This is a genomic window from Chitiniphilus shinanonensis DSM 23277 (assembly GCF_000374805.1).
In the GTDB taxonomy this organism is placed as follows: Bacteria; Pseudomonadota; Gammaproteobacteria; order Burkholderiales; family Chitinibacteraceae; genus Chitiniphilus; species Chitiniphilus shinanonensis.
This window is the reverse complement of sequence record NZ_KB895334.1, coordinates 251,688-365,434: the sequence shown is the minus strand read 5'-3', so window position 1 is coordinate 365,434 and position 113,747 is coordinate 251,688. Positions and strand designations below refer to the sequence as shown.

The following is a 113,747-nucleotide window of genomic DNA, read 5'->3' as shown; positions in this document are numbered from 1 at the left end:
TTACCTATGGGTATATTTCACACCGATACGACATTGTATTACCTGGCGGTAGCAGGATCAGTACCCCGGCGGCGGCCCCGGCAAAGGCGGCAACCCGTTGGCATGGGCCAGGAAAAAGGCAGCCGGAAAGGTTCGCGAGGAAACAGGCAGGGGTGGACAGCAGAAATGTTAGGTAACTGTCATATCGAGGACAGTATCCCGCGCCAATCGCCGACTGATGCCGCGACGGCAAGTCGGTCGGCGGAGTCGTGAAGCAATGGGAAAACGCGGAAAGGCGCGGCGCTCGGGCCCGCATGCCACGGCGCGGCCTGGGCATGGCGACGCCGCGTGGAACAGGGGAGCGCGAGGCGATCAGCCGTGCGGCATCGCCGGCAGAAAGATATCCGCGATGCCTAGCGCGGGTGGCGGGCGGTCCAGCTGCCGATCACGGTGCCACGCAGCACCGCATGCTCCGGCATGCGCAACACCCGGTCGGGAAAGGCCGGATTCAGAGTCAGCAGGAAATTGCCCTCGGGAGTGATATGCAAACGCTTGAACATCGTGACCTCGCCGAGGGTCACCACCACATCGTCGCCATGCTGGGCCGTGACGGCGGGATCGACGAACAGCAACTCGGCGTCGCGGTAGTCCGGCATCATCGCGTCGCCGACATTGCGCAGCGCGAAGGCGCGGGCGCTGCATTCGGTCGGACAGGCCAGCCGTTCCGTGGTGTCCGGCGGTGCTTCACCCTCCGACATCGCCGCGGCCTGTTCCCAATCCACCAGCGGCACCCAGCGCTGGGCCAGCTCGCCGGTGTTGCCGACGCGGTACTCGGCCAGCGTCTCGTGGGTATAACCGGGGCCACCCTGGTCGAACCAGCCATAGGGCAGGTTGAGCTTGGCTTCGAATTCCCTCGCCAGCCCTTCCCCGAGATTTTTGCGCTCCTTGCCCTTGGCTTTCAGCAACCGGTACAGATAACTCGATTGACGCCCCAATGCCGCGGCCAGCCGGGCGGATTTCCCGCCGAAACGCGGGTCGGTATCGAGCAATTCCTGTAGCCGTTGCCGGCGGGTGTCGTAAAGGTTCATCCGCGAATTACACACCAATCCATTACCGCAGGGTAAGTCTGCCTACGGGTAGCGGCTTGTCGTGCGGAGGAGGGTTCCGACCATGACTCTCAGCGAGTACATGAAGCAAACGCGCGGCGCGGCCAAGGCGCTGGCCGACGCAGTGGGCACCTCGCCCGAATACCTGTGGCATCTGGCCAGCGGCCGCAAGAAGTGTCCGGATGTCACGTTGTGCATCGCCATCGAGCGCGCCACCGACGGGCTGGTGCGCTGCGAGGACGTGCGGCCCGGGGTCGACTGGCTCTACCTGCGCACCAGCAGCTCGTCGCCGGCGATGCGCACCACGCCGGTGCAACGCGGCCCGGCGCCGGGCCAGGTCCCCCCGCGCTGAGCCGCAGCATCTCAGTGCGTCTTGAGGATGGCCGGCCTGCCGGCAGGGGCGTGCGGGAAGCCACGCCCTATCACACCGGCAGTAACCGATTCGTCCTAGCGGTGCGCGAAGCGCGACCCGGCCGCGAGCAGCCCGGGCCGCAGTCCTTTCGCGCACCGCCTTTTTTTTGCCGGCGCTCAGCGCTTGACCGTGCTGGCGTCCTGGCCGAACAACACCTTCTTCTCCGCCTCGCCCATCGGCTTGGGCGGGTTGATCTCCTGGGCGCGGGCGTAGGCGCGCTGGGTGGCCGGGCGCGCGGCGATGGCGTCGAACCAGCGCTTCAGGTTGGGGTAGTCCTCCAGCCGCTGGCCCTGGTTCTGGTACGGCACCACCCACGGGTAGCTGGCGATGTCGGCGATGGAATAGTCGCCGGCCAGGAACTCGCGATCGGCCAGGCGCTTGTCCATCACCGCGTACAGGCGCGACGTCTCCTTCACATAGCGCTCGATGGCGTACGGCAGCTTTTCCGGCGCGTATTGGCTGAAGTGATGGTTCTGCCCGGCCATCGGCCCCAGCCCGCCCACCTGCCAGAACAGCCATTGCAACACCTCGTTGCGGCCACGCGGGTCCGACGGGATCAGCTGGCCGCTCTTCTCGGCCAGGTACAGCAGGATGGCGCCCGATTCGAAGATCGGGATCGGCGCGCCGCCGTCGGCCGGCGCCTGGTCGACGATGGCGGGAATGCGGTTGTTGGGGGAGATCTTCAGGAACTCGGGCTGGAACTGCTCGCCCTTGCCGATGTTCACCGGGTGGATGCGATAGTCGAGGCCGGTCTCTTCGAGAAACAAGGTGATCTTGTGGCCGTTCGGGGTGGTCCAGTAGTAAAGGTCGATCATGGCTGCTCCAGGGTGGGCGTGGGCTTTGTCGTACACTGCGAACACTTTGCAACCGGGATCAGATGATGCCGTTCTCGCTCGATAACAAGCTGGTGGTGGCGATCTCTTCGCGCGCGCTGTTCGACTTCGAAGAGGAGAACCGCATCTTCGAGACCGGCGACGCGCAGCGCTACATGACGGTGCAGCTGGAACGGCTGGAGCAGATCGCCCAGCCGGGCGTGGCGTTGCCGCTGATCCGCAAGCTGCTGGCATTCAACACCGAAGACGCGCACCGGGTGGAAGTGGTGATCGTGTCGCGCAACGATCCGGTCAGCGGCTTGCGGGTGTTCAACTCGGCGCGGGCCAACGGCCTGAAGCTGGAGCGCGGGGTGTTCACCCAGGGCCGCGAGCCGTATCGCTACCTGCGGCCGCTGCACGCCAACCTGTTCCTGTCCGCCAACGACGCCGACGTGCGCACCGCGCTGGACAACGGCTTTCCCGCCGCGCACGTCTATCCCGACTCGATGCACGCCGCCACCGAGCATCCGGACGAGGTGCGCATCGCCTTCGACGGCGACGCGGTGCTGTTCTCCGACGAGGCGGAGCGGGTGTTCCAGCGCGACGGGCTGGAAACCTTCCACGCCCACGAGGCCAGCCACTCGCGCGAGCCGCTCAGCGCCGGGCCGTTCAAGTCGTTCCTCGAAGCGCTGCACCGGCTGCAACAGGCCGACGCGCCGATGCGCATCCGCACCGCGCTGGTCACCGCCCGCAGCGCCCCGGCCCACGAACGCGCCATCCGCACCCTGATGAGCTGGAACATCCAGGTGGACGAGGCGCTGTTCCTCGGCGGCCTGGAAAAAGGCCCGTTCCTGGCCGAATTCGAGCCCGATTTCTTCTTCGACGACCAGACCGGCCACTGCCTCTCCGGCGCCCGCGTCGGCCCCACGGGGCAGGTGCTGGCGGGGGTGATCAATGCGTTGGGGGAAGAGAGAAGGGAGAAGGGGGAAGGGTAAAAGCCACCCCGAAAACCAGCGCGCCGGCCAGCCTTGGTGCTTGCCTTTGCTTCTGCCGTTACCCTTCCCCCTTCCCTCTTCTCCCTTCCCACGAGGCGCAGCCTCGTCACCCTTCCCTCTTCCCAGCCATCAAGGCGTCTGCGCCAGCGCCCGATCGTCGCCGGTGTCGGCCGGCAAGGTGCCGGCTCGCACGGCCTTGACGAAGGTGTCGTAGTCGCGCTCGGTCTGGTCGGCGTACAGCACGGCGTAGTCGGCCAGTGCCAGGTCCAGGTTGGGGCGGTCGCCGACGTAGCCGGCGATCTCGGGGCCGGTGCCGCCGCCCTTGGCGTGGGCGCGCGCCAGGTTCCAGGCGCACAGCTCGGCGTAGTGCGCCAGCATCTCGGCGTCCATCAGTTCCACTTCCACCGCCACCTTCATGTCGCGCAATTGCCGGATGTAGTAGTGGCGCCCTTCCGGGCCGGTGGTCCAGCCCAGGAACTGGTCGCTGGCCGCCTGCATCAGCCGCTGCCCGGCCACCACCCGCTCGCCCTGGTGACGGAACTGGCTGCGCCCCATGTACGGCGCCAGCACCGACGGCTTGGCCTCCTTGGCCTGGAGGAACAGCGGATCGTCGTCGTCCGCCAGCATCAGCAGCACGAAGCAGCGGGTGCCGACGCTGCCGACGCCCACCACCTTGAACACCACGTCCACCAGTTCGAAACGCTCGATCAGGTGGCGGCGGTATTGGTGCAGGGTGCGGGTATAGGCGCCGAACATCTCGAACGCCACGTCGCGGTAGTTCACCTGGTAGCGCGCGAAATCGGGCGAGGCGTCGGGGTGGAAGATGTACGGCGGGTTGTCCAGGATGCGCCGCACCCCGTCGCGGGTGGCGGTCATCTTGTCGAAGGCGTGGCGCGAGGTGCGCTTGCGCGCGCGTTCGGCCAGGGTGCCGACGTAGTCGCGCATCGCGCCGGCCGGCAGCGCGCGGCGCACGTCGTCGAAACTGATGCTGGCGTGCCACAGGTCCAGCGTCTTCATCGCCGCGTACTGGTCGATGTGGTGGCGATAGCTGGCCACCAGCCGCTGCACGATCTCGCGCGCCTTGGCGTCGGACAGGCTGCGGTAGCGCGCCGCCAGCACGAAGCTGGTGGTCAGGCGCTTCAGATCCCATTCCCAGAAGCCGGGCAGGGTTTCGTCGAAGTCGTTGATGCCGAACAGCAGGTTGCGCTCGGGCGTGGCGAAGCCGCCGAAGTTCATCAGGTGGCAGTCGCCGCACAACTGGGTACGGATGCCGCTGTGCGGCGTATCGGCCAGGTCGAAGGCGTGCAGCAGCGCGGTGGCGCGGTAGAAGGCGAACGGCGATTGCAGCATGCGGCCGTAGCGGATCGGCACCAGGTGCTGTACCCGGTCCTCGCTCGATCGCTGGAGCATGGCGATGGGATCGCGCTGTGGCGACGGCCGCCACAGCGCATGGGTGCGGCGCGGGCAATCCCGGCGCAGCGCGCGGCCGGCGGCGACGCGCAGGTTGAGCGAATGGGCGGCATCGGCCATGGCGTTCCCGGGGGTGGTGAGCGGCTGCCATCCACTATAGGAGAGCCATGACGAATGGTTGTCACGCCGCCCGGCATGCCGCGCCGCGCGCGATAGTGGGACAATGGCGCCCTTCCCCGTTCCACCGCCCGCCCGCATGACCGCACCGCAAGCCCTGATCCGCCACCTGGTGGTCCACAAACTGCTCAAGGAGCCGCACGGCCCCGCCAGCATCGCCCTGCGCCACGCCGAGATGACGCCCACCGCCGCCGCGCAGCGCCTGATCGACCATATCGCCCAGCGCTACGCCGAACGGCGCGGCAAAGGCTACGGCCGCTTCGAAGAGGACGAGGACAACTATCCGATGCCGCGCTTCGTGCGCCAGTACCTGGCGGGCGAGCAGGATTTCCTGGCGCTGTCGCAGGCGATGATGCGCCACCTGGAGGCGCGCGCCACCGAAGAGCCGCTGGCCAGCGGCGGCTACGTGCTGATCGCGCGGGTGGACGACGCCGGCGCCGACTGCCTGCTGGTGGCGCTGGTCACCGAAGTGGTCGGCATGGCGATCACCGGCGATTTCGAGATCGTCGACAGCCCGCAGCTCGACCTGTCCAACCTGCGCGTGGCCGGGCGCATCGACCTTTCCGCCTGGCAGGCGGGCGCCGAGCGCTATATCGGCTTTCTCAAGGGCCGCGCCGACGTGGCGCACTACTTCAAGCTGTTCCTCAGCTGCAACGACGTGGTGCTGCCGCTCAAGGAGACGCAGAAGCTGGTGCAGGGCCTGAACCAGTTCGCCGAGCGCCAGCAACTGCCGCCGGCCAGCCGCGACGCGCTGTTCGAGCGCGCCCACGGCTACCTGGACGAAGCCGGCGACGAGGGCGAGCCGCTGGCGCTGGACGTGCTGGTGCGCCGCGCCTGGCCCGAGGCGCCGGAACGCCTGCAAACCGCGCTGGCCGAGGACGAGCTGGCGCTATCCGGCGGCTTCGTCCCCGACCGCCGCGCCCTCAAGCCGCTGAAGCGCTTCAAGGCCGCCGGCGAGCATTGGAAGATCGAATTCGACCGCAGCAGCCTGCGCGCCGGCCAGGTCATCTACGACCGCGAACGCGGCGCACTGGTGCTGACCGAGATCCCGGAGGAGTTGCGGCAGGCGCTGCTGGGGGGGTGACGGGACTTGTGTCCCGTTGGGAAGGGGAGCGGGACGGATGTCCCGCGGGGAAGGGAGAAGAGGGAAGGGGGAAGGGTAAAGGCCACCCCAAAAACTGAACCCCAAATCTTGAAACACAGAGAACACGGAGGACACAGAGTTCCACGGAGAAAACCGAGAAAGAGAGAGGCTGAGGGAAAGGGGTGAGTGGTGTTCCGCGCGTCTTTCGCTGGCCAGCCCGTTGCGGGCCACGCCCACTCGCCTTTCTATCTTTTTGTCTTTCTCTGTGAAGCTCTGTGCTCTTCGTGTTCTCTGTGTTTCAAGATTTGGGGTTTGAATTTCGAAGCGGTCTTACCCGCCTCTCATCACTTCAGCGCGGCCAGTTGCTGTTGCAGTTCGCCGGTGGCGTACAGCTCTTTCATGATGTCCGAGCCGCCGATGAATTCGCCCTTGATGTAGAGCTGCGGGATGGTCGGCCAGTTGGCGTAATCCTTGATGCCCTGGCGGATGTCCTGGTCTTCCAGCACGTTCACGGTCACGAACTGGGCGTCGCAGTTCTTCAGCAGTTGCACCGCGGCCGCGGAAAAACCGCACATCGGGAAGGAGGCGGAACCCTTCATGAACAGCACCACCGGGTTCTGGGTGACGGTGTCGTGGATTTCCTGCTGGACGTTGCGTTCGCTCATGGCGGCTCTCGAAAAAAGTAGTCGATCAAATTAGTCGGGAATTGTAGCGGCTAACGCCAGGAGCGACAACCGGCGCCGATCGCGTGCCACGGGCGCCACGCTCAGCCGGGCAGCCGCCCGCCGGTGACGCGTTCGTTGTCGCCCAGATCGCTCCAGGTCTGGATTTCCTGCCAGTCGCCCGCCGCCAGCAGCGCGCGGGCGGCGGCGCCCTGGTCGTAGCCGTGTTCGAACAGCAACCAGCCGCCTGGCGCCAGATGGGCCGGCGCGTCGGCGACGATACGGCGCAGGTGCGCCAGGCCGTCGCCGCCATCGGTCAGCGCGCCGCGCGGCTCGAAGCGCAGGTCGCCCTGCGCCAGGTGGGCGTCGTCGGCATGAATGTACGGCGGGTTGGACACGATCAGGTCGAAGCACTCGCCGGCCAGCGCGCCAAACCAGTCCGACTCCACCAGCCGCACCCGCGCATCCAGCCGCAGCGCGTTGTTGCGCGCCACCGCCAGCGCTTCGACGCTGAGGTCCACCGCGCTGACCGTCAGGTCGGGCCGCTCCAGCTTGAGGGTGACGGGAATACAGCCGGAGCCGGTGCCCAGGTCCAGCACGCGGCCGGCGCGCGGCGCGCGGGCCAGCGCCAGCTCCACCAGCAGTTCGGTATCGGGGCGCGGGATCAGCACCGCCGGCGAGACCGCGAAATCGCGGCCGTAGAATTCGCGCGCTCCCACCAGGTAGGCCACCGGCTCGCCGGCGCGGCGCCGCGCCGCCAGCGTCTCGAACAGCCTGGCGGCGGCATCCGGCAGCGGGTCGCCACCGTGCGCGATCAGCCAGGCGCGCGATACCCCCGCCGCGTGTTGCAGCAACACGCGGGCATCGACCAGATCCAGACCGCAGTGAGCCAGCAGTTGGTGAGCGGTGGGCATGGGGACGGCAACCTCGTTGGAATACGCCGGGCGGCGAGCCGCGATTGTGTAAGGAAGCATGCCATCCGCGCAAGTGCATGCACCACCCGTCCGGCCCCACCCAACCGTTCGCCGCCAACGGCCGACACGAGCGGACAGGCGCAATCGGTCCGTCGCCCGACCCGCCATCCAGGGCCGATCCATTGACGCGACACACGCCGGCAAGCCGGCTCCCGATGCAGCAGGGCGCACACATAGGTCTGGCGCCAGACCAGCATCGGCGCGGGCTGGCGCGAATCGGCGGCCGTATTGCCCCATCCGGTTGGGTGGCCCGCCGTTTGTAGGAGAAAACAGGCCGCTCGGGTACACTGCACTTGTTGCCGGCCGGACCGATGGAAACAATTGCGGCAACGATCGGCTGTTCCCGGTGTGGCAGGTTGTCGAAGTGCTTGATGACTGAATTCTGAATGATTCAGTCAGTAATTTTCGGCACTTTGTCCCATGGAATGGACCGTTCCTGCAAAGCCGTCGAAACAGGCTGTTCCTCGATCCGCTGACCGGATGGACGGAATGCCACATCGGCGGCTTTCAACGGCGACTTTATGAAAGCGCCGTCAAAAAATACAAAACGCGCGGCCGACGAGCCGCGGAGCGCGCCACCGTCCAGCCGGCGGCGCGAAGTCGGAGAGTGTGGACATTCGATCCGGTACGGGCGCGCCCCGTGCCCGCCCCATGCCGTGCGCTGCGCGCGCCGGCAGTCGTGGTCCGCCCTTTCCCACCTGGTTTCGATCCGTGCCTGTCGGCGCGGATCAACGTTTGTCAGTGTCGTCCCTCGGCGACATGGGCATACCGCGCTTTGTTTGCGCGACTCCAGGACCACCGGAACGGTCGGCGAGGGCTGGCCCGGCAGGTCCAAATCCTTGTCCCCCTCCGTTCGCGGAGGGGTTTTTTTTGCCCATCGCCCGCGCACTCGCCACTCCCCACGCCTTACCGCAACGCACGGCGAGGGAAAGCCTCGGGAAGGCGCCCGCTTAAATTTTCCTTAATCAGCCGTTGAGCAGGCGCCAAGGAGGCCAGGGGCAGAATCCGTCTCACCGATCGGCGAGTGACCGAGCCGGACAACCCCACAAAGGAACGAAACACATGAACACCCTGAACAAGATCGCCGTTGCCGCCATGATCGCCACCCTGGGCGTTTCCGCCTTCGCCGCCGATGCCAAGGCCCCGGCCGCCAAGGACGCTTCCGCCGCCGCCACCAAGCACAAGGCCAAGCACAGCAGCAAGCCGGCCGCCAAGCCCGCCAAGGAAGAAGCCAAGAAGGCTTCGTAAGCAGTTCGCAGTTCGTGGCCGGTATCCTCCCGGGCCGGCCACCGCTCACCGGGCGTTCCCCTGCACCCGGTGAGCGTTTTCATTTGGCGCCCCGGCGCCATGCGTTTCGCCGGAGACCCCATGCCCATCCTCGCCGCCCTGCTGGTCGCCCTCGGCGTGACCCTGACCCCACTGGCCCAAGGGGCGAGTGCCGCGCCAGCCGCCGCACCGACCGCATCGAGCCCCACCGCGTCCAATCCCGCCGCGCGGCGCCACTTGCGCGTGCCCACCACCATGCGCTGGCGCGCCATCGACCAGGGCGACGTGCTGCTATGGACCGGCCGCGAGGAAGTCTGGCGCCTGAGCCTGGGGAGCGGCTGCCGCGCATTGCCGCGCACCGGCCGCCTGGGCTTCACCGCGCACCACGGCCACCTGGTCGCCGGCCGCGACGAGATCCGCAGCGACGGCGGCAGCTGTCCGATCGACGCCATCGTCGCCGCCCCCCCCGCGCCGCGCACCGGCACGCCGCAAGCGCCCACCTGGCCCGCCACCCGCATCGAAGTGGTCCGACGCTCGAACGGCGGCAGCGGGCGCTGACGCCCGCCACACAAAAGTTGCACCCTTTCGCAACGTCGCCGATCCTGATCATTCCCCGCAATCGATGAAGCGACGGCGGCCCACCGGGGCCGGGCGGCCGGCCGGACCGGCGGCCATCCCCTTGCCGTCAGAGGAACAAGCCCGTGCGCATTCTTATCGTGGAAGACCAGACCGCCCAGGCGGAATACACCCAGAAGGCGTTGCGCGAAGGCGGCCACGCCGTGGACCTGGCCAGCGATGGCAAGGAAGGTCTGTACCTGGCGACCACCGAACACTACGACGCCATCGTGCTCGACCGCATGCTGCCCAAAGTGGACGGCCTCACGCTGCTGCGCACCCTGCGCGCCTCCGGCATCGCCACCCCGGTGCTGCTGCTGTCGGCACTGGCCGAATCGGATGACCGGGTCGAGGGCCTGCGCGCCGGCAGCGACGATTACCTGACCAAGCCGTTCCATACCGCCGAACTGCTGGCGCGGCTGGAGGCGATCACCCGCCGGGTGACGCCGCAGCAGGCGGCCCAGGTGCAGGTGCTGCGCGTGGCCGACCTGGAGCTGGATCGCCTGTCGCGTCGGGTGCGCCGCGGCGGCAGCGTGCTCGACCTGCAACCGCGCGAATACCAGCTGCTGGAATACCTGATGCGCCACGCCGGCCAGGTGGTCACCCGCACCATGCTGCTGGAAGGCGTGTGGGACTACCACTTCGACCCCGGCACCAACGTCATCGACGTCCATATCAGCAAGCTGCGCGCCAAGGTGGATGCCGGCGGCGCGCCGCCATTGCTGCATACCGTGCGCGGCGCCGGCTACCGCCTGGGCGACCCGGCGTGAAACCGCTGCGCGCCACGCGCGCGTGGTCGGCCGGCCGCGCCTACATGCTGGCCAGCCCGTTCCATCGCTTCATCCTGATCCTGCCGCTGTTCATGCTGCTGGCGATGGGCGTGTTCGTGTTCCTCACCTACCGCGAGGCGCAGGGCGCGCTGCTCGACGAGTTCCGCGTGGCGCTGCGCGAAGAGATCACCAACCTGGAGATGGTCTACCGGGAAGAGGGCCTGGAAGCGCTGCGCGAATCGATCGACCGCCGCACCTCGCTGGGCGAGGCCGATCACACCATCTACCTGCTGACCGAGCCCGGCGGCCAACGGCTGGCCGGCAACCTGTGGCACTGGCCGGCCGGCGTGCCGGTGCAGGACGAGCACTCGGTCACCTTCGCCGACCCCATCAGCGGCAACACCGTGGCCGCCGAAGTATTCCTGCTTTATGGCAACTACCGGCTGCTGGTGGGGCGACGCGCCATCTACGAGCAGGTGGGCGAGCACCTGTTGCGCAACTACCTGTGGCTGTCCAGCGCGGTGATCCTGGCGGCGCTGGCCTGCGGCTGGGCCTTCACCCGGCTGATCCGCCGCCGCCTGGGCGCCATCGCCGGCACCGCGCGCGCCATCCGCAACGAGGCCACCCACGCCCGCATCCCGGTCGGCAACAGCGGCGACGAGATCGACGCGCTGATCGTCGAGCTGAACGCCATGCTCGACAAGCAGGACAAGCTGCTGCTGTACGCACGCCAATCGTCGTTCGCCATCGCCCATGATCTGCGCCATCCGTTGTCCCACCTGCGCAACGAGTTGTCCGAGGTGGCCGACGAACTGCGCGCCACGCCGCAGGGCGAGCGGGTGGACCGGCTGATCGAGGACGTGAACCGCATCCTGTCGGTGTTCGGCGCGCTGCTGCGGCTGGGGCGCCTGGAATCGGGCACCCAGGTGCTGACGCGCCGGCCGCTGGCGCTCGACACCTTCGCCGCCGACGTGGTGTCGCTGTACGCGCCGCTGGCCGAAGAGGCTGGCCGCAGCGTGGTGGTGCGCGCCGCGCCGTGCACCGCCCAGGTGGACCGCGAACTACTGGGGCAGGCGCTGGCCAACCTGATGGAGAACGCGCTGCGCTACGGCCAGGGCGACATCATGGTGCGGGTGGTGCAGTACGACGACCACGTGTTGCTCGGCGTGCGCGATCACGGCCCCGGCATTCCCAGCGCCGCGGTGCCGCGCGTGATCGAACCGTTCGTCAGGTTGGAGACCAGCCGTCACTCGCCCGGCTCGGGATTGGGGCTGGCCCTGGTGAAGGCCATCGTCGAGGCCCATGGCGGCGAATTGCAGCTGCTGCCTGCCCAGCCGGGGCTGGACGCGGTGATGCTGCTGCCCAGCAGTCCATTCTAATTTACTAATATTTCTTTCTGATTGGGTCAGAATACTGGCGCCGTTCAGCGGACGGTCGTATGATGCCTTCATCGTCCCTCGCCCCCGACGTCGGTCATGAAATCCAATCAAAACAGCCGCTTGGCCTGGTATTGCCCTACCATGACGGCCACGATACCCGCTGACCTTTCATCGATTCGCAATGTAAGCAAAATTGTTGGAATCCATCTCCTTCCCCCTGGGGACAGGGTGTTTCCTACGCCAGCAAATCGTCATCGCGCCGAGGGCTGAACCATGCGTTTCGCCCGTTCGCTGTTGCTGGTGATCTCGCTCGCCCCCTGCCCGCTCACCGGCGTGGCCGCACCGCAATCCGAGGCCTATTACGGCACGCCGGTGGTGCTGGAAGGCCTGATCCAGGAGGCCGAGGGCTACACCGTCGAGGACGGCCGGGTGCCCTATCCCGCGCTGCGCCTGACCGAGACCTTGAGCGTCGCCGCCGAGCCCGGCCACCCTTACAACGTCGCCGAGCGGCGGGTGCGCATGGTGCAGCTCGACCTGCGCAACACCTTGCCCGCCCGCTTCCTCGCCTTGCAGGGCCGCCACACCAAGGTGAGCTGCGAGCTGTTCCACGCCTACGACCTGCGCCACCAGTCCGATGTGGTGTGCAAGGTGCTGGCGCTGGACGTCTGACCCGGCCCGCGGACCGGGCACGCCACGGCGCCCGGTGACAGGCTGCCGGCGAGCGCGCCAGCCCCCCGCGCCGTTGCTGCCCGCGCATCGCGCCCCGCCGGCCGTCGCCTTGTCAGGGCGATGCGCGCCGGCCCGGCCTCCAGCCGACATCCGGCACGTTATTTCCCCCTGCTGACACTTGCTTATCCAATCTGGAAAGGTATAAATCCAGAACGCCGCCCGCTTCCGGGCTGGAGCCCCCACGCCGCCTCGCGCCCACCCCGGGAACAACGCAACGCCGTGGCCGCTGGATATGCCAACAACATCAGTGTCGGAGCCCTCGCATGGATTACCCGAAACGCGTCATCAAGGCCGGCGAACAGGACGCCGCCATCGTCCGCGCCGTCAAGCTGCAACTGAACCAGAAGCTGGTGCTGGACAACGACCCGCAGGAAAGGCTGGACCCGGACAACCCGGAATTCGGCCCGCGCATGAAGCAACTGGTGAAGCTGTTCCAGGCGCGCAACGTCGACGACCAGGGACGGCCGCTGAAGCAGGATGGCGAGATCGGTTCGCTCACCTGGGCGGCGCTGTTCGGCGACGCCACGGTGGACAGCAGTGCCAAAGCCGACGACAAGCTGCTGGCGCGCGCGCTGAAGATCGCCGCGGGCGAGGAAAAGAAGAAGGTGCGCGAAGTACCGCGCAACAGCAATCGCGGCCCCGAAGTGGACGAATACCTGAAGCGCGCCGGCGTGTCGCCGGGCCTGTCGTGGTGCTGTGCCTTCGTCTACTGGTGCTTCGACGAAGCCGCCAAGGCGCTGAATCGCGGCAACCCGATGGTCCGGACCGCCGGCTGCCTGGATCACTGGCAACGCGCCACCGGCAAGGGCGCCAGGCGCATCCGCGCCAAGGACGCCATCGCCGATCCCAGCCTGGTGAAGGCGGGCATGGTGTTCATCATGGATCACGGCGGCGGCAAGGGGCACACCGGCTTCGTCGAGAGCGTGAACGGCGGCCTGCTGACCACCATCGAGGGCAACACCGACGCCAGCCGCACCCGCGAGGGCGGCGGGGTCTACCGCCTGACGCGCAAGGTGAGCGAGATCAACGCCGGCTATATCGACTACAGCGGCCTGTAAGTAAATTCCTCTTCCTGTCAGGGCCGGTTCCACGCGGAGCCGGCCCGGCGCGGTCGCACAGACCCCGCATAAGCGGGATCGCGGCGGCACCACGCTCCCCGGCCCCGGCCAACGCCCGTCACAAGCGTGACTGTCCCAGAGGTCATGATTTCTGACCATCGATCAGTAAATACGTAAGTTAACCGATCGATCACCCTTGGAATGGCCCCACCAAAGGCTGACATATCCATTTTGCATTTGTTGCGCCTGGACAAGTCGCAGCGCTTCGCGCCGATGGCATCGTCCCCATTCGACCATGGTGGACCGCCTGTCGCGGGGGCCGCGCTCGCCCCCACTGTTCAGGTATCGACGGCCCGCCGCTTCCAGGAGGGCTACCGATGCATATCCATCACTTCAAGATCCGTCACAAACTCTGGCTGTTGATCGGCGCCGCGCTGGCGATGCTGGTGCTCCAGGCGTTCTACACGTTGTGGGCGGAAGACACCGCGCTGAAAGGCGCCCGCCGCCAGCAGATCTACAGCAGCATCGAGCTGGCCTATACGCTGGTCGATCACTACGGCCAGCTCGCCGCCTCGGGCAAGCTGAGCACCGAGGACGCCCAGGCCGCCGCCAAGGACGCGCTGGGCGCGCTGCGCTTCGAAGGCGACAACTACTTCTCCACCTACGACCTCCAGTACCGGATGGTGAAGCACCCGGTGAACCCGGCCCTCAATGGCCAGGACCTGACCGAACTGAAGGATTCCCAAGGCGTGCGCATCGTGGTGGAGCTGGTCGAGGCGGCGCGGCGCGGCAACGGCGAGTTCGTCGATTACTACTGGCCCAAGGGCGGCAAGGACGGGCCGCAGGTGCTCAAGCTGTCGACCAGCAAGCTCTACGCGCCGTGGGGCTGGGTGCTGGCCGCCGGCCTGTACGCGGACGACCTGGATGCCCAGTTCCGGCAGCGCGCGCTGGCGCTGGCGATCACGCTGGGGCTGGGCCTGCTGTTGCTGGGCGGCGCATCGGTGCTGATCGCGCGCAGCGTGGCGCAACCCATCGAAGCCCTGCGCGACCAGATGACGCGCATCGCCGACAGCGGCGATCTGACCCAGCCGGTGGCCATCGCAGATCGGGGCGAGATCGGCGAGATGGCCGGCGCCTTCGCCTCGCTGCTGGCGCGCCTGCGGCAGATCCTGCGCACGGTGTCGGCCGACGCCGCCGAAGTGGCCGGCGCCAGCGCCCACATGGCGGATCACGTGGGGCACATCGGCCAGCACGCCGCCACCCAGCAGGCATCGGCGCAGGGCAGCGCCCAGGCGGTGGAGCAGATCAGCGGCAGCCTGGATCAGGTGGGACACGGCGTGGCGCAGGCGGTGGAGCGCGCCGAGGAAGTGCGGCAACTGGCCGGCGCCGGCCACGACGTGGTGCAACGCGCGCTGGCGGAGATGACGGCCATCCAGCAATCGGTGGAAGTCTCGACCGCCTCGGTGATCGCGTTGGGCGAAGCGTCGGGCCGCATCTCGACCATCGTCGCCACCATCCGCGAGATCGCCGACCAGACCAACCTGCTGGCACTGAACGCCGCCATCGAAGCGGCGCGCGCCGGCGAGGAAGGACGTGGCTTCGCCGTGGTGGCGGACGAAGTGCGCAAGCTGGCCGAGCGCACCAGCCAATCCACCGGCGAGATCGCCGCCATGATCGAGGACATCCAGCGCGGCACCACCGCGGCGGTGGCGCATATCCACGGCGCCGCCGAACAGGCCCGCCTGGGCGCGACACTGGCCGGCGAAGCCGACGCCTCGGTGGCGCGCATCGACGCCTGTAGCAACGTGGTGGCGCAGCACATCGGCCAGATCGCCGACGCGCTCGCCGAACAACGCAGCGCCGGCCACGCCGCCAGCGCGCACCTGGTGCAGATCTCCACCCTGGCCGAACAGACCGCCGCCGGCGTCGCCGAACTGGACGACGCCTCGCGCCGGCTGGCCGGGATGGCGGCGGTACTGCGCGAGGCGGTGGCGGCGTTCCGGGTGTAGACGCCAAGACCACGGCGCAAACACATCGAGCAACGCGAGGCCCCCTCGCAGCGGCGAGGGCGGGGTAGGAACGAATCAGGAAGCGCCGCTCCCCGCACACCACTCGCGAACCGCCCCCGGCTCCGCCGGGGGCCTGTGGTTCCCCGCTCACCACCTCAGGACATTGAGCCACTAGCCGCGCCACCCACCGCCGCCACCCACCACCCGTTGCGACCGCGCCACCGTCCGCCGTCCCGCCTGCGGCAGCGCGCGGGCGCTTGTGTACAATTGCGGCCGTTCCCGGCCGTTTCGCCGCGAAAACGCGCTTGAAACGCCGTTTTCCCGCCCTGTTCGACCGGGCCTGCCTCCAGCCCGGATTCGCCATGCAGTACGCTTTCCTCTGTCCGACCTCCGCGCCCCGCCCGCGCACGCGCTGACCGAACCGCGTGCCGCCGCCATGTCCACCGCATCGCCCTCGTTCACCCTGACCGGCTGGTCCGCCTGGCATCCCGCCTTGCCCGACGCCGACGCCTGGCTGGATTGGGCCGCGCGCGGCGGGCCGCTGCCAGCGGGCGATGGCGCACCGCCGCTGGCCCAGATGCCGCCGCTGCTGCGCCGCCGCGCCCACCGCTCCGGGCGGATGGCCTTGCAGGCGATGTACGACGCCGCACCCGGCGACGATTGCGCCATCGTCCACGCCTCGCGCCATGGCGAGGTCGAGCGCTGCCTGGGGCTGCTCCAGGCGCTGGCGGCCGAGGGCACGGTGTCGCCGCAACAGTTCGGCATGGCGGTGCACAACGCCATCCCCGGCCTGTTCACCATCGCCCGCCGCCAGCCGCTGCCGGTCAGCGCCATCGCCGCCGGCCGCGCCACCGCGTGGGCCGGACTGGTGGAAGCGCTGGCGCAACTGGCCGACGGCGCATCGCGCGTGCTGCTGGTAGTGGCCGACGAGCCGCTGCCGCCGCTGTACCAGCCCTTCGCCGACGAGCCGCAGGCGCCGTTCGCCTGCGCGCTGACGCTGGCGCCCGGCACGCAATGGCGGCTGGACTGGCAGGCCGACGCCGCAGCCGCCAGCGCCGAAACCGCCGCCGCCACCGTGCTGCGCGCACTGCTCACCGGCCAGGGCTGTCGCTGGCGCGACCAGGGCCGCCGCTGGCGGCTGGAGCCCACCGCATGACGCCGGAACGCGCCTGGCGCGTGCTCGCCACCGCCTGCTGCTTCATCGTGTTCGGCGTCGGCGGGCTGGGCTTTCTGCTGCTGGGGCCGCTGCTGGCGCTGATCCCGCACCGGCCGCGCCGCCACGCGCTGACCCGCCGGCTGATCCGCCTCGGCATGGCCGGCTTCGTGCGCCTGATGCGGGCCTGCGGCGTGATCTCGCTGGAGGTGCACGGCGCCGAAAAGCTGCGGCGGCGCGGCCAGTTCATCCTGGCCAACCACCCCTCGCTGCTGGACGTGGTCTTGCTGATGGCGCTCATCCCGCACGCCGACTGCGTGGTCAAGGCCGCGCTGTGGCGCAACCCGTTCCTGCGCTGGCCGGTGATCGCCGCCGGCTACCTGCGCAACGACGACGGCCCGGCCGTGGTCGCCGCCGCCATCCGCTCAGTGCGCGGCGGCAACAACCTGATCGTGTTTCCCGAGGGCACGCGCAGCGTGCCCGGCGCCGGGCTGCGCTTTTTGCGCGGCGCCGGCAATATCGCGGTACGCGGCGACCTGACGGTGACGCCGGTGCTGATCGTCAGCAGCGAGCCGATGCTGCCCAAGGGCCGGCCGTGGTATCGCGTGCCACGGCGGCGGCCGCACTTCACCGTGCGCGTGCTGGACGACCTGCCGCCGCCGGCCCTGCTGCCCGAACCGCTGCCCACCGCGCTGGGCGTGCGCCGCTACACCGAACGCCTGCAACAACGCTTTACCGAGGAGATCGCCCGTCATGAATCCGCTGCACGATGAAATCAAGCAACTCATCATCCACAGCCTGAACCTGGAGGACATCGCCCCGGCCGACATCGACAGCCATGCCGCGCTGTTCGGCGACGGCCTGGGCCTGGATTCCATCGACGCACTGGAACTGGGCGTCGCCCTGCAAAAACGCTACGGCCTGACCCTGTCGGCCGAATCCGAGGAAACCCGCAAACACTTCGCCTCCGTCGCGGCATTGGCGGATTTCGTCGAGGCGAATCGGACGAAGTGACGTGGAGCGCTGGCGGAACCCTACACCTTGAACCACTGAGGGCAGTGAGAACACAGAGGGGTCACAGAGAAAACCAGGCTTCGGAAAACCCGGAATGTCCTGGGGTTGGGGTTCTCTGTGCAACTCTGTGTTCTCACTGTCCTCTGTGGTTCAAGATTTGAATTTGACTTTGAGAAAGCCAACCACACGATGGACAAGCAACAACTCCTGGGCCGCATCCAGCAGGTGCTGGCCGACCAATTCGAGATCGACCCGGCGCGGGTGACGCCCGAGGCGCGGTTGTACGACGACCTGGACATCGACAGCATCGACGCGGTCGACCTGGTGGTGCAGTTGCAGGCGCTGGTCGGCCGGCGGCTGTCGCCCGATGCCTTCAAGGCGGTGCGCACCGTCGGCGACGTGGTGACGGCGCTCGACGACCTGATGCGCGCCTGATGCGGCCGACCATGCTGCTGCTGGGCGTGCTGGCGCCGCTGGCCTTCCTGGCCTGTGCCGCCTTCGGCCTGCCGCTGTGGTGGGCCGGGATCGTACTGCTGCCGCTGGCGCTGCTGCGCCGCGACACCCGCGCGCTGGCGCGCTGGATCGGCCTGCCGGCCGCGCTGCTCGGCGCGCTCACCCTGCTGACCCGCGCCGAGTGGCCGTTGCGCGTGTACCCGGTGCTCAACAACGTGGCGTGGCTGGCACTGTTCGCCTGGAGCCTGCGCCACCCGCCCACCGTGATCGAACGCTTTGCGCGCCTGAGCGAGCCCGACCTGCCGCCGGCCGGCGTCGCCTACACCCGGCGCGTCACCCAGGCGTGGTGCGCATTTTTCGTCGGCAACGGCCTCGCCGCGCTCGCCACCGGGCTGTGGGCCGACAGCCACACCTGGGCGCTGTACAACGGCGGCATCGCCTATGTGCTGATGGGCCTGATGTTCGGCGGCGAATGGCTGATCCGCCGCCGCGTGCGGAGCGCCCACCATGGCTGAGCCGTTGCCGCTGGGCGCGCTGGCCTGCCAGTCCGGCGACTGGCCGCTGGCCTGGGTGGACGGCCGCCCGGTCGGCGCGGCGCAGTGGCGCGACGACGTGGCGCGCGCCGCCGCCGCGCTGGCGCACCAGCCGGCGCCGGCCGTGGTGCTGCGCCAGGCGTGCGGCTACCGCTTCGCGGTCTGGCTGTTCGCCGCATGGCACGCCGGCAAGACCGTGCTGCTGCCCGGCGATGACGGCAACGCGCTGCGCGCCGCGCTCGGCGATGCGCCCGACATCGGCGACACCGACTGGCGCGCGCACGCCCCTGCCCCACTGGCCCCGCTGCACGACGCGCGCGCGGTGGTCTACACCTCCGGCTCCACCGGCGCGCCGGTCGGCGTCGCCAAGACGCTGCGCCAGCTCGACGCCGAAGTGGCGCTGCTGGCGCGCGCCTTCGCCCTGCCCGACGACGCCGGCGTGGTCGCCACCGTGCCGCCGCAGCATTTCTACGGCCTGCTGTTCCGCGTGCTGTGGCCGCTGGCGGCGCGCCGCCCCGTGGTCGCCGCCACCCAGCCGTATCCCGAGGCGCTGTGGGCGCTGCCCGACGCCGGCCGCTTCGTCCTCATCGCCAGCCCCGCCTTCCTCAAGCGCCTGCCGCTGCACCTGGACTGGCCGGCGCTGGCCGGGCGCATCGCCGCGGTGTTCTCGTCCGGCGGGCCGCTGCCGGCCGACGCGGCGCGCGACGCCGCCGCGCGCCTGGGCGTGCCGGTGCGCGAAGTGTTCGGCAGCACCGAGACCGGCGGCATCGCCTGGCGCGCCGACCCCGACGCGCCGTGGACGCCCTTGCCCGGCATCGAGATCGCCCAGGACGGCGAACTGCTACGACTGCGCTCGCCGCTGCTGGCCGACGACGGCTGGTGGACCGGCAGCGACCGCATCGCGCGCGACGGTGCCGGCTTCCGCCTGCTGGGGCGCGCCGACCGCATCGTCAAGCTGGAGGAAAAGCGCGTGTCGCTGACCCAGGTCGAGCAACACCTGCTGGCGCAGCCCGAGATCGCCGCCGCCCGCGTGGTGGCGCTGCACGGCCGCCGTGCCGAGCTGGGCGCGGCGCTGGTACTGTCGCCCGCCGGGCTGGCGGCGCTGGCCGCCGACGGCAAGGCGGCGCTGGCGCGCGCGCTGCGCGCCCGGCTGGCGCCACAGCTGGAGCCGCTGGCCGTGCCGCGTCGCTGGCGGCTGGTCGAGGCGCTGCCCGACAACGCCATGGGCAAGACCACCGAGGACGCGCTCCGCGCGCTGTTCGCCGCCGCGCCGGCCTATCCCGACCTGCTCGGCAGCGTGCGCGACGACGCCGGCGTCACGCTCACCTGTTACATCGACGCCGCGCTGCGCCATTTCGACGGGCACTTTCCCGGCGCGCCGGTCCTGCCCGGCGTGGCGTTGCTCGATTGGGTGGTGCATTACGCGCGCCGCCACTTCGCGCTGCCGCCCGATTGCCTGGGCATGCAGCAGATCAAGTTCCAGCACGCCGTGCAGCCCGGCACCACCCTCACGCTGCGACTCGAATGGCAGGCCGGCGACGGTCGCCTGCGGTTCGACTATCGCGGCCCCGGCGACATCCGCCACGCCAGCGGCCGGCTGCGCTTCGGCGAGGCCGCTGTGACCGCCGCCGCAGGCCATGCCGCGCCGCCCGCCAGACCATGATCGTCCGATGACCACGCCTCCGACCCCCTCCCCGCCCGACGCCCTGCCCACCGCGCCCACGTTGCGCCTAGGGCGAATCGACCTTCAAACGTGGGATGCGTTGGTCCATGGGCCGGATGGCTGCGCGAAGCGCGGCGCAGCAGATAGCCTTCCTATCTGCAAGCCGTGCGACAAAGCAGACGCCGGCCCACGGACCAACCCGCAGGGAAGGACGAAGGCCGGGCGCATGGCTGCGTTGTGCCTCGCTTGCGGGGATGACCCCGCGGCACTCGGCACGCCTTGCCCTGCATCCCGGTCTTCGTCCTTCGCACCCACGTTTGAAGGTCGATTCGCCCTAGTGGCGGTGGTGCCGGTGTACAACCATCCGCGCGCCATCGGCGGCGTGGTGGCCGCGCTGCGCGCCGCCGGCCTGCCGTGCATCCTGGTGGACGACGGCAGCGACGCCGACTGCGCGGCGGTGCTGGACCGGCTGGCCGGCGACGGCGTCGAGGTGCTGAGCCACGACCGCAACCGGGGCAAGGGCGCGGCGGTGGCCAGCGGCTTCCGCCGCGCCGCGCAACGCGGCTACACCCACGTACTGCAACTGGACGCCGACGGCCAGCACGACACCGCGGCGCTGCCGACGCTGCTCGCCGCCGCCCACGCCAACCCCGGCGCGGTGATCGCCGGCTACCCCGTCTACGACGACAGCGTGCCGGCGATCCGCCTCTACGGCCGCTACCTGACGCACATCTGGGTGTGGATCCACACGCTCAGCCTGCGCATCCGCGACTCGATGTGCGGCTTCCGCATCTACCCGCTGCGGCCGACGCTGGCGCTGCTGGCGCATGCCCACGTCGGCCGGCGCATGGATTTCGACACCGAGATCCTGGTGCGGCTGGACTGGGCCGGCGTGCCGGTGGTCAACCTGCCGGTGCGGGTGCGCTATCCGCAGGACGGCGTGTCGCATTACCGCATGGGGCGCGACAACCTGCTGCTGACGCTGATGCACCTGCGGCTGTTCCTCGGCATGCTGCCGCGCGCGCCGCAGCTGCTGCGGCGCCTGTTCCGGGGCAGGCCCTGATGCACTGGGCACGCATCGGCGAAGCCGGCTTTCTCGGCGGCATGCACCTGCTGCTGTGGATCGACCGCCGCCTGGGACGCTGGCCGCTGCGGCTGGTGCTGTACCCGCTGCTGGCGTGGTACGTGCTAGTCCGCGCCACCGCGCGCCGCGCCTCGCGCGATTACCTGGCGCGGCTGCATGCCCACAGCGGCGGCACCACCCCGCGCCCGACGCTGCGCAACGTGTTCCGCCACTTCGCCAGCTTCGGCGAAACCCTGCTCGACAAGGTGGCGGCGTGGAGCGGCCGCGCCGTGCCGGCGCCGCGCGTGCTGGACGGCGCCGGGCACTTCGTCGCCCAGCAGGCCAGCGGACGCGGCGCGGTGATCGTCACCGCCCACCTGGGCAACGTCGAACTGTCGCGCGCGCTGGCGCGGCAGCAGCGCGGCGCCCGCCTCAACGTGCTGGTCCATACGCGCCACGCCCCGCGCTTCAACCGCCTGCTGCGCGACGCCAACCCTGACTGCGAGCTGGACCTGATCCAGGTCTCCGAGCTGACGCCCGCCACCGCCATGCTGCTGGCCGAGCGGGTGGAGCGCGGCGAGTTCGTGGTGATCGCCGGCGACCGGGTGCCGCTGGCGGGCGGCCAGCGCGTCGCCGTCGACTTCCTCGGCGCCCCCGCCGACTTCCCCGCCGGCCCGGCACTGCTGGCCGGATTGCTGCAATGCCCATTGCTGGCGCTGCTGCTGACCGAGCGTGCCGACGGCTGGCACCTGACCATCCGCCCGTTGGCCGAGCGGGTGCCGCTGCCGCGCCACGACCGGCTGGCGGCGGTGCGCCCCATCGTCGCCGCCTTCGCCGCGCTGCTGGAAGCCGAATGCCGCGCCGCGCCGTTGCAATGGTTCAACTTCTATCCGTTCTGGGAGCGCAGCGCATGACCCGCGACATCGTGTTCGGCGCCGCCGACCTGCGCATCGAGGACGTGCTGGCGCTGGCGCGCCGCGACGCCCGCGCCGAACTGCCCGCCGACCCGGCCTTCGCCGCGCGCATCGACGCCGGCGCCGCGCTGATCGACCGCCTGCTCGCCAGCGACGGCGTGGTCTACGGCGTGACCACCGGCTACGGCGATTCGTGCACCACCGCGGTCCCGGCCGACCTGGCGTGGGAGCTGCCGCGCCAGCTTTACACCTACCACGGCTGCGGCCTGGGCCGCGTGTTCGACCCCACCGAAACCCGCGCCATCCTCGCCGCGCGGCTGGCCTCGCTGGCGCGCGGCCAATCCGGCGTCAGCTTCGCCCTGCTGCGGCAACTGCAACAACTGCTGGCGCGCGACCTGCTGCCGCGCATTCCCGCCGAAGGCTCGGTCGGCGCCAGCGGCGACCTGACCCCGCTGTCCTACGTCGCCGCCGTGCTGTGCGGCGAGCGCGAGGTGCTGGCCGGCGACACCACCCGCCCCGCCGCCGCCGCGCTGGCCGAACACGGCCTGACACCGCACGCGCTGCGCCCCAAGGAAGCGCTGGCCATCATGAACGGCACCGCGGTGATGACCGCGCTGGCCTGCCTGGCCTGGGGCCGCGCCGCCGCCCTCGTCGAGCTGGCCACCGGCATCAGCGCGCTGGCCGTCGCCGCCAGCGGCGGCAACCCGCAGCACTTCGACGCCACCCTGTTCGCCGCCAAGCCGCACCCCGGCCAGCAACGGGTCGCCGCGCACCTGCGCGCGCTGCTGCGCGACACCGAATCCGGCCGCAACGAGCACCGTCTGCAGGACCGCTACTCGCTGCGCTGCGCCCCGCACGTGATCGGCGTGCTGGCCGACGCGCTACCGTTCCTGCGCGACACCATCGAGCGCGAGCTGAACAGCGCCAACGACAACCCGCTGGTGGACGTGGACAGCGGCCGCGTGCTGCACGGCGGCCACTTCTACGGCGGCCACATCGCCTTCGCCATGGACAGCCTGAAGACCCTGGTCGCCAGCATCGCCGACCTGCTCGACCGCCAGCTGGCGCTGCTGGTCGACCCGCGCTACAACCACGGCCTGCCGGCGAACCTCTCCGGCGCATCCGGCGAGCGCGCCGCGATCAACCACGGCCTGAAGGCGTTGCAGATCGGCGCCTCCGCCTGGACCGCCGAAGCGCTGAAGCTGACCATGCCGGCGTCGGCGTTCTCGCGTTCCACCGAGTGCCACAACCAGGACAAGGTGAGCATGGGCACCATCGCCGCCCGCGATGCGTTGCGGGTGCTGACGCTGACCGAGCAGGTCGCCGCCGCGTCGTTGATCGCCGTCCGCCAGGGCTGCGCCCTGCGCGAGGCGTTGTCGCCGTTGCCGCTGACGGCCGCGGGCGCGGCGTTCCGGGCGAAGCTGGACGAGGCCATCGCGCCGATCGGGGAGGATGTGGGGTTGGAGCCGGTGTTGAGGGGGTTGGTGGAACGGATTCGGGAGGGAGGGTTTTGATTGGGGTGGTTGTGGTCACGAGCGTTGCAACTGCAACTGCAAAGGCTTTTAACCGCCTAGCGCCTGCGGCGCGGGTTGTTTGATGCCCTTCGCGACCGGGCGGGCCGGTTCATTTCTTTTGCTTCTCCAAAAGAAACGAACCAAAGAAAAGGAGCCCCGCGTCTGCGCCCCTCCGGGGTTCCCTGCGTCGGTCGCGAGCCTAAGGTCTCGCTCCACTCCTCGGCGCCACGTAACGGGAGGAACCCCCGTTGGGTGCGACGGGAAGTGGGAAAAAACAAACGCCGGCTTGTACTTTTGGGGCAGCAAAAGGCGCGCGCTCGCCTGCTGGCCGTCGCACACGTCACCCCTCGCCTTCAAGGGGAGGGGCCGGGGGTGAGGATGGTCTGCCCGGGGCCCCTCAGCAGCGCCGAGCAGAGGACAAGCGGGGCGGGAATTCGGCGAGGACTGTCTGAGGGCGCGCAGCGACCGAGTTTCGCAGCCGCCGACCCGATTGTCCGGCGCGAGGGAACCCCGCAGGGGCGCGTATGCGGGGCGGCCTTTTCTTTGGTTCGTTTCTTTTGGCCGTGCAAAAGAAATGAACCGGCCCGCCCGGCGGTAGAGGGCGTCAAACAACCGCGCCGCAGGCGCTAACAGGGGTTCAAAGCAGTTGCAGTTGCAGTTGCAGTCGAAGTCACCATCGAAGTCGCAGTCGAAACAGCAGTCGCCAACCAGGCCCCAGGAACACCGATGATCCCAACCACCACCATCGACCTCACCATCCCCTTCCACGACCTCGACCCGATGGACATCGTCTGGCACGGCCACTACGCCCGCTACTTCGAACTCGCCCGCACCGCCCTGCTCCAGAGCATCGACTTCGACATCCCCCAGATGCGCCAGTCCGGCTACGTCTGGCCGGTGATCGAACTCAACGTGCGCTACAGCCGGCCGCTGCGCTACCAGCAACGCATCCGCGTCAGCGCCACCCTGGTCGAATGGCGCAACCGGCTCAAGGTGCGCTACGAAATCCGCGACGCCGACAGCGGCGCGCGGCTGACGCGCGGGCATACCGTGCAGGTCGCGGTGGAGCGCGCCAGCGGCGAGATGTGTTATGTCTCGCCCGCCATCCTCTTCCACAAACTGGGTTTGCCATGCGCCGACTGATCGCCGTCCTGATGCTGCTCGCCAGCGCCTCCACCCTGGCCGGGGTGCCGCTGTCGCAGGTCGAACAACGACTGGACCGCGCGCGCGTGGTGCGCGGCGAGTTCACCCAGTTGCGCCAGTTGGTCGGGGTGAAGAAACCGCTGCGCGCCAGCGGCCGCTTCCTGGTCGATCGCGAGCGCGGCGTGCTGTGGCGCACCGAGCAGCCGTTCGCCCAGAGCCTGCGCATCACCCGCGACCAGATCGTGCAGCGCAGCGGCGGCCAGGAAACGCTGCGGCTCGACGCGCGCCGCGAGCCGGTGGTCGGCACCATCGGCGGCGTGCTGTTCGCGCTGTTCGCCGGCGATTTCGACGCGCTGGCGCGCCATTTCGAGGTCGACGCCAGCGTCAACGGCCCGCGCTGGCAGGTGAAGCTCAAGCCACGCGACGCGGCGCTGGGCAAGCTGGTGGCCGGGCTGACGCTGGACGGCGCCGCCACCGTGCAGCACATCGCCCTCGACAGCGCTGGCGGCGACAGCACCCGCATCGAATTCAGCGGCGTCACCGTCGGCGACAAGGTGGACGAAGCGGAGTGGCGGGATGAGTAAGCTGGGAAGAGGGAAGGGAGAAGGGGGAAGGGTAAAGTCAAAAGCGCGCGCTGCCTTGGGTTGGCTTTTACCCTTCCCCCTTCCCTCTTCCCCCTTCCCAATAGCCACAGCAGCGCGAGCGCTGTTGTGGCTATTGCTCACGCTGGCCATCGCCGGCTGGGCGTGGGTGGAGCGGCACGACTGGCGTTCGCGCATCGACGTGGACCTGTTCGCGCTGTTGCCGCACAGCGAGCGCGACGCGCGGGCCGAGGCGGCGCTGGCGGCGTTGGCCAAGCACGGCGAGCGACGGCTGGTGGTGCTGGTGGGCCACCGCGATCCGGCGCGCGCCGATCAGGCCGCGACGCGGCTGGCGCAGGCACTGGCGGCGCTGCCGCTGCACACCGAGCCGCCGGGCGCGGGGCTGGCGGCGTTGCGCGACGGTTACCTGCCATACCGCGCCGGGCTGTTGTCGACGGCCGACCGCGCGTGGCTGGCCCAGGCCGACAGCGCCGCCGTGCTGGCGCGCGCGCAGGCCGAAGCCTATGCCCCGCTGTCGCATTCCGGGCTGGCATGGCGCGACGATCCGCTCGGGTTGTTCGGGCGCTGGCTGTCGAGCCTGGCCGCGACCACGCCGGTGCGGCCGCATGGCGCGCAACTGGGCGTGGACGACGGCGCGCTGCACTACGCGCTGCTGAACTACACGCTGGACGACTCGGCGTTCTCGCTGTCGGCGCAGCGCCGCGTCGCCGACGGGCTGGCGGCGGCGGTAACGCGCCTGCGGGCCGCCGATCCGGCGCTGCACATCCTGCGCGCCGGGGTGGTGCTGCACGCGGCGGCGGCGGCGCAGCAGGCGCAGCGCGAGATTTCCACCATCGGCCTGGGCTCGACGCTGGGCGCGCTAGCCATGGTGTTGCTGGTGTTCGGCGGAGTACGGCCGCTGGGGTTGATGCTGCTGACGCTGGGCGTGGCCACGCTGTACGCCACCGCGCTCACCTGGGCGATCTACCCCCGGGTGCACGCGCTGACGCTGGTGTTCGGCGCCAGCCTGGTCGGGGTGGCGGTGGACTACGGCCTGCACGCGCTGGCCGCCAGCATCGACGACACCACGCCGGTGGCGGAGCGCTACCGGCGGCTGGCGATGGGCATGTTCCTGGCCATGATCACCACGGTGGCGGCGTATTTCGGCCTGATGCTGACGCCGTTCCCCGGGCTGGCGCAGATGGCGGTGTTCGCCGGCGGCGGCATTGTCGCCGCCTGGCTGACGGTGATCTTCTGGTTTCCGCTGCTGGCACCGCGCACCCTGCGCGCCACTCCCGGCGCGCGCTGGATCGCCCGCCTGCGCTGGCCGCACTGGCGCAACGACCGTCGCCACTGGCTGCTCGCCGCGCTGCTGGCGCTGGCGACGCTGGCCGGGCTGGCGCAACTGCGGGTGAACGACGACGTGCGCGCACTGGTCACGCCCGACCCGCAACTGGGCCGTGAGCACCAGACGGCGGCGCGCCTGCTCGGCCTGCCCAGCCCGGCGCAGATGTTCGTGGTCAGCGGCGACACCCCCGGCGAAACGCTGGAACGCACCGCCGCGCTGGCGGCGCGCCTGGACCAGCGGGTGCGCGCCGGTGACCTCGCCGGCTACGACGCGCTGACGCAATGGCTGCCGTCGCCGGCGCAGCAGCGCGCCGATCAGGCATTGCAGGCGCGGCGGCTGGCCGAGGCGGCACCGGCGCTGCGCGAGGCATTCGGCATCGATCCGCGCCCGCCGCTCGCGCCGCCGCTGAGCATCGGCCAGTGGCTGAAGCAGCCGGCCGGGCAGGCGCTGGCGCACCTGTGGCTGGGGCGCGGCGCCGACGGCCGCTACGCCACCACCGTGCTGCTCAAGGGCCTGGGCGGCGGCGCGCCGTTGCAACGCGTCGCGGCGCTGGCCGGCCCCGGCGTGGACTGGGTGGACAAGCCGGCGCAGGTGTCGGACCTGATGGCGCGCTACCGCGTGCTGCTGACCTGGGTGCTGGCGGCGTCCTACGCCGCGTGCGCGCTGGCGCTGGTATGGCGCTACCGCCGCGACACCTGGCGCATGCTGCTGCCGCCGGCGCTGGCGACGCTGCTGACGCTGGGGCTGCTGGGCTGGCTGGGCACGCCGTTGCAGTTGCTCGGCCTGCTGGCGCTGCTGCTGGTGCTGGGCGTCGGCGTGGACTACGGCATCTTCCACGCCGAGCATCCGGGCGACCGCCGCATGCAGGTGGCGACCACGCTGTCGGCGATCAGCACCATCCTGTCGTTCGGCCTGCTGGCCTTCAGCGCCACCCCGGCCCTGCACGCCTTCGGCCTGGCGACCCTGTCCGGCGTGCTGCTGGCATGGCTGATCGCACCGCTGTTCCGGCCGGAGTCCTCCGCACCTTGAGTTGGAACCCCCACACCTTGAACCACAGAGGACAGTGAGCGCACGAAGTTACACAGAGGAAGCCTTCCGCTTCATAAGATGCCGGTCATGCCTTTCTCCGTGACCGCTCTGTGTTCTCCGTGTTCTCTGTGGTTCAAGGTGTGGGGTTCAATCCCGCCCGCTCGGAATCCACCAACATTCAAAGGCTCACCGTGACCCGTCATCCTGCCACCGGCCTCTTTTCTATTCGTGCCGGCACCCTCGGCGGGGTAGTCGTGCTGCTGGCCGCCCTCCTCCTGACAGCCTGCGCCGCCTTCGCGCCCGCGTTGTGGCGGATGCCGCCCGCCGCGCTGGGCGAGCATCTGGCGCAGCAGCGGCTGGTGATCGAGCGGGCCGGGCAGGTGCAGGCGCTGGAGGTGGTGCTGCAAAGCGACGCCACGGCGGTGCGGCTGATCGGCGATGCGCTGGCGGTGCGGCTGTTCACGCTGGACTACGACGGCGCGCGGGTGGTCGAGGGGCCGGGCCTGGGTCTGCCGGCCGGGCTGCCGCCGGCGCTGATCGTCAACGACCTGCTGGCGGTGCATGCGCCGTTGCCGGCGTTGCGCGCGGCGCTGCCCGCCGGCTGGCAGACCGACGAGGCCGGCGGGGTGCGCACGGTGCGCGATGCGCATGGCCGCACGATGCAGACCATCACCTACGGCGACGGCGCGCCGTGGCAGGGCCGCAGCGAACTGGTGTCGGCGCACGGCTACCGGCTGACCATCGATTCGACGGAGGCGCCATGAGCACCTTGCACGCGCTGGGCATGGTCTGCGCGCTGGGCGCGGACCTGGACACCATCCGCGCCAACCTGTTCGCCGGCCGCGCGCCGGGCATGGGCGCCACCGAGCGCTACAGCCCGGGGCGCTCGCTGCATCTGGGGCAGGTGACGGCGCCGCTGCCCGACCTGTCCGAACACGCGCCGCGCTGGCGCAGCCGCAACAACGCGCTGCTGTGGGCCGCGTTCGCGCAGATCCGCGCCGAGTTCGACGCGTTGCGCGCGGCGGTCGATCCGACGCGCATCGCGGTGGTAATCGGCACCAGCACCGCCGGCATCGCCGAGGGCGAGGCGGCGGTGGCGCACCACGCCGCCCACGGCGCGCTGCCGGACAGCTTCCATTACGCGCAGCAGGAACTGGGTTCGCCCGCCGAATTCCTCGCCGCCGCGCTGGGCATCGCCGGGCCGGCGTATGCGATCTCCACCGCCTGCACCTCGGGCGCCAAGGCGCTGGCGGCCGGGGCGCGGCTGCTGGACGCCGGGCTGGCCGACCTGGTGCTGGCCGGCGGCGCCGACAGCCTGTGCCGCTTCACGGTGGCGGGTTTCGGCGCGCTGGAGGCGCTGTCGCCCGATCCCTGCCGCCCGTTCGACGCCGACCGCGCCGGCATCAACATCGGCGAGGGCGCCGCGCTGTTCCTGATGCGGCGCGGCCCTGGCGCGGTGCGGCTGGCCGGCTGGGGCGAAAGCTCGGACGCGCACCATATCTCGGCCCCCGATCCGGCCGGCGACGGCGCGCGCCGCGCGTTGCGCCAGGCGTTGCAACGCGCCGGGCTGGCCGCCGCCGACGTCGGCTACCTCAACCTGCACGGCACCGCCACGCCGCTCAACGACGCGATGGAAGCCGCCGTCACCGCCGAGTTGCTGCCCGGCGTGCCGTGCAGCTCGACCAAGCCGCTGACCGGCCACGCGCTGGGGGCCGCCGGTGCCATCGAGGCCGGCATCGCCTGGCTGACGCTGACCGGCGACGGCCGCCTGCCGCCGCAGTACGGCACCGAACGGATCGACCCAACGCTGCCGCCGCTGGCGCTGGTCGCCCCCGGCCAACGCCTGGCGACGCCATCGCGCGTGGCGTTGAGCCAGTCGTTCGCCTTCGGCGGCAACAATATCGTGCTGGCGTTGCAGCGCTGAGCCGCGCGCCGGACTGCCCACAACGCCCGGGCGAATCGACCTTCGAACGCGGATGCGAAGAGCGAAGGCCAGGATGCCGAGCAAGGCGTGCCGAGTGCCGCGGGGGACAAGGCAGCCATGCGCCGGGCCTTCGTCCTACCTCGTCCGCATGGCAATGACCCGTCCAGGCACGCGATATCGCGGCATGCGGCGAATTCATGCTGTGGCGCAAAAATTTCTCCTAAATTGCCCTTGAATGCAATTGAATCGCAATTATTCTTTGGAATCTCCATCACGCCAATCCAGCATGACGGGGCGGCAATCCAGGCAAAACCTGCCCATTGCCGATCATGGCGCCGCCTACAAGGCGGCGCCATCCAAATCCATTCCGATGAGGATTTCCCATGAGCACTTTCAGCGCCACCTTTGTCCAGGTTTCTCCTTACGGCATCGCTCTGACCAATAACGTTGGCTTTCCCTACGAAATCAGCATCACGAACGAGGGGCCCGATGCCGTCGCGGTCGATACCCTGGTCGTCAATATCAATTTCGGCACATTCGGCCATCCGGTCAGAAACAGCGTATTCGTCAGAACGCTGGACGAGGCAATCCCGGATACGGCCTTCGCCGTGGCGGAGGCCATGGTCAACCAGCCCAACTTCACCATGCAATTGACCGTCGGCTTTACCGTCAATACGCCGGACCAGTTGAAATCGCTGCCCGTGGATGCACATCTGGTCATCCGCCTGGCGTCGCCGGACGACTACACCGGCTACCTGCCGGCCATCGAGAACAGCATCATCGTCGGCACCAAGGTGTAAGCACGGTACGGCGCGGCTCCCGGGCCGCGCCAGGCGGGTGTTTGCATCGAGCGCCGGCCCCCGATCGCGGCATGATCGGCGACGGATGGCCGGATGGGGTTCGGGCAATCGGATCGAAACACGTTCCCCCATCGAATTCCGCGAGTGCGGGAAAGCGGATGCGGCAATGCCGGAAAGAGTGGAAAGATTGCATGCGGTTTGCGCCACATATTAAAGCGCCCGGCAATCCGCTCAAATCGAGGTGCCCGATAGCCGGGTGCGGCATTTGCATGCGCGGCCATGCCCATTGATCGAATGCGGGAGGGGAGAACGGAATAATGCGCCGTGGTCACCGGCGGCATGCCGATTTCCATTTTTTCGACGAATGGCGATATCGCCTTATTTGCCGATGCCGAGCGAACGAGTTATTTCACAATGCTGTCATCAAAAGATGCATGCGCCCCACTCGATTAATCCGCCGATAGGGACGACATTCCCGCCGACACGACAAAGCAGCCGTTTCGGATTCGCGATGCGATAGCCGTGCGGCGCGATTCATCTTTATTCCGATCGATTACTTATTCGGACCGGCAAGCGATGTCATCGATTTGACGTGGGCAGGAAAACGCCACAGCCGTAATTCGGCGCCAACCGGAATTGGCGCATGCAATGGCGCACACCTTGGTCCAGCGATTGCGGCAGCGCCACCCGCCACGCCGCACCACCGCGGTGCGGCGCATTCGTGGGAAAATCCCTCGCCTGCACCTCGCCCTGGCCCTCCCCGCCGCTCATGTCCTGTAAGCCCGAATTCCTGCCGCCGATTGCCGACCTGCTGCCCCACGCCGCGCCGATGATCCTGCTCGACCGGGTGGTGGCGCTAAGGCCCGACGCCATCGAGACCGAGCTGGTCATCCGCGACGCCTCGCCGTTCTGCGAACACGGCCGGGTGGGCGCCTGGGTAGGCATCGAATACATGGCGCAGAGCGCCGCCGCGCTGGTGGGCGCCGACGCGTTGCGCGCCGGGCAGCCGGTGCGGGTGGGGTTCCTGGTCGGCACCCGCGACTATCGCGCCGACACGCCGTGGTTCCACCGCGGCGAGGTGCTGCGGGTGTTCGCCGAGCGCGAGTTCCAGGCCGACAACGGCATGGCGGCGATGCGCTGCCGCATCGCCCGGCCCGACGGCACGCCGCTGGCCGCCTGCCTGCTGTCAGTGTTTCAGCCCGACGACGTGACGCGCTTTCTGCATCCCGAGGCGTAAGAGCGGCCAACAACGCCCTTCTGGCCGCGTCCCGCGGCGGCGCCGAGCCTCACTTGCCGTGCACCTTGTACTGCCCACTTGTCGCGCTCCAAGCCGGCGCGGCACGAGCACGGTCGAGCGTCGCGACCCTCTTTCGGCCGGCGCGGCGCCCATCCGGGTGGAGCGCGCCCAGCAAGCCGTGCACCACCAGGCACCAGCCGCCATTCGTGTCCGGATCACGCCGGAAACGGCGCCTTGGCGCTACACTGCGCACCGTGCCGCCGCCATCGGTCGCGGCCCGTAAACCAACGAATTCAGTAAGAAACAGCGACCACCCGAGCGTGGCCGCCCCGGATCGTCCATGAGCCAAACCATCCTCGTCACCGGCGCCAATCGCGGCATCGGCCATGCCATCGCCCTGCGGCTGGCCCGCGACGGCTTCGACCTGGCGCTGCATTGCCGTCAGCGGCGCGACGATATCGAGCAGCTGGCGCAGCAGATCGCCCGGCTGGGCCGACAGGTGCGCGTGCTGCAATTCGACGTGGCGGACCGCGCCGCCTGTCGCGCCGCGCTGGAAGCGGACGTGGCCGCGCACGGGGCCTGCTACGGCGTGGTCTGCAACGCCGGCATCGCCGCCGACGCCGCGTTCCCGGCGATGACCGACGCGGAATGGGACGGCGTGCTGCGCACCAACCTGGACGGTTTCTACAACGTGCTGCACCCGCTGGTGATGCCGATGGTGCAGCGGCGCCAGCCGGGCCGCATCGTCACCGTGGCGTCGGTGTCCGGCCTGATCGGCAATCGCGGCCAGGTGAACTACAGCGCCGCCAAAGCCGGCATCATCGGCGCCACTAAGGCGCTGGCGCTGGAGCTGGCCAAGCGCCGGATCACGGTGAATTGCGTGGCGCCGGGGCTGATCGATACCGAAATGCTGCCGCAGGAAGTGCGCGACGAAGCGCTGAAGCAGGTGCCCGCGCGCCGCCTGGGCACGCCCGACGAGGTGGCCGCCGCCGTGGCCTTCCTGATGCGCGAGGACGCCGGCTACATCACCCGGCAGGTGATCTCGGTGAACGGGGGGCTGGCATGAAGCCGCGCCGTGTCGTCGTCACCGGCATGGCCGGCATCAGCCCGCTGGGCTGCGACTGGCCGACCATCGACGCCCGCCTGCGCGCCGGCCACAGCGGCGTGGTACGCATGAGCGACTGGGCCGAATACGACGGCCTGAACACCCAGCTGGGCGCGCCCGCCGCGCCGTTCGAGCTGCCGGCGCACTACAACCGCAAGCGCACCCGCAGCATGGGCCGCGTGGCGTTGATGGCGTGCCGCGCCAGCGAGCTGGCGCTGCTGGACGCCGGCCTGCTGGACGACCCGATCCTGACCCGCGGTGCGGTCGGCGTAGCCTATGGCTCGTCGTCCGGCACGCCGTCGGCCATCGGCGATTTCGGCCGCATGCTGCTGGACAAATCCACCGCGTCGATCAACGCCACCAGCTACCTGAAGATGATGGCGCACACCACCGCGGTGAACATCGGCGTGTTCTTCGGCCTGACCGGCCGGGTGTACACCACCTCCAGCGCCTGTACCTCCGGCAGCCAGGGCATCGGCTACGCCTACGAGGCGATCCGCCACGGCCACGCGGTGGCGATGATCGCCGGCGGCGCCGAGGAACTGTGCGCGGTGGACGCGGTGGTGTTCGACACCCTGTTCGCCACCAGCACCCGCAACGACGCGCCGCACACCACCCCCCGCCCCTACGACATCGACCGCGACGGGCTGGTGGTGGGCGAAGGCGCTGGCACGCTGATCCTGGAAGACTACGAGCACGCCCGCGCGCGCGGCGCGCAGATCCATGCCGAAGTGCTGGGCTACGGCACCAACAGCGACGGCGCCCACGTGACCCAGCCGCAGGCCGCCACCATGGCCGAAGCGATGCGCCTGGCGCTGCGCGACGCCAACCTGCCCCCCGGCGCCATCGGCTATGTGAACGGCCACGGCACCGCCACCGAGCAGGGCGACATCGCCGAAACCCAGGCCACCCACGCCGTGTTCGGCGGCGGCATGCCGATCAGCTCGCTGAAAAGCTACCTCGGCCACACCCTGGGCGCCTGCGGCGCGCTGGAGGCATGGCTCACCATCGAAATGCAACGCGCGCGCCACTTCGCCCCCACCCTCAACCTGCACCGCCCCGACCCCCGCTGCGCCCCGCTGGACTACCTGACCGGCGACGGCCGCGACATCGATTGCGAGTTCGTGATGAGCAACAACTTCGCGTTCGGGGGGATCAATACTTCGTTGGTGTTCGGGCGGGTGTAGGCTTCGGTTGGTCCAGCGCCGGGCGCAACGTTGCGGCCTGGAACCACTGGGTTGAAGCCAGCCCGATCACGGCCCGGCCCGCGTTTTGGTGGAGGCGTATGAATATCCGTCCCGGTTTACTGAAGACCTTTCTCGCGGTCGCCCGCTGCCGCAACATCACTCGCGCGGCCGCGGAGATCCACCTTGCGCAGTCCAGCGTGAGCGACCAGCTCCAACTGCTGGAAAACGACCTTGGCACCCGGCTGTTCACCCGCTCCAGAACGAGCCTGGAATTGACTGCGGCGGGTGCTGTGATGCAGCGATATGCCGAAGAGATCCTGGCGCTGCTGGATGAAGCGCGGGCCGCCGTTCAGACCGCGGCGGACCAGCCGGCCAGGCGGCTGACCATCGGCACCCTGGAAACGATCGCCTCCACCACGATGCCCGGATGGCTGGCGGCCTTCCAGGGGGCGCATCCGGACGTCTCCGTGCAGATGAAGATCGCCGGGTCGGGCACGCTGATGCAGCTGCTGGCGAGCGGCGGGATCGACATTGCCTGCTGCTTTGAAAGGGGGGCACTGGATGAACTTCTTCTTCAAACGATCACTGTCATTGGAACCGCTGGTGCTGATCGCGGCGCCCGACAGGCCGCTGTCCGGGCACGATCTGGCTGCACTGGCGGCACAGCGTTTCGTGGCGACTGAAGTGGGCTGCATCTACCGGCACCTGTTCGACCAGGCCTTTGCCGAAGCCGGCTTGGTCGCCCCGCAGCTTGCGGCCGAAGTGGACAGCATGGCCACGATCGTCCGGCTGGTTGCCGCAGGCGCGGGGCTGGCACTGGTGCCGCGTCTTGCCATTGCCGACATGCTCGACAGCGGAAAGCTCGTCGAAATACCCTGGCCCGCTCCCAACCGGACCGCATCGCTGGTTGCGATCTGGCGTCGACGCCGCACCCAGCCCCCCGCGCTGCGGCAGTTCGTTGCCGTGGCGGAGGCCGCGGCGATGCCGCTCAGATCAGGCGATGCCCGCCTTCCACGTGCAATATCGTCCCTGTCGTGAACGTGTTGTCCATGAGAAAACCGATCGCGTGAGCGATGTCGTCGGGCTGTCCGGTACGCCCAACGGGCAACCGCTCGGCCATCGCGCTCAAGGTGTCGTCTTTCCTGTCGCCCGCAACGAAACGCCAGATGGGCGTATCGACCCAGCCGGGCGAGACCGCGTTGACACGGATGGGCGCGAGTTCGACCGCCAGCGCGCGCACCAGCCCCTCCAGCGCCGCATTGACGGCGGCGACCACCGAGCCGCGGGCGGCCGGTCGGTAGGCGGCGATGCCGGAGATAAAGGTGATCGAGCCGGTTGCCGACAATTTCGGCGCGCCGTACTTGGCCAGCAGCAGGGGGCCATAGAGCTTGCTTTCCACCACGCGTTGCGCCGCTTGCAGATCCAGCGACGGCAGCAGTTGATAAGCACCGGCAATATCGGCCGCCGTGCTGACGACGTGGTCCACCGGACCTACCTGTTCAAACAATCGGGCCACCTGGTCTTCCCATGAAATATCGACCGCGATGGCCTGAAGCTGCGTGGGCCTTTGCAGTCGATCCTGCGCGGCGGCGAGCTTGTCGGCGTTGCGCCCCGCAATGACGACCCGTGCACCCGCATCCAGACATCGCCGCGCCAGCGCCAGCCCCATCCCGGAACTGCCGCCCACGATCAGCACCGTTGATTTTCCCGCTTGCGTCTTCGCCATGTTTTCCGTTCCGTTGGTTGGATTGCCGTGATCCAGCATCGCTGGCTTGGCGGAAGAAGCGAAACGGAAAAACGCGATAGCACCATCGGGAATTCCGATGGGGAATTGACAGGGAGGTGAAGGCAATCAGGCCGACTGCGAGCGTGACCTCGCTCGACTGGCCGGGCGGTTCAGATGAGAGAGCTAGTTCCTTTGCCGTTTGTGTGGCGGTTCATCCCCACGCACGTGGGGAACACGGTCTGCCGGAAGGTGTGCCCTTGCGCCGCGACGGTCCATCCCCACGCACGTGGGGAACACGCCAAGCTCAACGCCGAAGAGACCAGCAAGGACGGTTCATCCCCACGCACGTGGGGAACAAACCAATCACAACTCATTGAAAAAGTTTACAAATATTCCACCCCTTCAATCCACCAGACACTATTCCTCCACAGGCAACGGCTGGAACGCCACTAGGTTCAACCCATCGAACTCCACCGCCAGCCGGCGGCTGGCGCCCAGGGTCTGGAATTCGTAGCCGGATTCGTGGCGGCTGGCCCAGGCCATCACCACGTTGCCCTCTTCGTAGCCGGCGGCCAGGTGTTCCCAGATCATTTCGCGGGTGCGGCGGGAGACGTCGCCGATGTACACCCCGGCGCGCACCTCCAGCAGCCAGATCGCCATGCGCCCGCGCAGGCGCGGCGGGACGTTCTCGGTGACTACGACGACGAAGCTCAACCCGGGCTCCGGTGGCCGGCATCGCCGATGCCCTCGGCGTTGGGAATGGCGGGCGGCACGGCCTCTGGCGGCGCTTCGGGCGGGGCGATGCCGCCAGCGGCAAGCACGTCCTCGATGGTGGGAATGATGCGGCCCAACAGCTTGCTGCTGCGGAACAGGTCGCGGCAGCCCAGGCGCACTTCGCGCTCCGGCTGGGCCGGGCCGCGCGCGGCGATGCGGAAGGCCAACGGCACCACGGTCTCGAACTTGAACAGGTCGGCGATATCGTAGACGAACGACAGCGGCTTGCCGGTGTGGATGAAACCCACCGCCGGGGCATAGCCGGCCGCGAGCACCGCCGCTTCGGTGATGCCGTAAAGACAGGCAGTGGCCGCGGACAGGCAGCGGTTGGGGATGTCGGCGGCATCCCATTGCTGGCGGTCGTAATTACGCGCACGCCAGGACACGCCGTACTGCTGCGCCAGCAGCTTGTAGGTCTCGCGCACCCGTGCGCCCTCGATGCCGCGCAGTTGCTCCACGCTGCGCCGTTCCGGCGGCGGCTCCTGGAAGCGCAACGCGTACATCCTGCGCACCACTTTCAGCCGCAGCGCGTCATCCAGCGCCAGTTGCGCCTGGTACAGCAGCCGATCCGCCCGCGCCCCGCCCGGCTGGCCGCTGGCATACAGCCGCACCCCGGCCTCGCCGACCCACACCAGCAAGGTGCCGACGGTGGACGCCAGATGCACCGCCGCATGCGACACCCGCGTACCCGGCTCCAGCATGATGCAAGCCACCGACCCGACAGGGATATGCGTGCGCACCCCGCTCTGGTCGATCACCACGAAGGCGCCATCCAGCACGTCGATCTGCCCGTACTGGATGAACACCATCGATACCCGGTCCTTCATGGGGAGGGGTTTGAGGGGTGGGAGCATCAACAACGCGCGAGGCTGAGCAAGCCGCAGCCGAACGCCTTGGCGCGGCCGACGCCCGCCAGCAGCGCCTGGGCCAGCGCGTCCGGTTGCAATGCCTGCAACACGCCTTCGTAGGCCACCCGCTGCACGCTGATCACGCTCGATTCCTTACGCCCACGCAGCATGTCGCTGGCTGTCACCAAGGCGGCCTCCAATGTGAAGCCATGGCGCTCGCCCTGCCGTTGCAGCCACTCCAACTGCGCCGTTTCGCCGGTCAGACCGTAGCGCTTGCCCTGGCGCATCACGGTGGGGTTGGCCAACAGGCGAAAGCGGTAGCGGCTGCCCGGCACCAGCAGTTTATCCAGCGCCACCCGCTTGGACGCCACGGGCTGTTGCAGGTAGCCGGGGGTGGCCTGCAGGAATGACCAGTCCGCTTCTCGGTTGGCCGACTGCACCAACAGCGTCGGGCTTGCCCAGGGATTGCCGGTGGGTTCCAGGCACCAGAGGAAACGCGGCGGCGGGGTGTCCGCATCCGGGACAAAGGCGCGCGCCAGGGTGCGGTGCATCTCATAAGGGTCGCCCAGATCGCGTCGCGCCTGGGCATTACGCGGGTCGAGCGTCAGTCTGCTCAGGAACATCCATTACTCCCGATTTCACGTAGCGTGGGCCGAATTGCCGCTCGGCAAACGGCGCCACGGGTTGGTCCAGCCGGATCGATCCCTCCCGGACGTCTTCCAGCAGGGTACGGACCACGGTGCCCGTGCCGCCGCGCTGCGGCGCCCGCAAACGCGGATAGGCGGCGAGCGCGGCCTCCAGCCCCAGCGGGGACAAGCCATCCGGCAGCCACACCGGTTCCCCTGGGGCGAAGCTCTTGCGGCCCAGCGCCAATGGCCAGTGGGGGGCACGCAATGCGTCGTGGACACGAGCCAGCAGCATTTGATCAGTACCTTCCAGGCCGACCAGGAATGCGGCGTCCGCCAGATAGAAACGCGGACTGATGACGGTGCGGCGCAGATCGGGCTTGCCCGAGGCGATCATCACGCCGGTGGCGGTCTGGTAGTCGCGCATCGGCACGCCTTCGCGATCGACCCGCACACCCATGCGCAATGCGGCGAGGTCGTCCAACGGCTCGCTCCGGTCGCGGCCCAGGGCGGCGCAGATCAATCCCAGGACGCCCGACTTGGAAGGTTCGAGCTGGGTATCGCGTTCGTCGAAACGGCTGGTCACCCCCCAGGACTGGAAAGGCCCTTGCAGGCGCAGCAACAGGGTGGGCATCTCAGTGCTCCAGCCGCGCTGCCACCTGTTGCCGGACCCAGGCGGCAAGGTCTTCCAACCGGGCCGCGCGCGAGCCACGGTCGGCAGGCCAGGCGCCAGTCAGATCGAGGTAGGACCATTGATCCCTGCTGTCGGCGTAAACCGTGGCATAGGCGCATTCGTGCCGGGCCAGCGCCTGTACCGATTGTTCGGTCAGCGACTGGTCTGCCTTGGCATGCAGCGGTTTTTCGAAGGCATTCGCCAGGTTGAGCGGACCGGCGTGGCGCAGGCAGACGCCGACGAAACTGGGCAGGTTGTGCGCGGCAAAGGTGTTCTGCTTGCCGCTGGGAATGGCGCGCACCATGCCCTGGGTGAATGCCTCCAGCGCGGCCAGCGCCAGGTCCTTGTCCTGCTGGAGATTGCCCAGCAGCTTGTGCGCATCGACCACGGCGTAGCGATACAAGGTGGCGGAGTTGAACTCGATCTGGCCGATCATGCCGGCACCGGTTTCTTCCGGGCCGCCCTGGTCGTCCACGGCGGTGAAGTAGTCGAATTCGCGCTCGACGCGATGGGTGCTGATGGCATGGGCCACCTGGCAGGCGGCTTCCTGGTTGACCTCCGGCAGATCGGCCAGCATACGGCCGAACAAGGCAACGTCCACCGCCTTGCCGCCGTCAAGCAGGGCCTTGGCTTGTTTGACGACTTCCGGCGGCGCGCTGGCCTTGGCTTCCTTCTTGCCCTTTTTCTCCCCCTCGACAGGAGCACCGGCCAGGACATCCCAGTGTTGTTCGATCAACGCGGCAAAGCCGTCGATTTCAGCATTGCCCAGAAACAGCAGGTATTCGGTCTTGCCGTCGTCCTTGAGCTTGAGGCCCGCGGCGGCCAGGGCCGTTTCGATCTTGCCTTCGGCCTGCTGTGCGTCGCGTCCGGCCAGACGCTCCAGCAACAGCGATTTGAGCTTCTTGGTGCGGACGCCACGAAACGCCTCGGCCACCAGATCGTGGTCGCGTGCCGCCAGCCGGATGGCGCGTTTGAAGCACTGGCTGCTCACCCGCGCCCGGCGATAACCGCCGAACATGGCGTCCTTGGGGGCGCCAGTGTCGTCGCGGTTGAGGTTGGAAGGCGCGAAATTCTGGATCAGGTGGAATTCGACGAACAGACTCATGGTGTTCCTCTCAAGCGTTTTCGGTATTGGATACGGGGGCCGGGACGTCGGTCTCGACGGTCAGCGCACGATAGAAATCCCTCGCCCAGCGGCGGCGCACGGTGTCGAGCCGATCGGCATCGGCACGGGGGTTCAGCCAGGTGCACAGGTCTTGGAGCAGGACGGCGTAATCCAGCGATACGTCATCGGCTGCCAGCAGGCTGATCGCCTGCCGCAGGTAGATCGCCACGTTCTCCGCGTCCGCACTCAGCAGTGCGATGAAACGCCGCTCGATGCTGCTGCTGTCGCGCTGCCGCATCAGGCCACCCAGTGCGGTGGCCAACGTCTGCGCGCCCTGGTGGGGGTGCAGGGCATACAACCCGGCCGTCAGATACAGCGCTAGGCGTTGCGCGTCCTGGGCGTGAGCGTCGGCTGCGATGAAGTACTCGACATAGGGATAGGCGGCGGGATAGCTGCCCGGGGGAAACCCCAGGCTGCGGCGCAGGATCGCCAAGGCACGGGCATCGCGTTGCTCCGGCCGGTTCAGCCGCTCCAGTTGCGCCACGAACTTCTGCGCGTAGTCACTCATTGCTGGGCCTCCTCAAGGGCGAAAAGTCTTTCCTGGTCGCCGCGCAGCGGTTTGAGCCGGCGCAGCAGGCGGGGATGAGCGCGCACTTCCGCCAGCAGGGCGCGGGACGACCGACCCAGCCCGGCGCACGCAGCCCGCCATGCCGCCTGCGCGGCATTCAGCAGGGCCTGGCTCCAGCAAGCATCCGCCTGCTCGATCTCGCCCTGGCTCAGCAGCGTCATCAGTCGCTCCAGCGTTCGTTCGGCGCTGGCAAAGTAGACGGCAGTTGCCGGACCGGCGTCGAACATGGCGCGCGCCCTGGCCCAGGTGTCCTTGTTGCCGGAGTCCGGCTGCAAATCGGCGTACATGCCGGTCGCGATCTTGCGCAGGTCGGTGAACAGATCTTCGGCCAGCCGGACTTGCATGCGCAGCAACTGGGCGCAGTCGGGCGAGGTCAACAGCGTGCTCGGCAGGAACAAGCGCTCGGCACGCCAACGCAACAACTTGGCTTGATCACTGGCAAGGCCCGCCACCAGCAACGGTTGCCCGGCCCGACCCAGCAGTTCGTTCAGATTGGTGGCAGTCCCCAGCACCGCGGCCGGCTTCGCCGCCTGGCCCGCCGCGTCCGGCAGCAGGGCCGGCAAATCGCGCCAGAAAACGCGCCCTTCGGTGAAGCTGAGCCGTACCGGACCGTTGGTCCCCATGCGATAACTGGCCATCGGGTCCGGGACCTGGGCGTCATCGGCCAGCGCCTCACCCGCGGCAAAACGTATCCATCGCACCTTGCCGTCGTCGTCGGGCTGTAGCAGCACGGCACGCGTGAGCCGGGTATAGCGATCGTTCGGGCCGGTGGCATGAGTGGGGTCGCCGCGCAATCGCGCGACGGTAAGTGGAGGGCGTTCCCAGGTGGGCGCGTCGTCGACGTCTGCGCCGGCGGGCGGGTGCAGGCCAAGGCACAAGGTCTGCATCAACGTTTCGCCCAGCGGCAGCACGGCGGCGGTGTTGGCCAGCGGACCAGCCTTGTCGGAATCGCGAAAGATCTTGACCAGGCCGCCTGGGGTAAATTGCAGAAAACCCAGCAGCGCGCGGATGGCCTGTGCCGCGTCGAGCGCCGACGGCTCGGCGTCGCAATGGTGGTCGAACACGACAGGGGTATTGCCATTGGCGCTGGCCAGCGAAATCTGGGTCCAGGGCTTGAGCTTGTCGCGGGTTTCGTCGGCCTGCGCCAGCGCGGCGACCTGCATGAACGGCTGTTGCGGGTGAAACAGCCAGAAGCGGTCACGCCAGCGTTCCAGGTAATCGGTGATCGTGGCAACCGGCAGCCCTTCGAGGAACCAGCGCTTGCGGTCGCTATCCTTCCAGCGGCCCTGCGAGGCGGTCAGCGCGCGGTGGACGATCGCCAGCAACAGTCGATGCTGCGCGATCAGGCTGGGCGGCGCGGTTTCCGCCAGCGCGGTGATGTCACCGGCACGCTGGAAGACCTCCAGTAGGCCGAGGTCACGAACCTGCCCGTCGCTCAACCGGACCGGCAGCCAGGGCTCATCGAGCAAGTTGAAAGCTATGTTCATTTCTCATCCTCGGATGCGGGTGCGTTCCGTTGGTAGATCAGGCCGAGTTCATCGTCCAGACAGACTGTCAGCTTGCCGATCTGCACGTTTCCATCCACCAGTCGCAGTGGTTTGAGATGGCGCAGCAACGGGTGTCCGGCAAAGGCCTCCGGGTTGTCGGCGGCCTGGAAGTGCCGGACCAGGTCGGGCCGGGAGGTCTTGATCTGGCGCGCGTAGAGCGCTTTGGCCAGGGCATCGGTGACGGGTTGTCGAGGATCGAAGACCTCGCCATCCATGATGACGCGCCAGCCTTCGGGCGTGTCGTGAACCGGCACCAGGGTGACCGAGTCGCCACCCAGGCGGGTGCGATTGGGCAGGCCGATGCCTTCTTCGCCCTCTTCGAAGCCGAAATGCTTGTTCAGATAGGCACTCTGGGGTTCGTCGGCAGGGTCGATGGCCACATGCGTCGCCAGTTGTCGCATTGCCTGCTGTTTGCCTTGATGGTCTTCGCTGGCCTTGCCGTCGATATACCGACGCGCGGCTTCCGGCACCTCATCCGGTAGCGGTACATCACCATAGACGGTCTGCACCAGACGATCGATGTCCCGTGGGAAATGCAGCTCGGCTTCGCCGCGAAGAAATGCCCACGTCCGGCCAAGGATGTAGGGGCTGTAGACGAACTCCCAGGCCGTGGTCCGCAAGTCGGGTAACTGCGCCGCCCCCAGGCCGGCGACATACAACCGAGCAACGCAATGGTCCTTAGGCCGTGCCCGTTGATGGCGATGCAGGCGGCCTGCCCGTTGCAGGAGCAGGTCGACCGGGGCCAGGTCGGTCAACATGACATCGGCATCAAAATCGAGTGATTGCTCCGCGACCTGGGTCGCGATCAGCAAGGCACGCTGGGGCCTTGTTCCTTGTGGGCCGAAGGCTTTCAGCACGGCCGTTTCGATCTCGCCGCGCTGGTCGGCGGGAAAGCGGGCGTGGAACAGCATGAGGACGGTTGAATCGTCCACGGACGATTGCAACATCCGATAAAGCGCCTGGGCGCGGTCCACGGTGTTGACGATGATGGCGCCACAGCCCTCCGATTCCAGATTGGTCAGCGCACAGGCCGCCAGACTGGCGAGGTCCTCGCCCACGGCACGCAACTCGATCGGGGCCAAAGGGCGCGATTCGCAGCTTGCACCGGAAATACCGCGGTCGTCGGCCAGCATCAGCCGGGGATACGGCTGCGCCGGAATGGCGGATTCGCCTATACCCCAAGCCCGCAGCAGCGCATTGCGCCGCGCCGCCGGCAGCGTGGCACTCATCAACACCACCGAACTACCCATCGCCTTGAGCCAGCGCAGCAGTTGCTCGATCAAGGTGCCGGTGTAGAGATCGTAAGCATGCACTTCGTCGAGGATGACGACCCGGTTGCCCAACCCCCAGAGCCGGACGAAGTGATGCTTGACGTTCAGCGCGGCAAACAATGCCTGATCGACCGTGCCAACACCATACGGCGACAGCAACGGGCGTCGGCGCTGGGAAAACCAGCTCGACGATGTGACATCTTCGCCGGGTGTGCCGGCGATGCCGCGCAGATGCGCTATCTGCTCGTTCAGTGCCGCCCCGCCGTGGACCAGCTGCACATCCAGCGGCGCGTCGGCGGCAAAGCTGCGCAAAAACGTAACCGCCCGCTGAAACAAGGCATTGCCGGTAGCCTGGGTCGGCATTGCGACGTACAGACCCCGATGCTGATTGGCCGCCTGCAGATACAGATGCGCCAGGAACGCCAGCTCGGTCTTGCCCTCGCCCATGGGGGCTTCGACCAGCAGCAGCGAAGGCCCCCGTCCCCCGGCCAGCAACTGTTCAGCCCGTTGCTGCAACGGACGCGCGGCAACGCCCTGCCGGCCGATGATGCGACCGATCAGCGTATCGAGCGGCAATGGTTCGGGCAGCAAGGTGCGGTAACGCGGCCACTCGACGGCATCCAACGCCGTGGCAGCGCGGCGTAGCGCGTCGGCATAGTAGTCGCCCAGATCGTCGCAACGCTCGCCGAGGGGAAACCAATCGGGATTGGAACCGATCCAGTCAGACACGCTGGTCAGCCCGGCCAGCCACTGTACTGCCGGTAACGATAGTTCCTCGACGTTAGGCACGCCTTGCGGGGCCAAGAATGCGAAATACGCGTCGAATAGCCCTTGCCGCGCTTCACTCCACCCGCGACCTTCGTTGACCGGCCGGGCTTCGTTGATCTGGGATTGGGTGAAGTTGTACCCGTGATGGGCGCTGATGGCCTGGAGAACGTGCCGGAGCCAAGCGGCATCGGCTACTTCACGTCGGCCCAACAATGGATTGAGCAACGCCGCACTGGCGGGAGCATGCTGAGTCATCGCAGCCGAAAACTTGTCGGCAACCAACCCCAGCAGTTGCAGGCATTGCCAGCCTTCAAGCCACTTGAGCTGAAACCCGGGAATGCTCTTGCCGAAATCGTGCAAGCCGATCAGGAACGCAATCCAGCGCACGACTTGCGCTGGCGGCAGGCCCAATTCACGGGCGATCCAGCAACGGGAGCTTTCCGGCTCGCGCGCCAGAATGGTCTCGACCACAGCAGCCACGTCGAGCATGTGCGCCAGCAGTCCGTGGCCAAAACCCTCGCCACTCTTGGCCCAGATCCTGCGGATCGCACCTGCGAGAACAGAAAATGAAAGCGCCACCCCCTCCCCCTGACCCACTTTTTGTCTTCAGCCCAGGCATACCGGACTGGATGTATATGGAATACATACAAGATAAGTAGGAATTCAAAAAGGACAAAGCAAAATTCAATGACCGAAGTCAAGCTTCATGCTTTGTAATAAATTCAGGAACGGAAGGGGTATCACGACCGCTGCCAACAGGTCGATACGGTGAGGCTGCCTAGCGGCAGGAAGCGGGCCAGGATGGCGGCCCAAAGCAAAACCCCCGATCGACGGAAACCGGATCGGGGGTTTGGTATTTGGTTGCGGGAGCAGGACTCGAACCTGCGACCTTCGGGTTATGAGCCCGACGAGCTGCCAACTGCTCCATCCCGCGACAGAGAAGAAGGATAGTAACGGCCTTCTCTGGCGCGGTCAAGACTTATCTCTATTTACCTGACAACAGCGGCGCCCATCCGGCGCGGACGAGTGCTCGTCCGGCCGGCTGGCTTACACGTTTTCGCCCACCTTCAGGCCACCAGTTCCTTGTAGGCGATCCAGGTGGCGTGGCCCAGCACCGGGAAGATCACGATCAGGCCCAGCAGGCCGGTGGCGAAGCCGACGGCGGTCAGGGCGACGATCAAGGCGGCCCACAACAGCATCGGCGCAATGTTCTCGGCCACGGCGCGCAGGCTGGTCATCATCGCGGTGACGGCATCCACTTCGCGGTCGGCCAGCATCGGGATCGATACGGCGGTGACGGCGAACACCACCAGCGCCAGCACGGCGCCGGTCAGCACCCAGGCGATGGAGAAACCGAGGTACTCGCCCGCCAGCGAGCGCAGGAAGTCGTGCAGCGTGCCCACTTCGCCGCCATAGAACAGGGCGAACATGATGGCGGAGACGCGCTCCCAGCCGATGGCGATCATGCCCAGGATCACGCCGAAGAAGGCGATCTGGCTGAGGTTGCGCATGTAGTCGCGTACCGATTGCAGGAACGACACGGGCTTGCCCTGCTCGCGCGCGCTGGTCAGTTCATAGATGCCTGCCGCCACGATGGGCGACAGCAGCAGGAAGCCGGTGACACAGGTGGTGAAGAACAACGGGTAGTTGTAGGCCAGCAGCAACGAGATCCAGCCGGCAACGGCCACCACCAGCCCCCACGCCAGACTGGGTGCGGGATGTGCTGTGAATTCCTGCCAACCGAGGCGAATCCACGCAAAAGGTCTGCCAAATGCCACCTTGCGGGTCTGCGGCAAGGTGAAATGGTGATCCAGGCTATCGATGTGCAAGTCCATGTTTGTCCTCCTCTTATGCGCAGGCATAACTGCCCGCTTGTAGCGTTCGGTTTAGTCAAACATGCTCCAAATATGTGCAAAAAACCGACAGACGGACGTACATTTATCCCGTTGTCCTTGCCTGATGCGGGTTTTTTCCTAAATATGGTTGGACAAAAAAAGCAGAAGAACAGCCGTGCGCTGCAATGGCGCATCGGTATACCTAGACCAGTGGAGGTTCAGAATGCGGTTTTCGCGCGCGTGCGCACTCGCAGCGTTTTTGCCTGCCTGTAGTTTCGCCACCATCGATGGAAGATATAACTTCCAGACTCCCCAAACCCTGATCGCTCACGACATCAACAACCTGCACGCCTGGATCATGGGCGTGATCGCGGTGATCTTCGTCGCCGTGTTCGGCGTGATGTTCTATTCGATCTTCAAGCACCGAAAATCCTCCGGGCACTCGGCGCGCCACTTCCACGAGAACACCACGGTGGAAATCCTGTGGACGCTGATCCCGGCGCTGATCCTGGTGGTGATGGCCTGGCCCGCCGCCAAGGTGGTGCTGGCGCAGAAGGACACGCGCGATGCCGAGGTGACGATCAAGGCCACCGGCTACCAGTGGTTCTGGGGTTACGACTATCTGGATTACGGCTTCGGCTACAAGAGCAAGCTGGCCACGCCGCGCGACCAGATCGAGAACTACAAGGACAAGGGCCAGGCCAAGGGCGAGCACTATCTATTGGAAGTGACCGAGCCGCTGGTGGTGCCGGTGGGCACCAAGGTGCGCGTGCTGACCACTTCCAACGACGTGATCCACTCCTGGGGCATGCCGGCGTTCGGCGTGAAGCAGGATGCGATTCCCGGCTTCATCCGCGATACCTGGTTCAAGGCCGACCGCGTCGGCACCTTCCGCGGGCAGTGCGTGGAGTTGTGCGGGCGCGATCACGGCTTCATGCCGATCGTGATCAGCGTGGTGTCCAAGGACGACTTCAAGACCTGGGTCGACAAGAAGCAGAAGGACGCCAAGGCCGCTGCGGACGATCCGAACAAGGTCTGGAAGCTGGACGAGATGATCGCGCGCGGCAAGACGGTGTACGACGCCAACTGCGCGGCCTGCCACAAGGCGGATGGTGCTGGCGGCGGTCCGTTCCCGGCACTGGCGGGCTCGAAGATCGCCAACGGGCCCATCGCCGGCCACCTCGACATCGTGCTGCACGGCAAGGGCGCGATGCCGTCCTGGCAGGGCTTGTCCGATACCGAGATCGCCGCGGTGATCACCTATGAACGTCACTCCTTCGGCAACAAGATGACCGACATGTTGCAACCGAAGGATGTGAAGGCCGCACGGAAGTAAGGACCGATCATGAGCACAACTGCCAATCCGACCATCGACCTCGGCGCCGGCCACCACGACCACGCGCATGACCACGATCACGACCATCACACGCTGACCGGCTGGCGGCGCTGGGTCTACGCCACCAACCACAAGGACATCGGCACGCTGTACCTGTGGTTCTCGTTCGCCATGTTCATCACCGGCGGCCTGATGGCGCTGGGCATCCGCGCCGAGCTGTTCACGCCGGGGCTGCAATTCTGGCAACCGGAGTTCTTCAACCAGCTGACCACGCTGCACGGCGTGATCATGGTGTTCGGCGCCATCATGCCGGCATTCACCGGACTGGCGAACTGGATGCTGCCGCTGATGCTGGGCGCGCCCGACATGGCGTTCGCGCGGATGAACAACTGGAGCTTCTGGCTGCTGCCGCCGGCGGCGCTGCTGCTGATCATCTCGCTGTTCGTGCCGGGCGGCGCGGCGGCCGGCGGCTGGACGCTCTATCCGCCGCTGTCGCTGCAGTTCGGCATGGGCATGGATCTGGCGATCTTCGCCATCCACCTGCTCGGCATCTCGTCGATCATGGGCTCGATCAACATCATCACCACCATCCTCAACATGCGCGCGCCGGGCATGACGCTGATGAAGATGCCGATGTTCGCCTGGACCGCGCTGATCACCAACTACCTGCTGGTGGCGGTGGCCCCGGTGCTGGCCGGCGCGGTGACCATGCTGCTGACCGACCGCCACTTCGGCACCCACTTCTTCAAGGCGGTGGGCGGCGGCGACCCGGTGCTGTTCCAGCACATCTTCTGGTTCTTCGGCCACCCCGAGGTGTACATCATGGCGCTGCCGGCGTTCGGCGTGGTCAGCCAGATCATCCCCACCTTTGCCCGCAAGCCGCTGTTCGGCTACCACTCGATGGTCTACGCCACCGCGTCGATCGCCATCCTGTCGTTCATGGTGTGGGCGCACCATATGTTCTCGGTGGGCATGCCCGCCACCGCGCAGCTGTTCTTCATGTTCATGACCATGCTGATCGCGGTGCCGACCGGGGTGAAGGTATTCAACTGGATCGCCACCATGTGGCAGGGCTCGATGAGCTTCGAGACGCCGATGCTGTTCGCGGTGGGCTTCGTCTGCCTGTTCACCGTCGGCGGCTTCTCGGGTCTGGTGCTGTCGATCGCCCCGGTGGATACCCAGATGCACGACACCTACTACGTGGTGGCGCACTTCCACTACGTGCTGGTGGCGGGCGCGCTGTTCAGCCTGTTTGGCGCGGTGTACTACTGGCTGCCCAAGTGGACCGGCAACATGTACAGCGAGCGTGCCGGCAAGTTCCACTTCTGGTGGTCGATGGTGTGGTTCAACGTCACCTTCTTCCCGATGCACTTCCTGGGCCTGGCCGGCATGCCGCGCCGCATTCCGGATTACCCCTTGCAGTTCACCGACTTCAACGCCATCGCGTCGGTCGGCGCATTCTGCTTCGGCCTGGGTCAGTTGTTCTTCCTCTACAACGTGATCCACACCATCCGCGGCGGCGTCGGCAAGGCGCCCGCCAACCCGTGGGATTCGCCGACGCTGGAATGGGAAGTGCCGTCGCCGGCGCCGCACCATACCTGGGAAACCCCGCCGGACGAGGCGCTGGTGAAGAAGGGCCTGGCCGCCCAGGCACTGGAGTGACGCAGCCATGACCGGACAACCGCCCCGTCGCAGCAACCTGCGCACCGCGCTGGTGATCGGCAGCATCGCGCTGGCGTTCTTCCTCGGCATCATCGTCAAGCAGTACCTGCTCAGCCAATGACCGCCGCGACGCTCGCCCTCACCCAACAGCGCGCCAACCGCCGGCTTGCGATCAAGCTGGCGGTGGTGGCAGCCCTGATGGTGGGTTTCGCCTATGGGATGGTGCCGTTCTACAACGTGTTCTGCGAAGCGCTGGGTGTGGATCGGGCCCGGCCGGAGCTGGCCGACACCCATGCCGCGGCAATGCGGGTGGAGTTCGACAGCAACGTCGCCGCCGGCCTGCCGGCGCGGCTGACCGCGCTGGAGCCGGTGACGGCGGGGCGCGCCGGGGGGCTGATCAAGGCGAAGTTCCGCCTGGAAAACCTCAGCGACGCGCCGCTGGGCATCCGCGCGGTGCCCAGCTACGCGCCGGAACGCGCCGGGCGCTTCCTGCAGAAGCTGGAGTGCTTCTGCTTCAACGCGCTGACGCTGGCGCCGCGCGAAACCCGCGAGGTGACGGTGGTGCTGCTGGTGGAGGCGGACATGCCGCCCGAGCTGGGCGCGGTGACGCTGTCGTACATGCTGTATCCGCTCGAGGAAAACCCACACGGGGAGGGCAAGGCATGAGTCTGCTGTCCACGGTCAAGGCGGTGCTGTCCGGTTTCGTCGGCATCCGCAGCAGCAAGGAAACCGAACGCGCCAACCTCAAGCCGGCCCAGGTGATCGTCACCGGCCTGGTGCTGGCGCTGTTGATCGCACTGGGGATCTTCACGCTGGTGCGGCTGCTGGTAAGCAGCCAGGGCTGAGCCGAATACATAACAAAACAAATCTTGAAACACAGAAGGCGCAGAGAACACCGAGCCACACAGAGAACCCCGAAAGCGTTCCAGGGGTTATCTCGAATTTCTCCGTGATCCTCTGTGTTCTTCGTGTCCTCTGTGGTTCAAGACTTTGAATTTGAATACCTGGAGAAGAGCATGAATGTCGAGAACGGCGTCCACGACGCGCATTATTTTGTCCCCGCGCCCAGCAAATGGCCGCTGGTGGGTTCGATCTCCCTGTTCTGTCTGGCGCTGGGTGCCGCGTTCTGGATGAACAGCGTCGCCGCCGGCCCCTACATCCTGGCGCTGGGCTTCGCCATCCTGTTGTGGATGCTGTTCGGCTGGTTCGGCGACGTGATCCGCGAATCGGTACACGGCGACTACGGCAAGCAGGTGGACTACTCGTTCCGCTGGGGCATGAGCTGGTTCATCTTCTCCGAGGTGATGTTCTTCAGCGCGTTCTTCGGCGCGTTGTTCTACATGCGGGTGCTGTCGGTGCCCGAGCTGGGCTTCGGCGTCGGCTACCACGCCGAGACCCACGGCCTGCTGTGGCCGATGTTCAACGAAGCGTGGCCGATGGCCTCCGGCCCCAAGGTCGACGCCTACGAGGCGATGTCCGCCTGGGGCATCCCGGCGATCAACACCGCGCTGCTGCTGACCTCCGGCGCCACGCTCACCTGGGCGCACTGGGGCCTGATCGAGAACAAGCGCGGCAAGCTCAAGCTGGGCCTGGCGGCGACCGTGCTGCTGGGCGCGATCTTCCTGTGCCTGCAAGCCTACGAGTATCACCACGCCTGGGGCGAACTGGGCCTGAAGCTGTCGTCGGGCGCGTATGGCGCCACCTTCTACATGCTGACCGGCTTTCACGGCATGCACGTGCTGGTGGGCGCGATCATGCTGACCACCATGCTGGTGCGCGTGCTGCGCGGCCACTTCGACCAGCACCACCACTTCGGCTTCGAGGCCGCGGCGTGGTACTGGCACTTCGTGGACGTGGTGTGGCTGATCCTGTTCGTGTTCGTGTATTGCGTGTGAAGACGTGAAGGGTGAGGCGGGAGGAGTGAGGGGTGAGGTGTCACCCCCGCTCCATATCAACGGGTTGGTCCACTGAACCGAAAGCTGTGCCTCAAATCCCGTGCGGTGCCAACCACCCCATTTTCACCGCCACCAGCAGCAACAGGAACAACACGATCGACAACGCCACGCGCCAGGTCAGCGAGCGCACCAGTTGCGGGGAGCCGGATGGGCCCTTCACCAGTTGCAGCATGGCGCGGCCCAGCATGGCGATGATCACGACCAGCAGGATGATGGCAACAACTTTCATGTCGGCTCCTTTTTCATCGAACCGTAGCATAACCCAGGGTAATCACCGGCGACGCCTGGCCCTGCTCGGGCTGGCCGCGCTGGTGCTGCTGACGGTGGCGCTGGGGGCCTGGCAGTTCTCGCGCGCGCTGGGCAAGCGCGCGCTGGCCGCCGCCTACGCCCAGGCGCTGGCGCAACCGCCGCTGGTGTGGCGCGGCGGGCAGGCCCCCGACGAATTCCATCGCGTGCGCCTCGCCGGCCAGTGGCTGCCGGCCGACGAACTGCGGCTGGACCAGCGCATCGCCAACGGCCGGGTCGGCGTCGAGATCGTCACCCCGTTCCGCCTGAATGACGGCGCGGTGGTGCTGGTCAACCGCGGCTGGCTGCCGGCCGACGCCGCCGTGCCCGCCCCGGCCGGCAGCGACGTCGAACTGGCGCGCTGGCCGCGCTTCTTCGAACTGGCCGCCACGCCGCCGGTGGGCAACCTGTTCCAGAACATCGACCCGGCGCGCTATGCCGCCTGGCGCGGCGGCGCCGAGCCGGTGGCCTACGCCCGCGCCCTCGGCGCGCAGCCGCCGTTCGTGCGCGAATCCGGCCCGCCGGGCCTGCCGCCCGAGCGCCACCTCGCCTATGCCGCCACCTGGTGGGGCATGAGCCTGATCGGCGTACTGCTGTGGGTCCGCTTCTACCGTTCCTCCGGAGTCCGCGCATGACCACGCCCGACCCCCGCCGCAAGGGCCGCAATACCCTGCTGCTGATGTTCGGCCTCGCCCTGGTGCCCATCCTCGCCGCGCAGGCGGTCTACCACTGGTGGCGTCCGGCCGGCGGCGCCAGCTACGGCCAGATGCTGCTGACGCCCGACACCCTCGCCAGCGCGCCGCAATGGCGGCTGCTGGCGCACGACCCCGCCGGCTGCACCGCGCTGCAAGGCGACCTGACCTTCGCCGCGCGCCAGTTCACCGTCGGGCAGGGGCGCGAAGCCGACCGCATGCGTTACGGCGCCAGCCGCGCCTGCCCCAACCCGCGCGTCGCCGACGCCGGCCTGGAAACGCCGCGCCAGCCGCTGCCCGGCGCCGGGCTGTACCTGATCGACCCGCACGGCAACGCCGTGGTGCGCTACGCGCCGCAGCAACTGGACGACATCGACGGCCGCCGCCGCGTGATGAGCGAGATCGGCAAGTTCCTCAAGAACAACAAGGGGCTGGGATGAGCCAACGTACACTGCAACGCCTGCTGTGGTTCACCGTGGGCTGGACTCTGGTGCTGGTGATGCTCGGCGCCTACGTGCGGCTGGAGGACGCCGGCCTGGGCTGTCCGGACTGGCCCGGCTGCTACGGCCGCCTCACCGCGCCGGACAGCCACCACGAGATCGCCCATGCCGAGCAGCACTACGGCGGCGAAGTCGATCCGGCCAAGGGCTGGAAGGAAATGATCCACCGCTATGTCGCCGGCGGGCTGGGCCTGCTGCTGCTCGGCCAGACCGCGCTGCTGTGGCGCCGCCGCGCCGCGTTGCGCATGCCGGCGCTGCTGGTGGTCGCGCCGATCTGCGTGGTGATCTTCCAGGCCCTGCTGGGCATGTGGACAGTCACGTTGAAACTGATGCCCGGCGTGGTCACCTCGCACCTGCTGGGCGGGATGACCATGCTGGCGCTGGTCGCCGCCCAGGCCGCGCGCGCCAGCCCCGGACGGCTGCCGCTGGATGGCGCACTGCGCATCAGCGCCTGGATCGTACTGGCGGTAGTGGCGTTGCAGATCGCGCTGGGTGGCTGGGTATCCACCAACTACGCCGCGCTGGCCTGCGACGGCTTCCCCGCCTGCCGCGGCAACTACCACCTGCCCGACGACTGGCAGGTGGGCTTTCACCCGCTGCGCGAACTGGGGCTGACCATCGACGGCGTGGCGCTCGACATCGACCACCTCGCCGCCATCCACTGGATCCACCGGCTGTGGGCGGTGGCGGTGGTGATCGCCGTCGGCCTGCTGGCGCTGACGCTGCTGCGCCGTGGCCGCCGCGCCGGCGCCTGGCTGCTGGGCGCGCTGGCGTTGCAGATCGGCCTGGGCATCGCCAACGTGCTGCTGGGCCTGCCGCTGCCGCTGGCGGTGGCGCACAACGGCGGCGCCGCGCTGCTTTTGCTGTTACTGGTCGGGTTGCTCGCCCGTGCCCGACAAGGAGAAACCGTTCATGTTCAAGCCTCTGTACGCCCAGTATTCTCCACGGCTCGCTGACCTGTGGGCCCTGGGCAAGCCCAGGGTGGTGTCGCTGATCGTATTCTGCGCCGCAGTGGGCGCGGCCATGGCCGGCCCGTCGCTGGAGACCTTGCCCGACGTGCTGGCCTCGCTGCTCGGCGTGGCGCTGGTGGCAATGGGCGCCGCCGCGGTCAACTGCCTGGTCGAGCGTAACCGCGACGCCGCGATGCGCCGCACCCAGGGCCGCCCGCTGGTGCGCGGCAGCGTCACCGTCGCCGACGCCGCGCTCTACGCCGCGCTGCTGACGTTGAGCGGGCTGTGGCTGCTGGCCAGCTTCGGCAACCTGCTGGCCTGTGCGCTGACCCTGGCGACGTTCTTCGGCTACGCCGTGGTCTACACCCGCTGGCTCAAGCCGGCCACGCCGCAGAACATCGTGATCGGCGGCGCCGCCGGCGCCATGCCGCCGGTGCTGGGCTGGGCCGCCGTCAGCGGCACGGTATCGCCCGAGGCGGCGGTGATGTTCCTGCTGATCTACACCTGGACCCCGCCGCATTTCTGGGCGCTGGCGCTGTATCGCCACCTGGACTACGAAAAGGCCGGCCTGCCGATGCTGCCGGTCACCCACGGCGCGGCGTTCACCCGGCAGACCATCCTGCTGTATGCGGTGATGCTGGCGGCGGTGTGTGTGCTGCCGTTCGTGATCGGCATGAGCGGCTGGCTCTATCTGGCGGTGGCGGCGTGGTTCAACGCCGGCTTCGTCTGGCGGAGCTGGAAGCTGTACCGCAGCGGCGACGAGGCCATCGCCCGCGATCTGTTCCGGTATTCGATCAAGTATCTGGCTTGGGTGTTCGGGGCGTTGATTCTGGATCGGGTGGTGTTTGCGATCTGGTAAGCGGGTTTGGCTGCGGGGCGGCAGGCGGCGGTTGCAACTGCAACAGCAACCACAACGGCTTTAACCGCCGAGCGCCTGCGGCGCGATTGATTGATGCCCTTCGCGACCGGGCGGGCCGGTTCATTTCTTTTGCTTCTCCAAAAGAAACGAACCAAAGAAAAGGAGCCCCGCGTCTGCGCCCCTCCGGGGTTCCCTGCGTCGGTCGCGAGCCTAGGGTCTCGCTCCCTCCTCGGCGCCACGTAACGGGAGGAACCCCCGTTGGGTGCGGCGGGAAGCGGGAAAAAGCAAACACCCGCTTGTACTTTTGGGTCAGCAAGAGGCGCGCGCGCGTCTGCTGGCCGTCGCACACGTCACCCCTCGCCTTCAAGGCGAGGGGCCGGGGGAGTGGATGGTCTGCCCGGGGCCCCTCAGCAGCGCCGAGTAGAGGACAAGCGGGGCGGGAATTCGGCGAGGACTGTCTGAGGGCGCGCAGCGCCCGAGTTCCGCAGCCGCCGCCTCGATTGTCCGGCGCGAGGGTACCCCGAAGGGGCGCGTATGCGGGGCGGCCTTTTCTTTGGTTCGTTTCTTTTGGCCGTGCAAAAGAAATGAACCCGCCCGCACGGCGGTAGAGGGCGTCAATCCACCGCGCCGCAGGCGCTAGGCGGTTAAAAGCCTTTGAAGTTGAAGTTGAAGTTGAAGTTGAAGTTGAAGTTGAAGTTGAAGTTGCAGCAGCAATTGCCGCCCCCAACAAAAAAAGGAGCCTGAACCGGCTCCTTTTCCCCCAAATCACCCCGCGTAAACCCTAGCCTCCCGCGGACTCAACCACACCGCCTCGCCCACGCTCCAGCGCCCTTCCGTATACCGCTCGCGGGTCAGTTCGACTTCCACCGGATCGCCAGCGGCGACATTCACCTCCAGCCGCACCGTGGCGCCCAGCAGACGCACGTGGGTGATCACCCCGGCCAGGGCCTTGTCGGTGGCGATGCGCTGGATGTCGATCTCGTGCGGGCGCACGTAGATCACCGCCTTGTCGCCGGCCTCGGGCGCGGCGAAGCGGGTGCCGCCCACTTCGGCCCAGCCTTCGTGCACCCGGCTGTGGAACAGGTTCACGTCGCCCAGGAACTGGTACACGAACGGCGTGGCCGGCTGGTCGTACACCTGCTCCGGAGTGCCGGTCTGCTCGATGCGGCCCTTGTTCATCACCACCACGCGGTCGGCCACTTCCAGCGCTTCCTCCTGGTCGTGGGTGACGAACACGCTGGTGATGTGCATTTCGTCGTGCAGCCGGCGCAGCCAGCGGCGCAGTTCCTTGCGCACCTTGGTGTCGAGCGCGCCGAACGGTTCGTCCAGCAGCAGCACGCGCGGCTCGACCGCCAGCGCGCGGGCCAGGGCGATGCGCTGGCGCTGGCCGCCGGACAATTGCGCCGGATAGCGGTCGGCCAGCCAGTCCAGCTGCACCAGCTCCAGCAGGGTGTGCACCTTCTGCTTGATCGCCGCGTCGGTGGGCCGGGTGTGCTTGGGGCGCACCCGCAGGCCGAACGCCACGTTCTCGAACACGGTCATGTGGCGGAACAGTGCGTAGTGCTGGAACACGAAGCCCACCTGGCGCTCGCGCACGTGGGTATCGGTGGCGTCCTCGCCGTGGAACAGGATGCTGCCGCGGTCGGGCGTCTCCAGCCCGGCGATGATGCGCAGCAGCGTGGTCTTGCCGCAGCCGGACGGGCCGAGCAGCGCCAGCAGTTCGCCGGTCTGGATGTCCAGGTTAATGTCGTCCAGCGCCACGAAATCGCCGAACCGCTTGTTGATCTGTCTGACTTCGATACTCATCGCTTTCTCCGGCGGGGCGCGTGCCCCGGCGTCACTGTCTTCAATGGGAGGGGGACCGCGTCACTCGACGGCCTGGCGGCGGTCTTCGGCGGCCTGCCGCGCGGCGGCCCACTCGACGTAGCTCTTGGCCGCCAGCGTCACCAGGGCCAGCAGCGCCAGCATCGAGGCGCAGGCAAAGGCGGCGACGAAGTTGTACTCGTTGTAGAGAATCTCCACGTGCAGCGGGATGGTGTTGGTCATGCCGCGGATATGCCCGGACACCACCGACACCGCGCCGAATTCGCCCATGGCGCGGGCATTGGCCAGGATCACGCCGTACAAGAGGCCCCACTTGATGTTGGGCAGCGTGACGCGCCAGAAGGTCTGCCAGCCCGACGCGCCCAGCACCAGCGCGGCCTGTTCCTCCTCGCTGCCCTGGGCTTCCATCAGCGGGATCAGCTCGCGGGCGACGAAGGGAAAGGTGACGAACACGGTGGCGAGCACGATGCCCGGCACGGCGAAGATGATCTTGATGTCGTGCTCGGCCAGCCACGGTCCCCACCAGCCCTGCGCGCCGAACAGCAGCACGTAGATCAGGCCGGCGACCACCGGCGACACCGAGAACGGCAGGTCGATCAGGGTGATCAGGAAGCTCTTGCCCTTGAAGTCGAACTTGGCGATGGCCCAGGCGGCGGCCACGCCGAACACCAGGTTGAGCGGCACGGCGACCAGCGCGGTGAGCAGGGTGAGCTTGATCGCGGCCAGCGCGTCCGGCTCGATCAGCGCCGCCAGGTAGAGCTGCCAGCCTTGCTTGAAGGCTTCGGCGAACACCGATACCAGCGGGATCACCAGGAACAGCGCGACGAACAGCAGCGCGATCGCGGTCAGCAGCCAGCGCACCAGCGGGGATTCGGTGGTGACGATGGAGCGGGGGGCATTCTGAGTGCCGGCCATGTTATTTCCTCCGTCCCAGGCGCTTGGCCGACCACCATTGCAGGCCGTTGATGACCAACAGCATCACGAAGGACACCGCCAGCATCACCAGCGCGATGGCCGTGGCGCCCAGGTAATCGTATTGCTCCAGCTTGGAGATGATCATCAGCGGGGTGATCTCGGACACGAACGGCATGTTGCCGGCGATGAAGATCACCGAGCCGTACTCGCCGATGGCGCGGGCGAACGCCAGCGCGAAGCCGGTGAGCAGCGCCGGCAGCAGCGTCGGCAGGATCACCCGCTGGAACACCTGCCAGCGGGTGGCTCCCAGGCTGGCGGCGGCTTCCTCCAGCTCGGTCTCCAGATCCTGCAGCACCGGCTGCACCGTGCGCACCACGAACGGCAGGGTGATAAAGGTGAGGGCGAACACGATGCCCAGCGGGGTGAACGCCACCTTGATACCGAGCGGGTCCAGCCAGCGGCCGATGCTGCCGTTGGGGGCGTACAGCGTGGCCAGCGCGATGCCGGCCACGGCGGTCGGCAGCGCGAACGGCAGATCGACCAGGGCATCGACCAGCCGCTTGCCGGGGAACGGGTAGCGCACCAGCACCCAGGCCAGCAGCAGGCCGAATACCAGGTTGAGCGTGGCGGCGATCAGCGATGCGCCGAAGGTGACGCGGTAGCTGGCCAGCACGCGCGGCTCGGTCACCGCGTGCCAGAACGCCGCCCACTCCATGTGGGTCACCTTGATCACCAGCGCCGACAGCGGCAGCAGCACGATCAGCGAGAGATAAAGTAGCGTGTAGCCGAGCGACAGCCCGAAGCCCGGCAACACGCTGTGTTGCTTGATTGCCATGTTGTTGTTTTCCTAGGGGAGCGGGGAATGGCGGAAACGCCAGTGACCAGAAGCGCCCCGCCTACCGTGGCATCGCATGGTACACCGACTGAGGACCTAACCAACGGCCCGGCTTGTCAATCCATAGAGACTCGCTGCCCCGTCAATTCCACCACGAAGGGGGGACCTTAATTCTTGGCGTTGGCCGCGGCGATCTGGTCATAGATGCCGCCGTCGTCGAAGTGCTGGTTCTGCGCCTTGGTCCAGCCGCCGAACTCGTCCACGGTGAACAGCTTCACCACCGGGAACTGCTTGGCGAATTTAGCGGCGACGGTCTTGTCGCGGGGGCGCAGGTAGTTCTGCGCGGCCACTTGCTGGCCTTCCGGGCTCCACAGGTACTTGAGGTATTCCTCGGCGGCCTTGCGGGTGCCCTTCTTGTCGACCACCTTGTCCACCACCGCCACCGGCAGGTCGGCGTCGATCGACACCGACGGGTACACCACTTCGAAGCCGCCGCGGCCGAACTCGCGGGCGATCATCTCGGCCTCGTTCTCGAAGGTGACCAGCACGTCGCCGATATTGCGCTGCATGAAGGTGGTGGTGGCGGCGCGGCCACCGGAATCGAGCACCGGCACGTTGGCGAACAGCGCGGAGACAAAGCTGCGGGCCTTGGCGTCGTTGCCGCCCGGCTGCTTCAGCGCGTAGCCCCACGCCGCCAGGTAGGTATAGCGGCCGTTGCCGGAAGTCTTGGGATTGGGCACCACCACCTGCACGCCCGGCTTCACCAGATCGTTCCAGTCCTTGATGCCCTTGGGGTTGCCCTTGCGCACGATCAGCACTTGCAGCGACGAGAACGGCGAGGCGTTGTCCGGCAGGCGCTTTTCCCAGCCCGAGTTGATCTGCTTGCCCTTCTCGACGATGGCGTCGATGTCGGTGGACTGGTTCATCGTCACCACGTCCGCCTCCAGCCCGTCGATCACCGAGCGCGCCTGCTTGGACGAGCCGCCGTGCGATTGCTGCACCGTCAGCTTGTCCTTGAACTTGGCTTCGTAGTACTTGGCGAAGACCGGGTTGTAGTCCTTGTAGAAGTCGCGCATCACGTCGTACGACACGTTCAGCAGCGTGGTATCGGCCAGGGCGTGACCGCTGAGCAAGGCGAAGGCGACGGCAAGCAGGGAGGCGCGGCGGGTCATGTCGGTTCTCTTTATCGTTTGGACAGCGGCCATTATGCCCGGCGCTCTTATGCCCCGATAGAATATCGAGTTAGAAAGAAATCGCTCATCACGATATATGGCCGGGGCGGGGGGATGTGGCTTGGGCTGACGGGGCGGAACCCTACACCTTGAACCACAGAGGACAGTGAGAACACTGAGATGCACAGAGAAAACCGGGCAGGATGCGCTGTCGCCGCATCGAACCGGATCTGGTTTTCCTCCGTGAGACTCCGTGTTCTCACTGTCCTCTGTGGTTCGAGACGTGGGGTTTCCCCGCCTCGCGACCACACAACAAAAAAGGCGGGGTCGCCCCCGCCTTGGTTGCCCAGCCTCGCCTCAGTGCTGCCCGGCGTCGATGAAGTCGCGGATATGGCCGAGCAGTTCGTCTTCCTGGTACGGCTTGCCCAGGAACACGTTCACGCCCAGCTCGAACGCGTAGTTCTTGTGTTTGTCGGCGGTGCGCGAGGTGATCATGATGATCGGGATGTCGCGCGTCTCGTCGTTCGCCCGCACGTTGCGGGTGAACTCGAAGCCGTCCATGCGCGGCATCTCGATGTCCACCAGCATCACCGCCGGCTTCACGTCGGACAACTGTTGCAGGCCGTCGACGCCGTCCTTGGCGGTCACCACCTGGTAGCCTTCGCGCGCCAGCAGGCGGCCGGTGATCTTGCGCACCGTCAGCGAATCGTCCACCACCATCACCACCGGCGCGGTCTGCAACTGCTCCGGCGCGGCGACGCGCGGGCCGGCGGCCTGGGTGGTGACCTCGCCCCGCGCCAGCAACGCCAGCGGGTTCAGGATCAGCACGATGTCGCCATTCCCCAGCACGGTGGCGCCGGCCACGCCGGGGATCCGCGCCAGTTGCGGGCCGATGGCCTTGACCACCACTTCCATGTTCTTCACCAGCTCGTCCACGTGCAGCGCCATGCGGGCCGCGCCGGAGCGCAGCAGCAGCACGGTGGAGAAGCGCTTCTGCTCGGGCACGCTCTCGGCATCGCCCAGCAGGCGCGGGAAGTAGGCGAACGGATAGCTGGAACCCAGCCATTCCTGGGCGCGGTTGTCGTACAGGTGCGCCAGCGCTTCCTGCTTCAGCTCCTGCACCTGCTCGATCATCACCGAGGGGATGGCGTAGACGCGCTGGCCGGCTTTGACCAGCAGCACCTGGGTCACCGCCAGCGTCAGCGGCAGGTTGATGGTGAAGGTGGTGCCCTGGCCGACAACGCTGTCCACCTGCACGCGGCCGCCCAGGTTGCCGATTTCGTTCTTCACCACATCCATGCCGATGCCGCGACCGGACAACTGGGTGACGCTGCTGGCGGTGGTGAAGCCGGCGGCGAAGATCAGCTGCATCAGGTCGCGCTCGGCGATCTGCTCGTCCGGCTGGATCAGGCCGCGCTCGATGCCCTTGGCGCGGATGCGCTCCAGGTTGAGGCCGCGGCCGTCGTCCTTGATGGTCAGCACCAGTTCGTTGCCTTCCTGGCGCACTTCCAGCAGCACTTCGCCGAACTCGCTCTTGCCCGCCGCCAGCCGCTCCTCGGTGTTCTCCAGCCCGTGGTCGATGGCGTTGCGCAGCATGTGCTCGAACGGCGAGATCATCTTTTCCAGCACGCCGCGGTCGATCTCGACCCGGCCGCCGCGCAGTTCCAGGTTGACCTTCTTGCCGGTTTCCTTGCCGGTCTGCCGCGTCAGGCGGTAGAGCCGGTCGGACACGCTGGCGAACGGCACCATGCGCACACGCATCAGGCTCTGTTGCAGTTCCTTGGTCATGCGCGCCTGCGCGGTCAGCGCGGCCGACGATTCGTCCAGGTTCTTCAGCAGGTTGTGCTGGATGGTCGAGACGTCGTTCACGCTTTCGGCGATGAAGCGGGTGACTTCCTGCAAGCGGGTGAAGCGGTCGAACTCCAGCGGGTCGAACGAGGTATGGCGATCCTCGATCTCCTTGGTGCGCGCCTGCATCTGCGATTCGGCCTGGATTTCCAGTTCGCGCAACTGGCCGCGCAGACGGGTGACGTTTTCGGTCAGGTCCAGCAGCGAGGTCTTGAGCGCCAGCATTTCCGATTCGATGCGGGCACGGGCGATCGACACTTCACCGGCCTGGTTGACCAGGTTGTCCACCAGTTCGGATTTGACGCGGATGGTGGCCTTGCCGTCGCTCTCGACAGCACCGGCCAGCAGCGGCTGCGCCACCACCGGCGCCGCACCGGGCGCGGCGGCCTCGGCCGCCTGGGCCGGGGCTTCCGGCTCGGCGAACTTGCCGCGGCCGGTCAGTTCGTCGAACAGCGAGGAGATCAGGTCGTAGTCGATCTCCAGCTCGTCCAGCAGCGCCTGCGACAGCTTCTCGCCGGACGCCAGCAGCCGCGATTCCATCAAGTGCGTGGCTTCGCCGATACGCATCGCGCCCGACATCCGCGCGCTGCCCTTCAGGGTGTGCAGGGTGCGCTTGAGCGAATCGGCCTGCGCCGCGTCGCCCAGGTGCAGTTCGCGCAGCTGTTCGCCGATGCGCGGCAGCAGTTCGTCCGCTTCCTCGATGAACACCGGCAACAACTGGTCGTCGATTTCGTCGATCAGGCCGGGATCGAGCTCGCCGTGCCGGTCGGCATGGTGTTCCGTTTCCTCGACACCGAGCAGCGCATCGATCGGCGACGGCAGGTCGTCCGGCAATTCCAGCGGCGGCGCCACGGCCGAGAAGGGCTGCGGCGCTTCGACGGTTGCCACCGGCTCGTCCGCCAGCGGCTCGGTCAGATCGTCCAGTTCCAGTTCGGTCAGGTCGTCGAGGTCGAATTCGGCGGCTTCCTCGGCCACCGGCAAATCAAGCGGCGGCGGCGCCACGTCGGCGGGCGACTCGGCATCGAGCGCCGGCAGTTCGACCGCCTCGGCCTCGACGGGCGAGGCGCTGGCGGCCGCGTCCAGCAGGGCGGACAGGTCGAAGTCGTCGCCGGCCGGCGTCGGCGCGGACAGCGGCGCCTCGGGCAGGTCGAGCAGCAGTTCGGGCGCGGGCTCGGCTTCAACCACCGACTCGGCCGGCGCGGGCGCGGTGTCTTCCGGCAGGTCCAGGTCGATGTCGAATCCCGCCAGTTCGTCGCTGGGCAGGCTTTCGGGCAACAGATCAGCCGCCGCGGGCTCGCCGGCGACAGGGGCTTCGGCTTCGGGCAGCGCTTCGTCCAGCTCGAAGCTGATTTCCAGGTCGTCGCCCGGCTCGGTGCCCGGCGTCGGTACGGCGATCAGGTCGAGCGCCGACGGCTCCGCTTCGGGCGGTGCCGGCAGGTCGAAGGCGATGGTCAGGTCTTCCTGCACCGCGCCGTCGAGCGCGGCCAGCCCGGCCAGGTCCGCCGCGCCTTCTTCCTCGAGCACCGGCTCGTGCAGGCCGAAGTCCAGCGGTTCCTCGCCCGGTGTTTCGCCGGCAGGCGCGGCTTCGAGCGCGGCCGGCGCTTCGATGGTGAGTTCGGCTTCGGCGGCAAGCGGGGCGTCGAGAGCCGGCTCGGCCTCGATCGGTTCCGGCGCCGCGGCGACGGGTTCCAGCGGGACGTCGTCCAGCTCCAGCGTGAATTCCGGCTCGACGACGGCTTCATCGGCGGGTGCCGACAGTTCGTGCAGGCCGAAGTCCAGCGGCGCCTCGTCCTGCGCCTCGGCGGCAGGCGGCGCCGCTTCCGGCGCTGCGGTGGCGTCCAGGTCGAACGTCAGTGCCTCGGCGTCCAGCGCCGGGGCGGGCTCCTCCGCCGGCGCGAGCGGCGCATCCAGGCTGAGGTCGATGTCGTTGAATTCGAAGCTTTCCTCGTCCGTCACCGAGACCGCCGGCAGCGGCAACACACTGTCGTGCAGCGCGTGCAGCGCATCCAGCTCGACCTGCGGGCTGTCGGGCGGGGTGAGCGCCAGGATCGCGTCCAGCATGCCGTCGATGCGGTCGATGGCGGCGATCACCGGCTGGGCGTGCTCGCCCACCGAGGCGCCCAGTTCCTGCAAGGCGTGCTCGACGGCGTAAGCCAGTTCGCCCAGCGGGCGGAAGCCGGCGGTGGAGGCGATGCCGCCCAGCGTGTGCGCGGACAGGATGACGTCCGACGACAGCGCTTCGCCCGCGGCCAGCCGTTGCCGGCCGTCGAGCAGGCGCGCGCGGTGGTGCGCCGCTTCGTCGCGGAAGATGGTGAACAGCGCGCTGGAGACGGCGACGTCGCCGATGCGTACTTCGTCGCTGGCGGCGACGCTGTCGTCGCCGGCCTCCACTTCCAGATCTTCGGGCGCCGGGGGCGGCGCGGGCTGATCCATGCTCTGGCGCAACGCCTCGGCCCGGGCCACCAGCTCGTCGGCATCCACCTGCGCGGTGCCTTCGGCGGACAACTGCTCCACCCAGCGGGTGAAGCCGGTGTGCGCTTCCTCGATCACCGCCAGCAGTGCGTCGCTGGCCGGCTGCTCCATCTGCAACCACTTGTTCAGCACCTGCTCGACCGCCCAGGCGGCTTCGCCCAGGTGGTTCAGGCCGACCATGCGGCCGCTGCCCTTCAGGGTGTGGAAGCCACGGCGGATGACGGTGAGCGCTTCGCGGTCATGCGGGGTATGACGACAGATTTCCAGGTTTTCGGCGATGGTGGCCAGCACCTCGACCGCCTCTTCGAGGTAGACCTCGAGCAGTTCGGCGTCGATGGCGGCGTCCGACTGCGGCAGCGGGCGGGCGGGCGGCGGGGCCTCGGGCTGCGGCTCCGGCTCGGCCGGCGCGGCGCCGATCGGCGGTTCTTCTTCCAGCGAGACGGCCAGTTCGTCCTGGACCGGAGCCACTTCGACGGTGCCGGCCAGCCGCGCCAGCGCGGGCGCGATCAGCTTCTCGGCATCGTCGGCGCTCTGTTCCAGCGCATCGACGTAGAAGCCCAGGCTGGACAGCCCTTCGGCCAGCTCTTCCAGTTCGGTGGACGACGGGGTCTCTTCGCCGGTGGCGTAACTCTGGATGCGCTGCTGGCACAGTTGCAGCAGCAGCACCGCTTCGGCGCGATCCAGCATCATCAGCGCGCCCTGCAACTGCCGCAGGCAGTTGTCGAGCTTGGCCAGCTCGGCGTAGCGCGTCGGATCGCGGAAGTAGCCGTCCAGCGCTTCCTCGATCACTTGCAGGTTGCTGCGCATTTCCTGCGCCAGTTGCGCCAGCAGCAGCTTTTCCTGCGCTTCGCGGCTGACAGCGTCGAGCTGCGGCAGCGCCACGTCGGCGCCCGGCTCGGCCAGGCGGCGCTGCATGGCCTCGGCCTGCTCGGCGAAATCGGGGGCGACGGTGGGATAGATGGCGAGGGCGTTGTCGGCCAGCAGCAGCGCGGTGGCCATTTCCAGCGCTTCGTTCTCGCCGATGCGGCCGTTCTTCAGGCGCTGGCACGCCTGGGCGACGCTCTGCCACAGGCCGTCCAGCCCGTCGATATGCAGTTCGCGCGAGCGTTCGGCCAGGCGGTTCAGTTCGCTCACCAGGGTCGGCAGGCGTTCGCTCTGGCCGGCGGCGACACGGCTCCACAGTTCCTTGGCGGTGGACAGTTCCTCGCGCAGCGCGCGGGCCTCGCGGCGGCGCGCCTCGGCCTCGGGGCTGAGCGAATCGCCGTACTGCTCGGGGCGCAACGCCTCCAGGCCGAACACCAGCCCGAGATGGCCGCCGAGGTGCTGCGGATCGTCGACGTGGGCCAGCACGTACAGCAGGTCGCGGAACAGGCGCTCGGCCACCTTGCCGGAGCCGTCGGCCAGCCGGCGCAGTTGCAGGTTCAGCCGCATCAGCAGCTGCTTGGTGTCGATGTCGCAGGCCAGCGGGCCGCGCGCCATGGCATCGAGCACACCGGCGGCGGTCCACCAGAAGGTGCGCACCACGCCGCCGCTCTGCGAGGCGGCCAGTTCGGTCAGCGAGCGCGCCATGCTGGCGGCGGCCCCGGCTTCGCCATTGCGCAGCCAGTGCAGCAGGCCGGCCTCGAAGCGGCGGCGCTGCTGGCGCACGAAGTCGCTCCACTCGCCGGGCGAAATGGGGCGCGACGGCAGGCCGCCGGGCTGCGACAGCTCGGACAATTGCGGGAAGAACAGCTCGGCGCCGCTGGGGTTGGCGCCGCGCGCCATCGCCAGTTCGGCGAAGCGGTTGCTCAGCACCAGCGGCACGTTGGGTGCGCCGGCGGCGATGCGGTCGAGGAAGTTGCCGGCGTCGGCCACGGCGTCGATCGCCAGCGACACGGCTTCGATCGGCACGTCGCCGCGCGTCATGGCGGCGATCAGTTGCTCGATTTCCTCGCAGAAGCGGGCCAGACCCGCCAGTTCCACCATCTCCAGCGCGCCGACGGCCTGGTGCAGGTGGGTCTGCGCATGCTTCAGATGCGCGGCGTCGGGTTCGGTTTGTTGTTTGCGCAGCGACTCGGTGGCGCGGGCCAGGGTCTGCTCAAGCTCCCCTTTCAGCCATACCAGCGAGCCCTGATCGAATTCGATATGCACGCTCATGTTGGACCCTGTTGGGTGGGACGCCACGCCCACCCCGATGGATTTTCACGTTGCGGCGGGCAGGCGCCCGCCCCGTCGTCGTTGGATGTGGCTGCGGGTCAGTCCAGCTTGAAGCCGGACACCGATTCCTTCAGATCCTGCGCCAGCGTGGTCAGCTGCCCCACCACCGCGGCCGACTGCTTGGTGCCGCGCGTGGTCTGGTCGGTAATGGCGAGAATGTCGCGCATCGAGCCGTTCACGCGGCCGGCCAGCGCGGTCTGGTCCTCGGTCTCGCGGGCGATCGATTCGATCAGGTGGGCCAGTTCGTCGGTGACTCGGCGGATTTCGGTCAGCGCGGTGCCGGCGGCGTCGGACAGCTTGGCCCCTTCCACCACGCCCTGGGTGGAGATTTCCATGGCCGCCACGGCGTCGTGGGTGTCGGTCTGAATGGTCTTCACGATCGCGCCGATCTGCTTGGTCGCCTCGGCCGAGCGTTCGGCCAGCCGCTGCACTTCCTCGGCCACGACCGAGAAGCCGCGGCCCGCTTCGCCGGCGGCGGCGGCCTGGATGGCGGCGTTCAGCGCCAGCACGTTGGTCTGCTCGGTAATGTCCGAGATCAGTTCCACGATTTCGCCGATCTCCTGCGAGCTTTCGCCCAGCCGCTTGATCCGCTTGGCGGTCTCCTGGATCTGCTCGCGGATTTCGTCCATGCCCTTGATCTGGTTCTGCACCGCATCCGAGCCCTTGATGGCGGCGCTCAGCGACGCCTGGGCCACGTTGGCGGACTGGACGGCGTTCTGCGATACGCCCTGGATCGAGCGCACCATCTGCTCGACGGTGTTGTTGGTGTCCAGGATCTCCTGCGACTGGCGGTCGGCGGCGGCCAGCAGTTCCACCGACACCGCCTGCGCCTCGCCGGAGGCACGGTTCACCTGGTCGGTCGCCTTGTTGATCCCGGTAATCAGGCTACGCAGCTCTTCAATGGTGTAGTTGATCGAGTCCGCGATGGCGCCGGTCAGGTCCTCGGTCACCTGGGCGCGTACGGTCAGGTCGCCGTCGGCCAGATCGGACATTTCGTTCAGCAGCCGCAAAATGGCTTCCTGGTTCTTCTTGTTCTCGCTTTCCAGCGCCAGCCGGCGACGCAGCGATTCCTGATTGAACACGTGCACCAGGTAGTACAGCGAGACCAGCGCCAGCACGATCAGCACCAGTTCGATCACGGTGATGATCACGTTGCTGGCGGCGCCTTCGTACACGCCGGCGAGCGCTTCGGTCTCCTTCAGCAGCTTGTCGGAATCGCGCACGATGGCCTGGTTGGCCAGGCGGGTGTTCACCAGCGGCTGCATGTTCTTGGAGAACGACGCCACCACGGTTTCGAAGTCCTTGAACAGGGTGCGGATCTCTTCCAGCTGGCCGACCATGGCCGAGCTGGGCACCGGCCGCAGTTGCAGCGTGTCGCTGCCATCGACGAAGCCGTCGACGATCTCCTTGAAGGTGGACACGTCCTTGCCCAGCAGGAACACCACCTCGGGGTTGATCAGTTCGCCCGCCAGCATGGCGTTGGCGTTCTTGGCCATCCGCTGGCTCAGCATCGACAGTTGGTTGGCGTAGTCGAGTTCGTGGATGTTGCCGCCGCCCTCGCCCAGCATGGTGGCGAACTGCTGGGTCAGTTCCAGCAGGCGCGCGTCGTTGTTGTTGATACCGGCCACGCTGTCGCCCACGGTGATCAGCGCGGTCTTCTGCTTGAGGATGGTTTCCACCGTCGGCCGGCTGGGATTGGGCCGGTAGCTGGTGTTCCAGGTCTGTTCCACCGAACCGAGCAGCTCGCCGGGGTTATGCGCCAGCCAGCTGAACAGGCTGCGCTGGCGCAGCTTGCCGAGGTTGTCGTCGAACTGCTTGTAGGCCGACTCCAGCACGGCGAAGCCTTCCTTGGAGCCCTGCACCGCCTGGGTGGACGCCCGTGCCAGCCGCTGCGACAGCATCTGCATCTCGGTGGCGGTGGAACGCCGCTCGGCGTTGACGCTGCTCGACTGGAAGGAGAGGAAGGCCACCAGGGCGAACAGGAACACCGAGCCGATCATCGTCAGCAGCAGCAGCGCCATCTGCTGGCGCGCCGGCAGGTGCCCCACCAGCGGCACCGGCCGCAGCAGCTTGTTCTCGTCGGCGTCCGGCAGTCGGATGCGCTCGAGGATCCAGGTGGTCTTGAGGGGGTCGTACTTGCTCTTGGCTGCGGCGCCGCCCGACCTGCCGAACAGCGATTTCAGATTGAATGCCATTGTTCCTCTCTCCCGGTGCTGCCTGAATCTCTCGTTGTGTCGTCGATGGATTTGGGGTTATTCGAGCCCGGCCTGCAGGAACCCCGCTTCGCCGGCCAGTCTGGGTATGTCGAGCACCTGCCAGCGCGTGCCGGCCGCGTCGTCGTAGACGGCGCCGCTCCATGGGGTTTCGCCGCCGTCGCCGGCGGGGGTCAGATCCGCCAGGTGCTTGAGCCCCAGCATGCGTTCCACCAGCACCGCGGCGTGCGGCAGGTGGCGCGGGTGCAGCAGGATCAGGCGGTTGGCCGGATTGGTGGCGAGCGGGGCGCCGCCGAAGAACATCCCCAGGTCGGAGACGCTGACGAGGTTGCCCCGGATGTTGGCGGTGCCGCGGAACCAGGGCCTGGCCAGCGGCGCGCCGGAGATGGCGGGCACCGGCATCACCTCGGCCACATCGCCCAGGTCGAGCAGCCAGTTGCGCTGGTCGATGCGCACACCCAGCCGGGCGTCCACCTGCGCGGTGGCGGCGGCCGTCTTCAGGCGCGCGACCACGCCTTCCTGGTATTCGCGCAGGCTGATGCGCTTGGCCATCGCTGCTCCCCCGTCGTTGTTATGTCAGGTCGCCGGCGCTCACAGCGCGGCGATCTTGGCCAGCAGTTCCTGCGGATCGACCGGCTTCACCACGTATTCGGCCGCGCCCTGGCGCTTGCCCCACACCTTGTCGGTCTCCTGGTTCTTGGAGGTGCACATGATGATGGGGATGTGCTTGGTGGCCTCTTCGCGGCTGATGGTGCGGGTGGCCTGGAAGCCGTTCATGCCGGGCATCACCACATCCATCAGGATCAGGTCGGGCATGATGTCCTTCACCTTCTCCACCGCTTCCTCGCCCGATTCGGCGGTGACGACCTGGAAGCCGTTCTTGGTGAGCAGTTCGCCCAGGAAATGGCGTTCGGTGGGCGAATCGTCGACGATCAGCACTTTCTTGACGGTCATGATGTGGTTTCCTGGATTTGGATATTCGCGGACAGTCCTAGGCTGCCGTCTGCACGTGCGCGCCGACGGCAGCCAGCAGGCTGTCCTTGGTAAACGGTTTGGTCAGGTATTCGTCCGAGCCGACCATGCGACCACGGGCGCGGTCGAACAGGCCGTCCTTGGACGACAGCATGATCACGGGGGTGGACTTGTAGCGCGGGTTCTTCTTGATCAGGGAGCAGGTCTGGTAGCCGTCGAGGCGCGGCATCATCACGTCGACGAAGATCAGGTCCGGCTGGTGGTCGCTGATCTTGGCGAGGGCGTCGAAGCCGTCCTCCGCGAGGATGACCTCGCATCCGGCCTGGCCGAGGAAGATCTCGGCGCTGCGGCGGATCGTGTTGCTGTCGTCGATCACCATCACCTTCACGCCGGCGAGATTCGACATGTTCCCCTCTCCTTGTCGAGCCATTCTAGTTTGTGTCAACCATGTCGGCCCCTGCGAGCTTCGACAGCATAACGTGCACACTCCCGGCACGCTATATTCGCCGGATCATACCGACGTACTTTTTGATCCGACAAGGCGCATGCCCCGCGCTGCGGCGATCCGTCTACACCCCGGCCCATCCGGGGTCCCGCCCAGGGCGGGACGCGGCCTCCAACCTTTCAGTCCATCGCTGACTCAGCCTTACAATGAGAAGCGCTCCACATTGCGCTTCAGGCCCCGCGCCACATCCTCCACCCGCCGCGCGGCGCCGGCGCTGAGGCCGGCCGATTCGTTCGACGAATGCGCCATCTGCACGATGCGTTCCACATTGCGCGCGATGTCCTGGCTGGCCAGCGACTGCTCCTGCAACGCCAGCGAGATCTCGCCCGCGACATGCTCCAGCTGGCGGTTGGCGCTGTGGATCTCGCCGATCGCCTGGCCGGCGGCGCGCGCGTTGGCGACGCCCGCCTCCACCTGGCGCACCGCCGTCTGCATGGTGTCGACCGCCTCGCGCGCGCTGGCCTGGGTGCCGGCGATCATGGTGCCGATCTCGCCGGTGGCTTGCCCGGTGCGTTCGGCCAGCTTGCGCACCTCGTCCGCCACCACGGCGAAGCCGCGGCCGGATTCGCCGGCGCGCGCCGCCTCGATGGCGGCATTCAGCGCCAGCAGGTTGGTCTGGTCGGCAATCTCGCGGATCACCGCGACGATGCTGGAGATCCGGTCGGCCTCGCCGCCGAGGGCGTCGATCCGTTCGGCCGCGCGACGGATGGTCGCCGCCACCTGGTCGATCTCGCCGCCCACGCCGCCAGCGAATTGGCGCAGACCGTAGTGGTGATTAGGTTGTAACGTCCGCACCAAAAGAAAAGGCCCGATAACTGCGGGCCAGTTTTACTTCACTTCAATTCGTACCCTAGTTCTTTCATGCATTTTGCTGTTTCGTCTTTTATCCATACAGAGACGAACATATTGCCACTCAAGCCATTGGCTTCTGCAGACTGCATTCCGTACTGCTTACACGTCAATAAATCCCTTCGCATATTGTCAGCTGAAACACCCTCCATAACCCACTGCTTTTGGCTGCTCGGCGGTGCAACACAACCAGTCAAGGTAAGTAGCAAAGTCATTAGCAGCAATGTTTTAAACAGCATATGCCTATCCTCCTCAAAAAGAGACGAACATAACACAAGAGTAAGTATTCTGCCGTATGTAAGTTTTTGAGTGTGCGTAGCAAAAGAAGTCTTGCAGCCCGCGCTCCGCCCGCTCAGGCACGCAGGCGTTTGCTGACGTAGCTGGCTTCGTCGGCGCGTTGATACGCCACGATCAGCGTCTCGGCCGGCGCCACCTGGGTATGGCCGATGCTGACGGTCACCGGCATGTGCAGGGCCTGGGTGCGCTCGCTCACCCGTTGTTGCAGCCGCATCGCCACCTTCTCGGCGCCCAGCTCCGAGCAGTCGTTGAGCAGCAGCGCGAACTCGTCGCCGCCCAGCCGGGTGGCGAGATCGCCCTCGCGCAGCGTGTCGCGCACCGCCTGCGCCACCGCGCACAGCACGCGGTCGCCGCCGGTATGGCCCTGGCTGTCGTTCACCGCCTTGAAGTCGTCCACGTCGAACACCATCAGCGTCTGCGCCTGGGCGGCGCGCAGCGCCAGCGCCTGCAGGCGCGGGAAGGTGGCCTCGAAATAACGGCGGTTGGGCAGGCCGGTCAGCGCATCCTCGTTGGCCAGCCGCTCCAGCTCCACCTGCGAGCGGCGCAGCTCGGCCTCGACCTGCTCGTGGGTGAACACCAGGAAGCTCATGTCGCGCGCCAGCATCGCCACCACGGTGAGCAACATCATGATGGGGAACATCGGGTCGTCGCGGATCGGATCGGCACCCGGCGCCAGGGTGAACAGGGCGTTGATGCCCCGCGCCAGGTACAACAGCACGAACACCAGGTGCGTCGACGCGACGATGCGCATCGCCAGGTTGCGGCGCGCCTGGGCATCGACCAGCAACAGCGCGATCACCCGCAGGCACAGCACCGCCAGCGCCAGGCTGAACGCGAACACCCGCCAGCCGGTGCCCAGGTTGCCCAGCAGCGTGACCAGCCAACCCAGGTAGACCAGCGCGTAGCTGCCCAGCATCGCCGGCAGCGCGCGGCGCGGGTTGCGGTTCAGCGCCGAGCGCAGCCCCCATTCCACGCACAGCGGCGCCACCAGGATCAGGCCGTTGGCCACCATCAACTGCACCTTCCACCAGCCCAACGGGGCGAACAGGGTGAAGGTCAGCCCCAGCGCCACCAGCAGGTCCGACAACGCCCACGCGCCGAAGCCGCGGAATACCCGCCGGGTGCGCCAGATGAGCAGCATCATCGCCGCCAATGTGACGTGCAGCAGCATGGACAGCACCAGCAGAGTGGTGGGATCGGGCGAGTTCAGGTGCATCGGGGGGGGGGGCCGGGTCGGAAAGCGCCGCCAATCTATCGCAGTCGCCGCGGCAGCGGAATGCGGTGGACTGCTGACGGCGGATCAGGCCGCCGGCCGGTGGGGCGGCGCCGGATACCCGCCATCCGGCGGTTACGGATGGCGGGCCGGGCGCGACAAACAATCTTTTCTGCTTGGCGGCACTGGGCGGCGCATAGCCCGCCGCATGCCTTGTCCTGCCTGCGTTGCGCGCTGGTCGGCGGGCATGTCGGGCGGCGATTTCGGCCGGCGCGCTTATGCTTTTTTCGCCTGAGCAGCGGCAGCCATCTTTCAATTGGCGATGGGAAATGGATATGATTTCCTGCCCTGTCCGGCTACGCCGGCTTTCCGTGTCACGCACCCATGAAGACTTCCGAGGACGGCCTCATCCACCTGTCGATCGACGAGCTGCTGTCGTTGCGCCTGCAGCATCTGCTGTCGGGGCTGGACCACGAGGCCGCCACCGAGCGCGACGTGTGTGGCGGCATGAGCTACATCTGCGGCTACACCGAGTGGGTGAGCATGACGCAGCCGGCGGTGTCGCTGGGCTGGGACTGGTGCATCCGCCCGGTATTCCGCGGCTCGGCACTGGCGCGGGTGGGCGAGGTGCGCAGCAATGTGTGCCTGGTGAACGAAGGCGGGAACGCCGCCTCGTGGGAGCGCAACCTCGAAGCGCTGGCCATGGTGGTGGACGCGCTACCGTGGAAAGAGATGGTTCCCGCTGTAATAAAGCAGCACTACAACTGATTCGAAGCTTAATCCAGGCAATGACTACCAGATATGGTAGTCGCAAGGATTCGCGGCTCGCCGTTTAATTCACCTCATCCTTTCTTCATGCTCAAAGGGGTCGAGGTGAACTTCATCGTAGGAACTCCCGCAGAACTGCAACCGGTCCTGATGACCGAGATGGCCCGTTATCGCTATCGCGTGTTCATCGAGAAGCTGGGCTGGAACCTGCCCTGCGAACACGCGCTGGAATACGACCAGTTCGACCGCGAGGACACGCTGTACGTGCTGGCGCGCGACGACGACGGCCAGATCGTCGGCACCGCCCGCCTGCTGCCCACCACCCGCCCCTACCTGCTGGCGGACGTGTTCCCCGAATTGCTCAACGGCATGCCCGCGCCGGAATCGGCCGAGGTGTGGGAGCTGTCGCGCTTCGCCGCGATGGATTTCAGCCAGGCCGACTGTAACCCCTTGAGCCAGGTGTCCTCGCGGGTCGCCGTCGAACTGCTCAACGCCGCGCTGGCCTGCGCCGGCGAGCACGGCGCGCGCCGCGTGGTGACGGTGTCGCCGCTGGGCGTGGAGCGCCTGCTGCGCAAGGCGGGCTTTCGCGCGCACCGCCTGGGGCCGCCGATCGCGGTCGATGGCTCGCCCATCTTCGCCTGCTCGATCCCGGTGCCCGAACACTGCGTCGCCGATCTGTATCCCCCCGTGTGGTTCCCGCAGGGCCTCGGCCTCAAGCCGCTGCTGCACCGCGCGGCGCAGCATGTCGCCGGCGTGCCGGCGCTGGCCTGAGCGCGCGCCAGACGCTACCCCTCCACCCAGTGCAATAACGGCCGGGCGAACGCCTCCGGCTGGCACAGCGCCAGCCAGTAGCCCTGTCTCAGGTTGAGCAGGCGGCAATGCCAGTGCCGCGCACCCGGACCGTCCACCGTCCACGCGCCCGGCCGGAAGCCGCCCAGCCCCACCTGGTGCAGCGGCGCGGCCAGACCGCTGCCGGTGGCCTTGAGAAACGCTTCCTTCAAGGTCCACAGCGCGGTGAAGCGGCGCAGCCCGCGTTCCGGCGCGGCGGCGATCCAGGCCGCTTCGGCCCCGGAGAAATACGAGGCGGCGATGGCCTGGTGCGCCACGGCGCGCCGATGCGGCTCCAGGTCGATGCCCACCGGCCGCGCCGCCACCGCGCAGGCCACCAGTCCGAAACTGTGGGTCAGGTTGAAATGCCACGGCAGCGGCGCATCGTCCAGCCAGGCCCGGGGCTTGCCGTGGGCATCGGCCTCGAAGCGCAGCGCCGCCGCCGGACAGCCTGCCACCGCGCTCAACGCCTGCCGCGCCAGCAGGCGTCCGGCGAGGAATTGCAGCGCGCTTTGCGCGGTGCGATAGCGCGCGGCCGTGGCCAGTTCGTATAGCGGCAGCACCGCCTGCTCCGCCGCACGCCGCACCAGCCCTTCCAGCGTCGCCATCCGGCCGAGCCGGATGATCGGCGCGGTCGGATTTACCACAACGTCCATTGCGATTGCTCCAGTGGAATCTAGATAGTGGGGGCGGCAAACCCTAAATCTTGAAACACAGAGGACACAGAGAGCACGGAGGCTCACAGAGAAAGAGCGAGAAACGGCCCGATGCAAAGCCGCGTTGGCCCACTCATCCCGCTCTGCTCTTCCTGCTTTTTTCTCTTCTCGGTTTTCTCTGTGGATCTCCGTGCTCTCTGTGTCCTCTGTGTTTCAAGATGTGGGGTTTCAGCCCTCCCCCGCCCAGCAACTCACGCCGGCAGCCATTGCGCCGCCCAGTTCGCCTCGGTGGGGCAGGCCTGCATCAGTCTTCGGCGCAACCGTTCGCGCAGCGCTTCGTGCATCACGCCGCCGGCAGGCCCGGGCTGTTCGGGGCACAGGCATTGCCGTGCCGCGGTATCGGCCCATTCGTGCCACAGCAGCGTGTCGGCGAAGGCGGTCTCGCGCATATAGCCGGTGCCGCCGCACAACTGCTGCGCATCGATGCGCACCGCGTCCAGCTCGCGCCGCCATTGCGCGCGCAACGCCGCCGATGGCGTACCCGCCAGCAGCGCCGCGCTTTCCTCCACCACCAGTACGCGCAATTGCAGCAGCACCAGCCGCAACTGGACCGCCGGGAAATCGGCCAGCCAGCGCCCGAACAGCGGTCGTTCCGCCGCGTGTCCGGCGGTACGGTCGAGCAGGGTCCAGGCGATGCCGCCGGCCAGCGCCAGCACTTCCTGCCAGCGCGCCAGCGCTTCGTCGGGCGCCTGCGGGTGTCGCCAGTCCACCGCGTCGCCGGCCACCCGCACCAGCCAGCCGCCGCCGCGATGCGCCTCGACCGTCAGCGCGGCGGCCGGCGCCACGCCGATCCAGCCGTGCGCGGCAAAGCGCCAGGCCGGCGCCTCGGCCGGCGCGCGGGCCAGCAGCAGGCGGGTGGCGGCACGCGGGCCCTGCCGGCCCGGCGCGACCGGCTCGGCGCCGGCGTGCGGGGTATGCCAGCGCAGCGCCAGCAGCAACGACGCCAGCCGGGGCGAGCGCGCGGCCAGGCCGCGCAGCAGCGCGCACCATTCGCCGTGCGCCAGCGCGGCCCAGCACGGCGGCGCGGCGCCGTCGGCGGCCAGGCCCAGCCGGCGCAGGGTGTCCAGCGCGTCGCCGTCGTCCAGGCCGTCCGGCACCTGGCCGAGGAATTCCGCCAGCAACGCCGGCGCGGCGTCGCCCGGCTCGGGCATCACGTTCATGCGCGTCTCCTCAGGCAAACGCGGCTTCGGCCCGGACCGGCGCGCCGACCTGCCGTGCCAGCAGCCCGAACTCGTGCGCGGTCTCGACCACGATGGCCACCGCGCGGTCGATGTCGTCGTGGGTGTGCCGCGCCATCAGCGAGAAGCGCAGGCGCTCGGCGCCCGGCGCCACCATCGGGTACTCCATCACGTTGACGAACAGGCCGCGCTCGTACAGCCGGCGATTGAAGCGCCCCGCCACGCCGTCGGGCAGGTAGACCGGCACGATGCCGCTCTCGGAATCGCCGACCTCGAAGCCGGCGGCACGCAGCTGCGCGGTGAGGTAGCGGCGGTTGGCGTGCAGCGCGTGGCGGCGCTCCGGCTCGGCCTCCAGCACATCGAGCGCGGCATCGATGGTGGCGACGGTGGTCTGCGCCAGCGCGGTGGTGAACACATAGGGCTTGGCGTAGGAACGCAGGTAGAAGATGGCCTCGCGGCTGCCCGACACCCAGGCGCCCTGCGCGCCCAGCGCCTTGCTGCACGTGGACATGCGCATGTCCACCTGGCCCAGCAGGTCCAGGTGTTCCAGCGTGCCCCAGCCGCGCTCGCCCAGCACGCCCATGCCGTGGGCGTCGTCCAGGATCACGAAGATGTCGTTGCGCTTGCACAGGTCGAGCAGGGTGCGCAGCTGGATCACGCTGCCATCGGTGGAACGCACGCCTTCCACCGTGGCGAACAGTTGCGGGCAGCCCGGCCGCGCGCGCAGTTCGTCGATCAGCCGTTCCAGCGCCGGCAGGTTGTCGGGGTCGTAGGGGAAGAACTGCACGCCGGTCATCTTGATGGCGTTGATCACGCTGGCGTGACTGTGCTTGTCGTAGAGCAGGATGTCCTGCCGCGTCATCAGCCCGTTCACCCAGCACAGGTTGGCCATGTAGCCGGACGGCAGCAGCAGCGCGTCCTCGTGGCCGCCCAGCCGCGCCAGGCGTTGTTCCAGGTCGCGGTGCTGGCGGGTGTAGCCGGAAAACGCGGGCGAGCCGCCGGTGCCGGTGCCGTACTGGCGCACCGCGGCGCACACCGCGTCCTGCACCTGCGGGTGGGTGGACAGGTTGAGATAGCTGTTGGAGCCGAACACCAGCACCTCGTGGAAGGTGTCGCTGAACAGGTCCTTGTAGGCCATGCGGCGGTCGACCGGGGCGTCGCCCATGCGGCCGGTCATGAAGCCTTTCTCCAGCTCGGCCTGGTAGAAGGCGTAATGGCTGGCGAGGCGTTCGCGGAACGGCTTGTTGAGGAATTCGATGAAGGAATTGGCGTCCATGTTGGGTTCCTTTGGGCAAGGGTGGGGCCGCGCGGGCCGCCGTACAGGCGGCCAGCAGGCCGATTGTTTCGTTGTGGTCAAGCCGTGGTCCGGGCCGGCGCGGTGGCCAGGCCGGCGGCGGGTCAGTCCTTCACCTGGGCCAGGCCGCTGCGCTCCAGCCAGGCATCGGGAATGTCGCGGGCGCGGTAGTTCAGGTAGCGCATCACCGTCACGCGCTGCGGATCGACGCCATCGATGATCACCGTCTCGGTCGGGCGCTCCTGGCCGAGCTGGCTTTCATAGCGCCGGTAGTACGCGGTCTTGAGCAGGCGGCCCGATTCGGCGAAGAACGCCGCCTTCACCGGCCGGTTGCTGCCCTGCTCCACCCAGTAGTCGATGGCGTGGTATGACACCGACGGGTTGTTGGCGGTCAACCGCAGCCGCAGGCAGTTGCGCGGCTTGCGATCGCCGTCGCTGACGGTCTCCTCGCCAGCCAGCGTCGCCGCGTAATCGCGCGCCAGGTTCACCGTCGCCACGTCGCCGTTGGATGCCTGGCCCAGCAGCCGCTGCTGCGGCGAGATGCGCATGCCGGCCTTGGTCGCCGGGTCGTAGAACCAGATCTCGTTGCCGTTCTTCAGCATCATCTTCCCGTTGTCGCGGGCCGGCTGGACGATGCGCACCAACGTGTCGAACTGGCCGCGATCCGGGTTCATCTTGGCGTAGGTGGAAAGGTAGCCCTCCTGCTCCACCTGGCGGTTGCGGTACTCGGTGAGCTGGATGTTGATGGTGAACGGCACGGCCGGATTGCGGATCGCATCCGACGCCGCCAGGATCTGCTCCACCTTGACGTTGGCAAAGGCGGGCAACGCGTTGGCGGCCAGCAACGCAACGGCAATGGATCGCATCGAACGAACAATGGACACGGATAACTCCTTCGGGCGCTGTGAGGCGCCCACGCGGTCGTGGGAATGAGGAGACGGGCAGCGGCCGCGCGCCCCCCGATCCGGCAGGAAACCCGCCGCCGGGCACGGCCGCGCCGTGCCGAAACGCTTCATCAGGCCCTCAAACATGACGCAAAGCCTCCACGACGGGGATGCGAGCGGCGCGGTACGCCGGCAGCAGGCTGGAGATCGCCGCCAGCAGCAGCAGCGCCACCACCGAGCCGACGATCAGGTCCGGGGTGTTGAACATGTGCACCACCAGCGGGATCTTCTCGATCGAGTTGGGCGGGGTCCAGGTGAAGCCGGCCGAGTTGATCGCCAGCGCGCACAGCACCGCCAGGCCGCAGCCCAGCACCGTGCCCAGCGCGCCGATGATCAGGCCCTCGCCGAGGAACTGCCGCGCGATGCCGCCGCGCCGCACGCCCATCGAGCGCAGGGTGCCGATCTCCACCGTGCGTTCCATCACCACCGTGCTCATGGTGTTGGCCACGCTGAACAGCACGATGGTGCCGATCAGCAGCAGGATGAAGCCGAAGATGGACGCGAACAGCGCGCGGGTCTGGTCGTAGGCCGGGAACAGCGTGCGGTAGTCCAGCACCTCCAGATCCCAGCCCCTGGCCTTGATCAGCGCCTCCAGCCGCGCGCGCGCCGTATCGATGTCGGCCGTGCTGCGCAGTTGCAGCACCACCGAAGTCACCTGCGGCCTGTCGCGGCCGTAGACCAGTTGCTGCGCCATCTCCAGCGGCATCGCCATGTAGCTGTCGTCGATCTCCTTCACCCCCAGGCTTTCCGCCGCCGCCACCCGCGCATTGATCACGTTGGGCGCGCCGTTGGCGGTGGCCGCCAGCACGTCCAGGCGCGGCTTGCCGTCGGCCGCCGGGCGCGCGCCGGCCGCCTCGGCCTCGCTCAGCGCGCCCAGGTCGTCCGGCATCGCCGCGCCGCCCGACGACCGGGCCGTCGGCTCGCCCTTGGGACAGTTGGGCACGGCCAGCGCGTCGCACAGCCGCAGCGTGCGCGCCACGCCGATGCCCAGCGACACTGCGTCGGACTGGCCTTCGGGCAGCGCGATCTTCTTCGGCTCGATCGGGAAGCGGTATTCGTTCCACTCGCGCATGCGGTTCTGGTCGCCCGCCACGTAACCGTAGCCGGCCACCGTGCGCGACACCCCGCGGTTGAAGTCCCCGGCGATGCCTTGCAGTTGCAGCAGCGGCGTCACCACCTGGACCAGCGGCTTGAGCACCGGATCGCGCTCGACCTCGGTCATCACCTGGCGGTAGTCGGCGATGCCGTAGTCCACCGGCGAGCCGGTGCCGAGCAGGAAGTAGTTCTTGCGCTGCAGTTGCAGATGGCCGATCTGCTGCACGATGCCGGTCTGCATGCCGTCGACCACGGCGTTGGCGTAGCCGCCGAAGATCAGCAGCGCGATCTCGCCGACGATCAGCGTGATCAGGGTGACGAGGGTGCGGCGCCGGTTGCGCATCACATTGCGCAGCGGCAGCGCCAGCGAATTCAGGGAGAACATGGTGGTGGATTCCTTCAAGGGAATTGAAGCCAAGCCACCAACAAAATCCAGCGACGCGGTCCTGGCAAGAAGCGCGAAACGCAGACAGTACAAGGCGCGTACGGCAAGTGAGCGCGACGCGGCCAGGAGGGTTTTGTTGGTGGCGCCAGTCAAACGAGGCTGGGCGCCGCGGTTTCAGCGCGGACAGGGGCCGTTTCGGGCGGCAGCAGCCGGCCGTCGCGGATCGGATAGACCCGGTCGGCATGCGCCTTCAGCTGTGGGTCGTGCGACGAGATGACGAACGCCACGTTGTGCTGGCGTTGCAGCGCGCGCATCAGCGCCACGATGGCGGCGCCGTTTTCCGAATCGAGATTGGCGGTGGGCTCGTCGGCCAGGATCAGCGCCGGCGCCTTGACGAAGGCGCGGGCGATGGCCACGCGCTGGCGCTGGCCGCCGCTGAGCTGCGCCGGGTAGTGGCGCATCTGCGCCGCCAGCCCCACCTGGTCCAGCGCGGCCTTCACCCGGCGCTTGCGCTCGTCGGCCGGCACGCGCGCCAGCAACAGCGGGTACTCGACGTTCTCGTAGGCGGTCAGCACCGGCAGCAGGTTGAAGTTCTGGAACACGAAGCCGATGTGGTCGCGGCGGAAATCGCTGAGCTGGTCGTCGTTCAGCCGGCCCACCTGCTGGCCGAGCACCGTCAGGTCGCCCCGGTCGGGACGGTCGATGCAGCCGATCAGGTTGAGCAGCGTGGTCTTGCCGCTGCCGGACGGCCCGCTCAGCACCGAGAGCTGGTCGGTCTCGATCGACAGGTCGACGCCGCGCAGCACCGGCGTATCCAGCGTGCCGCTGCGGTAAGCCTTGTGCACCCCGTGCACGATCACCGCCGGGCGCGAACTGCCCGCACGCGGCTCCGCCTGGCCCACCGGGGGCTGGCGTGTTTCGTTGGTTCGGTTCATCTGGGTTTCCTTCGGTTGGCGAGGCGCGGCCGTCAAGCGGCCGACACGCTCGCGGGGGAGGTGGAAGCAAGCGTTTCAAAGTGCCAGGTCAGCGCCAGCAGCCGGCCACGGAACCGCGCCAGCAGCCGGCGAGCCTGACGGCGCGGGAGTTGCGCGCGGTCGTGGCGCAGCCCCAGGCGCAACTGGCCGCCGGCCACCAGCGCGTCCAGTTCCAGCGCGTGGGTGCGCGGGTTGTCCGGGCCGCGGTCCTGGCCGGCGCTGCCCAGCACCTGCCAGCCTTCGGGCAGATCCAGGCTGTCGAACACGCCGAGGTAGTTGTAAAGCAGCGTTTGATCGCGATAGTCGGCGAACGGATGCCCCGCCCGGCCGTGCGCGGCGTTGCAGGCGGCGACGAAGTGGCGCGCCTGCGCGCGGTGCGCCTGCCAGGCGTCGGCGGTGGCGGCCAGCAGCGCGTCGGCGCCTTCCGGCACGCTGGCCGCGTAGGGGTTGTGGGTGGCGAACCAGCCGACGGTGCGCGACAGGTCGAGCGCCGGATCGGCGTCGCGGCCGTTGGACACCACGTCGAAGCGCACCTCACCTTCGCCGGTCCAGTCCTTCAGCGCCGCCGACAGCGCGGCCAGCAGCACCAGGTGCAGGGCCGGCGCGCCATCGCGGCGCAGGCTGGCGCTCAACCGCGCGGTCTCGGCCGGCGACAGCGCCAGCGTCGCCAGCGCGGCGTCGCGCTCGCGGCCCGGCGCGGGCGGCCGGTGGCCGCCCGGCAGCGCCAGCGGCGTCAGCGGCCGCGTCTCGGCCAGCGCGGCGCAGGCCGGGCCGACGGCGTCCGCCACGTGGGCGACGTGCGCCGCGTACGGCGTGGCGCGCAGCAGGCCGGCATCCGGGTCGCGGAACGCGGCGACCAGGTCCTCGATCATCACGCGCCAGCAGTGCGCGTCCACCACCAGGTGATGCGCCACCCACAGCAGGCGCACGTCGCGCTCGCCCAGCCGGACCAGCACGGCGCGACACGGCCGGCCGTCGTCGTAGCGCACCGCGCGTTGCAGCGCCTCGACCTCGGCGCGCCAGGCGGCGCCACGCCGCCACGGCGTCAGCCGCGACAGATCGACCAGCGGCAGCGGATCGGCCGCGTCGCGCGGGCCGGCCACCAGGCCGTCGCCCGTCCAGCGGGCGCGCAGCAGCGGGTGGTGATCCAGCACCCGCGCCAGCGCGTGGCGCAGCCGCTCCGGCGGCGGCAGGTGATCGAAGCGGATCACGATGGACTGGTTCCAGTGCTGGCGGTCGCACAGCGGCAGGCGCTCGAAGAACTTGCGGCCCATCGGCCCCGGCGCCACCGGCGCGTCGCCGGCCGCGTCGTCGATCCGGTCCAGCCGGCGCACCCGCGCCAGCACGCCACGGATGGTGCGGCCGCGTTGCAGGTCGAGCGGGCTGGCGGCGTAGCCGAGCTGGCCCAGCACCGACAGGTATTGCAGCGCCAGCAGCGAATCGCCGCCGCTGAGGAAGAAATCGTCGTCCACGCCCACCCGCTCCAGCCGCAGGATGCGCGCCAGCTCGGCGGCCAGCCGCTGTTCGGTCTCGCCCTGGGGCGCCACGTAGGCCAGCCCCATGCCTTCGCGCTCCGGCCGCAGCGCGGCCAGCGCCTTGCGGTCCAGCTTGCCGGTGGCGCCCACCGGCGGATCGGCCAGGTGCACGAACTGGGCGGGGATCATGTAATCGGGCAGGCGCTCGGCCAGCCCGCGCCGCAGCGTGTCGGCGGCCAGCTCGCCCTGGCGGCTGACGTAGAACGCCACCAGGCGCGGCGGCGTGCCGTCCTCCTCGCGCACCACCACCGCCGCCTGGTCGATGCCCGCCAGCTGGTTGAGCTGGCTTTCCACCTCGCCCAGCTCGACACGGAAGCCGCGGATCTTCACCTGCTGGTCGGCGCGGCCGGCGATCTCGATCAGGCCGTCGGCGCGCATCCAGCCCAGGTCGCCGGTGCGATAGATGCGCCCGCCCGGTTCGTTGGGCCAGGGTGCGGGGATGAAGGCGCGGCCGCTACGCTCGGCGTCGTTGAAATAGCCCTGCCCCACGCCCAGCCCGCCGATGTAGAGCATGCCCTTCTCGCCCACCGCGCACGGGCGCAGCGCGTCGTCCAGCACGTGGAAACGCTGGTTGGGCAGCGGCCGGCCGTAGGGGATGCGTTGCCAGCGCGGGTCGATCTGGTCGAGCGGGTGGTAGATCGACCACACCGTGCCCTCGGTGGCGCCGCCCAGGCTGACCACGCGGCAGTCGGGGAACACGCGGCGGATCTGCGCCGGCAGCGCCAGCGGGATGAACTCGCCGCTGAGCATCGCCAGCCGCAGCGTCGGCACCGGCTCGACCGTGCGCTCGGCCAGCGGCAGCAGCAGCTGGCTCATGCCGGTGGGCACCGAATCCCAGATGGTGATGCCGTGGCGGCGCACGATGTCGAGCAGCGCCGCCGGATCGCGCGTCTCGGCCTTGGTCGGCACGAACACGCAGGCGCCGGCCAGCGCCGCGCCGAAGAGGTCCCACACCGACAGGTCGAAGCCGTAGGACGAAAAGCACAGGATGCGGTCGTCGCCGCCCACGTTGAACACGTTGTTCACGCCGATCAGCGTGTTGACGATGTTCAGATGGCTGATCGTCACGCCCTTGGGCTTGCCGGTGGAGCCGGAGGTATAGATCACGTAGCACAGGTCGTCCGGCCGGTTGACCGGGCGCGGCGCGCTGGTCGGTTCGGTGGCCAGCGCGTCGGCGTCGGCCACCGGCACGCCCTGGTAGTGGCGGCGCGGCCAGCGGTCGACGCAGACCAGGTGCTTCACGCCGGAGCCGGCCAGCGGCAGCGCGCCGCGATGCAGGGTGTCGGCGTCGGTCACCACCACCCGGGCGCCGGTGTCGGCCAGGATGCCGGCCAGCCGCTCGGCCGGCAGATCGGGCTCCAGCGGCACGTAGGCGCCGCCGGAACAGACCACGCCGTACAGCGACGGCGGCATCAGCCGGTCGCGCCGCAGCACCACCGCCACCCGCTCGTTGCGCGCCACGTCCAGCCGGCGCAGCCGGTGCGCCAGGCGATAGGCGTGGGCTCGGTAGTCGGCGTAGTTCAGCCGGCCGCCGCTGGTCTGCACCGCCAGCGCGTCGTGCTCCAGCTCGATCACCGGCGCCAGCAGCGTCGGCAGCGTACGTTGCGGCGGCAGGTACATCGTGGTGGCGTTGTAGTCGGCCAGCAGGCGGCGATGCCGCGCCGGCAGCCGGTCCAGCGCCTCCAGCGGCAGGTGCGGCGCCTGCGTCATCGCGCGGTGCAGATGCGCCACGGTGCCGGGCCAGTCCGCGGGGCGGGTGGCGGCGTCCAGCTCCGGCGCGGCGTCGATGGTCAGCGTCCAGCCGGCGTCGGCCGGCCGCGCGGTCACCCGCAGCTGGCGCTCGGCGGTGTCGCGCGCGTCGCCGTCCACCCAGGCGAACGGCGCGGGCTCGGCCGGCGCCTCGGCGCGCGCCAGTTGCGCCGCCAGCTCGGCGCGCAGCGTCGCCGCCGTCCACGGCGCGTCCAGGCGCAGCCGCAGCGCGCATACCCCGGCCGGGCCGACATGGTCGAGCGCCAGCTCGGGGCGGCCGGCGATCCATTGCAGCAACATCATCCAGGCGGCGAGCGCGGCGGTCCGGTCGCCGTCGGGCAGGCTCGCCTCGACCAACCGCCGCGCCGGCGCGGCGGGCGCGCCCTTGCGGCATTCGGCCAGCAGGCGATAGGCGACGCCCTTGTCGATGCGTTTTTCCTGGAACAGGTCGATCACGATTTGTTGGAGGTCCATGGTCTTCTCGTCGCGTTCAATTCGGGGCCAGCAGCGCCAGCAGCGCGCTGTCGGCCGTCACCAGTTCGCCCAGCGGGGCGTCGTCCAGGCCGTCGAGCGCGTCGGCCAGCCGGTCCAGGTCGTCCAGCAGGCTGTCCACCCAGGCCGGCGGCAGGCCGGACTCGGGCGTTTCCAGCCGCCAGCGCCAGCCGGCGCCGCCGAACAGGAACGACACCACCAGCGGGAACTTGGCGGTGCCGGTGCCGATGGCCGCCAGCGTGGCGGGCAGGCCGGCGAACGACAGCTCGGCGGGCAGCACTTCCTCGTTGAACAGCACGTTGAACGGCAGCCCCTGCGCCGACTGCGCCGCCAGCACGCGGTTGAGCGGGTAGTCCTCGACCTCCTGCAACGCCGCCAGCCGGGCGCGGCTGCGCGCCAGCAGCGCCGGCAGGCGCTCGTCGCGCGTCCACTCGAACACCAGCGGCAGCGTGTTGACGAACAGCCCCGGCGTCGCCTCGAACGCGGCATGGGTGCGCCCGCCGCAGGTGATGCCGACGCTGAAGCGCTGGCTGTCGCAGCGCTGGCCGAGCGCCAGGGCGAACAGCGACAGCCCGAGCACGAACGGCGTGACGCCGTGGCGCGCGCACAGCGCGTCCAGCCGGGCGCTGCGCGCGGCGTCGAAGCCGACCACACGCTGCCGGCCGGCGCCGGCGGCATCGGCGCGACACGGCAACGCCGGCGGCGGTGCCAGTTGCGCCGGCTGGCGCCAGAAGGCGGCGGCGCGCTCGCCGAATTCGCCGTCCAGCCGCTGGCGCAGCCAGGCCGCGTAGTCGAGGTAGGACGCCTCGCCGACGGCGGGCGGCAGCGGCTGGCCGCGATACAGCGCGTCCAGCTCGCCGAGCAGGCGCACCAGGGTGACGCCGTCGGCCACCGCGTGATGCGCGGCCAGCGCCAGCCAGTGGCGGCCGGCCGCTTCCAGGTGGCCGCAGCGCCACAGCGGGCCGTCGTCGAGCGCGAACGGCCGGCGCTGGAAGGCGTGCAACGCCGACTCGGCGTCGGCGGGATCGGCGCTCAGCCGCTCCAGCCGCGGCGCGGCGGCGTCCAGCACCAGTGCCAGGCCGTCGCCGCCCAGCGCGAAGCGCGCCCGCAGCAGCGGGTGACGCGCCGCCAGCGCGTCCCAGGCGGCCGCCAGCCAGGCCACATCAAGCGCGCCGTCCAGCGCCAGCGTCAGCGGCATGTTGTTGAGCGCGCTGCCGGGGTGGGCGCGGTCGAGGAAGTACATCCGCGCCTGGGCCTCGGTCGCGGCGCCGCGTAGCGGATCGGGCGCCATGCCGGCGTGGGGCGCGGTGTCGTCGTCCTGCGGCGCGGCGTCGATGCACGCGGCCATCGCCGCCAGCGTGGGATGCTGCATCAGCAGCGGCAGCGCCAGCCGGCGCCCCAGGCGCTCGCGCACCCGGTTCACCAGCCGCGCGGCGGCCAGCGAATTGCCGCCGAGCAGGAAGAAGTGCGCGTCGCGCCCGGACGGCGGCGCGCCCAGCAGCTCGCCCCACAGCGCGGCCAGCGCGGTTTCGGTGGCGCCGCCCGGCGCTGCGCCGTCGGCCGCGACCGCGCCGCCGGACCAATCCGGCGCCGGCAGCCGCTTGCGGTCCACCTTGCGGTTGCCGGTCAGCGGCAGCTCGGTCAGGTGCTGGTACAGCGCAGGCACCATGTACGCCGGCAGGCGGGCCGCCAGCGCGCGATCCAGCTCGGCGCGCGCCTGCGGCGCGCCGGTATACCAGGCCACCAGCACCCGCTCGCCACCTTCCGGCGCGCACGCCTGCACCACGGCGCGCTCGACGCCGGGCACGCGCTCCAGCGCGGTTTCGATCTCGCCCAGCTCGATGCGGAAGCCGCGCAGCTTGATCTGGTTGTCGGCGCGGCCGATGAAGTCGAGCTGGCCGTCCGGCGCCAGCCGCGCCAGGTCGCCGGTGTCGTAGAACGGGCGCGCGCCACGGCCATCCGGATCGCGGGCGACGAAAGCCGCCGCGCTGCGGGCCGGATCGCGCCAGTAGCCGGCGGAGAGCCCGTCGCCGCCGATGTGCAGCGTGCCGGCCACCCCGGCCGGGCAGACCCGGCCGGCGTCGTCCAGCACCCACACTTCGGTGTTGGCGATCGGCCGGCCCAGCGGCTGCCACGGTCGCGCGTCCAGCTCGGCCGGCACCGGGTAGGCGGTGGACAGCACCGTGGTCTCGGTCGGGCCGTAGACATTCACCACCTCCACCTGCGGGCTGTGGCCGCGCAGGCGGCGCACTTCGTCGCTGCGCAGCGCTTCGCCGCCCAGGATCAGCAGCCGCAGGCTGCGCAGGCCGTCGCGGCAGGCGTCGGGCATTTCGTTCAGCACCGCCAGGTAGGCGGGGGTGACGGTGGCGATGCGCACCTGCCGCTCGCGCAGGGTGTCGAGGTAGCGCTGCGGCGAGGCGCGGCGCTCGTCCGACAGCACGTGCAAGTGCAGGCCGGCGCATAGGCTGGGCAGGATCTCGGCCAGCGACACGTCGAAGGAGAACGGTGCGAACTGGCAGATGGTCTCGCCCGGCCGGTAGGCGAAGGCGCGCACCACCCAGTCCACCAGGTTGGTCAGACAGCGCTGGGTACCGAGCACGCCCTTGGGCCGCCCGGTCGAGCCGGAAGTGAAGATCAGGTAGGCGGGGGCCGCCGGATCGAGCACGCGGCCCGGATGCGGCCGGGTGTCGTCCAGCGCGGCGCCGTCGAACGCCAGCAGCGGCAGCTCGGGCAGGCAATCCGGGCGGGCGCCGGCGCTGGCCAGCAGCAAGGCGGGGGCGCTGTCGTCGACGATGGCGCGCAGGCGCTCGGCCGGCAGTGCCGGGTCGAGCGGCACCGCCACCAGCCCCAGCTTGAGCGCGGCCAGCAAGGCGATCACGTAGTCGGCCGAGCGCGCGGTGAGCAGCGCCACCCGCTCGCCCGGCGCCACGCCGTGGGCATCCAGGCGCCAGCACAGCGCGTCCACCCGCCGCCGCAGCGTGCCGTAGTCGCAGGCGCCGTGTTCGTCCGACAGCGCGGCGGACCCAGGCATGGCGGCGGCGGCGGCCTCGAAGCGCGCGATCGTCGAGCGCTGGCCATCGACCGGATGGCGGGTGTCCTGGTACGGCCGCCACAGCGCGCGCTGCGCCGGCGACAGCAGGTCGAGCGCGGCCAGCGGCCGTTGCGGCGCGGCCAGCCATTGTTGCAGCAGATGGCGGAACAGCTCGCTCCAGCCCTCGACCTGCGCCGCGCCGAAGCGGGCGCTGTCGTATTCCCAGGTCAGCGCCAGCCGGCCGTCGCGCCATTGGCTGCTCAGGTAGAGATCGACCCGCGCCGCGCCGCGCACCTGGCCGTGCGCCACCGGCGCCAGTCCGGCGGGCAGCGCCAGCGCCGGCAGGTTCTGGTGCACGTAGACCACGCGCACCGCGTCGGCGGCCGGCGCCTGGCCGGATTCGGCCAGGGTCGCCAGGTCGGGCACCGCGCCGTCGAGCCAGGCGGTGCGCGCGGCGGCCAGTTCGCCCGCCAGCGTGGGCAGGTCGTCGCCGTCGCGCAGGGTCACCGGCAGCGGCAGCGTGGTGGCGAAATAGCCGACCCGCTGCGCCGTGGCCGGATGGTGGCGGCCGCTGGTCACGGTGGCCAGCAGCGGCGTGCTCACCTGCGCCATGCGGCCGCACCAGGCGGCCAGCGCGGCGGCCAGCACGGCGAACTCGCTGCCGCCGTGGCGCAAGGCGCCGTCGCGCAGCGCCCGCGAATCGGCGTCGGACCACAGGTCGGTGCAGGTGCCGACCGCGCCGGGCGCGGCGTGCGGCGCGTCGCCGGGCAGTTGCACCGCTTCGGCGGCCGCCAGCCGGGCCGGCCAGTCGCCGGTCGCGGCGCCTTCCGGCGCGCACCACAGGCCGCCGTCGGCCGGCGGCGCGTCGCCCCCGGCGTAGACGGCGAAGATCTGCGACAGCAGCAGGTGCAGGCTCCAGCCATCGACCACCAGGTGGTGGGCGGCCACCAGCACCAGCCAGTCGCCGCCACTGCGGATCAGCCGCAGCCGCAACAGCGGGCCGCGCCGCAGGTCGAACGGCGCGCGGCCGTGCTCGACCAGCGCGGCCCGCGCCGCGGCGTCGTCCAGCGTCAGCACCGCCGCGTCCAGCGGCAGCGGCGTGTGCACCAGCGCCGGCTCGGCACGGTCGTCGACCACGGCGTTGAGCATGGCGTGGCCGGCGATCACACGGCGCGCGGCGGCCAGCCAGGCGTCGGCGTCGAATGCGCCGCGCAGCCGCAGCCAGTGGCTCTCGTGATAGGTGGCGGCGTCGGGTTGCAGCAGCCACGCGGTCCACAGCATGCGCTGACGCGCGGTGAGCGGCGCGCGCGGCGCTTCGGGCAACGGCGCGGCGTCGGGCGTGGCGGGCAGTCCGGCGAGCAGGCGGACGATGGCGGCCGGCGAGCCGGCCTGGAGCAGCGCCGCCACCGGCAGCACCGTGCCGCGCCGCTGGCCCAGGCGGAACGCCAGTTGCATGAAGCCCACCGAATCCAGCCCGTGCCGCGCCAGCGATTGCTCCGGGTCGATCCCGGCCGGCAGCGTCGGCAGCAGCGCGCGCACCTCGTCCAGCAGCGCGGCCTCGGCGGCGTCGAGCGGACGCGCGGCGTCGGCGACTGCCTCGCGCAGCAGCGGGTCGAACTCGCCGGCGGCCAGCGCCTGGCGCAGCGCGAAGCGGCGGATCTTGCCGCTGGGGGTCTTGGGCAGCGCGGCCAGGCCGATGGCGCCGGCCACCGGATAGGCCAGCAGTTGCTCCAGCGCGGCGCGCAACGGAGCGCCCTCGGCGGCGGCGGCGGCCTTGCTGGCGTGGCGGAAGAACACCACCACGCGCTCGCGGCGGGTGGCGGGGTCGGTGTCGCCGACCACGGCGATCTGGTTGGCGGGCCAGTCCAGCGTGCGCGCCAGGGCGGTTTCCAGGTCGTTGGCGAAGTGGTTGCGGCCGTTGACGAACACCACGTCCTTGGCGCGGCCGCTCAGGTACAGGCAATCGTCGTGCACGAAACCCAGGTCGCCGGTGACGCACCACGGCTGGTCGGGCTGGCCGAAATAGCCGGCGCTGACGTTGGGGCCGGCCAGTTGCAAGTGCCCCAGCCGGCCCGCCGGCAGCGGCTGGCCGTCGTCGTCGAGCACGCGCACCCGCATCTCGCGCATCAGCGGTCCCAGCGCGACGATCTCGCGCGCGCCGGGGGTGTCGGGCGCACACAGCGGCAGCGGCGCGCCGGGCGACAGCGCCACGTCGCCGCGCAGCCACAGCGTCGGCAGCGTGCCGCGCGCGGCCAGCTCGGCCTGCGGGAACTGGCTGGCCACCACGCACGCCTCGGCGATGCCCCAGCCGGGGCTGATGGTGCCGGCCGGCAGGCCCCAGCCGGCGAAGTGCGCGGCGAATTCGCGGCACAGCGCGGCGTCGATCGGTTCGGCGCCGTTGTAGATCAGGCGCAGCGTCGTCAGCCGCGCCGGTCGCGCCCCCGCGGCCCGCGCAGCGCGCAGGCACTGGTCGAAGCCGAAGTTGGGCATGCCGGTGACGGTGATGCCGTGGCGCTCGATCAGCGCCAGGAACGCCGCCGGATCGCGGGCGAAGGTCAGCGGTGTGGTCTTGTACTGGGCGATGCCGGCCAGCGCGTGGCACAGGTGGAACAGCACCAGCCCCATGTCGTGGGTCAGCGGCAGCCAGCTCAGCGAGCGGTCGGCCGGGCCCAGCGCGGAGCGCTCGGCGATCTGGCGCACGTTCCACAGCAACTGGCGATGGCTGAGCCGCACGCCCTTGGCATCGCCGGTGCTGCCGGACGAGTACATCAGCAGCGCCAGCGCGTCGGGGTCGATGGCCGGTGGCGCGGCCGGCGCGTCGTCGGCGGCGGCCTCGGCCAGCAGTGCGTCGGCGTCCAGCCAGTGGGCGGCGACGACGTGGCGCGCGGTGTCGCCGCGCACCGCGTGGCGATCCAGGTCGCTGATCAGCAGCGGCGCGACGCCCGGCCGCGCGGCGCACTGGGCGACCACCGCGCCCAGCTTGCGCCAGGCGTCGTCGCCGGCGGCGTAGCTGCGCGGCGCGCCCAGCGGCACCGCCACCGCGCCGGCATGCAGGATGCCCCACAGGCATTGCACCAGGCGGTATTCGTCGTCGCAGCACAGCAGCACCGGATCGCCTGGCCGTACCCCGCGCCGCGCCAGCGTGGCGGCCAGTTGCAGCGCGTGCAGGCGCAGCGCGGCGTAGGACAGGGTGCGCGATACGCCGTCGCGGTCGAGGAAATGCATGGCCTGGCCGTCGGCGGCACGCCGGGCCAGCACGTCGGGCAGCGCCGCGCCGTCGGCCAGCGCCCGGGCAAAGTGTTCGACAAGGGACACGGAAGGCTCCGTCTGGGTGGATCGGTCGGAAAAAGCGGAAGTCATTTCAGCGGCGCTCATGCGGCGTGCCCCCGAGCGTGGCGAGGCCCCCTCGCGGCGGCGAGGGCGGGGGGAGTGGAGTGGAACAAGAAGCGCCGTTGCCGGCATTCCTCTGTCCTTCGGCGCCCGGCTCTGCCGGGGGCTTGCTCACCTCCGGGCCGCAGCCAGCCGACGACGACGGCGGATAGGCGCGATCCGGGTGCAGCAGGAAGCCGCGCAGCCAGTGCGCGGCGGCGCCCAGGTCGGGGTAGAGGATGTCGGCATGACCGGCGCCGGGGATCACCACGTAGCGGTCGGCCGGCAGCCCCTCGGGGCGGCGCTCGATCGGGGTGGTGGTGTCGAATTCGCCATTGATCGCCAGGGTGTTGCGGTAGTCCGGCGTCAGCCCGCTCGGGGCGCAGCGGCCGCCGGCGGCAACGTAGGCGGCGGTGCCGGCGAACAACACCGACGACGGGCTCTGGAACAACGTGCCCTGCCCGGCCTGATCCACCGCGCGGATCGCGGCTTCGTCGCAATCGGTGGCGTAGGCCTTGAGGAAGAAGTCGGCCCAGTTGAAGCCGAAGCGGATGAACCAGTCGTAGGCGGCCGAGAACAGGAACCAGCGGGCGCCCTCGCCCTGCTGGGCCCCGGTCACCGCGCGCAGCGACCAGTCGCGGGTCCAGCTGTTGAAGCTCATGAAGTAGGCGACGAACAGCGCCTTGGCGTCGTTCACCGGCAGCACGCCGAGGTAGCGTTCGGGGCGCGCCGCCGGCTTGGCCAGCGCCTGGCGCAGCGCGGCGGCGGCGGCGGCGCCGTCGCCCCGGCGCGCCAGGTGGTCGGCGTAGCGTTGCAGCACCTGCTGTACCTGCTGCGGCTGCCAGACGAAGCCGCCGGGCGTGTTCATGGCGAACAGCACGCTGCCGGCGACGCGCTGGCGGTGCCGGGTCTGGTAGGCCAGCGCGATGCGGGTGCCGAAGCTGTGCCCCACCAGGTACACCTGCGGCACGCCCAGCGCCTGGCGCAGCCGCTCCAGATCCTCGGCCAGCGCATCGACCGAGAAATCCTCGAACGCCACGCCCTGGCGGCGCAGGTCGTCGAAGCCGTCGCGGTATGCCTGCTGCAACGGCGCGGTGTCGGCCAGCGCCAGTCGGCCGCGCAGGGTGCGCAGGCCACGGGCGAAATACGGCGAATCGAGCACGATGGACGACTTGCCGACGCCGCGGTACTCCAGCACCGCGACGTCGAAGTCGTCCAGCCAGGCGGCCGGCGGCTCGTTCTTCAGGTTGCTCACGCCGGGGCCGCCGCCGAGGAAGAACAGCATCGGCCGCGCCGGACCGGGCTTGCGGTGCAGCCGGTACGGCAGCTCGATCCGCCCCGGGCGGGTGGCGATGCCGTCGACCACCACGCTACCGTGGCTGACATAGGGCGCGCGCGGCAGGGCGCGGCGCTCGTCGGCGTTGCCGCCCGGCGCGATCAGGCCGAGCAGGCCGGCGAGGAAGGCCGGCGCCAGCCGGCCGGCACGGGTCATGACCATGCGAACGCTCCCGCGAGATCGGGCCCCAGCCGGCCGTGGGCACGGGCCTGGCGCAGGGCGTGGAAGGAATGGGTGGCGGCGTCGGGCGCCAGGTGCATGCGCAGCGGATGGCAGCGCGCTCGCAGGCTGAAGTGGTGCCAGGCCCAGCGGGCGGCTTCGTCGGCGGCGCTGGCGCAGGCCAGCAGCAGCGCGGCGCCGCAGGCGTCGCCCAGCGAGGCGACCGCGCCGGGGCGGGCGCTGGGCCCTCCCTGCGCCGCCAGATCGGCGAACCAGTGCGCCAGCGCGTCGTGCGCCGAGCGCAGCGGCTGCGGCCAGTCGTCGCCGGCGCGGCCGGCCGGCAGGCGCAGCCAGGCGGCGACGGTCTGCTGCGCCAGCACTTCGCCCGGCCCCTTGAGCAGCCGCAGCAGGCCCATGGCCTGCGCCGTGCGGGCGATCGACGGCGGGGTGGCGCGGCCCTGGCCGGCATAGGCGGCGTCGAGTTCGCCGACGATGGCCTGCGCCTGCTGCGACACGGTGTGCTTGGTCAGCGCCACCAGCGCGGCGAACTGGGGATGACCTTGGTCGCCCAGGCGGGCGACCCAGCGCAACAGGCGGCCCAGCGCGCCGGTGGCAGCGGCCAGTGCATCGAGCCGGCCCGGCGACAGCGGCGGCGCGGCATCGGCGCCGCATACCGCCAGCGCGTCGCGCGCCAGGCCGACGCAGCCGGCGGCGGCGCCCAGGCGGCCGGGCAACACCAGGCGGTTGAAATGGGCCATGCCCTTGCCGGCCTCGCCCAGCAGTTGCCACGGTGCGATGGCGACGTGGTCGAGGAACAGGTCGGCGGTGTCCGAGCCGTTGGCGCAGTGTTTGTCCCAGGCGGCGGCGACCTCGACGCCGGGCTGGTCCAGCGCCACGCAGACGAAGCGGGTGGCGCCGGGCGCCGGGTGGGCGTCGGGGCAGGCTGCGACCACCACCACGTGGCTGGCGCGCTCCAGGTTGGTGATCCACTGCTTGCGGCCGTTCAGGCGCAGCGTGCCGTCGGTGTCGCGGGCCAGCCGGGTGCGCACGGTGGCGACGTCCGAGCCGGTCTCCTCGGTGATGGCGAACGCCAGCAGCCGGTGGCGGCGACGGATGTCGGCCAGCAGTTCGCGCGCCTGCGGCGCCGGGCACAGCTCGGCTACGGCCTTGACGCTGACGCACAGGTGCGGCACGGCGGTGATGACGTAGGCCGGCCCCAGTTGCGCCAGCCGCTCCATGGTGACGACGAAGTCGTGCAGGCTGGCGCCCAGCCCGCCGGCGTCGCGCGGCACGGTGAGCGAGAACAGGCCGCGCTCGAAGCATTCGGCCAGCACCGCCTGATCGAGCGCCGGATCGGGATCGGCGTCGGCGCGCAGCGGCCCGGCCAGCCGCGTCAGGTGTTCGCCCAGCGCGGCGACCTCGGGGTCGACCGCGTCGTGGCCGAGGTTGGCGCTACGGCGCCAGGCCAGGTCGAGCAGCTCATGCAGCATGGGCCGGCTCCCGCGGGGTGTCGCACCAGGCCGGCGTCAGCTCGCCGCATTCGATGCGACGGCGCAAGGCGGCGTGCTGCATCTTGCCGTTTTCGGTCAGCGGGATGGCGCCGCCGGGCACGAACCAGCAGGCGTCGGGCGCGATGCCGGCGCGCTGGTGCGCGGCGCGGCGCAACGCGGCCGCCAGCTCGCCCAGCGCGGCGGCGTCGCCCAGCAGCAGGCGGTCGGTCTCCAGCACGGCGACGATGCGGCCGTCGGCGGTCTGCACCACACCGGCGCGGCGCACGGCGTCGAATGCCTGCGCGGCCTGTTCGATGTCGTGCGGGTTGTATTTCTCGCCGCCGCGGATCAGCAGGTTCTTGCTGCGGCCGACCACGTACAGCCAGCCGTCGGCGTCCAGGCAGCCGACGTCGCCGGTGGCGAGGCGGCCGGCTTCGTCGAAGGCGGCGGCGCTGGCCTGCGGCCGTTGCCAGTAGCCGAGCATGCGCGACGGCGACGCCACCAGGATCTCGCCGCTGACGCCGGGCTGGCGGGTGGCGCGGCCGTCGGCGCCGCGCACCCACAGCTCGACGCCGGGCACGGCGCGGCCGGAGGCGACCCGGCCCTGGGCGTCGACGCGGCAGGCGGCGTCGTGCGGGGTCAGCGTGGCGCACAGCGTCAGCTCGGCCATGCCGTAGGCGGGTTTGATGGCGTGGCGCACGCCGAAGCGGGCGCCGAAGGTGTCGATGCTGTCGCGCCGCACCGGCTCGGAGCCGCAGATCAGCAGCCGCAGGCTGTCGAGCGGGTAGTCGGCCGGCTCGGCGACCACGCGGTTGGCGATCTGCAACAGGCTGTCGGGCGCGCCGCTGATGGTGGCGCGATGGCGGCCGATGCCGCCCAGCCAGGCGTACAGGCTGGTGGCGTCCTGGCGGTACAGCAGCAGCGGGTGGCCCAGCAACAGCGGCGCCAGGCCGAAGCACACCAGGCCCATGTCGTGGAACAACGGCAGCAGCGAGGCGAACAGGTCGCCGTCGGCCAGTGCCATGTGCGCGGCAAAGGCGCGGATGTTCTCCAGCACCGCGTCGTGGCCGATCATCACGCCCTTGGCGTCGCCGGTGGAGCCGGAGGTGTACTGGATGAAGGCGCATGCGCCGGCTGGCGCGGCGGCGGCCACGCGCGGCGGATGGTCGGCGCCGGCGGCCACTTCCAGCAGCAGCGGGGCGTAGGGCTGCGCCTGGTGCAGCGCGCGGTGGCGCGCGCCCAGCGCCGGCTCGATCAGGATCAGCCGGGCGCCGGCGTCGCGGCACAGATAGGCCATGCGCTCGGCGCCGCTGCGCGGCGAGGCCGGCACCGGGATCGCGCCCAGTTGCTGGCAGGCGAGGAAGGCGGCAATGAAGGTGGGCCCGTTGTCCAGCAGCAGGATCACCCGCTCGCCCGCCGTCACGCCGTGGTCGGCCAGCCGGCCGGCGATGCCGCCGGCGGCGACGGCCAGGTCGCGGTAGCGCCACGGCTGCTCGTCGAAGATCAGCGCGGTGCGGTGCGGGGTCTGGTCGACCCGCCACGCCCAGGCGTCGGCCAGCGTGCGGTGGTCCAGCGCGTTCATGCGGCGAGGTCCCGGTGCTTTTGCAGCAGCAGCGCGGCGCACGGGCCGTGGTCGCTGCCGTGCAACACCAGCGCCAGTTCGCCGGCCGCCACGCGCGGGTCGCCCAGCAGGTCGAGCACGGCATAGGCGCCGTACAGCGTGCCGCTCTCGCCCAGGCGCTGGTGCAGCGCCAGCCGGCGGCAACCGCCCAGGCCGAGCGCGTCGGCATCGACGCCGGGCGCCAGCGCCACGGTGCCCACTTCGTCCAGCATGGCGCCGAAGCGGCGGCGCAGTTTGTCCAGGCAGGCGGCCAACCCCTGGGTGGCGCTGCCGGGCGACTGCACGTGGGCGCAGCCGAACACGCCGGCCAGCGCGTCGCGGCCGTGGCGGCGCGCCTGCGCGGCGGTTTCCAGCGCCAGCAGCGCGGCGCCCTCGACCAGCGGTGCGGCCGGCTGGCCGGCGGCGTGCGCCAGGCTGTGGCGGTACAGCGCGTAGGCGGGGGTGGCCTCTTCGGCGGCGCCGACCAGCGCCAGGTCGATGCGGCCGGCTTCCAGTTGCGAGGCGGCCAGCGAGAAGGCGATCAGCCCGGACGCGTCGCCGTCGGTGAGGGTGATGCAGCTGCCGCGGATGCCGTGGCGGATCGCAGCGTAGCTGGCCGGCACGTTGAACACCACGTTGGGATAGATGCTGGGCTGCACGTAGCGCGGCTCGTCGATGGCCTGGAGGTCGAACGCCAGCACGCTCTGCAACGGGCCGCTGCTGCCGAGCACCAGGCTGACGCGCTCGTCCGGCAGCTGTTCGCGGCGCACGGCGGGGTCGTCCAGCCCCATGGCCCGGTGCAGCTGGGCGGCGGCGACGCAGACATGCAGCGTCAGCCGGTCGAAGTTGCCGATGCTGCGGGTGGCGAGCAGTTCGCGGGCGTCGTAGTCGGGCACGCGGGCCAGCTTGGGCTCGGCGCGGTAAGCGCCTTCCAGCGGGGCGAAGGCCGGCGGCGCGGTGCGCAGGCCGTCGAGCAGGGCCTGCACGCCCAGGCCGTAGGGCGACAGCGCGGCGGCGGCGCTGATGACGAGTTGGGCATCCATGTCAGTCTTCCTGTGCGGGGTATTGGCGGAACAGCACCACGGCGTTGTTGCCGCCGAAGGCCGAAGCGGTCTTGAGCACGTTGCGCACCGGCGCCGGGCGCGCCTGGAGCGGTACGCAGTCCACCGGGCACTGCTCGTCCGGGCCGAGGTGGTTCATGGTCGGGGTCAGCACCTGCGCCTGGATCGAGCAGATGGCGGCGACGCACTCGATGGCGCTGGCGGCGCCCATGGCGTGGCCGACCATCGATTTCACCGACGACAGCGGCGGGATGCGCTCGCCGAACAGCTGGCCGAAGGCGGCCGATTCGGCCTTGTCGCTGGCCTGGGTACCGGTGCCGTGCACCGACAGGTAGCAGACTTGGTCCGGCGCCAGCCCGGCGCTGTCGAGCGCGGCGCGCGCGGCTTGGGCGATGCCGGCCGGGTTGGGCTGGGTGATGTGGTGGGCGTCGCAGCTTTCGCCGTAGCCGGCGACCTCGGCCAGGATGGTGGCGCCGCGCGCCAGTGCGCTGTCGAGGGTTTCCAGGAACAGCATGGCGGCGCCTTCGGCCGGCACCATGCCCTGGCGGTCGCGGCTGAACGGGCGCGGTACGTCCGGGGCGATGGCGCCCAGGCGCGAGAAGCCGGCGTAGCCGTAGCGCGAGAAGGCGTCGGCGCCGCCGACGATCATCGCCACCGCGTCGCCGCGCCGCATCAGGTCGATGGCGGCGCCGATGGCGAAGTTGCTGGCCGAGCAGGCGTTGCCGATGGTGACCGCCGGGCCGCAGGCGCCGAATTCGCGGCCGATGGCCTGCGACAGCGTGTGCGGCGCATAGCCGGCGAAGGCGCGCAGCCCGTCGTCGTCCAGCGCGCCGGCGGCGATCTGGTCGCAACAGAACTCCAACTCCTTGGATTCGCCCTGGGTGTAGCCCAGCGCCACGCCGACGTCGAACGGGCGCTCGCCGATGGCGAAGCCGGCGTCCTCGACGCACTGGCGCGCGGCGGCCAGCGCCAGCTGCTTGGCGCGCCCCAGCTGCGCCAGGTCGGCGCGGCCGGGGAAGTGCTCGGCGATGTCGAAGTCGTGCACCTCGCCGCCGCGGTCGGAATTCATGCGCGACACGTCGATGCCGCGCACCGCGCTGATACCGACCACACCGCCCAGCGCGTTGGCGAAGAAAGCGGCCGGATCGCGACCGATGGTGGTGATCGCGCCAAGGCCGGTGACGACGATGCGCGGAAGATCTGCTGATTTCATGAGTGCCTCTCGTTGCTGAGGGTTTGCGACACGACGCAATTGCCTGGAAAACCTGCTTGCATCCGTATCCCGTCGGGATTCGTTGCACGCAGCTTCAGAACTCCATTGCCGCCGCTGCTTCGTTTCCAGCGGCTTTTCCCCCCGTTACGCAGCGCCGAGGAGTGGAGCGAGACCTTGGGCTCGCGACCGACGCAGGGCACCCCGGAGGGGCGCAGGCGCGGGCCGCCTTTTCTTTGGTTCGTTTCTTTTGGCGGAGCAAAAGAAATGAACCGGCCCGCCCGGCCGTTGAGGGCGTCAATCAGCCCCGCGCCACAGGCGCTCGGCGTTTGAGAAGTCGACGTTGGCGTGCGACCCGCTCCACCGCGAACGGCCGCGGTCGCCCACACCGCAACGCGCTGGGCCGTCATGGCTTCGGCCTTGTTCGATCCGGGCGCGCCCATCACTGCGCCTCCCGCCACACCGCCGGCTGCGGCGCCGGCGCGGACACCGCCTTGTCGCGCCGCGACACCAGCAATTCCGCGCTGGCCACGCGGTGGCCGCCCACGCTGACCTCGCAGTCGAACTGCGAGAAGCGCTCCAGCCGGCGGCTCAGCCGGGCCCGCGTCTCCAGCTGGTCGCCGGGGCGCACCATCTGGTGGAAGGTGCTCTGGGTGACGCGCACCAGCACGTACAGTCCGCCCTGCCCCGGCTCGGCCGCGGCCATCACCCAGCAGGCGGCCTGGGCCATGTTTTCCAGCAGCAGCACGCCGGGGAACACCGGCTCGTCGGGGAAGTGGCCGCGAAACACGGGGTTGTCCTCGCGCACCCGGTAGTGGGCGGTGACCCACTCGCCGGGCACGCCGGCGGAAACGCTGTCGAGCAGCAGGAACGGCTCGCGGTGGGGGATCACCTCGGCCACCGGCAAAGTCAGCGGGTCGCGGTCGAGCAGGGTGGTCGGGCTCATGTGGTCAGCCCTCCGTCCACCACGAACACCTGGCCGGTGACGTAGGACGCGCCGGGCGACAGCAGGAAGCCGACCAGCGCGGCCACTTCGTCGGTCTCGCCGAAGCGCTTGAGGGGGATGCGCGCCAGCGCGTCGGCCTGCTGGCGCTCGTTGAGCGCGTCGGTCATGTCGGTGCGGATGAAGCCCGGCGCGACCACGTTGACCCGCACGCCGCGCCCGGCGCATTCCAGCGCCAGCGCCCGCGACATGCCGATCAGGCCAGCCTTGCTGGCACAGTAGTTGGCCTGCCCCGGCACGCCGACCACGCCGGCCACCGACGACACGTTGACGATGGCGCCGGCGCGCTGGCGCAGGAACAGCGGAATCGCGGCCTTGCAGGCGTAGAAGGCGCCGTCCAGGTTGGCCGACAGCACGGCGCGCCAGTCGTCCTCGTTCATCATCAGGATCGAGCCGTCGCGGGTGACACCGGCGTTATTGACCAGGGCGTCGAGCCGGCCGAAGCGATCGACCGCGCGGCTCAGCATGGCGCCGGCGGCGGCCGGGTCGCGGGCGTCGGCGCGGATCGCCTGCAGCCGGGTCTCGCCCAGTTCGTCCACCAGGGCGCGGGCGCGGTCCTCGCTGCCCAGGTAGGTGAAGGCGACGCGCCAGCCCTGGGCGTGCAGCAGGCGCACGATGGCGGCGCCGACGCCGCGCGAGCCCCCGGTGACCAGCGCGACCGGCTCGGCCGCGGCGTTGTCGTGGATGTGGTTCATGCGGGTTTCCATTGGGTGGAGTGGAGGGTGGCTTCCGGCGCGGGCAGGAAGCCGTGTTCGCGATACCAGGCGAAGCACGCTTCGATGGCATGGCGCAGCGGCGGCGGCGCGTAGCCCAGCTGCCGGCGCGCCTTGCCGTCGTCGAACAGGTGATGGCCGCCGAACACGCGCATGCGGTAGGCGTCGACGGCGGGCGGCGCCAGCCCCGGCAGCGCCTGGCGCAGGCCGGCCTCCAGCCGTTGCAGCGCGTAGGGCCGGCGCGCCAGCGGGCGGGCGTCGCCGCCGGTGGCGGCGGCGATTTCGGCGATCAGCGCGGCAAAATCGACATGGTGGCCGCCGAGGATGTAACGCTCGCCCGGCACGCCCCGCGTGAGGGCGGCGACGTGCGCCTCGGCCACGGCGTCGGCCGGGGCGAAGGTGCCGCTGCCGGGCGGCACGAACGGCAGCTGGCCGGTGGCGACGGCGAGCACGATGCGCCCCCATTGCAGGGTGTGGTCCCAGGCGCCGAGCACTTCGGCCGGGTTGAGCACGATGGCGTCGAGCCCGCGCGCGTCGCGCACCAGGCGCTCGGCCTCCAGCTTGGTGCGGGCATAGGGCGAGGCGGCGCGCCACGGCTGCAACGGCATGGTTTCGTCGGCCGCCATGCCCGGCTGTCCGGTGGAGCCGATGGTGGAGGTGGTGCTGGTGTACACCAGCCGCCGCACCCCGGCGCGCCGCGCCGCGTCCAGCACCGCGCGGGTGCCTTCGACGTTGGTGGCGGTCAGCCGCGGCAGATCGCGCATCAGGCAACTGGTGTCGCCAGCGGCGTGGATCACCGCATCCATGCCGCGCAGCGCGGCGGCCAGGCCGGCTGCGTCGTCGAGCCGGCCGGGCACCAGCGCCACGGGCAGGCGCTCCAGGTACTGGCGGCGCGCCTGCGGGCGCACCAGGCAGGCCACGTCATGACCGGCGGCGAGCAGCGCCTGGACGATGTTGAGACCGACGAAGCCGGTGGCGCCGGTGAGAAACACACGCATGTTCTGTTCCTTCAGCCAAGAGGGCGGAGCCTGGGCCAAGCGCGCTGCGGGCAACGGGCTTGGTGCAGGCACCGGAAACGGAAATGGGACGACCAGTCCGGGACGAATGCCGGGAGGCAGTGCAAGGCGCGCCGAGCGACGCGGGGTGATTCCCCCGCGAGCGAGGCGCAACGCCGCAATGCTCCTGACACCTATTCCACGGTCCGGGACGAATGCCGGAATGCAGTGCAAGACGCGCCGAGCTATGCGGGGTGGGTCTCCCGCGAGCGAGGTGCGACGCCGCAATGCTCCTGACACCTATTCCACGGTCCGGGACGAATGCCGGGAGGCAGTGCAAGGCGCGCCGAGCGACGCGGGGTGATTCCCCCGCGAGCGAGGTGCAACGCCGCAATGCGCCCGGCATTCGTTCCGGGGGGGATCAGGCGGCGACCATCTCCGGCAGATAGCGCTCGACCACGGCAATCACCTTGCCGATGGTCTCGAACTCGCGCAGTTCGGCCTCGGGCAGCTTCAACTTGAATTCGCGTTCCAGCGCGGTCATCAGGTCGAGCGACTTGAGCGAATCGATGTGGGCGAACGAGCGGAATTCATCGTTCAGGCCGATCTCGTCGTGGGTCATTTCGATGACTTGCAGACAGATCTCGACGATGCGTTGTTGCGTGGGGTTCATGGTGTTTCCTCAGGGTGACGTGGACGATCAGACAGAAGCGCCGCCGACGGCGGACAGCGCGGGTTCGGCGGGCCGAGCGGGTTGCCGCTTCAGTCCACCGGCCTTCTTTTCCCAGACCTCGGCCGGCACATCGCTCAGGAAGCTGAACTCGCCGGCCAGGTGGGGGGTTTCTCCGCCATCGATGCGGATGATTTCGCCGTTGATGTACTCGGCGTTGGGGCTGAGCAGGAACAGCGCCAGGTCGGCCAGTTCCTGCACCTTGCCGAGCCGCCCCAGGGGGATGCGCTCGGTGATCAGGGTGGGGATGTCGATGCCGGGCAGCAGGTCCTCGTGGATGCGCAGCTGCGCCATCGCGCCCTCGGTGGGAAAGGGCCCGGGCGAGATGCCGACGAAGCGCAGGCCGTAGCGGCCCCACTCGGCGGCAAGCGACTTGATCAGGTTCTCCACCCCGGCCTTGGCGCAGCCGGACGGCACCACGAAGGCGGAGCCGGTGCTGGCGTAGTTGGTGCTGATGCTCAGCACCGAGCCGCGCTGGCCGCGCTCGATCCAGTGCTTGCCCAGGGTCATGGTGCAATGCACGGTGCCCATCAGCACGGTGTCGACGATCAGCTTGAAGGCGTTGGTGCTCAGGCGTTCGGTGGGCGCGACGAAGTTGCCGGCGGCGCTGTTGACCAGGCTGTCGATATGGCCGAAGTGGGCCAGCGCGTGGGCCACGGCGTCCTCGACCTCGTCGGCGAAGCGGATGTCGCAGCGCACCGGCAGCACGTGCTCGCTGCCCAGTTCGCGCACGGTCTGCGCCAGCACGTCCTCGCGGCGGCCGGCGATGGCCACCCTGGCGCCGTGGCGCACCAGCTGCTCGGCGATGGCGCGGCCCAGGCCGCTGCCGCCGCCGGTGACGAAGGCGACGTGGCCTTCGAAGAGATCGGAGCGGAACATGGCGCCTCCTCAGGCCGTGACGGCTGGGCAATGCCCCGCCACCACATCCGCCACTTCGCCGACGGTGTAGATGTCGCGCTTGGCGTCGTCGGGAATGCGACCGCCGACGGCGCGCTCGATGCGGAACCAGATCTCCAGCATCTCGATGGAATCGATGCCGAGATCGCCGCCCAGGTAGAGCGCGGGATCGATGCGCTCGGGGTCGAGCGCGGTCTTCTTGAGGGCGTTGACCGCGTCGCAGAACGCGGCGAGCACTGCGGGTCGGGAGGTCATGGCAGGGTTACCTTCTGGTTGATGCCGCCAGTTCGGCGGACGTGGAATCGGAAGCGCGCGGCTGAGCGGCGCGCGGATCGGCGGTACGCGGCGACGGCAGGGTGCGCGCCAGCCAGCTGGCGATGTCGGCCGCCACCTGCTCCTCGCGCCCCGGATGGATGAAATGCCCGGCCGGATAGCGCCGGGTGGCGTTGGCGCGGCGTGGCGCGAGCGCCAGCCATTGCGCGGGATCGGACGGGCTGAGCAGCGGGTCGGCGTCGCCGCGCAGCGCCAGCACCGGGCACGGCGCGGGCCGCACCGGCAGGTGTTCCAGGTCGCGGCAGCAGGCGAGGTCGGCACGCACCACCGGCAGGAAGGCATCCAGCAGCGGCGGGCTGGCGAGGATCTCGTCGGGCAGGCCGCCCAGAGCGCGCAGCCGGCGCAGCAGGTCGCGGTCGTCCAGCCCGGACCACGACGGCGCCACCACCGCGCCGCCGGGCGAGCGGGCGCTGATCGCCACCAGGCCCAGCGGGGCGGCGGCGCTGGCGAGCGCCAGGCGGTAGGCGAACTGCGCGCCCATGCTGTAGCCGAGCAGTGCCAGCGGCCGGTCGGCCAGCCGCTCCAGGCCGGGCAGCAGGTCGTCGATCACGGCGGCGGCGTCATGGCACAGCGGATCGCGCCAGCGCAGGCCGCGCCCGGGGTATTCGGCGCCCCACACTTCGATGGTGGAAGGCAGCTGCTGCAACAGCGGCAGCAGGCTGGTGATCGAGCCGCCGGCGAAGCCGTAGGCGACCAGCCGCAGCGGCGCGGCGGGCGCATCGGGGCGCGCGTGGTGGCGCCGGCTCAACAGGTAGTAGCGTTCGGGATGCATGGCGGTCACTCCGCGAGGGTCTGGCGCATGTCGAGGGCCGGCCAGGCGCTGCCGGCCCGTGCCACTTCGCGCGCCGGCACGCCGGCCACGGTGGCATGCGGCGGCACCGGCTTGAGCACGATGGAGCCGGCGGCCACGCGGGCGCCCTCGCCCACTTCGATGTTGCCGAGCACCTTGGCGCCGGCGCCGATCATCACGCCGCGCCGCACCTTGGGATGGCGGTCCTGCGCGGCCTTGCCGGTGCCGCCCAGGGTGACGCCGTGCAGGATCGACACGTCGTCCTCGACCACGGCGGTCTCGCCGATGACGATGCCGGTGCCGTGGTCGAGCATGACCCGCGCGCCGATGCGCGCCGCGGGATGGATATCGATGGAGAACAGCGCCACGTTGCGGCTCTGCACCCACAGCGCCAGCGCGCGGCGTTCGTGGCGCCACAGCCAGTGGGCGATGCGCTGCGCCTGCAAGGCGCGGTAGCCGCGGTAATAGAGCAGCGGCGCCAGCGCGTCGCGGGTGGCCGGATCGCGCGCCGCGACGGCGTCCAGGTCCTCCAGCGCGATGCGCGGCAGCGCCGGCTGCTCGGCATAGATATCGAGGATCAGTCGATACAGCCGCGACGCGTCCAGGTGGCCGTCGGCCAGCAGGTCCGCCAGCAACACCGCCAGCGCGTGGGCCAGATCGGGCTGCGCCAGCACCGCCGCGTCGAGGAACGGCCGCAACAGCGGCTCGCGCTGCGCCTCGGCGCGGGCGAGATCCTGCAACGCACGCCACGCCGGATCGCTGTCGAGCGCGGGGGTTTCGTAGCGGGGAAGACAGTCGATCATGGCGCGTCTCCGGCACACAGGTCACAGGTGATCAGGCGCCCCGGCGAGCACCGCGAGGCCCCCTCGCGACGGCGAGGGCGGGGGGAGTGGAATGAACCGGGAGGGGCCGACACCGGCATGTCACCACTGCGTCGCACCCAGCTCTGCCGGGGGCTGTGGGTCATTGCTGCGGAAGACATGTGGTGATCCATCGCGCGGCGCTCAGAAGTAAACCCGGGCTTTCGCGCCGAGCATCCAGCTCTGGCCGCTGGCGCCGTATTCGGAATCGGCATCGCCGTCGGCCCAAGTGGCGCTCAGGGCCAGCTCGGTGCGGGGCCAGCGGTTGCGCCACTCGCACCAGGCGAAGCGGCTGTCGTCCACCAGGCTGGCGCGCAGCAGGCAGTTGAGATCGGCGTCGTGGGCCAGGAAGCGGTCCCACTGCAACATCGCCATCGCGCTGTGCTCGGCCAATGGATCCTGGCGGGCGCCGGCGGCGGTCAATGCGCGGGCGGCCTGGGTCGGCGAGAACGTCCGCCAGTCGCCGCGCCAGTCGTCGCGGCCCAGGCCGCCGCCGTTGTAGTCGTATTCCAGAGTGAAGGTCTGATTCGACTCGGTGCTGTACGAGAAACCGGCGGCCAGCTGCTGGTAGCGCCGCGGCGCGGCGTCGGCGTCGCGCGCCAGGTCGACCAGCGTGGGGCGGCGGGTGCTGGCGAACTCCAGATACGCCACCACCGCGCGGCCCAGGTTGTTGGTGAGGTTGAAGCCCCAGGTGACGTCGCCGTGCTCCAGCGTGTGCAGCACGAGGTTGCTGTACAGGCCCTGCCAGCGCGGCAGGGCGTACATCAGGTAAGCCTGGGCCTGGCCGTCGTTGACCGCGCCCCAGCGCGGGTCGTACCAGTGCTCGGGCGGGTCGTTGTCCAGGTGCGGCACCAGCATCCCGGCCAGGGTGCCGCCGGCGAAGCTGTGCTGGGCGCGCACGCCGACCACGCCGAGCCGGCTTTCGCGCAGCACGGCCGGATCGGCGGTGCGCCGCGCCAGCAGCGCGCCGTCGCGGAACACGTCGGAAGGGTTGAAGCCGACGGCGACGCCGTCGCGGATATTGATGCGGCCGACGCCGACGCCCCAGTCGTCGCCGCTGCGGCTGAGGTACAGCTCGCGCAGGGTGAGGCTGAGGTTGTCGGCATCCAGGCCGGCGCCGGGCGCGCTGTCCACGTCGATCCGCGCGTTGAGCGTGCCGCGCCAGTCGCCGGGCAGCGGGCGTACGCCGTAGCCGTCCAACCCCAGGTTGCCGTGCCAGGTGTCGGGTTGCGGATCGTGCATCAGCAGGCGGTTGGCCGCCAGCTCCAGGAACAACTTGCCCTGCCCGTCCGTCACCGGGGCCGGCGCGGGCGTCTCGACACTGTCGGGCAGCCACGGCGCGTCGTCCGCCCACGCCGGGGCGGTGCAGGCCAGGCCGAGCACCATGGCCAGCAGCGCCGCGCACGCACGGCCGCCGGCCACGGCCGGGCAGGCCGTGGTGCGGGGGGCGTGGACGTGTTGCAAACGGCGCATGGTGCTTTCCCGTCATCGATTGAACTGCTGCGAATTGAACAGGAAAGCGCCGGAGGGCGAAGCTACCAACTCTGGTAGTGGTAAGCCTTACATCAGCAAACGGTGTTGAAGCAGAAATGTTGCAATGCAAACAGCATGGGGGTTTGTGCTAGCATTGCCCCGCAGAAATCGCTCCACGATTCACGCTGCTGCAATATGGGTCGGGCGAAATCAAAAAGGATGGCTCTCATTATTCCGCAGTAAACGCGGCGATTTTCCATCGAATCCGGCCCGCCCCGGGATGGCATGCGACCGCGTAACAAGACGGCGAGGAGAATTTCGATGAAAAGCTGGGCGGAAGATCTGCTATCCAGCCTGGAGGACGCCCAGGATGAATTGCAGATTTTTCAAAAGATCGAAAAGGCCGCCGCAGCGCTGGGATTCGACTTCGTAGCCCACGGCATGCGCCTGCCATTACCGCTTTCCAATCCCCGCACCTTTATCCAGAGCAATTATCCCGACGCCTGGCGCGAGCGCTACCTGGCCGCCGGCTACCTGGAGACCGATCCTTCGGTGCTGCACGGACGGCAATCGCAGGCCCCGCTGGTGTGGTCGCGCGAGGCGTTCCAGAACGCGCCGCAGCTGTGGGAGGAAGCCAACGATTTCGGGCTGCGCGTGGGTTGGGCACAGTCCAGCCTGGATGCGCAGGGCGTGGGCAGCATGCTGACGCTGGCGCGCTCGGGCGAGCCGCTCACCCCCGAGGAGCTGGCCGGCAAGGAGTTCCGCATGCGCTGGCTGGTCAATATGACGCACCTGGCGCTGGCCTCGCTGCACAAATCGGAAATGCGCAAATACGCCACCACGTCTTTGACCGCGCGGGAAATCGAGATATTGAAATGGACCGGCGACGGCAAGACCTCCGGCGAGATATCGGACATTCTGGCCGTTTCGGAAAACACGGTGAATTTCCATATCAAGAATGCGGTGGCCAAATTGCAGACCGCCAACAAGACCGCGGCGGTGGTTCGCGCCGCCATGATGGGCTTGCTCAATTAGCCGGGATGGCAGTCCATTCCGTGCGCAACACCGCACGCGATTGCGCCGGCCCGGGCCAATTCGTTGGTTGGTTTCCAATCAATTTTTTCTGTTTCGCCACCATTCGTCCTGCCGAGGATACCGGCCGCCGAACGGTCGGCATGTCCCGCCGCGCTCTCACTTGCTGACAACACTGACTACCTGCTTTCTGGATCGCCCCCGGCGGCGATGTCCAGCAGGCGGGGATCGGCCAGCAGTTGCGCCAGGTCGCCCTGCCCCGGCAGGCGCGGCCGCGCGGGGTCGGGATTCACCCGGCGGATCCAGATGGCGAGCACGCGCCCCGGGTAGCGTTCGGCCAGCGCGGCGTAGATTTCCGGGTCCTGCTCGCCGTCGTCGCCGAACAGCACGAAGCGCAGCGTGGGCAGCGCGTCGAACAGGGCGGTCAGCCGCGCCGTCTTGTAGCCGCGCTGGTCGGTCAGCGAGCCCTCCCCCAGCCGCTTGGCCAGCAGCACGCCGCGCGGGAAGCCGTTGGCGGCGAAGAAACGCCGCAGGTTGTCGGTGAACTGGCGCGGCGACGCCGACAGGTAGAACAGCGGCGCCGACGGCGGGTGCGGCGTGGCGGCGACCAGCCCGGCATACAACGCGGCCAGTCCGGGCACGGCGAGGCGCTGTTCGGGCGGCAGCGTCAGGCTGTTGCCCAGCAGGCGGTGGGTGTCGTTCACCTCGGACACCATCACCGTATCGTCCACGTCCGACACGATGCCGACGCGGTGCAGCGGCGACGGCACCAGCAGGCCGGCGTCGCTGGAGGGCGGTGGATCGCTGTCGATCGGATGCCAGCCCGGCGCCGGCGCGGCGGTTTCGCGCACCTGCCAGTAGCCGCCGTCGTCCACCTCGGCGCGCCAGGCGCGCTGGCCGACGCGTACCCTCACCTCGGCGTGCTCGCCATCGGTGAGCAGCTGCCGCGCGCTGCGGTACAGCGCGTGCAGGCGGCCGGCCTCGGGGTGGGCGGCGGTACGTGCCTCGGTGACGCGGCCGGCGAGCACGAAGCCGCCGGCGCCGGCCACCGCGTCATCCACCGTGTTGTGCAGCCCATCGTCGCCCCAGGCCCAGGCGCTCCAGGCCATGGTCAGGCCCAACAGCAGCAGCGCGCGCATGTCATCGCCCCACCCGCGTTGGCGGGAGGGCGCGGCGGCGAGACGAAACGGGACGGGAGACGGGCATCGGCGGTGGGCAGGTGGCGGGCGGGCTTCCAGGTTAGCGCAAGCCCGCGACGAACCGAAACCGCCCCGCCGTGGTGGCGGGGCGGCGACTGTCGGCGGCAAAGCTCAATCCCGCTTCGGCTCGGGCGGTACTTCATCCGGCACGACCGGGTCGGTCGGGCCGAGGTCGGTCGGGCCGCGCCGCACCGGGGCCAGCGCGTACCAGTCCACGCCGCGGGTCAGCACCATCACCACCGCCAGCAGGGCGAACAGCGCCAGGCTGCCCATCAGCAGGGCCACGTCCTCCGATTGCAGGATGCCGAACAGCAGGCCGTACAACCCCGCCAGCAGGCCGGCGAACCCCGCGCCGCGCCGCCAGCCGCCGAGCACGTGGCTGCCGTAGAAGCCCAGCAGCGCGGTGGAGGCGCCCGCGGCGATCCAGTAGGCGGCGGCGAAGGCGATGTGCTCGGCCAGCGACAGCGTCAGCAGGAAGAACAACGCCAGGGCGATCCCGACCAGGCCGTACTGCACCGGGTGCACCGCCACGCGCTTGACCACCTCGACCACCAGCACGGCGCCGAAGATCAGCAGCAGGAACAGCTCGGCGTATTTGACGGTGCGCTCGGCCAGCAGGTAGCGGTTCACCGGGTCGATCAGCCGCAGGCCCAGCTGCTCGCCGCCGAACAGGCCGCACTCGGCGCCGCGCTTCACGCAGGCGGCGACGGCCTCGTCGGTGAAGCCGCTGGCCCAGTAGCTGGTCTCCCACTCGGCGGCGAAGCCCTGGCCGGTCACTTGGCGGCGCACCGGGGCGAAGCGGCCGTCGAAGCTGGGATGCGGCCAGTTGCCGCTGAGGGTGACGTTGACCGCCTTGCCCACCGGCGCCACCGCCAGTTCGCCGGTGCCGGCCAGCTTGAGTTGCAGGGCGAAGGTGCTGGTGCGCGCGTCGCCGCCCACCGCCAGATCGAGCGGCGCATGCAGGCCGGCGCTGAGCCAGTTGACGCCGGCACCCGGCAGGAATTGCAGCGGCGCCTCGTCCAGCTGGCCTGCCAGCGCGCCGATGCCGCGCGCGTCGCTCACGCCCAGGGTGAGGAACGGCCGGCCCCATTCGTACTCGACGCGCTCGCCGCGCCCGGCCGGCGCCTCCAGCTCGGCGCGCGCCGGGATGCGGAAGCCGCCGGACAGCCGCGCGTCGGCGTGGTACAGCCGCGATTCGTAGATGCCGCGCCGCAGGGTTTCGCTGTCGAGCCCGGCCTTCAGGGTGAGGCGCTCGGGTTGCAGCACCACCACCGATTCGTCGGCCGACGCGGCGCGCCATTCCTTCACCGTATGGCCGTCCTGCTGCTTTTCCGACAGCGTCCACACTGTCTTGCGGTACGGCAGCACCACCAGCGGCCCGACCAGCGTCTGCGGCCGGGCGCTGTAGGCGGCCATCTCCTGCTCCACCTGCTGCGCGCGCTGCTGCCGCTCCTCGACCAGCCCGCGCACCATGCTCAGCGGGATCAGCAACACCACCACCAGGAAAGCCAGGGCGGCCAGTTTCCAGGCCAGTGATCTGTTCATGTCTCGTCTCCTCGCCGCGCCGATGGGCGCGGATGGCGGCACTGTGCGCCGCGGGTGTCGAGGGACGATGGAGGGAATGTGGAGGTTGTGTGGAGAGGCCGGTTCATCGTCGTCCGATGACGGCCACCCTGCGAGCCGCCCTACCCCAGCAACCGCAGCGTCGCCACCACGCCGCCGGCGGGGTGGTTGTCCACCGCCAGCGTGCCGCCGTGCAGTTCGGCGATGGTGCGGGTCAGCGCCAGGCCCAGGCCGGTGCCGCGCTGGCTGCCGTCCGGGCGCGGCAGCGAGTAGAAGCGCTCGCCCAGGCGCGGCAGGGCGTAGTCGGGGATGGCGGGGCCGTCGTTGTGCAGCGCCAGCGCCCAGCCGGCGCCGTCGCGCTCGGCGGCGATGCGGATCACGCCGTCGGGCGGGGTGAAGTCGATGGCGTTCTGCAGCAGGTTGCGCAGCGCCTGCTCGATCAGGAAGCGTTCGCCGCTGACGCCGGCGTCGGCCGGGATGGCCAGTTCCAGCCCGATGCGGCCGGTGTCCAGCCGGGGCGCCAGCGCGGCGAGGACGGTCTCGGCGACGGCGGTCAGCGATACCGGCTCGCGGTTGGCGGGCGCCTGCCGCGTTTCCAGCCGCGCCAGCTCCAGCAGGCGGTCGACGATGCTTTGCAGCCGTTCGGCCTCGCGGCGGATATGTCCGACGAAGCGCGCGCGCTCGGCCGGCGCCAGGTCTTCGTCCAGCAATTCGGCGGCGCCGCGGATGCCGGCCAGCGGGCTCTTCAATTCGTGGGTCAGGCCGTGCACGTAGTGCTCGACGTAGGCCTTGCCCTCCAGCCGTTCGCGCATCTCGCCCAGCGCCTGCGCCAGCACCGCCAGTTCGCGGTTGCCGGGCAGCGCGGGCACCGGGGCGGGGCGGCCGGCGCTGACGGCGTGGGCGAACTCGGTGAGGCGGCCGATGGCGCGCGACAGCCACCAGGAGAAGCCGGCGCCGAACAGCAGCCCCAGGCCGACGATCAGCATCAGCGCGCGCAGCAGCTTGCCGTGGGCGCGCTCGATGTACGGCTGCATGGCGTGGTTGGGCTTGGCCACGGTGAGCGCGCCGACGATGCAGCCGTCGACGCGGATCGGCGCGGCGACGTACATCACGGTGGTGGCGTCGTCGGCGTACTGGTGGCGCGAGGTGCGCGCGCCGTACTGGCCGCGCAGGGTGGTAGACATCGCGCCACTGCGAGTAATCCTGCCCGAGCGCGTCGCCGGTGGAATCGAACACCACGATGCCGCGCGCGTCGGTGGCGTAGACGCGCAGGTCGACCGCGCCCTTGGCCACGCCCCAGATGCGCGCGTTGGGCGAGCGCTGCACGTAGTCGTCCACCGCGCGGGCGAACTCGCCGTCGGCCAGGGTGCCGGCGACGAAGTCGGGCCGGATCAGCTCGGCCATCAGGTTGGCGGTGTCGATCATGATCTCCTCGGCGGACTGGCGCATCGCCGGCTTGATCTCGTCGCGGATCAGGTCGACCACGTACCAGCCGAGCACGGCGACGATCAGGAAGTAGCCGAGGAAGATGCGCAGGCTGAAGCGCATCAGCCGCCGTCCTTGAGCGAATAGCCGAAGCCGCGGTGGGTCTCGATGGGGTCGTCGTCGGGCGCGATCTCGCGCAGCTTGGCGCGCACGCTCTTCACGTGGCTGTCGATCACGCGTTCGAAGCTGTCCTCGGCGGCCTCGCCCAGCGCGTCGAGCAGCTGCGCGCGGCTGAACACCCGCCCCGGCGCGCTGGCCAGCAGCGCCAGCACGCGGTATTCGGACGGCGTCAGCGCCAGCCAGTGGCCGCGATAGCGCAGCCGGCGCGCGGCGGCGTCGTGCTCCAGCGCGGTCGCCGGCGCGGTCGTGGCGACGCGGGCGCCGGTGCGCTTGAGGATGGCGCGCACCCGCGCCACTACCTCGCGCGGGCTGAACGGCTTGACCACGTAGTCGTCGGCGCCCAGCTCCAGCCCGACGATGCGGTCCACCTCGTCGGCGCGTGCGGTCAGCATCAGCACCGGCACCTCGCCCTGGCGGCGGATGCGCTTGAGCACCTCGAAGCCGCTGTCGTCCGGCAGGCCGACATCCAGGATCACCAGCGCCGCCCCCGGCAACGCCGCCTCGCCATCGCGCGCCAGCCGCCGCCAATCCACCTCGAAGCCCTCGCGGCGCAGCGCGAACGCCAGGGTGTCGGCGATGGCGGGTTCGTCTTCGATCAACAGGATGCGGGTCATGGGGGGGATTCTAGGCTTGGTCGGGGTTGGAACCCCACACCTTGAACCACTGAGGACACAGAGAGCACAGAGGTTTCACTGAGAAAACCGGATCGGAACGAATCGCGGCACCACATCGCACCATGCGTACCCATAGCAGCGACTTGATCTCTTGGAGGGCCTTCCTCCGTGAAACCTCCGTGTCCTCACTGTCCTCAGTGGTTCAAGGTGTGGGGTTCCAACCCCCGCCCCCCTCACTCCGGCGTCGGCAACGGTGGCGCCAGCGAGATGATCAGTGCGGCGGCGAGGATGGCGGCGCCGCCCAGCCATTGCGCCGGGCTCAGCGGTTCGGTCAGCAGCCAGGCGGCGAGCAGTACGCTGACCACCGGCTCCAGCGTGGACAGGGTCGAGGCTTCGGCGGCGGACAGGCGGTCCAGCCCGGCGAGGAAGGCGAAGATGGCGATCACGGTGGAGACGACGGCGATGGCCAGCACCGCCGCCCAGCCGGTGGCGTCGCCGGGCCAGTGCGGCTGGCGCAGCGCGGTGGTGCCCCACATCACCGCGGCGGCGGCGAGCATCACCACGCTGGCGGCCGGCAATGCGCCGGCCAATGGCGTCAGGCGGGCGCCGGCCAGGATGTAGCACGAGTAGATCAGCGCCGCCGCCACGCCGAAGGCCACGCCCAGCGCGCTGCCGTGCAACGCGGCGCCGATGGTCAGCACCAGCCCGACGCAGGCCAGCGCCAGCGCGCCCCACACCCGCCGCCGCAGCTTTTCGCCGAGGAAGCACGCCGACAGCAGGGTAACGATCACCGGGTAGAGGTAGAGCAGCAGCGCCGCCAGCGCGGCGCTGGCGTATTGCAGCGCGGTGAAGTAGCTGAACGCCTGCCCGGCGTAGCCGATGCCGCCCATCGCGGCCAGCCCCGCCAGCACCCGTCCGCGCGGCCAGCGCGCGCGCCGCCACAGCATGATCGCGGCCATCACCACCGCCGCCAGGCTGAAGCGGATGATCAACAGACCCTGCGTATCGACCCCGCTGCGCAACGCCCAGGTGCCGAAGATCGGCATCAGGCCGAAGGCGACGGCGGAAAGCAGGATCAGCAGGATGCCGGTAGTGCGGCGGGCGAGGGGCATGGGCAGGCCTGGGCGAAAGTCAAAAGCAGATCTTGAACCACAGAGGACAGTGAGAACACAGAGGTTTCACAGAGGAAAACCCATGGAGAAGCAGGCTTGCCAGTATCTGCGGGCCCTTCATACGACCATGCCGGATATCGCGATGCAAGTTGGTCGGGGTTCTCAGTGAAACCTCTGTGTTCTCACTGTCCTCTGTGGTTCAAGACGTGGGGGTTTCAATTGCCCCCTCACATCCCATCGATCACCGCCAGCCAGCGCGCCTTGGCGGCGGGCTCCAGCCAGCTGGCGTCGATGCCGTTGCGAGCCAGTTGCAGCAGTTCCTCGCGCGTCAGGCCCAGCGCTTCGGCGCAGGCGCGCCAGTTCTCGCCGACGTAGCCGCCGAAGTAAGCCGGATCGTCGGAGTTGACGGTGGCGACCAGGCCGGCCTGCAACAACTGGCGCAGCGGGTGCCGGGTCAGGCTCGGGTAGACCTTGAGCCGCACGTTGGACAGCGGGCACACGGTAAGCGGGATGCGGCGGCGCGCCAGTTCGGCCACCAGCACCGGGTCTTCCAGCGCGCGCACGCCGTGGTCGATGCGGCACACCCGCAGCGCGTTCAGCGCCTGCCACACGTATTCCGGGGGGCCTTCCTCGCCGGCGTGCGCCACACAGGGCAGGCCCAGTTCGCGGCAGCGGGCGAACAGCCGCTCGAACTTCTGCGGCGGGTGACCCGCCTCGCTGGAATCGAGCCCGACGCCGTCGATGCGGTCCAGATGCGGCAGCGCTTCCTCCAGCGTGGCGAAGCCGTCGGCCTCAGGCAGGTGACGCAAAAAGCACAGGATCAGCCGATGGCTGATGCCGAACTCGCGCTCGCCATCCGTCAGCGCGCGGCGGATGCCGTTCAGCACGGTGGCGAACGGCACGCCGCGCGCGGTGTGGGTCTGCGGGTCGAAGAAGATCTCCACATGCACCACGCCATCGGCGTGCGCGCGTGCGAGGTAGGCGCGGGTCAGGTCGTGGAAGTCGGCCTCGCTGCGCAGCACGTCGGCGCCGGCGTAGTAGAGGTCGAGGAAGGATTGCAGGTCCTTGAAATCGTAGGCAGCGCGCAGCGCGTCCACGTCGGCGTAGGGCAGCGCCACGCCGTGGCGCTCGGCCAGTGCGAACAGCAATTCGGGTTCGAGGGTGCCTTCGATGTGCAGGTGCAGCTCGGTCTTGGGCAGGCGGGCAAGCCAGTCGGGAGAGACGCGCATGATGGGGCCGGAGAGGAAAAGTGGCCCCAGCTTAGCCCAAGCGCCCTCGGCCCGCGTCCGTGGCATCCCTAGGGTGGAGCGGACCTCAAGCGCGGGATGCGGCAAGCCGCGAACCGGATGGCGGGCGGCATGCGCCCGGCACGCTCAGGCGCTGTACACCACGCGGCCGAAGCGGGCGCGTTCCTCGGTCGGGGTGATGGCGACCAGTTTGTCCAGGCGCACGTCCAGCACGCCGTCGCGGGTGGAAAGCCGCAGGTATTCGCCGCCGTGGCGGCCGAACACGTCCAGCGCCACGCCTTCGCAGTCGGGCGCTTCGCGCCGCTCGACGCGCAGCGGGTAGCGGTACATGCAGGCGATTTCGAGGTAGTCGTGCAGGTCGCACGAGATGGGGCTGTAGTCGGTCATCGTCGTCCTCGTCGCTAGAGGTTTGGAGCGGCAAACAAAACCTTTCTGGCGGCGCCGCGCTTACTTGCCGTACGCCTTGTACTGCCTGCGTTTCGGGCGTCTTGCCAGAACCAGCTACGCTGGATTTTGTTAGCCGCTCTTGGGCATGCTGGCGACATCGGGCCTCCCAGCATAGTCCGTGAACATTGCGCTTACGTTGCGGATGTCCTGTCGTTTCGGGACGTCCGTCGGGTCGATCCCCGTTTTGGGGCACGCGACCCGCGAGGGCTGGCGCCGATCGGCGCCGCGGCATTGCCAGGGCCGGGAGCAGGCGGTCGGTCGGTTCCGGCCCACCCCGCCAGCGACACTGGCGATCCGGCGATGGAAAAACCCGGTGCGCGGTGCGGCCGGGTTCATGCTCGGGCCGGTGGTCGCCGGGGAAGTTCGGCCGGTCGTCGTGGCGGGCGGGCGAACGGTACTGGTGCGTCAACCGACACCTGTCGTCGAGATCGCGACCAGGCATGCGCAACGCACGCCGGACGAGGGGCAATC

The 113,747-nt window shown here is 69.4% G+C and carries 101 protein-coding genes and 1 tRNA gene; 44 read left to right on the top strand and 58 right to left on the bottom strand.

The window, feature by feature from the left end; genetic code table 11:
• Positions 1-392 precede the first annotated feature (392 nt).
• Positions 393-1,067: a S24 family peptidase gene (locus C556_RS21310; RefSeq protein WP_018746494.1), complete on the bottom strand. Its 675-nt coding sequence runs from the start codon at positions 1,065-1,067 to the stop codon at positions 393-395.
• A gap of 82 nt (positions 1,068-1,149) precedes the next feature.
• Here C556_RS21310 and C556_RS18900 point away from each other — a divergent pair, with 82 nt between their 5' ends.
• Positions 1,150-1,437 carry a transcriptional regulator gene (locus C556_RS18900; RefSeq protein ID WP_083930229.1) on the top strand — a complete coding sequence of 96 codons (288 nt, stop codon included), beginning with the start codon at positions 1,150-1,152 and terminating at the stop codon, positions 1,435-1,437.
• A 176-nt stretch (positions 1,438-1,613) separates the two neighbouring features.
• Here the strand turns inward: C556_RS18900 and C556_RS0101695 are convergent, their stop codons facing one another.
• Entirely contained in the window at positions 1,614-2,312 is a 699-nt protein-coding gene (locus C556_RS0101695; RefSeq protein WP_018746492.1) for a glutathione binding-like protein, read from the bottom strand.
• Positions 2,313-2,377: 65 nt separating this feature from the next.
• On the opposite strand from C556_RS0101695, the gene C556_RS0101690 reads away from it, so the two are divergent.
• Positions 2,378-3,304: a 5'-nucleotidase gene (locus C556_RS0101690; RefSeq protein ID WP_018746491.1), complete on the top strand. Its 927-nt coding sequence runs from the start codon at positions 2,378-2,380 to the stop codon at positions 3,302-3,304.
• Between the two features lie 129 nt (positions 3,305-3,433).
• Here C556_RS0101690 and C556_RS0101685 read toward each other — a convergent pair whose 3' ends face one another.
• Positions 3,434-4,834, bottom strand: coding sequence for a DUF2252 domain-containing protein (locus tag C556_RS0101685; RefSeq protein ID WP_018746490.1), 1,401 nt, complete (start codon positions 4,832-4,834; stop codon positions 3,434-3,436).
• Positions 4,835-4,970: 136 nt separating this feature from the next.
• Here C556_RS0101685 and C556_RS0101680 point away from each other — a divergent pair, with 136 nt between their 5' ends.
• Positions 4,971-5,975: a nucleoid-associated protein gene (locus C556_RS0101680; protein WP_018746489.1), complete on the top strand. Its 1,005-nt coding sequence runs from the start codon at positions 4,971-4,973 to the stop codon at positions 5,973-5,975.
• Between the two features lie 344 nt (positions 5,976-6,319).
• Here C556_RS0101680 and grxD read toward each other — a convergent pair whose 3' ends face one another.
• Positions 6,320-6,640: a Grx4 family monothiol glutaredoxin gene (grxD, locus tag C556_RS0101675; protein ID WP_018746488.1), complete on the bottom strand. Its 321-nt coding sequence runs from the start codon at positions 6,638-6,640 to the stop codon at positions 6,320-6,322.
• Between the two features lie 101 nt (positions 6,641-6,741).
• Positions 6,742-7,551, bottom strand: coding sequence for a peptide chain release factor N(5)-glutamine methyltransferase (gene prmC, locus C556_RS0101670; RefSeq protein WP_018746487.1), 810 nt, complete (start codon positions 7,549-7,551; stop codon positions 6,742-6,744).
• Between the two features lie 1,122 nt (positions 7,552-8,673).
• On the opposite strand from prmC, the gene C556_RS0101665 reads away from it, so the two are divergent.
• The 27 genes from C556_RS0101665 (at position 8,674) to C556_RS24015 (ending at position 35,136) form a co-directional block, all read left to right on the top strand.
• Positions 8,674-8,859 carry a hypothetical protein gene (locus tag C556_RS0101665; protein ID WP_018746486.1) on the top strand — a complete coding sequence of 62 codons (186 nt, stop codon included), beginning with the start codon at positions 8,674-8,676 and terminating at the stop codon, positions 8,857-8,859.
• A 120-nt stretch (positions 8,860-8,979) separates the two neighbouring features.
• Positions 8,980-9,435 (top strand): DUF6491 family protein, encoded by a 456-nt coding sequence (locus tag C556_RS0101660; RefSeq protein WP_018746485.1) that lies wholly within the window; start codon positions 8,980-8,982, stop codon positions 9,433-9,435.
• A gap of 143 nt (positions 9,436-9,578) precedes the next feature.
• Positions 9,579-10,262 carry a response regulator transcription factor gene (locus C556_RS0101655; protein ID WP_018746484.1) on the top strand — a complete coding sequence of 228 codons (684 nt, stop codon included), beginning with the start codon at positions 9,579-9,581 and terminating at the stop codon, positions 10,260-10,262.
• Positions 10,259-11,641 carry a sensor histidine kinase gene (locus tag C556_RS0101650; protein WP_018746483.1) on the top strand — a complete coding sequence of 461 codons (1,383 nt, stop codon included), beginning with the start codon at positions 10,259-10,261 and terminating at the stop codon, positions 11,639-11,641. Before C556_RS0101655 ends, C556_RS0101650 begins: the two co-directional genes overlap by 4 nt.
• A 273-nt stretch (positions 11,642-11,914) precedes the next feature.
• Positions 11,915-12,310, top strand: a complete 396-nt coding sequence (locus C556_RS0101645) for a DUF4431 domain-containing protein (protein WP_018746482.1) — start codon at positions 11,915-11,917, stop codon at positions 12,308-12,310.
• 323 nt (positions 12,311-12,633) lie between these two features.
• Positions 12,634-13,428: a CHAP domain-containing protein gene (locus C556_RS21305; RefSeq protein ID WP_018746481.1), complete on the top strand. Its 795-nt coding sequence runs from the start codon at positions 12,634-12,636 to the stop codon at positions 13,426-13,428.
• 377 nt (positions 13,429-13,805) lie between these two features.
• A complete protein-coding gene (locus C556_RS0101635) occupies positions 13,806-15,437 on the top strand; it encodes a methyl-accepting chemotaxis protein (RefSeq protein WP_018746480.1) in 1,632 nt (543 codons plus the stop codon).
• Positions 15,438-15,873: 436 nt separating this feature from the next.
• Positions 15,874-16,593, top strand: a complete 720-nt coding sequence (locus C556_RS0101630; RefSeq protein WP_018746479.1) for a beta-ketoacyl synthase chain length factor — start codon at positions 15,874-15,876, stop codon at positions 16,591-16,593.
• The gene (locus C556_RS0101625) at positions 16,590-17,363 is read left to right on the top strand and encodes a lysophospholipid acyltransferase family protein (RefSeq protein ID WP_018746478.1); all 774 of its coding nucleotides are present in this window, start codon (positions 16,590-16,592) and stop codon (positions 17,361-17,363) included. The genes C556_RS0101630 and C556_RS0101625 overlap by 4 nt, the downstream gene beginning before the upstream one ends.
• Entirely contained in the window at positions 17,344-17,604 is a 261-nt protein-coding gene (locus C556_RS0101620; RefSeq protein ID WP_018746477.1) for a phosphopantetheine-binding protein, read from the top strand. Before C556_RS0101625 ends, C556_RS0101620 begins: the two co-directional genes overlap by 20 nt.
• A 189-nt stretch (positions 17,605-17,793) precedes the next feature.
• Entirely contained in the window at positions 17,794-18,039 is a 246-nt protein-coding gene (locus C556_RS0101615) for an acyl carrier protein (protein ID WP_018746476.1), read from the top strand.
• The gene (locus tag C556_RS0101610; RefSeq protein WP_018746475.1) at positions 18,039-18,572 is read left to right on the top strand and encodes a COG4648 family protein; all 534 of its coding nucleotides are present in this window, start codon (positions 18,039-18,041) and stop codon (positions 18,570-18,572) included. The genes C556_RS0101615 and C556_RS0101610 overlap by 1 nt, the downstream gene beginning before the upstream one ends.
• On the top strand, positions 18,565-20,253 hold the full coding sequence (locus C556_RS18890) for an ApeI family dehydratase (protein WP_018746474.1): 1,689 nt from the start codon (positions 18,565-18,567) through the stop codon (positions 20,251-20,253). The genes C556_RS0101610 and C556_RS18890 overlap by 8 nt, the downstream gene beginning before the upstream one ends.
• A 352-nt stretch (positions 20,254-20,605) precedes the next feature.
• The gene (locus C556_RS0101600; protein ID WP_245559204.1) at positions 20,606-21,316 is read left to right on the top strand and encodes a glycosyltransferase family 2 protein; all 711 of its coding nucleotides are present in this window, start codon (positions 20,606-20,608) and stop codon (positions 21,314-21,316) included.
• The gene (locus tag C556_RS0101595; RefSeq protein ID WP_018746472.1) at positions 21,316-22,230 is read left to right on the top strand and encodes a lysophospholipid acyltransferase family protein; all 915 of its coding nucleotides are present in this window, start codon (positions 21,316-21,318) and stop codon (positions 22,228-22,230) included. Before C556_RS0101600 ends, C556_RS0101595 begins: the two co-directional genes overlap by 1 nt.
• Entirely contained in the window at positions 22,227-23,744 is a 1,518-nt protein-coding gene (locus tag C556_RS0101590) for an HAL/PAL/TAL family ammonia-lyase (protein ID WP_018746471.1), read from the top strand. Before C556_RS0101595 ends, C556_RS0101590 begins: the two co-directional genes overlap by 4 nt.
• 726 nt (positions 23,745-24,470) lie before the next feature.
• Positions 24,471-24,887: an acyl-CoA thioesterase gene (locus tag C556_RS0101585; protein ID WP_018746470.1), complete on the top strand. Its 417-nt coding sequence runs from the start codon at positions 24,471-24,473 to the stop codon at positions 24,885-24,887.
• Entirely contained in the window at positions 24,875-25,471 is a 597-nt protein-coding gene (locus tag C556_RS0101580; RefSeq protein ID WP_018746469.1) for a LolA family protein, read from the top strand. Before C556_RS0101585 ends, C556_RS0101580 begins: the two co-directional genes overlap by 13 nt.
• A 124-nt stretch (positions 25,472-25,595) precedes the next feature.
• Positions 25,596-27,845 (top strand): MMPL family transporter, encoded by a 2,250-nt coding sequence (locus C556_RS0101575; RefSeq protein ID WP_169338581.1) that lies wholly within the window; start codon positions 25,596-25,598, stop codon positions 27,843-27,845.
• Positions 27,846-28,036: 191 nt separating this feature from the next.
• Positions 28,037-28,609, top strand: a complete 573-nt coding sequence (locus C556_RS18885; RefSeq protein ID WP_157235697.1) for a DUF3261 domain-containing protein — start codon at positions 28,037-28,039, stop codon at positions 28,607-28,609.
• Positions 28,606-29,769, top strand: coding sequence for a beta-ketoacyl-ACP synthase (locus C556_RS0101565; RefSeq protein ID WP_018746466.1), 1,164 nt, complete (start codon positions 28,606-28,608; stop codon positions 29,767-29,769). The genes C556_RS18885 and C556_RS0101565 overlap by 4 nt, the downstream gene beginning before the upstream one ends.
• Positions 29,770-30,152: 383 nt before the next feature.
• Entirely contained in the window at positions 30,153-30,569 is a 417-nt protein-coding gene (locus tag C556_RS0101560; protein ID WP_018746465.1) for a hypothetical protein, read from the top strand.
• Between the two features lie 769 nt (positions 30,570-31,338).
• Positions 31,339-31,806 (top strand): hotdog family protein, encoded by a 468-nt coding sequence (locus C556_RS0101555; protein ID WP_018746464.1) that lies wholly within the window; start codon positions 31,339-31,341, stop codon positions 31,804-31,806.
• Positions 31,807-32,146: 340 nt separating this feature from the next.
• Positions 32,147-32,872, top strand: a complete 726-nt coding sequence (gene fabG, locus C556_RS0101550) for a 3-oxoacyl-ACP reductase FabG (RefSeq protein ID WP_018746463.1) — start codon at positions 32,147-32,149, stop codon at positions 32,870-32,872.
• Positions 32,869-34,098: a beta-ketoacyl-ACP synthase gene (locus C556_RS0101545; protein WP_018746462.1), complete on the top strand. Its 1,230-nt coding sequence runs from the start codon at positions 32,869-32,871 to the stop codon at positions 34,096-34,098. Before fabG (C556_RS0101550) ends, C556_RS0101545 begins: the two co-directional genes overlap by 4 nt.
• Positions 34,099-34,196: 98 nt before the next feature.
• Positions 34,197-34,781: a LysR family transcriptional regulator gene (locus tag C556_RS24020; RefSeq protein ID WP_211214645.1), complete on the top strand. Its 585-nt coding sequence runs from the start codon at positions 34,197-34,199 to the stop codon at positions 34,779-34,781.
• Positions 34,690-35,136 carry a LysR family transcriptional regulator substrate-binding protein gene (locus tag C556_RS24015; protein ID WP_211214644.1) on the top strand — a complete coding sequence of 149 codons (447 nt, stop codon included), beginning with the start codon at positions 34,690-34,692 and terminating at the stop codon, positions 35,134-35,136. The genes C556_RS24020 and C556_RS24015 overlap by 92 nt, the downstream gene beginning before the upstream one ends.
• Here C556_RS24015 and C556_RS0101535 read toward each other — a convergent pair.
• The 11 genes from C556_RS0101535 to C556_RS0101485 form a co-directional block, all read right to left on the bottom strand.
• Positions 35,087-35,824, bottom strand: a complete 738-nt coding sequence (locus C556_RS0101535; RefSeq protein ID WP_018746461.1) for an SDR family oxidoreductase — start codon at positions 35,822-35,824, stop codon at positions 35,087-35,089. The genes C556_RS24015 and C556_RS0101535 overlap by 50 nt on opposite strands.
• Before the next feature lie 417 nt (positions 35,825-36,241).
• Positions 36,242-36,538: a type I-E CRISPR-associated endoribonuclease Cas2e gene (cas2e, locus tag C556_RS0101530; protein ID WP_018746460.1), complete on the bottom strand. Its 297-nt coding sequence runs from the start codon at positions 36,536-36,538 to the stop codon at positions 36,242-36,244.
• Positions 36,535-37,425 carry a type I-E CRISPR-associated endonuclease Cas1e gene (gene cas1e, locus C556_RS0101525; RefSeq protein ID WP_018746459.1) on the bottom strand — a complete coding sequence of 297 codons (891 nt, stop codon included), beginning with the start codon at positions 37,423-37,425 and terminating at the stop codon, positions 36,535-36,537. The genes cas2e and cas1e overlap by 4 nt, the downstream gene beginning before the upstream one ends.
• Positions 37,426-37,451: 26 nt before the next feature.
• Positions 37,452-38,069, bottom strand: coding sequence for a type I-E CRISPR-associated protein Cas6/Cse3/CasE (gene cas6e, locus C556_RS0101520; protein WP_026262718.1), 618 nt, complete (start codon positions 38,067-38,069; stop codon positions 37,452-37,454).
• Positions 38,035-38,706, bottom strand: coding sequence for a type I-E CRISPR-associated protein Cas5/CasD (cas5e, locus tag C556_RS0101515; RefSeq protein ID WP_018746457.1), 672 nt, complete (start codon positions 38,704-38,706; stop codon positions 38,035-38,037). Before cas5e ends, cas6e begins: the two co-directional genes overlap by 35 nt.
• A gap of 1 nt (position 38,707) precedes the next feature.
• A complete protein-coding gene (cas7e, locus tag C556_RS0101510) occupies positions 38,708-39,850 on the bottom strand; it encodes a type I-E CRISPR-associated protein Cas7/Cse4/CasC (RefSeq protein WP_018746456.1) in 1,143 nt (380 codons plus the stop codon).
• 10 nt (positions 39,851-39,860) lie between these two features.
• Complete coding sequence (casB, locus tag C556_RS0101505; RefSeq protein ID WP_018746455.1) at positions 39,861-40,418, bottom strand: type I-E CRISPR-associated protein Cse2/CasB; 558 nt, start codon at positions 40,416-40,418, stop codon at positions 39,861-39,863.
• Entirely contained in the window at positions 40,415-41,965 is a 1,551-nt protein-coding gene (casA, locus tag C556_RS0101500) for a type I-E CRISPR-associated protein Cse1/CasA (RefSeq protein ID WP_018746454.1), read from the bottom strand. The genes casB and casA overlap by 4 nt, the downstream gene beginning before the upstream one ends.
• Entirely contained in the window at positions 41,962-44,643 is a 2,682-nt protein-coding gene (locus C556_RS0101495) for a CRISPR-associated helicase/endonuclease Cas3 (RefSeq protein WP_040430131.1), read from the bottom strand. The genes casA and C556_RS0101495 overlap by 4 nt, the downstream gene beginning before the upstream one ends.
• 279 nt (positions 44,644-44,922) lie before the next feature.
• A tRNA-Met gene (locus C556_RS0101490) sits at positions 44,923-44,998 on the bottom strand.
• Between the two features lie 133 nt (positions 44,999-45,131).
• Complete coding sequence (locus C556_RS0101485) at positions 45,132-45,899, bottom strand: DUF2189 domain-containing protein (RefSeq protein WP_018746452.1); 768 nt, start codon at positions 45,897-45,899, stop codon at positions 45,132-45,134.
• Positions 45,900-46,158: 259 nt separating this feature from the next.
• On the opposite strand from C556_RS0101485, the gene coxB reads away from it, so the two are divergent.
• The 6 genes from coxB to C556_RS0101455 all read left to right on the top strand — a co-directional run bounded on the left by coxB (position 46,159) and on the right by C556_RS0101455 (position 50,792).
• Positions 46,159-47,235 carry a cytochrome c oxidase subunit II gene (gene coxB / locus C556_RS0101480; RefSeq protein WP_245559203.1) on the top strand — a complete coding sequence of 359 codons (1,077 nt, stop codon included), beginning with the start codon at positions 46,159-46,161 and terminating at the stop codon, positions 47,233-47,235.
• A gap of 9 nt (positions 47,236-47,244) precedes the next feature.
• Entirely contained in the window at positions 47,245-48,897 is a 1,653-nt protein-coding gene (gene ctaD, locus C556_RS0101475; protein WP_018746450.1) for a cytochrome c oxidase subunit I, read from the top strand.
• Positions 48,898-48,904: 7 nt separating this feature from the next.
• Positions 48,905-49,018 carry a cytochrome oxidase small assembly protein gene (locus C556_RS23520; protein ID WP_018746449.1) on the top strand — a complete coding sequence of 38 codons (114 nt, stop codon included), beginning with the start codon at positions 48,905-48,907 and terminating at the stop codon, positions 49,016-49,018.
• Positions 49,015-49,563: a cytochrome c oxidase assembly protein gene (locus C556_RS0101465; RefSeq protein WP_018746448.1), complete on the top strand. Its 549-nt coding sequence runs from the start codon at positions 49,015-49,017 to the stop codon at positions 49,561-49,563. Before C556_RS23520 ends, C556_RS0101465 begins: the two co-directional genes overlap by 4 nt.
• Positions 49,560-49,742 carry a DUF2970 domain-containing protein gene (locus C556_RS18875; protein WP_018746447.1) on the top strand — a complete coding sequence of 61 codons (183 nt, stop codon included), beginning with the start codon at positions 49,560-49,562 and terminating at the stop codon, positions 49,740-49,742. Before C556_RS0101465 ends, C556_RS18875 begins: the two co-directional genes overlap by 4 nt.
• A 171-nt stretch (positions 49,743-49,913) precedes the next feature.
• Entirely contained in the window at positions 49,914-50,792 is an 879-nt protein-coding gene (locus tag C556_RS0101455; protein ID WP_018746446.1) for a cytochrome c oxidase subunit 3, read from the top strand.
• A 91-nt stretch (positions 50,793-50,883) separates the two neighbouring features.
• Here the strand turns inward: C556_RS0101455 and C556_RS0101450 are convergent, their stop codons facing one another.
• The gene (locus tag C556_RS0101450) at positions 50,884-51,081 is read right to left on the bottom strand and encodes a twin transmembrane helix small protein (protein ID WP_018746445.1); all 198 of its coding nucleotides are present in this window, start codon (positions 51,079-51,081) and stop codon (positions 50,884-50,886) included.
• Here C556_RS0101450 and C556_RS21300 point away from each other — a divergent pair.
• From C556_RS21300 to cyoE, 4 genes are read left to right on the top strand one after another with little or no spacing between them, the layout of a single operon-like run.
• Positions 51,080-51,772 carry an SURF1 family protein gene (locus C556_RS21300; protein ID WP_157235693.1) on the top strand — a complete coding sequence of 231 codons (693 nt, stop codon included), beginning with the start codon at positions 51,080-51,082 and terminating at the stop codon, positions 51,770-51,772. The two genes, C556_RS0101450 and C556_RS21300, sit on opposite strands and share 2 nt — an antisense overlap.
• Positions 51,769-52,269 (top strand): redox-active disulfide-containing membrane protein, encoded by a 501-nt coding sequence (locus C556_RS0101440; protein ID WP_018746443.1) that lies wholly within the window; start codon positions 51,769-51,771, stop codon positions 52,267-52,269. Before C556_RS21300 ends, C556_RS0101440 begins: the two co-directional genes overlap by 4 nt.
• Positions 52,266-53,285, top strand: a complete 1,020-nt coding sequence (locus tag C556_RS0101435; protein WP_018746442.1) for a COX15/CtaA family protein — start codon at positions 52,266-52,268, stop codon at positions 53,283-53,285. Before C556_RS0101440 ends, C556_RS0101435 begins: the two co-directional genes overlap by 4 nt.
• On the top strand, positions 53,242-54,138 hold the full coding sequence (gene cyoE / locus C556_RS0101430; RefSeq protein WP_018746441.1) for a heme o synthase: 897 nt from the start codon (positions 53,242-53,244) through the stop codon (positions 54,136-54,138). Before C556_RS0101435 ends, cyoE begins: the two co-directional genes overlap by 44 nt.
• Before the next feature lie 765 nt (positions 54,139-54,903).
• Here the strand turns inward: cyoE and C556_RS0101425 are convergent.
• The 12 genes from C556_RS0101425 to C556_RS21295 form a co-directional block, all read right to left on the bottom strand.
• A complete protein-coding gene (locus tag C556_RS0101425) occupies positions 54,904-55,944 on the bottom strand; it encodes a sulfate/molybdate ABC transporter ATP-binding protein (protein WP_018746440.1) in 1,041 nt (346 codons plus the stop codon).
• Between the two features lie 60 nt (positions 55,945-56,004).
• A complete protein-coding gene (cysW, locus tag C556_RS0101420) occupies positions 56,005-56,877 on the bottom strand; it encodes a sulfate ABC transporter permease subunit CysW (RefSeq protein ID WP_018746439.1) in 873 nt (290 codons plus the stop codon).
• A 1-nt stretch (position 56,878) separates the two neighbouring features.
• Positions 56,879-57,712 carry a sulfate ABC transporter permease subunit CysT gene (cysT, locus tag C556_RS0101415; protein WP_018746438.1) on the bottom strand — a complete coding sequence of 278 codons (834 nt, stop codon included), beginning with the start codon at positions 57,710-57,712 and terminating at the stop codon, positions 56,879-56,881.
• Positions 57,713-57,879: 167 nt separating this feature from the next.
• Complete coding sequence (locus C556_RS0101410; RefSeq protein ID WP_018746437.1) at positions 57,880-58,884, bottom strand: sulfate ABC transporter substrate-binding protein; 1,005 nt, start codon at positions 58,882-58,884, stop codon at positions 57,880-57,882.
• Positions 58,885-59,241: 357 nt separating this feature from the next.
• Entirely contained in the window at positions 59,242-65,340 is a 6,099-nt protein-coding gene (locus C556_RS18865) for a hybrid sensor histidine kinase/response regulator (protein WP_018746436.1), read from the bottom strand.
• A gap of 98 nt (positions 65,341-65,438) precedes the next feature.
• The gene (locus tag C556_RS0101400; RefSeq protein ID WP_018746435.1) at positions 65,439-67,595 is read right to left on the bottom strand and encodes a methyl-accepting chemotaxis protein; all 2,157 of its coding nucleotides are present in this window, start codon (positions 67,593-67,595) and stop codon (positions 65,439-65,441) included.
• A gap of 57 nt (positions 67,596-67,652) precedes the next feature.
• Positions 67,653-68,165: a chemotaxis protein CheW gene (locus tag C556_RS0101395; protein ID WP_018746434.1), complete on the bottom strand. Its 513-nt coding sequence runs from the start codon at positions 68,163-68,165 to the stop codon at positions 67,653-67,655.
• Positions 68,166-68,204: 39 nt separating this feature from the next.
• On the bottom strand, positions 68,205-68,567 hold the full coding sequence (locus tag C556_RS0101390) for a response regulator (protein ID WP_018746433.1): 363 nt from the start codon (positions 68,565-68,567) through the stop codon (positions 68,205-68,207).
• A gap of 37 nt (positions 68,568-68,604) precedes the next feature.
• Complete coding sequence (locus tag C556_RS0101385; protein WP_018746432.1) at positions 68,605-68,991, bottom strand: response regulator; 387 nt, start codon at positions 68,989-68,991, stop codon at positions 68,605-68,607.
• A gap of 240 nt (positions 68,992-69,231) precedes the next feature.
• Positions 69,232-69,885 carry a methyl-accepting chemotaxis protein gene (locus tag C556_RS0101380; protein ID WP_281164870.1) on the bottom strand — a complete coding sequence of 218 codons (654 nt, stop codon included), beginning with the start codon at positions 69,883-69,885 and terminating at the stop codon, positions 69,232-69,234.
• A 38-nt stretch (positions 69,886-69,923) separates the two neighbouring features.
• Entirely contained in the window at positions 69,924-70,178 is a 255-nt protein-coding gene (locus C556_RS22695; protein WP_157235690.1) for a hypothetical protein, read from the bottom strand.
• A 113-nt stretch (positions 70,179-70,291) separates the two neighbouring features.
• Complete coding sequence (locus C556_RS21295) at positions 70,292-71,452, bottom strand: GGDEF domain-containing protein (protein WP_018746430.1); 1,161 nt, start codon at positions 71,450-71,452, stop codon at positions 70,292-70,294.
• 381 nt (positions 71,453-71,833) lie between these two features.
• On the opposite strand from C556_RS21295, the gene C556_RS18855 reads away from it, so the two are divergent.
• Complete coding sequence (locus C556_RS18855; protein WP_018746429.1) at positions 71,834-72,217, top strand: DUF4902 domain-containing protein; 384 nt, start codon at positions 71,834-71,836, stop codon at positions 72,215-72,217.
• Positions 72,218-72,367: 150 nt separating this feature from the next.
• Entirely contained in the window at positions 72,368-72,988 is a 621-nt protein-coding gene (locus C556_RS18850; protein WP_018746428.1) for an acyl-homoserine-lactone synthase, read from the top strand.
• 14 nt (positions 72,989-73,002) lie between these two features.
• On the opposite strand, the gene C556_RS21290 is transcribed toward C556_RS18850, so the two are convergent.
• The 22 genes from C556_RS21290 to C556_RS0101255 form a co-directional block, all read right to left on the bottom strand.
• Positions 73,003-73,701 carry a 4'-phosphopantetheinyl transferase family protein gene (locus tag C556_RS21290; RefSeq protein ID WP_018746427.1) on the bottom strand — a complete coding sequence of 233 codons (699 nt, stop codon included), beginning with the start codon at positions 73,699-73,701 and terminating at the stop codon, positions 73,003-73,005.
• Positions 73,702-73,952: 251 nt separating this feature from the next.
• The gene (locus tag C556_RS0101355; RefSeq protein WP_018746426.1) at positions 73,953-74,921 is read right to left on the bottom strand and encodes an acyl-CoA dehydrogenase family protein; all 969 of its coding nucleotides are present in this window, start codon (positions 74,919-74,921) and stop codon (positions 73,953-73,955) included.
• Between the two features lie 10 nt (positions 74,922-74,931).
• Positions 74,932-76,215 carry an aminotransferase class I/II-fold pyridoxal phosphate-dependent enzyme gene (locus C556_RS0101350; protein WP_018746425.1) on the bottom strand — a complete coding sequence of 428 codons (1,284 nt, stop codon included), beginning with the start codon at positions 76,213-76,215 and terminating at the stop codon, positions 74,932-74,934.
• Between the two features lie 122 nt (positions 76,216-76,337).
• Complete coding sequence (locus tag C556_RS0101345; protein ID WP_245559202.1) at positions 76,338-77,117, bottom strand: outer membrane lipoprotein-sorting protein; 780 nt, start codon at positions 77,115-77,117, stop codon at positions 76,338-76,340.
• 139 nt (positions 77,118-77,256) lie between these two features.
• Positions 77,257-78,657, bottom strand: coding sequence for an ABC transporter permease (locus tag C556_RS0101340; RefSeq protein WP_040430109.1), 1,401 nt, complete (start codon positions 78,655-78,657; stop codon positions 77,257-77,259).
• A 149-nt stretch (positions 78,658-78,806) separates the two neighbouring features.
• Positions 78,807-79,592 (bottom strand): ABC transporter ATP-binding protein, encoded by a 786-nt coding sequence (locus tag C556_RS18840; protein WP_018746422.1) that lies wholly within the window; start codon positions 79,590-79,592, stop codon positions 78,807-78,809.
• Positions 79,593-79,624: 32 nt separating this feature from the next.
• Complete coding sequence (locus C556_RS0101330) at positions 79,625-83,389, bottom strand: non-ribosomal peptide synthetase (RefSeq protein WP_018746421.1); 3,765 nt, start codon at positions 83,387-83,389, stop codon at positions 79,625-79,627.
• 16 nt (positions 83,390-83,405) lie between these two features.
• Positions 83,406-89,753 carry a non-ribosomal peptide synthetase gene (locus tag C556_RS18835; RefSeq protein WP_018746420.1) on the bottom strand — a complete coding sequence of 2,116 codons (6,348 nt, stop codon included), beginning with the start codon at positions 89,751-89,753 and terminating at the stop codon, positions 83,406-83,408.
• A 46-nt stretch (positions 89,754-89,799) separates the two neighbouring features.
• Positions 89,800-91,305, bottom strand: a complete 1,506-nt coding sequence (locus tag C556_RS0101320; protein ID WP_018746419.1) for an alpha/beta fold hydrolase — start codon at positions 91,303-91,305, stop codon at positions 89,800-89,802.
• Entirely contained in the window at positions 91,296-92,792 is a 1,497-nt protein-coding gene (locus C556_RS0101315) for an acyl-CoA dehydrogenase family protein (RefSeq protein WP_018746418.1), read from the bottom strand. The genes C556_RS0101320 and C556_RS0101315 overlap by 10 nt, the downstream gene beginning before the upstream one ends.
• The gene (locus C556_RS0101310; protein ID WP_018746417.1) at positions 92,782-94,374 is read right to left on the bottom strand and encodes a class I adenylate-forming enzyme family protein; all 1,593 of its coding nucleotides are present in this window, start codon (positions 94,372-94,374) and stop codon (positions 92,782-92,784) included. The genes C556_RS0101315 and C556_RS0101310 overlap by 11 nt, the downstream gene beginning before the upstream one ends.
• Positions 94,371-95,435, bottom strand: coding sequence for a beta-ketoacyl synthase N-terminal-like domain-containing protein (locus tag C556_RS21285; protein WP_018746416.1), 1,065 nt, complete (start codon positions 95,433-95,435; stop codon positions 94,371-94,373). Before C556_RS21285 ends, C556_RS0101310 begins: the two co-directional genes overlap by 4 nt.
• A gap of 1 nt (position 95,436) precedes the next feature.
• The gene (locus C556_RS0101300) at positions 95,437-96,666 is read right to left on the bottom strand and encodes a beta-ketoacyl-[acyl-carrier-protein] synthase family protein (RefSeq protein WP_018746415.1); all 1,230 of its coding nucleotides are present in this window, start codon (positions 96,664-96,666) and stop codon (positions 95,437-95,439) included.
• Positions 96,667-97,105: 439 nt separating this feature from the next.
• Complete coding sequence (gene fabZ, locus C556_RS18825; protein WP_018746414.1) at positions 97,106-97,609, bottom strand: 3-hydroxyacyl-ACP dehydratase FabZ; 504 nt, start codon at positions 97,607-97,609, stop codon at positions 97,106-97,108.
• A complete protein-coding gene (gene fabG / locus C556_RS0101290) occupies positions 97,606-98,361 on the bottom strand; it encodes a 3-oxoacyl-ACP reductase FabG (RefSeq protein ID WP_018746413.1) in 756 nt (251 codons plus the stop codon). Before fabG (C556_RS0101290) ends, fabZ begins: the two co-directional genes overlap by 4 nt.
• Positions 98,358-99,377: an NAD-dependent epimerase/dehydratase family protein gene (locus tag C556_RS0101285; protein ID WP_018746412.1), complete on the bottom strand. Its 1,020-nt coding sequence runs from the start codon at positions 99,375-99,377 to the stop codon at positions 98,358-98,360. Before C556_RS0101285 ends, fabG (C556_RS0101290) begins: the two co-directional genes overlap by 4 nt.
• Before the next feature lie 418 nt (positions 99,378-99,795).
• Positions 99,796-100,047 carry an acyl carrier protein gene (locus tag C556_RS0101280; protein WP_018746411.1) on the bottom strand — a complete coding sequence of 84 codons (252 nt, stop codon included), beginning with the start codon at positions 100,045-100,047 and terminating at the stop codon, positions 99,796-99,798.
• Positions 100,048-100,074: 27 nt separating this feature from the next.
• Positions 100,075-100,983: an SDR family oxidoreductase gene (locus C556_RS18820; RefSeq protein WP_018746410.1), complete on the bottom strand. Its 909-nt coding sequence runs from the start codon at positions 100,981-100,983 to the stop codon at positions 100,075-100,077.
• A 9-nt stretch (positions 100,984-100,992) separates the two neighbouring features.
• A complete protein-coding gene (locus C556_RS0101270) occupies positions 100,993-101,256 on the bottom strand; it encodes an acyl carrier protein (RefSeq protein ID WP_026262714.1) in 264 nt (87 codons plus the stop codon).
• Between the two features lie 7 nt (positions 101,257-101,263).
• On the bottom strand, positions 101,264-102,106 hold the full coding sequence (locus C556_RS21280; protein ID WP_018746408.1) for a thioesterase II family protein: 843 nt from the start codon (positions 102,104-102,106) through the stop codon (positions 101,264-101,266).
• Between the two features lie 5 nt (positions 102,107-102,111).
• On the bottom strand, positions 102,112-102,927 hold the full coding sequence (gene cysE / locus C556_RS0101260; protein ID WP_018746407.1) for a serine O-acetyltransferase: 816 nt from the start codon (positions 102,925-102,927) through the stop codon (positions 102,112-102,114).
• A gap of 201 nt (positions 102,928-103,128) precedes the next feature.
• Positions 103,129-104,457, bottom strand: coding sequence for a hypothetical protein (locus C556_RS0101255; RefSeq protein WP_018746406.1), 1,329 nt, complete (start codon positions 104,455-104,457; stop codon positions 103,129-103,131).
• Between the two features lie 321 nt (positions 104,458-104,778).
• Here C556_RS0101255 and C556_RS0101250 point away from each other — a divergent pair, with 321 nt between their 5' ends.
• Entirely contained in the window at positions 104,779-105,492 is a 714-nt protein-coding gene (locus C556_RS0101250; protein ID WP_018746405.1) for an autoinducer binding domain-containing protein, read from the top strand.
• A gap of 176 nt (positions 105,493-105,668) precedes the next feature.
• Here the strand turns inward: C556_RS0101250 and C556_RS21275 are convergent, their stop codons facing one another.
• From C556_RS21275 to creC, 3 genes are all read right to left on the bottom strand, one after another.
• Positions 105,669-106,628, bottom strand: coding sequence for a phosphatase domain-containing protein (locus C556_RS21275; protein ID WP_018746404.1), 960 nt, complete (start codon positions 106,626-106,628; stop codon positions 105,669-105,671).
• A 171-nt stretch (positions 106,629-106,799) separates the two neighbouring features.
• Complete coding sequence (gene creD / locus C556_RS18805) at positions 106,800-108,233, bottom strand: cell envelope integrity protein CreD (RefSeq protein WP_018746403.1); 1,434 nt, start codon at positions 108,231-108,233, stop codon at positions 106,800-106,802.
• Positions 108,234-108,373: 140 nt separating this feature from the next.
• A complete protein-coding gene (creC, locus tag C556_RS18800) occupies positions 108,374-109,435 on the bottom strand; it encodes a two-component system sensor histidine kinase CreC (protein WP_018746402.1) in 1,062 nt (353 codons plus the stop codon).
• Here creC and C556_RS23515 point away from each other — a divergent pair.
• Entirely contained in the window at positions 109,425-109,823 is a 399-nt protein-coding gene (locus C556_RS23515; RefSeq protein WP_211214643.1) for a hypothetical protein, read from the top strand. The two genes, creC and C556_RS23515, sit on opposite strands and share 11 nt — an antisense overlap.
• Here the strand turns inward: C556_RS23515 and creB are convergent.
• From creB to C556_RS0101210, 4 genes are all read right to left on the bottom strand, one after another.
• Positions 109,799-110,470, bottom strand: coding sequence for a two-component system response regulator CreB (gene creB, locus C556_RS0101230; protein WP_018746400.1), 672 nt, complete (start codon positions 110,468-110,470; stop codon positions 109,799-109,801). The genes C556_RS23515 and creB overlap by 25 nt on opposite strands.
• Positions 110,471-110,703: 233 nt before the next feature.
• On the bottom strand, positions 110,704-111,582 hold the full coding sequence (locus tag C556_RS0101225) for a DMT family transporter (protein ID WP_018746399.1): 879 nt from the start codon (positions 111,580-111,582) through the stop codon (positions 110,704-110,706).
• 227 nt (positions 111,583-111,809) lie between these two features.
• Positions 111,810-112,811, bottom strand: a complete 1,002-nt coding sequence (locus C556_RS0101215) for an adenosine deaminase (RefSeq protein ID WP_018746398.1) — start codon at positions 112,809-112,811, stop codon at positions 111,810-111,812.
• Positions 112,812-112,955: 144 nt separating this feature from the next.
• Positions 112,956-113,216, bottom strand: a complete 261-nt coding sequence (locus tag C556_RS0101210) for a Rho-binding antiterminator (protein WP_018746397.1) — start codon at positions 113,214-113,216, stop codon at positions 112,956-112,958.
• Positions 113,217-113,747: the final 531 nt, after the last annotated feature.

What these genes read in the sequence shown, in the direction of transcription:
- C556_RS0101695 (WP_018746492.1), bottom strand. Translation starts at nt 2,312, where the DNA reads ATGATCGACCTTTACTACTGGACCACCCCGAACGGCCACAAGATCACC.
- C556_RS0101615 (WP_018746476.1), top strand. Translation starts at nt 17,794, where the DNA reads ATGGACAAGCAACAACTCCTGGGCCGCATCCAGCAGGTGCTGGCCGAC.
- C556_RS24020 (WP_211214645.1), top strand. Translation starts at nt 34,197, where the DNA reads ATGAATATCCGTCCCGGTTTACTGAAGACCTTTCTCGCGGTCGCCCGC.
- C556_RS0101620 (WP_018746477.1), top strand. Translation starts at nt 17,344, where the DNA reads ATGAATCCGCTGCACGATGAAATCAAGCAACTCATCATCCACAGCCTG.
- C556_RS0101310 (WP_018746417.1), bottom strand. Translation starts at nt 94,374, where the DNA reads ATGAACGCGCTGGACCACCGCACGCTGGCCGACGCCTGGGCGTGGCGG.
- C556_RS0101590 (WP_018746471.1), top strand. Translation starts at nt 22,227, where the DNA reads ATGACCCGCGACATCGTGTTCGGCGCCGCCGACCTGCGCATCGAGGAC.
- C556_RS0101350 (WP_018746425.1), bottom strand. Translation starts at nt 76,215, where the DNA reads ATGGACGCCAATTCCTTCATCGAATTCCTCAACAAGCCGTTCCGCGAA.
- C556_RS0101660 (WP_018746485.1), top strand. Translation starts at nt 8,980, where the DNA reads ATGCCCATCCTCGCCGCCCTGCTGGTCGCCCTCGGCGTGACCCTGACC.
- C556_RS18850 (WP_018746428.1), top strand. Translation starts at nt 72,368, where the DNA reads ATGACCGAGATGGCCCGTTATCGCTATCGCGTGTTCATCGAGAAGCTG.
- C556_RS0101355 (WP_018746426.1), bottom strand. Translation starts at nt 74,921, where the DNA reads ATGAACGTGATGCCCGAGCCGGGCGACGCCGCGCCGGCGTTGCTGGCG.
- C556_RS0101680 (WP_018746489.1), top strand. Translation starts at nt 4,971, where the DNA reads ATGACCGCACCGCAAGCCCTGATCCGCCACCTGGTGGTCCACAAACTG.
- creB (WP_018746400.1), bottom strand. Translation starts at nt 110,470, where the DNA reads ATGACCCGCATCCTGTTGATCGAAGACGAACCCGCCATCGCCGACACC.
- creC (WP_018746402.1), bottom strand. Translation starts at nt 109,435, where the DNA reads ATGTCTACCACCCTGCGCGGCCAGTACGGCGCGCGCACCTCGCGCCAC.
- C556_RS21295 (WP_018746430.1), bottom strand. Translation starts at nt 71,452, where the DNA reads ATGCACCTGAACTCGCCCGATCCCACCACTCTGCTGGTGCTGTCCATG.
- C556_RS0101555 (WP_018746464.1), top strand. Translation starts at nt 31,339, where the DNA reads ATGTCCTGTAAGCCCGAATTCCTGCCGCCGATTGCCGACCTGCTGCCC.
- cysT (WP_018746438.1), bottom strand. Translation starts at nt 57,712, where the DNA reads ATGGCAATCAAGCAACACAGCGTGTTGCCGGGCTTCGGGCTGTCGCTC.
- C556_RS0101635 (WP_018746480.1), top strand. Translation starts at nt 13,806, where the DNA reads ATGCATATCCATCACTTCAAGATCCGTCACAAACTCTGGCTGTTGATC.
- C556_RS0101690 (WP_018746491.1), top strand. Translation starts at nt 2,378, where the DNA reads ATGCCGTTCTCGCTCGATAACAAGCTGGTGGTGGCGATCTCTTCGCGC.
- cysE (WP_018746407.1), bottom strand. Translation starts at nt 102,927, where the DNA reads ATGATCGACTGTCTTCCCCGCTACGAAACCCCCGCGCTCGACAGCGAT.
- C556_RS0101595 (WP_018746472.1), top strand. Translation starts at nt 21,316, where the DNA reads ATGCACTGGGCACGCATCGGCGAAGCCGGCTTTCTCGGCGGCATGCAC.
- ctaD (WP_018746450.1), top strand. Translation starts at nt 47,245, where the DNA reads ATGAGCACAACTGCCAATCCGACCATCGACCTCGGCGCCGGCCACCAC.
- C556_RS0101280 (WP_018746411.1), bottom strand. Translation starts at nt 100,047, where the DNA reads ATGAACCCCACGCAACAACGCATCGTCGAGATCTGTCTGCAAGTCATC.
- C556_RS0101285 (WP_018746412.1), bottom strand. Translation starts at nt 99,377, where the DNA reads ATGCGTGTGTTTCTCACCGGCGCCACCGGCTTCGTCGGTCTCAACATC.
- C556_RS18890 (WP_018746474.1), top strand. Translation starts at nt 18,565, where the DNA reads ATGGCTGAGCCGTTGCCGCTGGGCGCGCTGGCCTGCCAGTCCGGCGAC.
- C556_RS0101485 (WP_018746452.1), bottom strand. Translation starts at nt 45,899, where the DNA reads ATGGACTTGCACATCGATAGCCTGGATCACCATTTCACCTTGCCGCAG.
- C556_RS0101395 (WP_018746434.1), bottom strand. Translation starts at nt 68,165, where the DNA reads ATGGCCAAGCGCATCAGCCTGCGCGAATACCAGGAAGGCGTGGTCGCG.
- C556_RS0101315 (WP_018746418.1), bottom strand. Translation starts at nt 92,792, where the DNA reads ATGCTGCATGAGCTGCTCGACCTGGCCTGGCGCCGTAGCGCCAACCTC.
- C556_RS0101425 (WP_018746440.1), bottom strand. Translation starts at nt 55,944, where the DNA reads ATGAGTATCGAAGTCAGACAGATCAACAAGCGGTTCGGCGATTTCGTG.
- C556_RS0101665 (WP_018746486.1), top strand. Translation starts at nt 8,674, where the DNA reads ATGAACACCCTGAACAAGATCGCCGTTGCCGCCATGATCGCCACCCTG.
- fabG (WP_018746413.1), bottom strand. Translation starts at nt 98,361, where the DNA reads ATGAACCACATCCACGACAACGCCGCGGCCGAGCCGGTCGCGCTGGTC.
- C556_RS0101215 (WP_018746398.1), bottom strand. Translation starts at nt 112,811, where the DNA reads ATGCGCGTCTCTCCCGACTGGCTTGCCCGCCTGCCCAAGACCGAGCTG.
- C556_RS0101210 (WP_018746397.1), bottom strand. Translation starts at nt 113,216, where the DNA reads ATGACCGACTACAGCCCCATCTCGTGCGACCTGCACGACTACCTCGAA.
- cas1e (WP_018746459.1), bottom strand. Translation starts at nt 37,425, where the DNA reads ATGAAGGACCGGGTATCGATGGTGTTCATCCAGTACGGGCAGATCGAC.
- C556_RS0101465 (WP_018746448.1), top strand. Translation starts at nt 49,015, where the DNA reads ATGACCGCCGCGACGCTCGCCCTCACCCAACAGCGCGCCAACCGCCGG.
- C556_RS0101250 (WP_018746405.1), top strand. Translation starts at nt 104,779, where the DNA reads ATGAAAAGCTGGGCGGAAGATCTGCTATCCAGCCTGGAGGACGCCCAG.
- C556_RS0101410 (WP_018746437.1), bottom strand. Translation starts at nt 58,884, where the DNA reads ATGACCCGCCGCGCCTCCCTGCTTGCCGTCGCCTTCGCCTTGCTCAGC.
- C556_RS22695 (WP_157235690.1), bottom strand. Translation starts at nt 70,178, where the DNA reads ATGCTGTTTAAAACATTGCTGCTAATGACTTTGCTACTTACCTTGACT.
- C556_RS0101400 (WP_018746435.1), bottom strand. Translation starts at nt 67,595, where the DNA reads ATGGCATTCAATCTGAAATCGCTGTTCGGCAGGTCGGGCGGCGCCGCA.
- C556_RS0101565 (WP_018746466.1), top strand. Translation starts at nt 28,606, where the DNA reads ATGAGCACCTTGCACGCGCTGGGCATGGTCTGCGCGCTGGGCGCGGAC.
- C556_RS18900 (WP_083930229.1), top strand. Translation starts at nt 1,150, where the DNA reads ATGACTCTCAGCGAGTACATGAAGCAAACGCGCGGCGCGGCCAAGGCG.
- C556_RS18875 (WP_018746447.1), top strand. Translation starts at nt 49,560, where the DNA reads ATGAGTCTGCTGTCCACGGTCAAGGCGGTGCTGTCCGGTTTCGTCGGC.
- C556_RS0101440 (WP_018746443.1), top strand. Translation starts at nt 51,769, where the DNA reads ATGACCACGCCCGACCCCCGCCGCAAGGGCCGCAATACCCTGCTGCTG.
- C556_RS21310 (WP_018746494.1), bottom strand. Translation starts at nt 1,067, where the DNA reads ATGAACCTTTACGACACCCGCCGGCAACGGCTACAGGAATTGCTCGAT.
- C556_RS18865 (WP_018746436.1), bottom strand. Translation starts at nt 65,340, where the DNA reads ATGAGCGTGCATATCGAATTCGATCAGGGCTCGCTGGTATGGCTGAAA.
- cysW (WP_018746439.1), bottom strand. Translation starts at nt 56,877, where the DNA reads ATGGCCGGCACTCAGAATGCCCCCCGCTCCATCGTCACCACCGAATCC.
- cas7e (WP_018746456.1), bottom strand. Translation starts at nt 39,850, where the DNA reads ATGAGTCTGTTCGTCGAATTCCACCTGATCCAGAATTTCGCGCCTTCC.
- C556_RS0101585 (WP_018746470.1), top strand. Translation starts at nt 24,471, where the DNA reads ATGATCCCAACCACCACCATCGACCTCACCATCCCCTTCCACGACCTC.
- C556_RS23520 (WP_018746449.1), top strand. Translation starts at nt 48,905, where the DNA reads ATGACCGGACAACCGCCCCGTCGCAGCAACCTGCGCACCGCGCTGGTG.
- casB (WP_018746455.1), bottom strand. Translation starts at nt 40,418, where the DNA reads ATGAGTGACTACGCGCAGAAGTTCGTGGCGCAACTGGAGCGGCTGAAC.
- C556_RS21280 (WP_018746408.1), bottom strand. Translation starts at nt 102,106, where the DNA reads ATGCATCCCGAACGCTACTACCTGTTGAGCCGGCGCCACCACGCGCGC.
- C556_RS0101255 (WP_018746406.1), bottom strand. Translation starts at nt 104,457, where the DNA reads ATGCGCCGTTTGCAACACGTCCACGCCCCCCGCACCACGGCCTGCCCG.
- fabZ (WP_018746414.1), bottom strand. Translation starts at nt 97,609, where the DNA reads ATGAGCCCGACCACCCTGCTCGACCGCGACCCGCTGACTTTGCCGGTG.
- C556_RS0101320 (WP_018746419.1), bottom strand. Translation starts at nt 91,305, where the DNA reads ATGGTCATGACCCGTGCCGGCCGGCTGGCGCCGGCCTTCCTCGCCGGC.
- C556_RS0101545 (WP_018746462.1), top strand. Translation starts at nt 32,869, where the DNA reads ATGAAGCCGCGCCGTGTCGTCGTCACCGGCATGGCCGGCATCAGCCCG.
- C556_RS0101340 (WP_040430109.1), bottom strand. Translation starts at nt 78,657, where the DNA reads ATGTTCTCCCTGAATTCGCTGGCGCTGCCGCTGCGCAATGTGATGCGC.
- fabG (WP_018746463.1), top strand. Translation starts at nt 32,147, where the DNA reads ATGAGCCAAACCATCCTCGTCACCGGCGCCAATCGCGGCATCGGCCAT.
- casA (WP_018746454.1), bottom strand. Translation starts at nt 41,965, where the DNA reads ATGAACATAGCTTTCAACTTGCTCGATGAGCCCTGGCTGCCGGTCCGG.
- C556_RS18820 (WP_018746410.1), bottom strand. Translation starts at nt 100,983, where the DNA reads ATGTTCCGCTCCGATCTCTTCGAAGGCCACGTCGCCTTCGTCACCGGC.
- C556_RS0101330 (WP_018746421.1), bottom strand. Translation starts at nt 83,389, where the DNA reads ATGGACCTCCAACAAATCGTGATCGACCTGTTCCAGGAAAAACGCATC.
- C556_RS21275 (WP_018746404.1), bottom strand. Translation starts at nt 106,628, where the DNA reads ATGCGCGCGCTGCTGCTGTTGGGCCTGACCATGGCCTGGAGCGCCTGG.
- C556_RS0101450 (WP_018746445.1), bottom strand. Translation starts at nt 51,081, where the DNA reads ATGAAAGTTGTTGCCATCATCCTGCTGGTCGTGATCATCGCCATGCTG.
- creD (WP_018746403.1), bottom strand. Translation starts at nt 108,233, where the DNA reads ATGAACAGATCACTGGCCTGGAAACTGGCCGCCCTGGCTTTCCTGGTG.
- C556_RS0101625 (WP_018746478.1), top strand. Translation starts at nt 16,590, where the DNA reads ATGACGCCGGAACGCGCCTGGCGCGTGCTCGCCACCGCCTGCTGCTTC.
- cas6e (WP_026262718.1), bottom strand. Translation starts at nt 38,069, where the DNA reads ATGTTCCTGAGCAGACTGACGCTCGACCCGCGTAATGCCCAGGCGCGA.
- C556_RS0101225 (WP_018746399.1), bottom strand. Translation starts at nt 111,582, where the DNA reads ATGCCCCTCGCCCGCCGCACTACCGGCATCCTGCTGATCCTGCTTTCC.
- C556_RS18840 (WP_018746422.1), bottom strand. Translation starts at nt 79,592, where the DNA reads ATGAACCGAACCAACGAAACACGCCAGCCCCCGGTGGGCCAGGCGGAG.
- C556_RS0101390 (WP_018746433.1), bottom strand. Translation starts at nt 68,567, where the DNA reads ATGACCGTCAAGAAAGTGCTGATCGTCGACGATTCGCCCACCGAACGC.
- C556_RS0101610 (WP_018746475.1), top strand. Translation starts at nt 18,039, where the DNA reads ATGCGGCCGACCATGCTGCTGCTGGGCGTGCTGGCGCCGCTGGCCTTC.
- C556_RS0101560 (WP_018746465.1), top strand. Translation starts at nt 30,153, where the DNA reads ATGAGCACTTTCAGCGCCACCTTTGTCCAGGTTTCTCCTTACGGCATC.
- C556_RS0101455 (WP_018746446.1), top strand. Translation starts at nt 49,914, where the DNA reads ATGAATGTCGAGAACGGCGTCCACGACGCGCATTATTTTGTCCCCGCG.
- C556_RS0101435 (WP_018746442.1), top strand. Translation starts at nt 52,266, where the DNA reads ATGAGCCAACGTACACTGCAACGCCTGCTGTGGTTCACCGTGGGCTGG.
- C556_RS21285 (WP_018746416.1), bottom strand. Translation starts at nt 95,435, where the DNA reads ATGGATGCCCAACTCGTCATCAGCGCCGCCGCCGCGCTGTCGCCCTAC.
- C556_RS0101300 (WP_018746415.1), bottom strand. Translation starts at nt 96,666, where the DNA reads ATGAAATCAGCAGATCTTCCGCGCATCGTCGTCACCGGCCTTGGCGCG.
- C556_RS0101580 (WP_018746469.1), top strand. Translation starts at nt 24,875, where the DNA reads ATGCGCCGACTGATCGCCGTCCTGATGCTGCTCGCCAGCGCCTCCACC.
- C556_RS0101630 (WP_018746479.1), top strand. Translation starts at nt 15,874, where the DNA reads ATGTCCACCGCATCGCCCTCGTTCACCCTGACCGGCTGGTCCGCCTGG.
- prmC (WP_018746487.1), bottom strand. Translation starts at nt 7,551, where the DNA reads ATGCCCACCGCTCACCAACTGCTGGCTCACTGCGGTCTGGATCTGGTC.
- C556_RS0101645 (WP_018746482.1), top strand. Translation starts at nt 11,915, where the DNA reads ATGCGTTTCGCCCGTTCGCTGTTGCTGGTGATCTCGCTCGCCCCCTGC.
- C556_RS0101385 (WP_018746432.1), bottom strand. Translation starts at nt 68,991, where the DNA reads ATGTCGAATCTCGCCGGCGTGAAGGTGATGGTGATCGACGACAGCAAC.
- C556_RS18855 (WP_018746429.1), top strand. Translation starts at nt 71,834, where the DNA reads ATGAAGACTTCCGAGGACGGCCTCATCCACCTGTCGATCGACGAGCTG.
- C556_RS21290 (WP_018746427.1), bottom strand. Translation starts at nt 73,701, where the DNA reads ATGGACGTTGTGGTAAATCCGACCGCGCCGATCATCCGGCTCGGCCGG.
- C556_RS0101535 (WP_018746461.1), bottom strand. Translation starts at nt 35,824, where the DNA reads ATGGCGAAGACGCAAGCGGGAAAATCAACGGTGCTGATCGTGGGCGGC.
- cyoE (WP_018746441.1), top strand. Translation starts at nt 53,242, where the DNA reads ATGTTCAAGCCTCTGTACGCCCAGTATTCTCCACGGCTCGCTGACCTG.
- cas5e (WP_018746457.1), bottom strand. Translation starts at nt 38,706, where the DNA reads ATGCCCACCCTGTTGCTGCGCCTGCAAGGGCCTTTCCAGTCCTGGGGG.
- C556_RS0101685 (WP_018746490.1), bottom strand. Translation starts at nt 4,834, where the DNA reads ATGGCCGATGCCGCCCATTCGCTCAACCTGCGCGTCGCCGCCGGCCGC.
- grxD (WP_018746488.1), bottom strand. Translation starts at nt 6,640, where the DNA reads ATGAGCGAACGCAACGTCCAGCAGGAAATCCACGACACCGTCACCCAG.
- C556_RS0101270 (WP_026262714.1), bottom strand. Translation starts at nt 101,256, where the DNA reads ATGACCTCCCGACCCGCAGTGCTCGCCGCGTTCTGCGACGCGGTCAAC.
- C556_RS21300 (WP_157235693.1), top strand. Translation starts at nt 51,080, where the DNA reads ATGTCGGCTCCTTTTTCATCGAACCGTAGCATAACCCAGGGTAATCAC.
- C556_RS21305 (WP_018746481.1), top strand. Translation starts at nt 12,634, where the DNA reads ATGGATTACCCGAAACGCGTCATCAAGGCCGGCGAACAGGACGCCGCC.